General features: G+C 65.0%; 119 protein-coding genes, 1 pseudogene and 2 riboswitches (1 of these 122 only partly in view). Of the genes and pseudogenes, 44 read left to right on the top strand and 76 right to left on the bottom strand.

Features of this window, described 5'->3' with window-relative positions:
- The 5 genes from CH276_RS19790 to thiO all read right to left on the bottom strand — a co-directional run.
- A protein-coding gene (locus CH276_RS19790; protein WP_045198732.1) for an ABC transporter permease crosses the window boundary here: on the bottom strand, positions 1–448 show its 5' portion. The gene continues 323 nt to the left of window position 1, outside the view; only the first 448 of its 771 coding nucleotides appear in the window; it begins with the start codon at positions 446–448; the stop codon falls past the left edge of the window.
- Complete coding sequence (locus CH276_RS19785; RefSeq protein ID WP_094630917.1) at positions 448–1,410, bottom strand: ABC transporter ATP-binding protein; 963 nt, start codon at positions 1,408–1,410, stop codon at positions 448–450. The genes CH276_RS19790 and CH276_RS19785 overlap by 1 nt, the downstream gene beginning before the upstream one ends.
- A gap of 461 nt (positions 1,411–1,871) precedes the next feature.
- Positions 1,872–2,624, bottom strand: a complete 753-nt coding sequence (locus tag CH276_RS19780; RefSeq protein WP_094630919.1) for a thiazole synthase — start codon at positions 2,622–2,624, stop codon at positions 1,872–1,874.
- Positions 2,617–2,832, bottom strand: a complete 216-nt coding sequence (thiS, locus tag CH276_RS19775) for a sulfur carrier protein ThiS (protein WP_094613924.1) — start codon at positions 2,830–2,832, stop codon at positions 2,617–2,619. The genes CH276_RS19780 and thiS overlap by 8 nt, the downstream gene beginning before the upstream one ends.
- On the bottom strand, positions 2,829–3,881 hold the full coding sequence (gene thiO / locus CH276_RS19770; RefSeq protein WP_082074071.1) for a glycine oxidase ThiO: 1,053 nt from the start codon (positions 3,879–3,881) through the stop codon (positions 2,829–2,831). The genes thiS and thiO overlap by 4 nt, the downstream gene beginning before the upstream one ends.
- A 158-nt stretch (positions 3,882–4,039) precedes the next feature.
- Between thiO and thiE the strand changes: the two genes are divergently transcribed.
- Positions 4,040–4,732 carry a thiamine phosphate synthase gene (gene thiE / locus CH276_RS19765; protein WP_032393757.1) on the top strand — a complete coding sequence of 231 codons (693 nt, stop codon included), beginning with the start codon at positions 4,040–4,042 and terminating at the stop codon, positions 4,730–4,732.
- Here thiE and CH276_RS19760 read toward each other — a convergent pair.
- On the bottom strand, positions 4,729–5,565 hold the full coding sequence (locus CH276_RS19760) for an NUDIX hydrolase (protein ID WP_094631002.1): 837 nt from the start codon (positions 5,563–5,565) through the stop codon (positions 4,729–4,731). The genes thiE and CH276_RS19760 overlap by 4 nt on opposite strands.
- Before the next feature lie 72 nt (positions 5,566–5,637).
- Here CH276_RS19760 and CH276_RS19755 point away from each other — a divergent pair, with 72 nt between their 5' ends.
- From CH276_RS19755 to CH276_RS19745, 3 genes are read left to right on the top strand one after another with little or no spacing between them, the layout of a single operon-like run.
- Positions 5,638–6,942: a hypothetical protein gene (locus tag CH276_RS19755; protein ID WP_254924243.1), complete on the top strand. Its 1,305-nt coding sequence runs from the start codon at positions 5,638–5,640 to the stop codon at positions 6,940–6,942.
- Positions 6,939–7,910, top strand: a complete 972-nt coding sequence (locus CH276_RS19750) for a glutamate ABC transporter substrate-binding protein (RefSeq protein ID WP_032393756.1) — start codon at positions 6,939–6,941, stop codon at positions 7,908–7,910. Before CH276_RS19755 ends, CH276_RS19750 begins: the two co-directional genes overlap by 4 nt.
- 10 nt (positions 7,911–7,920) lie before the next feature.
- Positions 7,921–10,326 carry a serine/threonine-protein kinase gene (locus tag CH276_RS19745; protein ID WP_094630924.1) on the top strand — a complete coding sequence of 802 codons (2,406 nt, stop codon included), beginning with the start codon at positions 7,921–7,923 and terminating at the stop codon, positions 10,324–10,326.
- A 13-nt stretch (positions 10,327–10,339) separates the two neighbouring features.
- Here the strand turns inward: CH276_RS19745 and CH276_RS19740 are convergent, their stop codons facing one another.
- Positions 10,340–11,527: an acetate kinase gene (locus tag CH276_RS19740; RefSeq protein WP_094630926.1), complete on the bottom strand. Its 1,188-nt coding sequence runs from the start codon at positions 11,525–11,527 to the stop codon at positions 10,340–10,342.
- Positions 11,524–13,644, bottom strand: a complete 2,121-nt coding sequence (gene pta, locus CH276_RS19735) for a phosphate acetyltransferase (RefSeq protein WP_176459345.1) — start codon at positions 13,642–13,644, stop codon at positions 11,524–11,526. The genes CH276_RS19740 and pta overlap by 4 nt, the downstream gene beginning before the upstream one ends.
- Positions 13,645–13,738: 94 nt before the next feature.
- Between pta and CH276_RS19730 the strand changes: the two genes are divergently transcribed.
- The gene (locus tag CH276_RS19730; protein ID WP_032393754.1) at positions 13,739–14,251 is read left to right on the top strand and encodes a nitroreductase/quinone reductase family protein; all 513 of its coding nucleotides are present in this window, start codon (positions 13,739–13,741) and stop codon (positions 14,249–14,251) included.
- Between the two features lie 12 nt (positions 14,252–14,263).
- On the opposite strand, the gene fgd is transcribed toward CH276_RS19730, so the two are convergent.
- From fgd to CH276_RS19710, 4 genes are all read right to left on the bottom strand, one after another.
- Positions 14,264–15,277 (bottom strand): glucose-6-phosphate dehydrogenase (coenzyme-F420), encoded by a 1,014-nt coding sequence (gene fgd, locus CH276_RS19725; RefSeq protein WP_032380238.1) that lies wholly within the window; start codon positions 15,275–15,277, stop codon positions 14,264–14,266.
- A 64-nt stretch (positions 15,278–15,341) separates the two neighbouring features.
- Complete coding sequence (locus CH276_RS19720) at positions 15,342–15,674, bottom strand: YidH family protein (protein WP_032393753.1); 333 nt, start codon at positions 15,672–15,674, stop codon at positions 15,342–15,344.
- Entirely contained in the window at positions 15,671–15,991 is a 321-nt protein-coding gene (locus CH276_RS19715; RefSeq protein ID WP_094630928.1) for a hypothetical protein, read from the bottom strand. Before CH276_RS19715 ends, CH276_RS19720 begins: the two co-directional genes overlap by 4 nt.
- Before the next feature lie 69 nt (positions 15,992–16,060).
- On the bottom strand, positions 16,061–16,753 hold the full coding sequence (locus CH276_RS19710) for a GNAT family N-acetyltransferase (RefSeq protein ID WP_094631004.1): 693 nt from the start codon (positions 16,751–16,753) through the stop codon (positions 16,061–16,063).
- A gap of 104 nt (positions 16,754–16,857) precedes the next feature.
- Here CH276_RS19710 and map point away from each other — a divergent pair, with 104 nt between their 5' ends.
- Positions 16,858–17,628, top strand: coding sequence for a type I methionyl aminopeptidase (gene map, locus CH276_RS19705; protein WP_045198715.1), 771 nt, complete (start codon positions 16,858–16,860; stop codon positions 17,626–17,628).
- Positions 17,629–17,640: 12 nt separating this feature from the next.
- Here map and CH276_RS19700 read toward each other — a convergent pair whose 3' ends face one another.
- A complete protein-coding gene (locus CH276_RS19700) occupies positions 17,641–18,054 on the bottom strand; it encodes a GNAT family N-acetyltransferase (RefSeq protein WP_082074070.1) in 414 nt (137 codons plus the stop codon).
- A 264-nt stretch (positions 18,055–18,318) separates the two neighbouring features.
- Here CH276_RS19700 and CH276_RS19695 point away from each other — a divergent pair, with 264 nt between their 5' ends.
- On the top strand, positions 18,319–18,798 hold the full coding sequence (locus tag CH276_RS19695) for a winged helix-turn-helix domain-containing protein (RefSeq protein ID WP_094630930.1): 480 nt from the start codon (positions 18,319–18,321) through the stop codon (positions 18,796–18,798).
- A 3-nt stretch (positions 18,799–18,801) separates the two neighbouring features.
- On the opposite strand, the gene CH276_RS19690 is transcribed toward CH276_RS19695, so the two are convergent.
- The gene (locus CH276_RS19690) at positions 18,802–19,326 is read right to left on the bottom strand and encodes a hypothetical protein (protein WP_032393749.1); all 525 of its coding nucleotides are present in this window, start codon (positions 19,324–19,326) and stop codon (positions 18,802–18,804) included.
- Between the two features lie 98 nt (positions 19,327–19,424).
- Between CH276_RS19690 and CH276_RS19685 the strand changes: the two genes are divergently transcribed.
- Complete coding sequence (locus CH276_RS19685; protein WP_094630932.1) at positions 19,425–20,390, top strand: squalene cyclase; 966 nt, start codon at positions 19,425–19,427, stop codon at positions 20,388–20,390.
- Positions 20,391–20,584: 194 nt separating this feature from the next.
- Here CH276_RS19685 and CH276_RS19680 read toward each other — a convergent pair whose 3' ends face one another.
- The 11 genes from CH276_RS19680 to CH276_RS19630 all read right to left on the bottom strand — a co-directional run bounded on the left by CH276_RS19680 (position 20,585) and on the right by CH276_RS19630 (position 32,392).
- The gene (locus CH276_RS19680) at positions 20,585–21,007 is read right to left on the bottom strand and encodes a nuclear transport factor 2 family protein (protein WP_094630934.1); all 423 of its coding nucleotides are present in this window, start codon (positions 21,005–21,007) and stop codon (positions 20,585–20,587) included.
- Between the two features lie 69 nt (positions 21,008–21,076).
- Positions 21,077–22,012 carry an NADP-dependent oxidoreductase gene (locus CH276_RS19675; RefSeq protein ID WP_032393746.1) on the bottom strand — a complete coding sequence of 312 codons (936 nt, stop codon included), beginning with the start codon at positions 22,010–22,012 and terminating at the stop codon, positions 21,077–21,079.
- Between the two features lie 37 nt (positions 22,013–22,049).
- Positions 22,050–23,174, bottom strand: coding sequence for an LLM class flavin-dependent oxidoreductase (locus CH276_RS19670; protein ID WP_094630936.1), 1,125 nt, complete (start codon positions 23,172–23,174; stop codon positions 22,050–22,052).
- Positions 23,171–23,911 carry a DUF1684 domain-containing protein gene (locus CH276_RS19665; protein WP_094630938.1) on the bottom strand — a complete coding sequence of 247 codons (741 nt, stop codon included), beginning with the start codon at positions 23,909–23,911 and terminating at the stop codon, positions 23,171–23,173. Before CH276_RS19665 ends, CH276_RS19670 begins: the two co-directional genes overlap by 4 nt.
- Complete coding sequence (locus CH276_RS19660; protein WP_094630940.1) at positions 23,908–25,263, bottom strand: NtaA/DmoA family FMN-dependent monooxygenase; 1,356 nt, start codon at positions 25,261–25,263, stop codon at positions 23,908–23,910. Before CH276_RS19660 ends, CH276_RS19665 begins: the two co-directional genes overlap by 4 nt.
- Positions 25,260–26,336 carry an LLM class flavin-dependent oxidoreductase gene (locus CH276_RS19655; RefSeq protein ID WP_094630942.1) on the bottom strand — a complete coding sequence of 359 codons (1,077 nt, stop codon included), beginning with the start codon at positions 26,334–26,336 and terminating at the stop codon, positions 25,260–25,262. Before CH276_RS19655 ends, CH276_RS19660 begins: the two co-directional genes overlap by 4 nt.
- Positions 26,329–27,927 carry a dipeptide ABC transporter ATP-binding protein gene (locus tag CH276_RS19650; RefSeq protein WP_094630943.1) on the bottom strand — a complete coding sequence of 533 codons (1,599 nt, stop codon included), beginning with the start codon at positions 27,925–27,927 and terminating at the stop codon, positions 26,329–26,331. The genes CH276_RS19655 and CH276_RS19650 overlap by 8 nt, the downstream gene beginning before the upstream one ends.
- Positions 27,924–28,817, bottom strand: a complete 894-nt coding sequence (locus tag CH276_RS19645) for an ABC transporter permease (RefSeq protein WP_094630945.1) — start codon at positions 28,815–28,817, stop codon at positions 27,924–27,926. Before CH276_RS19645 ends, CH276_RS19650 begins: the two co-directional genes overlap by 4 nt.
- Entirely contained in the window at positions 28,810–29,790 is a 981-nt protein-coding gene (locus tag CH276_RS19640) for an ABC transporter permease (protein ID WP_094630946.1), read from the bottom strand. Before CH276_RS19640 ends, CH276_RS19645 begins: the two co-directional genes overlap by 8 nt.
- A gap of 4 nt (positions 29,791–29,794) precedes the next feature.
- Positions 29,795–31,411 (bottom strand): ABC transporter substrate-binding protein, encoded by a 1,617-nt coding sequence (locus CH276_RS19635; RefSeq protein WP_094630948.1) that lies wholly within the window; start codon positions 31,409–31,411, stop codon positions 29,795–29,797.
- A gap of 219 nt (positions 31,412–31,630) precedes the next feature.
- A riboswitch (SAM riboswitch) is annotated at positions 31,631–31,724 on the bottom strand.
- A 104-nt stretch (positions 31,725–31,828) separates the two neighbouring features.
- Entirely contained in the window at positions 31,829–32,392 is a 564-nt protein-coding gene (locus CH276_RS19630) for a hypothetical protein (RefSeq protein WP_094689125.1), read from the bottom strand.
- 321 nt (positions 32,393–32,713) lie between these two features.
- Between CH276_RS19630 and CH276_RS19625 the strand changes: the two genes are divergently transcribed.
- Positions 32,714–34,627, top strand: a complete 1,914-nt coding sequence (locus tag CH276_RS19625) for an HNH endonuclease signature motif containing protein (protein WP_094630950.1) — start codon at positions 32,714–32,716, stop codon at positions 34,625–34,627.
- A gap of 162 nt (positions 34,628–34,789) precedes the next feature.
- Positions 34,790–35,128 (top strand): TfoX/Sxy family protein, encoded by a 339-nt coding sequence (locus CH276_RS19620; RefSeq protein ID WP_094630951.1) that lies wholly within the window; start codon positions 34,790–34,792, stop codon positions 35,126–35,128.
- A gap of 14 nt (positions 35,129–35,142) precedes the next feature.
- Here CH276_RS19620 and CH276_RS19615 read toward each other — a convergent pair whose 3' ends face one another.
- The 6 genes from CH276_RS19615 to CH276_RS19590 form a co-directional block, all read right to left on the bottom strand.
- Positions 35,143–35,667: a GNAT family N-acetyltransferase gene (locus tag CH276_RS19615; RefSeq protein ID WP_094630952.1), complete on the bottom strand. Its 525-nt coding sequence runs from the start codon at positions 35,665–35,667 to the stop codon at positions 35,143–35,145.
- Between the two features lie 16 nt (positions 35,668–35,683).
- A complete protein-coding gene (locus CH276_RS19610) occupies positions 35,684–36,712 on the bottom strand; it encodes an FAD-dependent oxidoreductase (protein ID WP_094630953.1) in 1,029 nt (342 codons plus the stop codon).
- A 7-nt stretch (positions 36,713–36,719) separates the two neighbouring features.
- Complete coding sequence (locus CH276_RS19605) at positions 36,720–37,697, bottom strand: ABC transporter substrate-binding protein (RefSeq protein WP_094630954.1); 978 nt, start codon at positions 37,695–37,697, stop codon at positions 36,720–36,722.
- A gap of 34 nt (positions 37,698–37,731) precedes the next feature.
- Positions 37,732–38,529, bottom strand: coding sequence for an amino acid ABC transporter ATP-binding protein (locus tag CH276_RS19600; protein ID WP_094630955.1), 798 nt, complete (start codon positions 38,527–38,529; stop codon positions 37,732–37,734).
- Complete coding sequence (locus tag CH276_RS19595) at positions 38,526–39,491, bottom strand: amino acid ABC transporter permease (protein WP_441344229.1); 966 nt, start codon at positions 39,489–39,491, stop codon at positions 38,526–38,528. The genes CH276_RS19600 and CH276_RS19595 overlap by 4 nt, the downstream gene beginning before the upstream one ends.
- A 116-nt stretch (positions 39,492–39,607) precedes the next feature.
- Positions 39,608–39,701: riboswitch (SAM riboswitch) on the bottom strand.
- A gap of 103 nt (positions 39,702–39,804) precedes the next feature.
- On the bottom strand, positions 39,805–41,160 hold the full coding sequence (locus CH276_RS19590) for an LLM class flavin-dependent oxidoreductase (protein WP_094630956.1): 1,356 nt from the start codon (positions 41,158–41,160) through the stop codon (positions 39,805–39,807).
- A gap of 203 nt (positions 41,161–41,363) precedes the next feature.
- On the opposite strand from CH276_RS19590, the gene CH276_RS19585 reads away from it, so the two are divergent.
- The 4 genes from CH276_RS19585 (at position 41,364) to CH276_RS19570 (ending at position 44,742) form a co-directional block, all read left to right on the top strand.
- Complete coding sequence (locus tag CH276_RS19585; RefSeq protein WP_373453506.1) at positions 41,364–41,702, top strand: WhiB family transcriptional regulator; 339 nt, start codon at positions 41,364–41,366, stop codon at positions 41,700–41,702.
- An 87-nt stretch (positions 41,703–41,789) separates the two neighbouring features.
- A complete protein-coding gene (locus tag CH276_RS19580) occupies positions 41,790–42,548 on the top strand; it encodes an HAD-IIA family hydrolase (RefSeq protein ID WP_094631006.1) in 759 nt (252 codons plus the stop codon).
- Positions 42,548–43,621: an isochorismate synthase gene (locus tag CH276_RS19575; protein WP_045198682.1), complete on the top strand. Its 1,074-nt coding sequence runs from the start codon at positions 42,548–42,550 to the stop codon at positions 43,619–43,621. The genes CH276_RS19580 and CH276_RS19575 overlap by 1 nt, the downstream gene beginning before the upstream one ends.
- A 179-nt stretch (positions 43,622–43,800) precedes the next feature.
- Positions 43,801–44,742: a TauD/TfdA dioxygenase family protein gene (locus CH276_RS19570; protein WP_176459343.1), complete on the top strand. Its 942-nt coding sequence runs from the start codon at positions 43,801–43,803 to the stop codon at positions 44,740–44,742.
- A gap of 5 nt (positions 44,743–44,747) precedes the next feature.
- On the opposite strand, the gene CH276_RS19565 is transcribed toward CH276_RS19570, so the two are convergent.
- From CH276_RS19565 to CH276_RS19550, 4 genes are read right to left on the bottom strand one after another with little or no spacing between them, the layout of a single operon-like run.
- Complete coding sequence (locus CH276_RS19565; protein WP_032397133.1) at positions 44,748–45,971, bottom strand: O-succinylhomoserine sulfhydrylase; 1,224 nt, start codon at positions 45,969–45,971, stop codon at positions 44,748–44,750.
- Complete coding sequence (locus CH276_RS19560; RefSeq protein WP_032397134.1) at positions 45,968–46,381, bottom strand: rhodanese-like domain-containing protein; 414 nt, start codon at positions 46,379–46,381, stop codon at positions 45,968–45,970. Before CH276_RS19560 ends, CH276_RS19565 begins: the two co-directional genes overlap by 4 nt.
- 45 nt (positions 46,382–46,426) lie before the next feature.
- On the bottom strand, positions 46,427–46,954 hold the full coding sequence (locus CH276_RS19555; protein WP_094630957.1) for an Rv0361 family membrane protein: 528 nt from the start codon (positions 46,952–46,954) through the stop codon (positions 46,427–46,429).
- Positions 46,955–46,988: 34 nt separating this feature from the next.
- The gene (locus CH276_RS19550) at positions 46,989–47,849 is read right to left on the bottom strand and encodes a TauD/TfdA dioxygenase family protein (RefSeq protein WP_094630958.1); all 861 of its coding nucleotides are present in this window, start codon (positions 47,847–47,849) and stop codon (positions 46,989–46,991) included.
- A 294-nt stretch (positions 47,850–48,143) separates the two neighbouring features.
- Between CH276_RS19550 and CH276_RS19545 the strand changes: the two genes are divergently transcribed.
- Positions 48,144–49,529 (top strand): FAD-dependent oxidoreductase, encoded by a 1,386-nt coding sequence (locus tag CH276_RS19545; RefSeq protein ID WP_032397137.1) that lies wholly within the window; start codon positions 48,144–48,146, stop codon positions 49,527–49,529.
- 67 nt (positions 49,530–49,596) lie between these two features.
- Here CH276_RS19545 and CH276_RS19540 read toward each other — a convergent pair whose 3' ends face one another.
- Positions 49,597–50,466, bottom strand: coding sequence for an SMP-30/gluconolactonase/LRE family protein (locus CH276_RS19540; RefSeq protein ID WP_176459342.1), 870 nt, complete (start codon positions 50,464–50,466; stop codon positions 49,597–49,599).
- A 55-nt stretch (positions 50,467–50,521) separates the two neighbouring features.
- Between CH276_RS19540 and CH276_RS19535 the strand changes: the two genes are divergently transcribed.
- Positions 50,522–51,268 (top strand): amidohydrolase family protein, encoded by a 747-nt coding sequence (locus CH276_RS19535; protein WP_094631008.1) that lies wholly within the window; start codon positions 50,522–50,524, stop codon positions 51,266–51,268.
- 1 nt (position 51,269) lies between these two features.
- Here CH276_RS19535 and CH276_RS19530 read toward each other — a convergent pair whose 3' ends face one another.
- Positions 51,270–51,752, bottom strand: coding sequence for a DUF456 domain-containing protein (locus CH276_RS19530; protein WP_094630960.1), 483 nt, complete (start codon positions 51,750–51,752; stop codon positions 51,270–51,272).
- A 24-nt stretch (positions 51,753–51,776) separates the two neighbouring features.
- Positions 51,777–52,913, bottom strand: a pseudogene (purT, locus tag CH276_RS19525) (formate-dependent phosphoribosylglycinamide formyltransferase).
- Between the two features lie 155 nt (positions 52,914–53,068).
- On the opposite strand from purT, the gene CH276_RS19520 reads away from it, so the two are divergent.
- The gene (locus tag CH276_RS19520) at positions 53,069–54,145 is read left to right on the top strand and encodes a CaiB/BaiF CoA transferase family protein (protein ID WP_032397394.1); all 1,077 of its coding nucleotides are present in this window, start codon (positions 53,069–53,071) and stop codon (positions 54,143–54,145) included.
- An 85-nt stretch (positions 54,146–54,230) separates the two neighbouring features.
- On the opposite strand, the gene yczR is transcribed toward CH276_RS19520, so the two are convergent.
- Entirely contained in the window at positions 54,231–55,712 is a 1,482-nt protein-coding gene (gene yczR, locus CH276_RS19515) for a MocR-like transcription factor YczR (RefSeq protein ID WP_094630961.1), read from the bottom strand.
- A 91-nt stretch (positions 55,713–55,803) separates the two neighbouring features.
- On the opposite strand from yczR, the gene CH276_RS19510 reads away from it, so the two are divergent.
- Entirely contained in the window at positions 55,804–56,328 is a 525-nt protein-coding gene (locus tag CH276_RS19510) for a methylated-DNA--[protein]-cysteine S-methyltransferase (RefSeq protein WP_094630962.1), read from the top strand.
- A 67-nt stretch (positions 56,329–56,395) separates the two neighbouring features.
- On the opposite strand, the gene CH276_RS19505 is transcribed toward CH276_RS19510, so the two are convergent.
- The 8 genes from CH276_RS19505 to CH276_RS19470 all read right to left on the bottom strand — a co-directional run bounded on the left by CH276_RS19505 (position 56,396) and on the right by CH276_RS19470 (position 63,159).
- Complete coding sequence (locus CH276_RS19505; protein ID WP_094630963.1) at positions 56,396–56,836, bottom strand: LGFP repeat-containing protein; 441 nt, start codon at positions 56,834–56,836, stop codon at positions 56,396–56,398.
- An 88-nt stretch (positions 56,837–56,924) separates the two neighbouring features.
- Positions 56,925–58,610, bottom strand: coding sequence for a signal peptidase I (locus tag CH276_RS19500; RefSeq protein WP_094630964.1), 1,686 nt, complete (start codon positions 58,608–58,610; stop codon positions 56,925–56,927).
- Positions 58,611–58,613: 3 nt separating this feature from the next.
- Positions 58,614–59,222, bottom strand: a complete 609-nt coding sequence (locus tag CH276_RS19495) for a SipW-dependent-type signal peptide-containing protein (RefSeq protein WP_094630965.1) — start codon at positions 59,220–59,222, stop codon at positions 58,614–58,616.
- Positions 59,222–59,734 (bottom strand): hypothetical protein, encoded by a 513-nt coding sequence (locus tag CH276_RS19490; RefSeq protein WP_094630966.1) that lies wholly within the window; start codon positions 59,732–59,734, stop codon positions 59,222–59,224. Before CH276_RS19490 ends, CH276_RS19495 begins: the two co-directional genes overlap by 1 nt.
- Positions 59,731–60,330, bottom strand: coding sequence for a signal peptidase I (locus CH276_RS19485; protein ID WP_094630967.1), 600 nt, complete (start codon positions 60,328–60,330; stop codon positions 59,731–59,733). Before CH276_RS19485 ends, CH276_RS19490 begins: the two co-directional genes overlap by 4 nt.
- Positions 60,327–60,887, bottom strand: a complete 561-nt coding sequence (locus CH276_RS19480) for a hypothetical protein (protein ID WP_094630968.1) — start codon at positions 60,885–60,887, stop codon at positions 60,327–60,329. Before CH276_RS19480 ends, CH276_RS19485 begins: the two co-directional genes overlap by 4 nt.
- 9 nt (positions 60,888–60,896) lie before the next feature.
- Positions 60,897–61,445 (bottom strand): alternate-type signal peptide domain-containing protein, encoded by a 549-nt coding sequence (locus CH276_RS19475; protein ID WP_094630969.1) that lies wholly within the window; start codon positions 61,443–61,445, stop codon positions 60,897–60,899.
- Positions 61,446–61,869: 424 nt separating this feature from the next.
- Positions 61,870–63,159 carry an adenylosuccinate synthase gene (locus CH276_RS19470; protein ID WP_032397149.1) on the bottom strand — a complete coding sequence of 430 codons (1,290 nt, stop codon included), beginning with the start codon at positions 63,157–63,159 and terminating at the stop codon, positions 61,870–61,872.
- 202 nt (positions 63,160–63,361) lie between these two features.
- On the opposite strand from CH276_RS19470, the gene CH276_RS19465 reads away from it, so the two are divergent.
- The 3 genes from CH276_RS19465 to CH276_RS19455 all read left to right on the top strand — a co-directional run bounded on the left by CH276_RS19465 (position 63,362) and on the right by CH276_RS19455 (position 65,383).
- Positions 63,362–64,027 carry a hypothetical protein gene (locus CH276_RS19465; RefSeq protein ID WP_032397150.1) on the top strand — a complete coding sequence of 222 codons (666 nt, stop codon included), beginning with the start codon at positions 63,362–63,364 and terminating at the stop codon, positions 64,025–64,027.
- On the top strand, positions 64,024–64,797 hold the full coding sequence (locus CH276_RS19460) for a site-2 protease family protein (RefSeq protein WP_045198668.1): 774 nt from the start codon (positions 64,024–64,026) through the stop codon (positions 64,795–64,797). The genes CH276_RS19465 and CH276_RS19460 overlap by 4 nt, the downstream gene beginning before the upstream one ends.
- Before the next feature lie 118 nt (positions 64,798–64,915).
- A complete protein-coding gene (locus CH276_RS19455) occupies positions 64,916–65,383 on the top strand; it encodes a pyridoxamine 5'-phosphate oxidase family protein (protein WP_176459341.1) in 468 nt (155 codons plus the stop codon).
- Here CH276_RS19455 and CH276_RS19450 read toward each other — a convergent pair.
- The 3 genes from CH276_RS19450 to CH276_RS19440 all read right to left on the bottom strand — a co-directional run bounded on the left by CH276_RS19450 (position 65,373) and on the right by CH276_RS19440 (position 67,929).
- On the bottom strand, positions 65,373–66,302 hold the full coding sequence (locus tag CH276_RS19450; RefSeq protein ID WP_094630970.1) for a cation diffusion facilitator family transporter: 930 nt from the start codon (positions 66,300–66,302) through the stop codon (positions 65,373–65,375). The two genes, CH276_RS19455 and CH276_RS19450, sit on opposite strands and share 11 nt — an antisense overlap.
- Positions 66,303–66,380: 78 nt before the next feature.
- The gene (locus CH276_RS19445) at positions 66,381–67,448 is read right to left on the bottom strand and encodes an FUSC family protein (protein ID WP_094614127.1); all 1,068 of its coding nucleotides are present in this window, start codon (positions 67,446–67,448) and stop codon (positions 66,381–66,383) included.
- Positions 67,449–67,512: 64 nt separating this feature from the next.
- Entirely contained in the window at positions 67,513–67,929 is a 417-nt protein-coding gene (locus CH276_RS19440) for a DUF3151 domain-containing protein (RefSeq protein WP_032397398.1), read from the bottom strand.
- Between the two features lie 149 nt (positions 67,930–68,078).
- Between CH276_RS19440 and CH276_RS19435 the strand changes: the two genes are divergently transcribed.
- Complete coding sequence (locus CH276_RS19435) at positions 68,079–68,867, top strand: Rv0361 family membrane protein (RefSeq protein ID WP_141214753.1); 789 nt, start codon at positions 68,079–68,081, stop codon at positions 68,865–68,867.
- Between the two features lie 84 nt (positions 68,868–68,951).
- On the opposite strand, the gene fbaA is transcribed toward CH276_RS19435, so the two are convergent.
- On the bottom strand, positions 68,952–69,992 hold the full coding sequence (gene fbaA, locus CH276_RS19430) for a class II fructose-bisphosphate aldolase (protein ID WP_094630972.1): 1,041 nt from the start codon (positions 69,990–69,992) through the stop codon (positions 68,952–68,954).
- A gap of 289 nt (positions 69,993–70,281) precedes the next feature.
- Here fbaA and CH276_RS19425 point away from each other — a divergent pair, with 289 nt between their 5' ends.
- Both CH276_RS19425 and CH276_RS19420 read left to right on the top strand, forming a co-directional pair.
- Positions 70,282–70,986, top strand: a complete 705-nt coding sequence (locus tag CH276_RS19425; RefSeq protein WP_045198665.1) for a VTT domain-containing protein — start codon at positions 70,282–70,284, stop codon at positions 70,984–70,986.
- A 28-nt stretch (positions 70,987–71,014) separates the two neighbouring features.
- Positions 71,015–71,710 (top strand): DedA family protein, encoded by a 696-nt coding sequence (locus CH276_RS19420; protein WP_094631010.1) that lies wholly within the window; start codon positions 71,015–71,017, stop codon positions 71,708–71,710.
- A 31-nt stretch (positions 71,711–71,741) separates the two neighbouring features.
- Here CH276_RS19420 and CH276_RS19415 read toward each other — a convergent pair whose 3' ends face one another.
- From CH276_RS19415 to CH276_RS19400, 4 genes are all read right to left on the bottom strand, one after another.
- Complete coding sequence (locus tag CH276_RS19415; protein WP_094630973.1) at positions 71,742–72,878, bottom strand: glycoside hydrolase family 76 protein; 1,137 nt, start codon at positions 72,876–72,878, stop codon at positions 71,742–71,744.
- Between the two features lie 74 nt (positions 72,879–72,952).
- Positions 72,953–73,642 carry a TrmH family RNA methyltransferase gene (locus tag CH276_RS19410; RefSeq protein ID WP_176459340.1) on the bottom strand — a complete coding sequence of 230 codons (690 nt, stop codon included), beginning with the start codon at positions 73,640–73,642 and terminating at the stop codon, positions 72,953–72,955.
- Entirely contained in the window at positions 73,639–74,247 is a 609-nt protein-coding gene (locus tag CH276_RS19405) for a DUF6636 domain-containing protein (protein ID WP_176459350.1), read from the bottom strand. The genes CH276_RS19410 and CH276_RS19405 overlap by 4 nt, the downstream gene beginning before the upstream one ends.
- Before the next feature lie 137 nt (positions 74,248–74,384).
- Complete coding sequence (locus CH276_RS19400) at positions 74,385–75,173, bottom strand: SDR family oxidoreductase (protein WP_045200914.1); 789 nt, start codon at positions 75,171–75,173, stop codon at positions 74,385–74,387.
- Between the two features lie 89 nt (positions 75,174–75,262).
- Here CH276_RS19400 and CH276_RS19395 point away from each other — a divergent pair, with 89 nt between their 5' ends.
- Positions 75,263–75,715: a hypothetical protein gene (locus tag CH276_RS19395; protein ID WP_032397157.1), complete on the top strand. Its 453-nt coding sequence runs from the start codon at positions 75,263–75,265 to the stop codon at positions 75,713–75,715.
- Here CH276_RS19395 and CH276_RS19390 read toward each other — a convergent pair.
- Positions 75,686–76,321 (bottom strand): lysoplasmalogenase family protein, encoded by a 636-nt coding sequence (locus CH276_RS19390; RefSeq protein ID WP_045198660.1) that lies wholly within the window; start codon positions 76,319–76,321, stop codon positions 75,686–75,688. The genes CH276_RS19395 and CH276_RS19390 overlap by 30 nt on opposite strands.
- 133 nt (positions 76,322–76,454) lie before the next feature.
- Between CH276_RS19390 and CH276_RS19385 the strand changes: the two genes are divergently transcribed.
- The 5 genes from CH276_RS19385 to CH276_RS19365 all read left to right on the top strand — a co-directional run bounded on the left by CH276_RS19385 (position 76,455) and on the right by CH276_RS19365 (position 81,513).
- The gene (locus CH276_RS19385) at positions 76,455–77,051 is read left to right on the top strand and encodes an Rv1733c family protein (protein WP_094630975.1); all 597 of its coding nucleotides are present in this window, start codon (positions 76,455–76,457) and stop codon (positions 77,049–77,051) included.
- A gap of 74 nt (positions 77,052–77,125) precedes the next feature.
- Positions 77,126–77,587, top strand: coding sequence for a MarR family winged helix-turn-helix transcriptional regulator (locus tag CH276_RS19380; protein WP_094630976.1), 462 nt, complete (start codon positions 77,126–77,128; stop codon positions 77,585–77,587).
- Positions 77,584–78,810, top strand: a complete 1,227-nt coding sequence (locus tag CH276_RS19375) for an MFS transporter (RefSeq protein WP_094630977.1) — start codon at positions 77,584–77,586, stop codon at positions 78,808–78,810. The genes CH276_RS19380 and CH276_RS19375 overlap by 4 nt, the downstream gene beginning before the upstream one ends.
- 275 nt (positions 78,811–79,085) lie before the next feature.
- Positions 79,086–80,918, top strand: coding sequence for a hypothetical protein (locus tag CH276_RS19370; RefSeq protein WP_094630978.1), 1,833 nt, complete (start codon positions 79,086–79,088; stop codon positions 80,916–80,918).
- On the top strand, positions 80,905–81,513 hold the full coding sequence (locus CH276_RS19365) for a class F sortase (RefSeq protein ID WP_094630979.1): 609 nt from the start codon (positions 80,905–80,907) through the stop codon (positions 81,511–81,513). The genes CH276_RS19370 and CH276_RS19365 overlap by 14 nt, the downstream gene beginning before the upstream one ends.
- Positions 81,514–81,535: 22 nt before the next feature.
- On the opposite strand, the gene pyrE is transcribed toward CH276_RS19365, so the two are convergent.
- From pyrE to clpB, 5 genes are all read right to left on the bottom strand, one after another.
- On the bottom strand, positions 81,536–82,084 hold the full coding sequence (pyrE, locus tag CH276_RS19360; protein ID WP_032397163.1) for an orotate phosphoribosyltransferase: 549 nt from the start codon (positions 82,082–82,084) through the stop codon (positions 81,536–81,538).
- 103 nt (positions 82,085–82,187) lie between these two features.
- Entirely contained in the window at positions 82,188–82,766 is a 579-nt protein-coding gene (locus CH276_RS19355; protein ID WP_032397164.1) for a LemA family protein, read from the bottom strand.
- A 58-nt stretch (positions 82,767–82,824) separates the two neighbouring features.
- Positions 82,825–83,895, bottom strand: coding sequence for a hypothetical protein (locus CH276_RS19350; protein WP_094630981.1), 1,071 nt, complete (start codon positions 83,893–83,895; stop codon positions 82,825–82,827).
- 85 nt (positions 83,896–83,980) lie between these two features.
- Complete coding sequence (locus CH276_RS19345; RefSeq protein WP_094630982.1) at positions 83,981–84,961, bottom strand: DUF5666 domain-containing protein; 981 nt, start codon at positions 84,959–84,961, stop codon at positions 83,981–83,983.
- A gap of 93 nt (positions 84,962–85,054) precedes the next feature.
- Complete coding sequence (clpB, locus tag CH276_RS19340) at positions 85,055–87,601, bottom strand: ATP-dependent chaperone ClpB (RefSeq protein WP_094630983.1); 2,547 nt, start codon at positions 87,599–87,601, stop codon at positions 85,055–85,057.
- A 203-nt stretch (positions 87,602–87,804) separates the two neighbouring features.
- Here clpB and CH276_RS19335 point away from each other — a divergent pair, with 203 nt between their 5' ends.
- Positions 87,805–88,968: a globin domain-containing protein gene (locus tag CH276_RS19335; protein WP_094630984.1), complete on the top strand. Its 1,164-nt coding sequence runs from the start codon at positions 87,805–87,807 to the stop codon at positions 88,966–88,968.
- Between the two features lie 22 nt (positions 88,969–88,990).
- Here the strand turns inward: CH276_RS19335 and CH276_RS19330 are convergent, their stop codons facing one another.
- Positions 88,991–89,662, bottom strand: a complete 672-nt coding sequence (locus CH276_RS19330; protein ID WP_141214752.1) for a hypothetical protein — start codon at positions 89,660–89,662, stop codon at positions 88,991–88,993.
- Between the two features lie 293 nt (positions 89,663–89,955).
- On the opposite strand from CH276_RS19330, the gene CH276_RS19325 reads away from it, so the two are divergent.
- Positions 89,956–90,375 carry a helix-turn-helix domain-containing protein gene (locus tag CH276_RS19325; protein ID WP_032397406.1) on the top strand — a complete coding sequence of 140 codons (420 nt, stop codon included), beginning with the start codon at positions 89,956–89,958 and terminating at the stop codon, positions 90,373–90,375.
- Here CH276_RS19325 and CH276_RS19320 read toward each other — a convergent pair.
- On the bottom strand, positions 90,372–90,686 hold the full coding sequence (locus CH276_RS19320) for a DUF2277 domain-containing protein (protein WP_045198644.1): 315 nt from the start codon (positions 90,684–90,686) through the stop codon (positions 90,372–90,374). The genes CH276_RS19325 and CH276_RS19320 overlap by 4 nt on opposite strands.
- A gap of 22 nt (positions 90,687–90,708) precedes the next feature.
- On the bottom strand, positions 90,709–91,284 hold the full coding sequence (locus CH276_RS19315) for a TetR/AcrR family transcriptional regulator (protein ID WP_045198642.1): 576 nt from the start codon (positions 91,282–91,284) through the stop codon (positions 90,709–90,711).
- A gap of 94 nt (positions 91,285–91,378) precedes the next feature.
- Here CH276_RS19315 and CH276_RS19310 point away from each other — a divergent pair, with 94 nt between their 5' ends.
- Positions 91,379–92,776, top strand: a complete 1,398-nt coding sequence (locus CH276_RS19310) for a cytochrome P450 (RefSeq protein ID WP_094631012.1) — start codon at positions 91,379–91,381, stop codon at positions 92,774–92,776.
- On the opposite strand, the gene dinB is transcribed toward CH276_RS19310, so the two are convergent.
- From dinB to CH276_RS19280, 6 genes are all read right to left on the bottom strand, one after another.
- Complete coding sequence (gene dinB, locus CH276_RS19305; RefSeq protein WP_176459349.1) at positions 92,777–93,964, bottom strand: DNA polymerase IV; 1,188 nt, start codon at positions 93,962–93,964, stop codon at positions 92,777–92,779.
- 72 nt (positions 93,965–94,036) lie between these two features.
- On the bottom strand, positions 94,037–94,402 hold the full coding sequence (locus CH276_RS19300) for a hypothetical protein (RefSeq protein WP_141214751.1): 366 nt from the start codon (positions 94,400–94,402) through the stop codon (positions 94,037–94,039).
- Between the two features lie 23 nt (positions 94,403–94,425).
- Positions 94,426–95,412: an inorganic phosphate transporter gene (locus tag CH276_RS19295; RefSeq protein WP_094630987.1), complete on the bottom strand. Its 987-nt coding sequence runs from the start codon at positions 95,410–95,412 to the stop codon at positions 94,426–94,428.
- Positions 95,413–95,419: 7 nt separating this feature from the next.
- Positions 95,420–96,037 carry a DUF47 domain-containing protein gene (locus CH276_RS19290; protein WP_032397172.1) on the bottom strand — a complete coding sequence of 206 codons (618 nt, stop codon included), beginning with the start codon at positions 96,035–96,037 and terminating at the stop codon, positions 95,420–95,422.
- A 25-nt stretch (positions 96,038–96,062) separates the two neighbouring features.
- Entirely contained in the window at positions 96,063–96,980 is a 918-nt protein-coding gene (locus tag CH276_RS19285) for a polyphosphate polymerase domain-containing protein (protein WP_032397173.1), read from the bottom strand.
- Between the two features lie 15 nt (positions 96,981–96,995).
- Complete coding sequence (locus tag CH276_RS19280) at positions 96,996–97,844, bottom strand: hypothetical protein (RefSeq protein WP_094630988.1); 849 nt, start codon at positions 97,842–97,844, stop codon at positions 96,996–96,998.
- An 87-nt stretch (positions 97,845–97,931) separates the two neighbouring features.
- On the opposite strand from CH276_RS19280, the gene CH276_RS28540 reads away from it, so the two are divergent.
- Positions 97,932–98,099, top strand: coding sequence for an RNA-binding S4 domain-containing protein (locus tag CH276_RS28540; RefSeq protein WP_155290818.1), 168 nt, complete (start codon positions 97,932–97,934; stop codon positions 98,097–98,099).
- 11 nt (positions 98,100–98,110) lie between these two features.
- Here the strand turns inward: CH276_RS28540 and CH276_RS19275 are convergent, their stop codons facing one another.
- The 3 genes from CH276_RS19275 to CH276_RS19265 all read right to left on the bottom strand — a co-directional run bounded on the left by CH276_RS19275 (position 98,111) and on the right by CH276_RS19265 (position 101,364).
- On the bottom strand, positions 98,111–99,769 hold the full coding sequence (locus tag CH276_RS19275; protein ID WP_441344230.1) for a CotH kinase family protein: 1,659 nt from the start codon (positions 99,767–99,769) through the stop codon (positions 98,111–98,113).
- A gap of 2 nt (positions 99,770–99,771) precedes the next feature.
- Positions 99,772–100,449 carry a DUF4956 domain-containing protein gene (locus tag CH276_RS19270; RefSeq protein WP_032397174.1) on the bottom strand — a complete coding sequence of 226 codons (678 nt, stop codon included), beginning with the start codon at positions 100,447–100,449 and terminating at the stop codon, positions 99,772–99,774.
- Between the two features lie 321 nt (positions 100,450–100,770).
- Positions 100,771–101,364, bottom strand: a complete 594-nt coding sequence (locus tag CH276_RS19265; protein ID WP_094630989.1) for a TetR/AcrR family transcriptional regulator — start codon at positions 101,362–101,364, stop codon at positions 100,771–100,773.
- Positions 101,365–101,472: 108 nt separating this feature from the next.
- On the opposite strand from CH276_RS19265, the gene CH276_RS19260 reads away from it, so the two are divergent.
- Genes CH276_RS19260 through CH276_RS19250 form a run of 3 tightly spaced genes read left to right on the top strand, consistent with a single transcriptional unit; the run spans position 101,473 to position 105,466 of the window.
- Entirely contained in the window at positions 101,473–103,794 is a 2,322-nt protein-coding gene (locus CH276_RS19260; RefSeq protein ID WP_094630990.1) for a putative bifunctional diguanylate cyclase/phosphodiesterase, read from the top strand.
- An 11-nt stretch (positions 103,795–103,805) separates the two neighbouring features.
- Complete coding sequence (gene bluB / locus CH276_RS19255; RefSeq protein ID WP_176459347.1) at positions 103,806–104,426, top strand: 5,6-dimethylbenzimidazole synthase; 621 nt, start codon at positions 103,806–103,808, stop codon at positions 104,424–104,426.
- Positions 104,423–105,466 (top strand): hypothetical protein, encoded by a 1,044-nt coding sequence (locus CH276_RS19250; RefSeq protein ID WP_254924246.1) that lies wholly within the window; start codon positions 104,423–104,425, stop codon positions 105,464–105,466. Before bluB ends, CH276_RS19250 begins: the two co-directional genes overlap by 4 nt.
- Before the next feature lie 3 nt (positions 105,467–105,469).
- Here the strand turns inward: CH276_RS19250 and CH276_RS19245 are convergent, their stop codons facing one another.
- From CH276_RS19245 to CH276_RS19235, 3 genes are all read right to left on the bottom strand, one after another.
- Positions 105,470–105,982, bottom strand: coding sequence for a DUF427 domain-containing protein (locus tag CH276_RS19245; protein WP_032397179.1), 513 nt, complete (start codon positions 105,980–105,982; stop codon positions 105,470–105,472).
- 22 nt (positions 105,983–106,004) lie between these two features.
- Positions 106,005–106,724, bottom strand: coding sequence for a DUF2637 domain-containing protein (locus CH276_RS19240; RefSeq protein WP_094630993.1), 720 nt, complete (start codon positions 106,722–106,724; stop codon positions 106,005–106,007).
- A 200-nt stretch (positions 106,725–106,924) separates the two neighbouring features.
- Positions 106,925–107,227, bottom strand: a complete 303-nt coding sequence (locus CH276_RS19235; RefSeq protein ID WP_032397411.1) for a WhiB family transcriptional regulator — start codon at positions 107,225–107,227, stop codon at positions 106,925–106,927.
- Between the two features lie 236 nt (positions 107,228–107,463).
- Here CH276_RS19235 and CH276_RS19230 point away from each other — a divergent pair, with 236 nt between their 5' ends.
- The 7 genes from CH276_RS19230 to CH276_RS19200 all read left to right on the top strand — a co-directional run.
- Positions 107,464–107,844 (top strand): ArsR/SmtB family transcription factor, encoded by a 381-nt coding sequence (locus CH276_RS19230; RefSeq protein WP_094630994.1) that lies wholly within the window; start codon positions 107,464–107,466, stop codon positions 107,842–107,844.
- Positions 107,845–107,883: 39 nt separating this feature from the next.
- Entirely contained in the window at positions 107,884–109,275 is a 1,392-nt protein-coding gene (locus CH276_RS19225; protein ID WP_094630995.1) for an ABC transporter substrate-binding protein, read from the top strand.
- Between the two features lie 354 nt (positions 109,276–109,629).
- Entirely contained in the window at positions 109,630–111,186 is a 1,557-nt protein-coding gene (locus tag CH276_RS19220) for an amidase (protein WP_094630996.1), read from the top strand.
- Between the two features lie 33 nt (positions 111,187–111,219).
- Positions 111,220–111,927, top strand: coding sequence for a nitrile hydratase subunit beta (nthB, locus tag CH276_RS19215; protein WP_094630997.1), 708 nt, complete (start codon positions 111,220–111,222; stop codon positions 111,925–111,927).
- Between the two features lie 125 nt (positions 111,928–112,052).
- Positions 112,053–112,526, top strand: coding sequence for a nitrile hydratase subunit alpha (gene nthA / locus CH276_RS19210; protein ID WP_369597436.1), 474 nt, complete (start codon positions 112,053–112,055; stop codon positions 112,524–112,526).
- A complete protein-coding gene (locus CH276_RS19205) occupies positions 112,523–112,951 on the top strand; it encodes a nitrile hydratase accessory protein (RefSeq protein WP_254924247.1) in 429 nt (142 codons plus the stop codon). The genes nthA and CH276_RS19205 overlap by 4 nt, the downstream gene beginning before the upstream one ends.
- Positions 112,952–112,995: 44 nt before the next feature.
- A partial coding sequence (locus CH276_RS19200; protein ID WP_373453956.1) for a CbtB domain-containing protein occupies positions 112,996–113,160 on the top strand: 165 nt, incomplete at its 3' end.

Below are 113,160 nucleotides of genomic sequence, written 5' to 3'. Positions count from 1 at the left end.
GCCACGTACCGTCCACGTCGAATCCGAGCAACACGCCCGCCTGTTCGCCGGCCAGAGCCTTGGCGATGACGAGCCCGAGCACCGCAAGCGCGAACGACAGGACAGCGCCGTATACGCCCACCAACAGCGCCTTCGCGCCCAGAACCGATCCCCTGTTGGTCACCGCCTGGAACGTGGTGCGGATGATTCCGAACCGGTATTCGCTGGTCACGGTCAACGCGGCCAGGATCATCAGCACCATGGCACCGAACGTGCCGACTCCGACTCCGACGACATCGGCGGCGGTCGTGGGCGGAATACCCTCGGGCGCGTCGAGGCTCAGGGCCGACTTCGCAGCCCAACCCAGAATGGCCGCGAACCCGAGACCGAGCACCACGATGATCGCGCTGCACCACCACGGCGACTTGGTCGAGGTGAACTTGATTCTCTCTGCTGCCAAGACGCCCATCAGAGTGCACCGCCCATCGCTTGCTGAGTGTGGGGAGTGTCGGCTCCCGCGCCGTGATACTGCACTGTGTCTCCGGTGAGTTTCATGAATGCTTCCTCGAGCGAGCCTCGCTGGGAGGCCAACTCGTGCAATGTGATTCCGGCTCGGCCGGCGATGTCGCCGATCGCGTCGGTGGTCGAGTTCAGCACCACGAGCGAGGGCTGAAGTTCGTCGGTCCTGTCCGGCTCGCGCACGGTCAGACCGGCCGTGGTCAGCGCCTGGCGCAGACCGTCGAGCTGCGGGCTGCGGACGCGCACCGACGCCTCGGAGGCGTGGTCGATGAATTCCTGCACCGACGAATCGGAGATCAGCTTGCCACGTCCGATGACGATGAGATGTTCGGCCGTCTGCGCCATCTCCGAGAGCAGGTGGCTCGAGACCAGGACCGTGCGGCCCTCGGCTGCCAAGCGCTGCATGAACTTTCGGATCCAGACGATGCCCTCGGGATCGAGTCCGTTGACCGGCTCGTCGAACAGCAACACCTTGGGGTCACCGAGCAACGCGCCGGCGAGTCCGAGCCGCTGCGACATGCCGAGCGAGAACCCGCCCGCATTCTTCTTCGCGACCTCCGACAGTCCCACCAGACGCAGCACCTCGTCGACACGCGACTTGGGGATGCCGTTGGAGGCCGCCATCCACTCGAGATGTGCACGCGCCGAACGGTTCGGGTGCACCCACTTGGCGTCGAGCAGAGCGCCGACGGTACGCAGTGGCTGCTTGAGCTGGCTGTAGTTCTTGCCCTCGATGGTCGCCGTTCCCTTGGTGGGGCGGTCGAGGCCGAGGATCATCCGCATGGTCGTCGACTTGCCTGCGCCGTTGGGGCCCAGGAAGCCGGTCACGATGCCGGGTCTGATGGTGAAGGTGAGGTTGTCGACCGCCGTCACCGCGCCGTATTGCTTGGTCAGTCCTGTCACTTCGATCATGGGTACAACTGTCCCCCATCGACAGCGTCCGCACATCGACCCACAGTCGCCGATTGCATCATCCTTTCGGATGACACACACCCTGAGACAGTCGGTCACACGGGCGCGGAGTCACAGGGGCCGCGGAGTCACGGGGGTCACACACCCACAGCCGCAAACGCGCGCGCATTCGTCAGGCGCGCGCGCAATCGCCCACGTATCCGCCACTAATTCGCGCGCCTTCCGCAAACGCGCGCGCGTTTGCCGGGAAAGCAACACCACAACAGGAGCTACGCCGACGACACAGCAGCCGCTTGGGCGAGCCGGAGCCACACACCCGCCGCCGGCAAATGCGCGCGCATTCGTCAGGCGCGCGCGCAATCGCCCACCTATCCGCCACAATTCCGCGCGCCTTCCGCAAACGCGCGCGCGTTTGCCGAAAAAGCAACACCACAACAAGAGCTACCCCGACGACACAGCGGTCACATGGGCGAGCTGGCCTGCGCCCAGAATCGTTTCGGAATGCGGCCGGCATGTCGGGCCTGGTATCCCGCCGCCACCGCGTTCCGCATCGCCGACGCCATCAGCGCCGGGTCCTTCGCCCGGGTCACCGCGGTCGCGAGCAGCACCGCGTCGCAGCCGAGTTCCATCGCAAGGGTGGCGTCGCTGGCGGTGCCGATGCCCGCGTCGAGGATCACCGGAACCGATGCGGCGTCGACGATCATCTCGATGTTGTGGGGGTTTGCGATGCCGAGGCCGGTGCCGATGGGTGAGCCGAGCGGCATGACGGCAACGCAGCCGATGTCCTCGAGCCGCCTGGCCAGTACCGGGTCGTCGGTGGTGTACGGGAGCACTTGGAAGCCGTCGTCCACGAGTTGTTCTGCGGCCGTGACCAATTCGATGGCGTCGGGCAGCAGGGTTCGCTCGTCGGCGATCACTTCGAGTTTCACCCAGTCGGTCTCGAGCGCCTCACGGCCCAGTTGCGCGGTGAGCACTGCTTCGGCCGCGCCGCGGCAGCCTGCGGTGTTGGGCAGCGGGGCGATGTTCAACCGGCGCAGCAGATCCAGCACTCCCGTCCCACCGGCGGCGTCGACGCGGCGCATCGCAACGGTGGTCAGTTCGGTTCCCGACGCGACGAGGGCGTCCTCGAGTACCGCGAGATTGGCCGCTCCCCCGGTGCCGGTGATGAGCCGGGAGGCGAAAGTGCGATCGGCGATGGTGAGTGCGCTATCCACCCTGTACCGCCGTGAGAACGTCGATGGTCCAACCCTTTTCGACGCTGGTGCTGTCCCAGCGGCTCTTGGGCAGCACGGCACCGTCGACGGCGACGGCGATGCCCTTCTCGGGCATGCCCAGGAATTCGAGCAGCCGACGCATGGTCATGTCCTCGGTGAGCAGGTGGTCTTCACCGTTGACGGTGATACCGATCGCGACCTGTGTCATGGTGTCCTCTCGATCTGCGGAAATCTCTGGGGGTCGGCTGCTTTCGCCTCGGGTAGCGTCTCGCCGGACACCAGTGCGGCGACGGCGTCGGCGGTGATGGGGGCGAGCAGGATGCCGTTGCGTCCGTGTCCGGTGGCGGCGATCAACCGGGGAGACAGCCTGCCGATCAGCGGTAACCCGTCCGGGCTCATCGGCCGCAGGCCGGCAGCGGTTTCGTACAGTTCGTACTCGCCGATGCTCGGCATGAGTCGTTCGGCGTCGGCGATGAGGTCTCGCACCCCGGCGACGGTGACCTGGGTGTCTTGGCCGGATTCGTATTGGGTTGCGCCGACGACCAATCCGTCGCCGCGCGGTACCAGGTAGATCGCGCGGCCGTGCACGGTTCCGCGGACGGTGCGCGATGGCGGCGGTGCGGCGCTCGGCCGTCGTCGCAGTCGCAGGATCTCGCCTTTGACCGGCCGGACGGGGAGCGTGGGCCACAGTGCGGCCGACTGTGCCCCGGCGGCCAGGACCACCTGATCGGCGTCGGGCACGGTCTCCACCGGGGTGGTCACCAATTCGACTCCCGCGTCCCGGCAACCCTGCTCGAGCGCGGCGATCAGCGCCCGATTGTCCACCGACAACTCGGTCGGAGCCAGCAGGCCAAGTCGGATGTTCTGCGCCAGTGCAGGTTCGAGCTCACGCAGCTGTGCTCGGCCGAGAATCTCGAGTTCGTGTCCCTGTTCGCCCACCCATTCGGCGATGGTTCGTAGGTCGGCGGCATCGGCCGAGTCGAGGGCAACCGTCACCGATCCGGTTGCGGAGAACACCGAGGGTCCGGGGAGGCGTCGGGCGAAGTCCGGCCACCTCGCCAGCGACGCAGCGCCCAGGTGCAGCAGTTCGTGTTCGCCGGGCCAGCCCTCGGACAGCGGTGCCAGCATGCCGCCTGCGACCCAGGATGCGCCCTTGCCGAGCGCGGGATCGTGCACCACCACTCGGTGACCGTCCTGGCTCAGGCGCAGCGCCGTCGACAACCCGATGACGCCTCCGCCGATAACGACGATGTGCACGCGATTCACGTCCTCACTCCCTGCGCCCGCATGATCGGGTTCAGGTATTGACGGTAAGGGCGGCGAACCCACTCTCAGCCCCACGATCCTCGGGACTCCCGCGATTTCTCGGCCACTCCGTCGTCGGTGGCGGCCTCCATGAGAATACAGTTCGCTTTGTGCATCCATCTCAGACCGCCCGCAACCAGACTCCCCGTGAGCGTCTTGCGTCCGCTCGCCTGTACCTGTGTACCGATGCCAGGCGCGACAAGGGCGACCTCGCGCAGTTCGCCGAGGCCGCGTTGTCCGGTGGCGTCGACATCATCCAGCTGCGTGACAAGAATTCCGCAGGCGAGCGCGAGTTCGGGCCCCTCGAGGCCAAGGACGAGCTCGCGGCGCTGGCGATTCTGCTCGCTGCGACCAAGCGGCACGGTGCGCTGTTGGCGGTCAACGACCGTGCGGATCTGGCGTTGGCCTCGGGCGCGGATGTGCTGCACCTCGGTCAGGGTGATCTGCCGGTGCACTACGCGCGGCAGATTCTGGGGCCGGACGTGGTGATCGGCCGCTCGACGCAGAACCGGGCCCAGTCCTCGCTCGCCGCGATCGAGGACGGCGTCGACTACTTCGCGGTCGGGCCGGTGTGGCCGACGCCCACCAAGCCCAACCGCAAGGCTGCGGGGCTCGAGACTCTGCGGGCGACGGCGGACGCGCTGCCGGAACGGCCGTGGTTCGCCATCGGCGGCGTCGACGCGACCAATGTCGATCAGGTTCGGGCCGCCGGTGCCGATCGCATCGTCGTGGTCCGCGCGATCACCGAGGCGCGGGATCCACAGGCCGCAGCCCGCGACTTGGTCCGAGCACTGCAGGCCTAGAGCCAACCCAGTACTGCGGACGGCGTCAGGACCTGCACCGATTCCGGCAGCCGGTCGCGTAGTCCGCGGTCGGCGGTGACGAGCGCGGTCAGGTCTCCGTCGATGTGGGCCTGCTCGGCCAAGGTGTCGTCGCCACTGCCGTCGGCGAGAATCGTGCGGGTGCGGGGGTCGTCCACCACGGCGTCCCTGGCCCGGCCTTCGAGCACGGCGTCGATGCGGGTGAGCCAGCCGTACTGACCGCTGGGCAGTTCGACGGTGCGAGGCAGCGTCTCGGCGAGCGAGGTCAGCAGTGCGCTCGTCGACCCGGTGCGGTCCTTCCACCATCCGTTCGGCCGGGACCCCAGCACGTTGGCGGTGTCGAGCAGCACCCGCAGCGGCACGGTACGCAGCGACGGCCAGCTCGACGCGAAGCCCGGGTGCAAGGGGAGTTCGTCGACGACCGACTCCGGCACCCAGCGCAGCTCGGTGCTCTCCCCGTTGGGCACGGTGGTCAACGGATGATCGGTGTCGGCAACGACGGTGGTGTACGACCAGCCGCTCTCGACACTCGCGGTGACGCGCTCGCTGCGAACACTGACCTGTTCGGCCGTGATACCGGCTTCTTCGTGGGCCTCGCGCACCGCCGCGTGCGCCGTGCTCTCGTGGGAATCGCGGGCTCCGCCGGGCAGTGCCCACGTTCCGCCCTGGTGACTCCACAGGGCACGGTGCTGCAGCAACACCATCGGCTCGCCTGCGTCGGACGGTGCGCGCAGCAACAGGCCGGCGGCACCGTGCCTTCCCCAGTGCCGAGTGCCGTTCTCGCCGATCACCCAGCCGTCGCCGTCACCACGCATGCTCACCACCCTAGGTGAATCACCTGCCTGTAGTGGCTGCAGTACCGTCCGCCTACTTATATGCTCGGGTGCGTGATCGCGGCCGGTATTACCCCCTCCGCTGCCGTCCCCCCGACAACGGCCACACACGTCGGTGTCGCTGCAGGCAAGCCACCGGTTCGCTACACGATGCGCTCGACGCCCGCGCGGTTGGTCGCGATGGGAATCGCGCTGGTGGTGCTCGCGTTGACGGTCGGAAATCTTGCGTCCACGGCCGTGACCGATCGGGTCGACACCCTCGGCACCCTGTTGGTGCGCACCGAGCCCTTCGCGAACTCGGCACAGAATCTGTACGGGGCTCTGTCGGTGGCCGACGCGGCCGCGGCCACCGCGTTCATCGCCGGTGGTCTCGAACCGCCCGAGGTACGCGAGCGCTACTCGCAGGCGCTCGGCGAGGCGTCGTCCGAGCTGATCGCGGCCTCGGCCGGGGTGACCGAGAACGACGCGGCCACCAGCGCGGTGCTCACCCAGATCGCCGCCGGGTTGCCGGTGTACAGCGGTCTGGTCGAGACTGCGCGAGCCAACAACCGCAGCGGAAACCCGGTGGGCGCGGCGTATCTCGGCGAGGCGTCGACCATGATGCAGTCGAGTTTGCTGCCGCTGGCCGAGAAGTTGTACACCGAACAGGCGTCGCGAGTCTCGGCCGATCAGGAACGATTCACCAGTCCTCCACTGTTCGCGATCGGCTCGCTGGTGTTCCTGTTGCTGATGACCGGCCTGGCTCAGTGGTATCTGTCGCGGACCACCCGCCGAACGTTGAACGCCGGATTCCTCACTGCCACAGTTGCTGTCGCCGGACTGCTCGGCTGGATGCTGGTGGTGGGACTGATTTCCTCGATTGCCACCGATCGTGCGATCGACCGTGGAGTGTCCCCGTTGAAGTCCTACACGACGGGTTTCATTCTGGCGCAACAGGCCAGAGCGGACGAGACACTCGACCTCGCTCGTCGCGGCGGCGGCCAGGATTACGGAGAATCGTTCGACGCCAACGTTTCTCGGCTCACCGAGATGTTCCAGGGCGACACCACGGTGATCGATGCACTGAACACGTGGTCGGTCTCGCACTCGAGGATCGACTCCGCCCTCGAGGTCGGCGATTTCAACGGCGCGGTCTCCATCGCCACCGGCTCGGGCGAGTCCGATTCGGCGGCCGCGTTCACCGCGCTCGACAGCGTTCTGGTCGACGGAATCGAGAACGCGCGAAGCGAACTGCGGTCCAACATCGACCGATCGGTGTGGGTGCTGTCCGGACTGTCGAACGGTGCCTACGTGCTCACCGTCTTCGCGTCGGTCGCCTTCTGTATCGGCCTTTTCCCGAGGCTGCGTGAGTACCTGTGAAACGTCTACTCGCCGTTGGCATTCTGGTCACCTCCCTGGTGGTCGGCTGCGCCACGCCGGAAAACGCTCCGCCGCAAGCCGAGACTACGTTCACCGAACCGCCGCTACCGGACGGCGCGTCCGTCGCCGCCCGCCCCACCGAGAGTCCCGCCGACGACGAGTGCGCGCGCCCCACTGCCAGCCTGCGCCCGCTGCAGACAGGCACCGATGCTCCGCCGCCACCACAACCGACCGTCGACGCATTGCGCGCCAAGGGCCGGTTGGTCGTCGGGTTGGACACGGGCAGCAATCTTTTCAGCTTCCGTGATCCGATGACCGGCCAGCTGGTCGGGTTCGATGTCGACATCGCGCGGGAAGTCTCACGAGATCTGTTCGGCGATCCGAATCGATTGGACTTTCGCATCCTCACCTCTGCGCAGCGGCTCGAAGCTCTGCAGGATTCTTCGGTGGACATGGTGGTCAAGACCATGACCATCACGTGTGCTCGCCGCAAGGATGTCCAGTTCTCCACCGTGTACTTCCAAGCGCAGCACCGCGTTCTGGTGGTGCAGGGATCGGGCATCCGCGGTGTCGAGGATCTGGCAGGCAAGAGAGTGTGCGCAGTGGAGGGCACCACCTCGCTGCGGCGCGTTCAACGCGTCCAACCCGCCGCGACGGTGGTGACGGTGCCGATGTGGTCGGATTGCCTTGTGGTGCTGCAGCAACGGCAGGTCGACGCCATCAGCACCGACGACGCGATCCTCGCCGGTCTCGCCGCTCAGGATCCCTACCTCGAGATCGTCGGTGACAGCCTGAGCCCGGAGCCGTACGGGGTGGGGATCAACAAGAACAACGAGGATCTGGTGCGCTTCGTCAACGGGACGTTGGCGCGCATCCGCTCCGACGGCACCTGGAATCGCATCTACGATCGTTGGCTGACGGTGCTCGGTCCCTCCCCCGGTCCGCCCAGCGCGACGTACAGCGATTAGGGGCCTGGACATGGACGACGAACAGCAGCCCACGGCCCCGGCGGAGCGAACGCAGGCGGTCTCGCGCACCGACGACAGCGAGCGCACCCGGGCGGTGTCGAGAACGCAAGCAGTGTCGGCAACGGACGGCGTCGAGCGTACTCAGGCCGTCTCGCGGTCGACGGTCGGCGATCCGACCCCGACATCGACGGCGTCACAGTCCGCTTCCACCCGCTCCAAGACGGGTCGATCGAGATCCGGTCGATCGCGCAGCACCGGCATTCGGCGACGGCTCGGCGGCGGTCTGGTGGACGTGCCTCGCGTCGAACCGATCGATCCTGCCACTGCAGTGATGTCGGATCCGACGGTGCCGCAGCACAAACGGTTCTGTTGGAAGTGCAATGCCAAGGTCGGTCGCAGCGAACCGAGTGAGCCCGACGTGGCGATGGGTATCTGCCCGCACTGCGGTGCCACGTTCGACTTCACTCCACTGCTGGAGCCGGGCGATCGCGTGGTCGGCCAGTACGACGTGCAGGGTTGCATCGCACACGGTGGGCTCGGCTGGATCTACCTCGCCATCGACCGCAACGTCAGTGACCGCTGGGTGGTCCTCAAGGGACTGCTGCATTTCGGGGACGAAGAGGCGCACGCGGTCGCGGTCGCGGAGCGACAGTTCCTCGCCGAGGTCGCCCACCCCGGCGTGGTGAAGATCTACAACTTCGTCGAGCAACCCCGCAGCGACGGCTCGACCGTCGGCTTCATCGTGATGGAATACGTCGGCGGCCGTTCGCTGCGCGACATCCTCACCGCCTGCGGTGACGGTGCCCGTCTGCCCGTCGAGCAAGCGTTGGCCTACGTACTCGAAGTGCTTCCGGCACTGGGCTATCTGCATTCGATCGGGCTGGTCTACAACGACCTCAAACCGGAGAACATCATGGTCTCCGACGACCAGATCAAACTCATCGACCTCGGCGCGGTCGCGGGCATCGAGGACTACGGCTACCTGTACGGCACGGTGGGCTATCAGGCACCGGAGATCGTGAAGACGGGACCGACGGTGGCGTCGGACATCTTCACCGTCGGCCGCACACTCGCGGTGTTGACGCTGGACATGCCGTCGAAGAACGGCAAGTACCTCGACGGCCTCCCCTCGGCCGAGGAATCCGAAGTGCTACAGCAGTTTCCGTCGTTGCATCGACTGCTGCTGCGCGCGACGCACGAGGACCCCACTCGGCGGTTCCGATCCGCGGACGAGTTGGCCGGGCAGGCCACCGGCGTGCTGCGTGAGATTCTGGCCATCAGGACAGGTGTCGAGCGGCCCGGACTGTCGACGGTGTTCAGCCCGCCCCGTACGACCTTCGGCACCGAGCAGTCGGTGGGACGCACCGACACCTACGTGGACGGTACGGTACGCCACGAACGAATGACGGCCGCCGAAGTCGTTGCTGCGCTTCCGGTTCCACTGGTGGACCCCAACGATCCGAGCGCGCCGTTGCTGGCGGCGGCCGTACACGTCGAACCGCGACAGACCCTGGACTCGCTGCAGCACGCCAAACGAAACGGCATCGAACGCGTCACCGCCGGGGCCGAATCGGGCCGCTCCGCAGGTTCGTCGAGTCCGGTGGAACTGAGCCTCGAGATCACGCTCGCCGAGGTCAAGGCCCACCTGGATCTCGGGAACGTCGTCGATGCAACCGACATCCTGGCGAAGGTGCAGTCGACCGACCACACTGCCGACCCGTGGCGGGTGCAGTGGTACGCGGGCCTGATCGCGCTGCTGCATCACGAATACGATTCTGCCTTCACCCATTTCGACAACGTGCTCGGTGCGATGCCCGGCGAACTCGCGCCCAAGCTCGCTCTCGGAGCCACGTCGGAACTGCTCGGGCATGTGGCCGCGGGCGACAAGGAGGAAGCCGAGAAGTGGCGGGCCCGCGCCGAGGGCCTGTACCGAGCGGTGTGGCGAACCAATCGTGGCATCGTCAGCTCGGCGTTCGGCCTGGCGAGGCAGTTGCAGCGCCGCGGCGATCAGACCGGTGCCATCGCCGCGCTCGATCAGGTGCCGATCAGCTCGCGGCACTACTCCATGGCCCGCATGACCAGCGTGTTGACGTTGCTGATGGATCGCTCGCGAGCCGAGCTGTCCGAGGCCGATTTCCGTTCTGCAGCACGGCGAGTGGCGCTGCTACCCAAAGCCGAGAGCCGGGCGTTGCAGATGCGGACGCTGGTGCTGGCGATGGCCCTGGACTGGATCGTCTCCGGCCACGCCGCCACAGCCGAGCGAGAACCCATTCTCAGCGTCCCGTTCACCGAGGACGGGTTGCGGCGCGGCACCGAGAAGGGCCTTCGCGCACTGGCCCGCAACGCCACCGATCGCGCCCACCGCTTCTCACTGGTGGATTTGGCGAACGCGATCAGACCCCGGTCGCTCTTCTGACTGCAGCGCTGTTCTAGCTGCCTTCTCGGACGAGGTCGTCCGCCGCACGAGCGATCGCCAGCTCCTCGTCGGTCGGCACCACCAACACCGTGACGGCAGACGCGTCGGTCGAGATCACCCGAGCCTGTTTGCTGCGCAGCGCATTACGCTCGGCGTCGATCTCGATGCCGAAGCCCTCGAGATTCGCCAGGGCATCCGCACGCACCGCTGCGGCGTTCTCACCGACACCGGCGGTGAACGTGATGGCGTCGAGCTTGCCCAAGCCGATCATGTACGCGCCGATGTACTTGCGGAGGCGATGAATGTAGACCTCGTACGCCAGACGTGCGGAGGCGTCCCCGTCGTCGATGCGCTGCTGCAGTTGTCTGAAGTCGTTGACCCCGGACAGTCCGATCAGGCCGGAGCGACGGTTGAGCAGGTCGTCGATGTCGTCGACGCTCATGCCTGCACTGCGCCGCAGGTGCATGATCACACCGGGGTCGATATCCCCACTGCGGGTACCCATCACGAGCCCTTCGAGTGGAGTCAGTCCCATCGAGGTGTCGACCGCCTTGCCCCCTGCGACGGCCGAGGCCGAGGCACCGTTGCCCAGATGCAGCACGATCTGGTCGATGTCGGCGAGGTCGCGACCGAGGAACTGCGCCACCTGCTCGGACACGTACCGATGCGAGGTGCCGTGGAAGCCGTAGCGCCGAATGTCGTGCTCGGCAGCGACGGTTGCATCGATGGCGTAGGTCGCGGCGGCGTCGGGCAGGGAATGAAAGAAGGCCGTGTCGAACACGGCCACGTGCGGCACGTTCGGCAGTTGCTTCCTGGCGACCTCGATGCCCAGCACGTTCGGCGGATTGTGCAGCGGTGCAAGGTTGCTCAGATCGGAGATCTGTTGCACGACGGAGTCGTCGATGATCGTCGGACGGTAGAAGACCGTCCCGCCGTGGACCACACGGTGCCCGACGGCGGTGACCGATTCCAGTTCGACGCCTGCGTCGGCGAGCATCTCGAAGGCCAGGGCCAGACCGGCACCGTGATCGTCGATGCGCTGGACTCGCTCGACGGTCTCGCCCCGGTGGTCGAGTTCGACGCGTCCGTCGGACTCACCGATGCGCTCGACGAGCCCGCTGGCCACGGACTCCCCCGAGCCGGGGTCGACCAGTTGGAACTTGACCGAGGACGAACCGGAGTTGACGACGAGGATGCTCACTTGCCCTCCCCATCGGCCGCGGCGATGCCCTGTGCCTGAATCGCGGTGATGGCGACGGTGTTGACGATGTCCTCGACCAGCGCGCCGCGCGAGAGATCGTTGACGGGCTTGCGCAGGCCCTGCAGAACGGGTCCGACGGCGACCGCACCGGCACTGCGCTGGACGGCCTTGTAGGTGTTGTTGCCGGTGTTGAGGTCCGGGAAGATGAACACCGTCGCACGGCCTGCAACGTCGGAGTCGGGCAGCTTCGACGCGGCGACGGACGGTTCGATCGCCGCGTCGTACTGAATCGGACCCTCCACGAGCAGTTCCGGATTGCGTTCGCGCACAAGTGCTGTGGCTTGCCGTACCTTGTCGACATCGGCTCCGGAACCGGACTCACCGGTGGAGTACGACAGCATCGCCACCCGCGGCTCGATACCGAACTGGGCTGCTGTCTGCGCGGAGGACACGGCGATGTCGGCGAGTTGCTCGGCCGTCGGGTCGGGTACGACGGCGCAGTCGCCGTAGGCGAGAACACGATCGGACAGGCACATCAGGAAGATCGACGACACGGTCGACACGCCCTCGGTCGTCTTGATGATCTCGAACGACGGCTTGATGGTGTGCGCGGTGGTGTGCGCGGCACCGGAGACCATGCCGTCGGCAATTCCCTTGTGCACCATCATCGTTCCGAAGTACGAGATGTCGGCCATGATCTCGCGGGCACGGTCGATCGTCATGCCCTTGTGTTTGCGCAGCTCGGTGTACTCGGCGGCGAAGTCCTCGGCGTAGTCGCAGTTCTTGGGGTCGAGAACCGTTGCACTGTCGAGATCGACGCCCAGTTCCGATGCGCGTCGTCGAATGGGGCCCTCCTCGCCGAGGATCGTCAGGTCCGCGACCTGACGCTGCAGCAGACGTCCGGCAGCCCGGAGGATGCGATCGTCACCGCCCTCCGGAAGCACGATGTGCTTGCGGTCGGCGCGGGCTCGGTGGATCAGCTGGTACTCGAACATCTGCGGGGTCGTGATGGTGGGGATGGCGATGTCGAGCCGCCCCAGAAGGGTTTTCGCGTCGACCCGCTGTTCCATCAGTCCGAGTGCGGTGTCCACCTTGCGCTGCGATCCCACCGCCACGCGGCCGCGCGTCTGCGCTGCAGCGGAGGCGGTATCGAAGGTGCCGAGCTCGGTGGTCAGAATCGGCAATCGGGGTCCGAGTCCTGCCACCAGACGAGCGATCGCCGGATGGGGTTCGATGCCGCCGTTCATGATGATGCCGGCCAGTGAGGGAAAACCCTCCGCCTCATGGGCATTGACGAGAGCGAGCAGTACGTCGGACCGGTCCGCCGGCGCGATGACGACGACGCCCTCGGTGAGGCGTTCGAGGATGTGTTCGGCCGTCATACCACCGACCATGACCCGCAACGCTTCTCGCTGCAGCAGCGACGAGTCACCGGAGTACAGGGAACCGTCCACCGCCTCGAGCAGCTCCGCCATCGTCGGCGCGACGAGCAGCGGGATCTCCGGCAGCGACCACGCAGGCACGCCGACGGACGCCAAGGCGTCGGTCACCGCATCGAGATCGTCCGGCGCGCAACGGTTGGCCACGATCGCGGCCAGGTGTGCATGATGCTGACGCAGCTCGCCGTGGCACAGAGTGGCCAACTGCGCGATCTCGTCGGGCGTGCGACCGGACCCGCGCAGCGCAAGCAGCACGGGGGCACCGAGATTGACGGCGATGCGGGCATTGAAACCGAGCTCACTCGGGCTGCCGACGTCGGTGTAGTCGCTGCCCACGATCACCACGGCGTCGCACTGAGCGGCCACCTCGTGGTACCGGTTGACGATCTCGCTGAGCGCTGCATCCGCATCGGCGTGCACCTGCTCGTACGTGACACCGAGCGACTGCTCGTACGTCAGATCTGCGGTGGTGTGCTCGACGAGCAACTCGAGGATGTAATCCGGCTCGTCGGTGGAGCGGGCGATGGGACGAAACACCCCGACCCTGGCCGCGGACGCGGCGAGCATCTGCAGCACACCGAGCGCGATGGTCGACTTCCCGGTGTCCCCTTCCGGTGACGCGATGTAGATGCTCGAGGGATACATGTCCGACGCGTCGGTGCCGCTGGGCTCAGCCATGCCCGCCAGCCTAGTAGGGGTCGTTCCGCAGGCTCCACTCCTGCCCAGTGGTTGTGCTGTTGACACCGGGCGCGGTCGGGTTGTCCCATGAACCATGGCCGAATCACCGTTCCCGGATGTGCGCTGGGGCAGCGAAACCTCGTTCATCCGCAAGCCCGCCGTGAAGTTCGCGTCGACGAAGCCCGGTTCGTGGGTCATCAGGAACCTCGCAGGCGTCGACCGGTGGTTGCTGACCAAGTCCGACGGCCGCTTCACCGTCCTCGGCCCCATCGCGGCACCGGTGGTGTTGCTGACCACCACCGGCCGCAAATCCGGCAAACCCAGGACCAGCCCGCTGCTGTACTACCGGGAGGCCGACAAGATCTACGTCGTCGGATCGAATTTCGGACAGCAGCACCACCCGGCGTGGACGTCGAACCTGCTCGCCGACCCGAAGGCCGTCGTGGCCATCGGCGGCAAGAAGATTCCGGTGACGGCCACCCGCATCACCGGCGACGAGAAGGCACGCATCTACCGCCAGTTCGACGCGATGGTCGAGGTGTACGGCGAATACGAGACCAGGACCGACCGCGACATGCGATTGTTCGCACTCACGGCCGATCGCTGATCTCGTCGGGAGTCAGCCGAGCTTGCGCAGGCGCGGCGCGAGGTCCTTCTCGAACAGTTCGAGGAACCGCTTCTGATCGTGGCCCGGTGCGTGGAACACCAGGTGGTTCAGGCCTGCGTCGGTGTACTGCTTGACCTTCTCCACTGCCTCGTCCGGGTCCGATGCCACGATCCAGCGCTTGGCGACCTGTTCGATCGGCAGCTCGTCGGCGGCCTTCTCCATCTCGATCGGATCGTCGATCGAGTGCTTCTGCTCCGGCGTCAGTGACAGCGGTGCCCAGAAGCGGCAATTCTCCAGCGCCAGTTCGGGATCGGTGTCGTAGCTGATCTTGATCTCGATCATCCTGTCGATCTCACCGGCGTCGCGCTCGGCCTTGCCCGCGCCCTCTTCCACCGCGGGAAGCAGTTTGTCGGTGTAGAGCTCCATGCCCTTGCCCGAGGTGCAAATGAATCCGTCGCCCGCACGTCCTGCATACCGCGCGACGACGGGTCCGCCTGCGGCGATGTAGACCGGGATGCCGCCCTCGGGGACGTCGTAGATCGACGCGCCCTTGGTCGTGTAGTACTCGCCCTCGAAGTCGACCCGGTCGCCGAGCCACAGCTCACGCATCAACCGCACCGACTCACGCAGGCGCGCGAATCGTTCCTTGAACTCCGGCCATTCGCCGGTGAACCCGGTGGCGATCTCGTTGAGCGCCTCACCGGTACCCACACCGAGCATGATGCGTCCGGGATACAGGCAGCCCATGGTCGCGAACGCCTGCGCGATGACCGACGGGTTGTAGCGGAACGTCGGCGTCAGCACCGAGGTGCCGAGCTGGATCGTGTTGGTGCGTTCACCGACGGCCGTCATCCATGCCAGCGAGAACGGCGCATGGCCACCCTCGTGTCGCCACGGCTGGAAGTGGTCACTGACCGTCGCCGAATCCATACCGTGCTGCTCGGCCAGCACACCGAGCTCGACCAACTCCCGCGGCCCGAACTGCTCCGCCGATGCCTTGTAACCGAGTTTGAGACCCTGCGCCACGCCGAACTCCTGTCGTTGGTCGTCCTAGTTCTTCGATTGTGCACCCGCGGTGGTCGGCTGAGTACTACTGGATCCCCAGAACCGTGACCACTGCAGCCAGCAAAGCCACCGCACCGATACCGATCGCGAAGATCCACAGGTCTCGAGACTCCGGCATCGGTGCACCGTTCTCCAGAGCATGTCGAACGCGCAGCCACCGCCGTAGGCCGATGATCGGTGCCGCTGCGGCGAGGCCGATGAGAATCAGACCGAGGGTCGTCCGAACCCATCCCGTGCTGAAATCGGGAACCAGGTGAACGATCGCGATTCCGCCGGCCAGAAGCCCGAGCGACGTCCTCAGCCAGGCGAGAAAGGTGCGCTCACTGGCGAGCGTGAACCGCTCGTCGGGGCGCGTCACTGCCGTGCGGTCATGCGCTCGCGAATCAGATGGGCAACCGATTCAGGATCGTCGGGGGTGAAGACCGGCGAGATGCGGCGGATGGTGAGCACCACTGCAGTGTCCTTCTTGGGACGCGTCACGTCCAGCGGAAGCCACTGGTCGATCCAGGACGCACCCCACAGCCGCCACCGCCCGTTCCAGTTGCCGAGAACAGCGGTATCGACCGCGCGAATCCTGCCGTAGGGCACGAGCTTCTTCGTGGCGAAGGGGAAGTAGTAGTACCTCAGGGTGACGCCTGCCTCGTCGAGACGGACCAATCCGTCGTCGTAGATCACATCCCGATTTGTTCGCACAGGTAACGGTATGCCTTCGGGCTCAGAGCGCGCAACAGCGAATTTCGAGACCTATCGCGCGTTCGGCGCGGGCGTACGGACCAACGTCAGCTGCGAGGTTCGACGCAACTCGAACCCGATGGACAAGTAGAGCTCGATGGCGCGCACGTTCGCGTCCGACGCATGCAGGAACGGCTCCTCACCGCGGGCGCGAATACCGTGACCGACCGCACGAACCAGGTCGGTGGCCAGACCCTGTCCGCGGAAGGCCGGGTCGGTGCACACCGCGCTGATCTCCGTCCACCCCGGAGGGTGCATGCGCTCGCCCGCCATCGCGATCAGCGCGCCATCGCGTCGAACACCGAGGTACGTGCCGAGTTCGATGGTGCGGGGCAGGAACGGTCCCGGCTCGGTGCGGCCGACCAGATCGAGCATCTCCGGGACGTCCGCGGCCGTCAGCTCGACCGCCTCGGCGACGGGCCGCGTCTCGAGATGCGTGCCGACCAGCTGCACCAAACCGAATGTTTCCACATGCGACCACCCCTCGGGCAGTGCGCGTTCCGGACCGTTCAGCCCTACGACGGTGCGTGGCCCGAACAGAGCGGCGATGTCGTCCCAGTCCTGGGACTCGAGCACGTCGGGGTGCACCAGGAACGGAGACACCTCGGGATCTGCCCGCACGATCCGTCCGCGGCTGACGGAGAACCGCGAGAGCGAGCCCTCGAGGGAACAACGAACGGGGTCGTCGAGAGGATGAGCAGACACGACAGACAGCGTCGCACGAACCGACACACGGCTTTGCGTGCCGTCGGACTCGACACCAATACTTATACCGGTATCGTTGTTCGGCATACGTCGAAAGGCACCACATGATCGAGATCCTCCCTCCCAGCAAGATCCCCCTCGCGCGCGAATCCGGCGCCCTGGTCGCCGGAATACTTCGGACCGTCCGCGAACGCGCCACAGTCGGCACCAATTTGCTCGAGATCGATCAGTGGACCAAGGAGATCATCGAGGGAGCCGGGGCGACGTCCTGCTACGTCGACTACGCGCCGTCGTTCGGGAGCGGGCCCTTCGGTCACTACATCTGCACTTCCGTCAACGACGCTGTGCTGCACGGTCTCCCGCACGATTACTCTCTTGCCGACGGCGATCTGCTCACCCTCGATCTGGCCGTGATACTCGGCGGTGTGGCGGCGGACTCGGCCATCAGTTTCGTCGTCGGCGAGGCACGAGGAGAAGACACCGCGATGATCGAGGCCACCGAACGAGCATTGGCCGCAGGCATCGACGCAGCTCGCCCCGGCAACAAGATCGGCGACATCTCCCATGCCATCGGCACGGTCCTCGGTGCCGCCGGCTATCCGATCAACATGCAGTTCGGCGGCCACGGTATCGGCTCGACGATGCATCAGGACCCGCACGTGTCCAACTCCGGACGGCCGGGCCGTGGCTACGGCCTTCGACCGGGTCTGATGCTGGCACTGGAGCCGTGGATCATGGAGAACACAGACGAGCTGGTCACCGACCCCGATGGGTGGACCTTGAGAAGCTCGACGGGGTGCCGCACCGCGCACAGCGAGCACACCGTGGTCATCACCGACGACGGTGCCGAGATCATGACCCTGCCCAAGCTCTGACCGTCGATCGACTCACCACCGTTTCTCGAAGGTGTTGGAGAACGGGAGCACGTCGTAGGGCGCGAACACCGGGATACGGGTGTAACCGCTTTTCTCGTACAGCCGGACTGCGTCGGGCTGACGGTCTCCGGTTTGCAGGATCAGCCGCGGCAGTCCCTGCTCACGAGCCGCGTTCTCCGAGGCGACCAGCAGCGCCGTCGAGACGCCTGTTCCACGGTGGTCCACATGGACGAACATTCGTTTGAGCTCGAGGTCGAGCCCGTTCCACCGCAGTGCCGCATGGCCGACCGCCTGCTCGACCCCCTCGGCATCGCGGCGGTAGACGACGAACGTGCGGTGCACCGTGCCCTCGTCGACGGCATTGGCCTGGGTCTTCGCCATCAGGGCAGCGCGATCTGCGTAGCGAGGACCCACCTCGGCGGCCATCTCGGCCCGGAGAGCGTCGGCGTCGGGATGATCCCAGTCGACGGAACGGGTGATGAGGTCGGTGCGAGGGTGGAGTGCGTCGGTCACGCCTGATCGCAACACGCGCGAGATCCTGCGGTCAACCGTTGCAATCACGGTGAGCGCATCCCTGACGAAACCTCACCCCATCGATCATTCTGTGACTGTGAACGAGAACTGTCGCTGCCCACGCTGACCATCCGACCCAGTTCTGCAGCGCACGTTCGTCACAGGAGACAACCAGCCATGAGCACCGAAGCCACAGTCGTCCTCCGCATTTCGGACTCGGGCACGTCGTCCTTGCAGGGATTGACCCGCCCACAACTGCACGCACTCGCCGATGCCCTTCGTGGCGCAGCGAAAAGCTATGCCCCGCATGCGAAGATCCTCACCCGATTCGACGTGCGGGTCAACGAACTCAACGCTCCTCTGGTGATCGACCTGCCGGCTCACGACGTGATCGTCGGCGGCAAGAGTGTGCGCCTCAGCCACACCGAGTTCGAGATCTTCGCGTATCTCGCACAACGCCCGCGCGTTGTCGTGAATCGGTCGGAGCTCAGCGGTTCCGACGGCGGTCGCAGCGTCGACGTGCACCTGTCGAGGGTGCGAACCAAACTCGGACACTTCGGTCGTTTGATCACCACCGTCCGCGGGGCCGGCTACCGGTTCGACCCGGAGCCGGGCATCCGCGTCATCACCGACCCGACCGTACTGCGGAGCGCGTGACCGTTACTGCGACAGTGCGACGGACCTGCGACGACGATTTCGGCGAACGACAACGAAGACCAGCAGAGCCACGAGGACCACGGCGATGATCGCGCCCAATGCCGTCGCGCCGCGGAAGCCCGGTGCGCTGGTGTCGAGAGTGCGTTCGCCGGCATGAGCGGCATTGCTGGTTCCGAGAACGATGGTGAGTGTCAACAGGTTCGGGATGGCGGTGACGACAGCCAGGATCACCGATCCGATGGCCAGCTGCTTGCCCGCTCGACCCTTGCGGACCGACCATGCGCTCCAGAAGAACACCAGCGGCGCGAAGGTGCAGACGATGCCGAACAACAGGCCCCACAGAATGCCCTTGGTGAACGTGCGGTCGGCCAGTTCCTCGACCCGCAGACTCCACCAGCGCGGTAGGAAAGCCGCGAGGATGAAATACGCGATCAGCAGAAGCACGATGCCCGCTCCGACGAGGATGGCGCGTCGTTTCCAGTTGGCCGAACTGGTCGACGGTGCGGGCGTGGTCGGATCTGCAGTCATGTCGCAATCGTAGATCGTGCGGAGCGTTACCCCACGCGAGTCGAGACCCGATCGTTAGCTGGACCTCCCGCGAACGAACGACGTTAGACTCCTCGGCCATGGTCGCCGACTCCCTGCGCGAATGGCTCATCGACTCGGATCCGGCGCTGCGTTGGCAGGTCGAGCGCGACATCGTGAACGAATCCCCCGCGATATGGGAGGCAACGCGCGCACGAGTGCCGACCGAAGGATTCGGTGCACGGCTATTGGCGCTGCAGGACGCGGACGGCCAATGGGCGGGTGGTGCGTACTTCCCTGCCGGCTTCGACGGTTCGGCCGAACAGGGGCAACCCTGGACCGCAACCACCTGGTCGCTGAACTCGCTGCGTGAATGGGGTGTCGACCCAGCCGTTCTGCGATCGCGTCGCACTGCAGAACTGCTCGCGGAGAACAGCCGGTGGGAGTACGAGAACCTGCCGTACTGGGGCGGCGAGGTGGACTGCTGCATCAATGCGTGGACCCTCGCCAACGGGCTGTGGCTCGGTGCCGACGTCGAGGGCATCGTCGAATGGTTTCTCGAGCACCAACTGCAGGACGGTGGATGGAACTGCGAGTGGGTCGACGGCTCCACCCGGTCGTCGTTCCACTCGACGCTGAACTCGCTGAAAGGATTGCTGGCGTACGACGCGGCCACCGGTGCCACGATGGAGACGCGGGCCGCACGACGCACCGGTGAAGAATATCTGCTGACGCGAAAGCTGTTGTACACGTTGTCCACCGGCGAGGCAGTCGGACCCTGGGTGAGTCGCTTCGTCCACCCGTTCCGCTGGATGTACAGCGCTCTCAACGCACTCGATTATTTTCGGCACGCGTCTCTGCTCGACGGAACGCCGCCGGATCGCCGTCTGGAGGAGGCAATCGGAGTCGTCCGGGCCGCCCGACAGAGCGACGGAACGTGGTTGCAGGGTCGAACCCTGTCCGGTCGGGTCTGGTTCGAGACCGACGTGCCGGAGGGCGAACGCTCGAAGTGGCTGACCTTGATCGGAACCCGAGTGCTGACATGGTGGGATTCATACGACCGCTGAGGGTGCGGGCCAACCCCCGTCCGTATTCAGCCGCGAATACCGAAGTCGACGGCAGCGTGGGTGCAGGCAGGTTGTGATCCCAGACGATCGATGATGGCCGTCAGTCGTCTTCTGAGCCAGGTCATGAACGCGACGCTAGGCTCGCCGCCCGAATAGCGCACCCGTTGCAATCACGCTGATTCGAAGGCCTGGCGCTACCGATCCTGTTCCGTCGACCTCCAAGAAGATCCGGTCTCCCGTTCGAAAGCTGGTCGCACGTCGACCGTGTCGTACACGATCGACAGTGTTGTGATCCGGCCGTCGTCGTCGAGTTCGGCGACATCGACGACGTCGAACGGGGCAGCCACCCCGGAGGGTAGCCGCCAGTCGACATGGAACCAGAACGTGACGAGCCGCGTTCCTGCCGAGGTGCGCCCCTCTGACACGCCCTTCGACGTCAGCTCCGCGCTGTCGGTATCGATGAACAAAGCGCGATAGAAGTCGGGTGCGGGAGTCGGACCGTACAACGGCGAATGCACAACGGCACCTGGCGCGAACAGACTCACGATCGCATCGAGGTCGGCGCGATGGAGGGCGTCGAGGTAGCTCTTCACCAGGTCGTCCGTGGCCGAGTTCATGCGCCAACGCTAACCGATCGCAGAACGTCCGCGGCGGCCCGCCACAGAGCGGATCGCACAGCTCCCGCGTCAGGGAATCAGGACGAACTTTCCGCGCGGGTGCGTCGACTGCAGTTCGGCGTGCGCCCTCGCGGCGTCGGAGAGCGGGAAGGTCTTGGCGACCGTCACTTCGATGACTCCCGCGGCGGCCTGCTTCAACAGGGCGGGCGATGCGAGGCGTCGACGCTCCATGCTTGCCGGCCCACCGACGGTCGAGAACCCGTCCGCTTCAGCACGGCCGAAGGCGGCCGTCGTCACCAAACGTGCTCGGTCCGTGAGCACTTCGAGAGAGACATCGATGGCCTCGTCGGTACCCACGGCATCGACGGCTGCATCGATACCGTTCGGGGCAGCCGCACGAACACGATCGAGCAAGCCATCACCGTATTCGACGGGCTCGGCCCCGAATGCTCGCAGTGCGTCGTGATTCTGTGCGCGTGCGGTTCCGATGACGGTGGCACCGCGCTCTTTCGCGAGCTGGGCCACGACGGATCCGACGCCGCCTGCGGCCCCGTGCACGAGGACCGTGTCACCGTCTTTCACGGCGACGGATTCGAGTGCGTCGTAGGCCGTTCCGGCTACGGCCAGCACTCCGGCAGCAACGTTCCAGTCCAATGCGGCCGGCTTCGGAAAGACGAACCGTGCGGGAACCAGAATCCTCTCGGCGTAGGTACCGTTTCGGCCCGACACGATCACGGCGTCGCCGACGGCGATGGGTCCGACCGGCCCCTCGACGTCTCCGCCGACCGCAACGACGATGCCCGACGCCTCACTGCCCAACGCGATCGGGAGCTTGGATTCGTCGGTGCCGAACGCGCCGCTGTAGCTCTTGTAGTCGAAGGGATTGACGCCGATCGCCTTCAGCTCGACCAGGACCTCACCGTCGGACGGTTCGGGAACCTCTCGTTCGACGATCTCGATGACGTCCGGCCCGCCGTAGGACGCTGCCACTGCTGCTCGTGTCATGGAACCTCCAACGGTCGATGCGGTGAGTATGTTCCGATCACACCCGTAGTCGCGGCAGTCCCCACTCCTTACCGAGCAGCTCGTACGAACGCAACCGATCCACGTGATCGTAGGTCACCGAGGTGAGCACCAGTTCGTCCGCGCCCGTCGCCTCCTGCAACGCCTCCAACCTGTCCGTCACGGTGGCTGCGGATCCGACGAACTGGGTCTCCACCCGATCGGCGACGAGCCGATACTGCTCGTCGGTCAACGGCGTGGCACCGTCGGGATTCGGATACTCGGCGGCACCGTGTCCACTGCGAATGCTGTACACCCACTGCGGAAACGACGCTGCCAGCCCACGTGCCTGCTCGTCCGATTCCGCGACGACCACATCGGCCGACACCGCCACGTACGGCTCGGACAGACCTGCCGAGGGCACGAAGGATCGGCGATACTCGTCGATCGCGTCGAGCGTCGTGCCCGGGCTGAAGTGATAGCTGGCCGCGAAGGGCAGACCACGCGCACCTGCCTCACGCGCAGTCGGCCCCGCGCTGCTGCCGAAGAGCCACACCGACAAGCCCGCACCCGCACCCGGCCTCGCCGTCAACGGCACACCGTCCCGTTCGTAAGTCCCGGCGAGCAGCGCGGCCAGATCGTCGAGCTGACCGACGAAATCCGGTGCCTGCGCCTCGGGCTGTTGCAGCGCGGCCAGGGACGCCGAGAGCAGTGGGGTCCTACGTGGTGCAGCCTCCGCCGGTGCGGGAGGAAAGAGCCCACTGGGATCGGGCGACGACACACGCTCGGGCATTCCCCGCCCATCGCCTGCGACCGCCTCGGCTCGTCGCTGACCCGACCGACCGACCCCCAGATCGATCCTTCCCGAATACAACGCGTCGACGGTCCCGAACGATTCGACGACAGCTGCGGCCGTGGTGAATCCGAGTTGAACGGCCGCCGATCCGACGCGAATCCTGTTGGTGGCAGCAGCAATCAGGCCGATCAGCACCGCGGGCGACGAACTCGCGACCCCGACAAAGTGGTGCTCGGCCACCCAGTAGCGCTCATAGCCCCACTCCTCGGTCTGGCGTGCAAGGTCGACCGTGTTTCGCAGCGCTTGCTGGACGGTGGACCCCTCGCTGATCGGGGACAGATCGAGAACGGACAATGGAACTCGGGTCATCTCGGGTTCTTCTCCCCTGCCTCGACGGCGATGGTCAGCCTGTTCTCGGTAGGCGCAACCGGGCACGTCGCGTAGTCGGTGAACGCACACGGAAGGTTCGATGCCCGGTTGAAATCGAGAACGACGGTGCCGTCCACCGGTGCGGGCACTGCCAGGATCCGTGCAGCCGGATAGGTGGTCACCCCGCTCGTGGCGTCGGTGAACAGGACCTTCAGACCATTGCCGTTGCCACCGAAGGCAATCAGCTGCGCAGCGGCACCGGCCAACTCGAAGTCGAGAGTGCCCACGGCCGAGTGGTGATGTTCGAGTCCTTCCACCACGGCTCCGGTCGTGACGGTCACCGGAGAGTCGTACGGGGTGAACGTCCCGGTGGCAACGAACTCCTCGTCGGGCTCGTAGGCCGGGATGCCGTCGTACGACTGCAGGGTCTGCGCTTTCGGATCGTGCACCCGCAACGCGACCGAACCGGTCCGACGGATCACCTCGATACGCCGATCTCCGTCCTGCACCAGGATGCCCGGTGCGCCCTCCACCGGATTCAGCGCGGTCACGCCATCGAACCCCTCGACGGTCACCGAATCGGCGTCGGCCCTCCACCGGCCGGGAAGATCCGCGACGGTCTCGAATTCATCGGTCAGCCAATACAACCCGGTCAAGGACACCCAACCGAGGGGATCACCGTAGGACGCCTCTCGCTCGGCATGCCATTGCTTCCAGTCCTGCTCGAAATCGCTCATGATGCTCGCACTCCTTCTCGCTGTTCGTACGGATGCCGCAGACCGAGGTGCTCGCGCAAAGTGGTGCCGGTGTATTCGGTGCGGAAGCTACCGCGGTCCTGTAATTCCGGAATCACTCTGTCGACGAATTCGTCGAGGCCGGCAGGGGTGATGTGCGGGACGAGAATGAAGCCGTCGCTCGCGTTGTTCTGCACGTAACTGTCGATCTCCTCGGCCACGTGCGCGGGGGTTCCGACGAACTGCTGCCGTGTCGTCATCGCGATGATCAGTTCACGAATACTCAGGTTGTCTGCTTCGGCTCGCTCGCGATACTGCTGGGCGATGGTTCTGGGGTCGCCGTGTCTCGCACGGCCACGGGTGATCGACACATCGCCGCTGGGTTCGATGTCGGGCAGTGGCCCGTCGGGATCGTATGCGGACAGGTCCTGTCCCCACACCTGTTCGAGGAACGCGATGGCCGTCCTGCCGCTGACCTGCTGATTCCGGATGTGATCCGCCTTCTCGGCGGCGTCCTGCGCAGAATCTCCGAGCACGAACGTCGCCGCGGGCAGCACCTTCAGGTCGTCGTGATCGCGGCCGTACTTGGCGAGCCGACCCTTGACGTCGGAGTAGAACTTCTGCCCGTCCTCGAGAGTGCCGTGGATGGTGAAGATCGCGTCGGCCTTGGCGGCACCGAATTCTCGACCTTCATCGGAATCGCCCGCCTGCAACAGAACCGGATGTCCCTGCGGACTGCGCGGCAGCGTGAAGCGGCCCTCCACATCGAACTGGGGTCCGGAATGCCGGACCGTTCCGATCTCCGATTCGCGGCCGAAGACTCCACGCTCGCGATCGACGACGAACGCGTCGGACTGCCATGAGTCCCAGAACTTTCGCGCGACGTCGATGATCTCGTTGGCACGCACGTAGCGGTCGGCACGATCGAGGTAGCCGCCCCGCCGAAAATTCTCGCCCGTGAACGCGTCCGAGGACGTCACCATGTTCCACGCCGCTCTACCGTCGGACAGGTGATCCAGCGACGAGAACTGTTTGGCGAGCTCGAACGGCTCGTTGAAGGTCGTGTTGATCGTCCCGGCAAGTCCGAGCCTGCTCGTCACCGACGCAAGCGCGTTGAGGACGGTGAGCGTATCGGGTCGCCCTACTACATCGAGGTCGTGAATCTTGTTGCGGTGCTCACGCAGTCGCAGCCCTTCGGCGAGGAAGAAGAAGTCGAACAGGCCGCGTTCGGCCGATTCGGCGAGGTGTACGAACGAATCGAACTCGATCTGGCTCTTCGACTCCGGATCGGCCCAGACGGTGGTGTTGTTGACGCCCGGGAAATGGGCACCCAGATGAATCTGCTTCTTCGTCACAGGCTCTTCCCTTCGAGTGCATAGCGATTGGCCGGACGTCTCAGGCCGAGACGCTCGCGCAAGGTCGATCCGCTGCGGGTGTCCGTGGCCGGAAGTGCTGCCACTCCGGACGGCAGCGCGAGCGGTACCAGCGTGACTCCGTCCAGGCCGGCCGCCTCGACGGATCCGAGGAGCAGGTGCAAGCCCGCCAGGTCGCCGATATGCGACACGGACTCGGCGACTCTGACGTGCCCCGCCCAGTTGTCGAGCTGAGCGAGTTCTTCAGCGGCAGAATCGGATACCAGGGTCTCCACATCCAACAGAACGAACACGTCGGCCGGGTCACGGCCTTCCGCAACGACGGCCCGTCGAATACGGGCGGCAACAGTGGCCGCATCCTCGACTGTGTCGGCGGCGATGCGGACGATGTCGGCGCGCGCCGCGGCCACCGACACGGACTCCGTGGAGTCCACGCGGATCACGACGAGCGGCTGCCCCTGCGGAGACCTCGGAGTGATGGACGGGCCCTTGACCGAGAAGTTCTCACCCTCGAAGTCGATGTAGTGCAGCTTGTCTCGGTCGATGAACCGCCCCGACTCGACGTCGCGAATCTCGGCGTCGTCCTCCCAGCTGTCCCAGAGCCTGGTGACGACCTCGACTGCCTCATCCGCCTCACGCCACAGACTACTGTTGTCCTGCTCCGCTTTTCGGCCGAACAGCGCTGCCTGCTCGGCTCCCGGACTGACCTCGACCTGCCACCCGGCCCGGCCGTGGGATGCGAAATCCAGGCTCGCGATCTGCTTCGAGATGTGAAACGGCTCGGTGTGCGTGACGGTGATCGTGGGCACCAGCCCGATCTTCTCGGTGAGGGCGGCTGCCCGTGCCGCGACGGCTGCGGCCTCGAGCGTCCGACTGGCGAACGAATCGCCCAGGAAGGCGACATCGACACCTGCTCGATCTGCAGCCTGGAGCTGGTCGATCCAGAATCCTGCTGTGAACACTTCTTCGGCGCGGGAGTCGGGGCGACGCCAGGCCTGGGAATGTGCGCCGGTGCCTTTCAGCTCGATCGCGGTCAGGAACAGCGTGTCAGACACTGGTGCTCGCTTTCTCGTGCGCGCTTCCGGGGATGGCCCCGAGTAGCTCGCGGGTGTAGTCCTGCTGTGGATTGTCGAACAGTGCTGCGGTGTCGCCGTATTCCACGATGACTCCGGATTGCATCACGGCCACGGTGTCGCTGATCTGACGCACCACGGCCAGATCGTGGGAGATGAAGAGGTAGCTCAGACCCAGCTCGGACTGCAGGTCGCCCAGCAGCGTCAGAATCTGCGCCTGCACCGATACGTCGAGGGCCGAGACCGGCTCGTCGAGCACCACCAGTTCCGGCGCGAGGGCCAACGCGCGGGCGATGGCGACGCGCTGACGCTGCCCACCGGAGAGCTCGGCCGGCCGGCGCGACAGGTAGTCGCCGGTGAGTGCCACCTGATCGAGCAGCGTCCTGGCACGCTCGGAACGCTCACGCGAGGTACCGACCTTGAACGCGTCCAACGGTTCTCGCACGATCTCCCCGACGCGCAACTTCGGGTTCAGTGAGGCGTACGGGTTCTGATAGACGATCTGTACACGCCGCCGCAGTTCACGCTTGGCCTTGCCACGCAGACCCGTGATGTCCCTGCCGTCGAACGTGACCGACCCCGACGACGCGGTCTCGAGACCGATCGCGATGCGCGCCAACGTGGATTTGCCGGAACCGGATTCGCCGACGAGCGAAACGGTGCGCCCACGTTCGACGGTCAATGTGGCTCCCTTGACCGCATCGAGGTGGACGCCGCGGCCGATGGTGAAGCGCTTCGAGACGTCGCCGACCGTCAGGATCGGCTCGCCGACCGTGGGGCGCGCGGGTCGTACGGCGGTGTTCAACGAGGGCGCTGCAGCCAACAGCTGACGTGTGTACGCGTGGGTCGGGTTCGCCAGCACCTCTGCAGTGGGGCCGGATTCGACGATCCGTCCTGCGCTCATGACGATGAGGCGGTCGGCTCTGTCCGCAGCCACGCCCAGGTCGTGGGTGATCAGCAGGACCGCGGCACCGGTCTCGGCGATCCTGGTGTCGAGATGGTCCAGGATGCGACGCTGCACGGTGACGTCGAGGGCGCTGGTCGGCTCGTCGGCGATCACCAGTTCCGGGCGGCACGCGAGAGCGATTCCGATCAATACGCGCTGACGCTGCCCACCGGACAGGTCCTGCGGATACTGCCGCGCCCGCACCTCGGGGTTGTCCAGCCCGGCTTCGGTCAGGATCCGAATCGCCTCGATCTTCGCGGAGCGGCGATCGGCCAGACCGTGCACCCGCAGCACCTCGGCAACCTGGTCGCCGACGCGAACAACCGGGTTCAGCGAGGTGGTCGGATCCTGCGGGACGAGCCCGATGTGGCGGCCGCGCAACCGGTTCAGCGTCTTGTCCGACGCCGTATCGAGCCTTTGCCCGTCGAACGTCACCGATCCGCCCACGATGCGTCCGGAACCCGAGAGCAGGCCGATGAGGGCGTGCGCAGTCGTCGACTTTCCGGAGCCCGATTCACCGACCACGGCCACCACTTCACCGCGGTCGACGGTGAACCCGATGCCGGAGACGGCGGTCGTCTCAGCGTAGTTCACGTGCAGATTCTCTACTTCGAGAATGGGGCTCATCGCGATCGCCTCTCGAGTGCATGCCCGAGGCGGTGCGCGGACACGACGACAGCCACGATCACCAATCCCGGCAATGTGGTCATCCACCATGCGGTGGCCAGGAAGTTGCGGCCCTCGGAAATCAGCGATCCCCACTCCGGGGTGGGTGGAGCAGCACCGAAACCGAGGAAGCTGAGCGCCGATACCGCGAGAACCGCCATACCGAATTCGACTGCAGCGAGAGCGATCACCGGGCCGTACGAGTTTCTGAGGATGTGCCTGCGGAAGACATCGAACCACCGCACACCCGAGGCGTACGCCGCTTCGACGTACAGCGATCTGCGCACCCGCAGTACCTCCGAGCGCATCACTCGGGCGAAATTGGCGATCAGCGTGACTCCGACGGCGATAGCGACGTTCACGGTGCCGAAGCCCAGTGCGGTCACCAGCGCCAACGAGAGCAACAACGTCGGAATCGACAGCAGGACATCGACGATTCGCATCAGCACCGCGTCCACGATTCGGCCGACGGCACCCGAGACCAGACCGATGATCGAGCCGACCACCAGTGCGATACCGACCGCCAACAGCGTTGCCGTCAGCGACAGTCCGGAACCGTGGACCACTCGGGTGAAGACGTCACGGCCGATGTTGTCGGTGCCGAACCAGTGCGACGCGCTGGGTGCCTGGAGCTTGTCGGCCGGCGTGCCGACCAGCGGGTCGCCGCTGGCGAAGACGGACGGGAACAGCGCGAACCCGAGAGCCGACAACAGCACGATCACGGAGGCACCGAGCCAGATGTGTTTCACCACGTCTCGCAGACCTCGTCGCCGCGTGGGTACCGGTGCTGCTTCGCCTGCCTCGGGACTCGTCGAATGGACGGCAGGTTCACGAATCAAGATGTCAGACATGAGCTTTCTCCGGTTCTGCACTGGCCTGCGCGGGCCGGTATTCGCGCACGATGCGCGGATCGATCAGCGGATAGAGCAGGTCGACTGCGAGATTGACCAGGACGAAGACCAGCGAAGTGAGAACGACGATGCCCTGCACCACCGGAATGTCCTGCGCCAGCACCGACGTCTGGGTCAGACGTCCCACTCCTGCACGCGAGAAGACCGTCTCGACCACTACCGATCCGGCCAGCAGGGTGCCGACCAGGACCCCGGCAATCGTGAAGGCGGGGATCGAGGACAGTCGCAGAACGTGTCGAGTTTGCACCCGCAGGCGTGAGACCCCCTTGGCGCGAGCCACATCGACGAACGGCTGCTTCCACGTGGTGGCCATGCTGGTGGCCAGGACCTGGGCGATGACAGCGCCGGTCGGTAGAGCGAGCGTCACGGCAGGTAGCACCAACGACGCTGCGCCTGCGTCACCGAACGCCGGGAACCAGCGAAGTCGGAACGAGAACAGTTGCAGCAGAAGTAGTCCCACCCAGAACGTCGGCACGGCCACCCCGAGCGGTGGGAGGGCGAGCAGCAAATTCTTCAGCCAGCCGATACGGGTGTACGTGGCGGCGTAGGCCACCGCGGATCCGAACACGACGGCCAACACCAGCGCTGTCCCTGCCAGACCGAGTGTGCTCGGTACCGCGTCGAGGATGGCCGTCGTCACCGGTTGGCCGGTGGCGATCGACAATCCGAAATCACCCTGCACGGCCCCGACCAGTGAATGCCAATACTGCACCAGCACCGGCTGATCCAGGCCGTAGCGAGCCTGCAGTTCGGCGATGGCCGCAGCGTCCGCCGGGGTGCCCGATCCGGCCGAGTCGACGGCAAGACTGACCGGGTCCGAGGGAAGGAGGAAGAGAACGATGAACGAGATGGTGAAGGCGGCCCACAGCACCGCAAGTGCCTGCAGTACTCGCTGCCCGATGTAGCGGATCACGGCGCTACTGCCCGCTCAGCCAGGTGTCGAAGAACTGCAGGCGGGCCGAGGCCTCGAACTTCAGATCCTTCACCGCCGAAGCCGCGCCGACGGCCTGCGAGAGCTCGATCGTGGGGATCCACAATCCGTTGTCGAGGATCTGTTCCTGCGCGGTTGCGAGAATCTCGTTGCGCGCTGCAACGTCCGTGGCCGAGAGCTGCTCCGTCAACGATGCATCCAGATCCGGAATCGGGCCGCGCGCATTGAGGTTGCGGCCGTCGACTGCGAACGAAGTGCGCAGAATGTCGCCGTCGGCGCGGGTGCTGTTGTAGTACGTGGAGTCGTAGTCCTTGGTGCCTTGCCGCGCCGTCGCCTCCGACGTGGACACCAGCTCGAGCTGTAGGTCGACGCCGACCGCGCGCAACTGCTGCTGGGTCAGCTCCAGGATCGCCTGGTTGCCGGCGAACACGGCCGAGTACATGACCTTGAAACTCAGCTTCTGTCCGTCTTTTTCGCGTATTCCGTCAGCACCGGGAACCCAGCCCGCGGCGTCGAGGAGCGACTTCGACTTCTCGGGATCGTAGGTGACATCTGCGAGTTCGACGTAGCCCGGGGTAGCGCTGGCCAATGTGCTTGTGGCCGTTCGGAAGTCAGGTCCGAGGACCGTGTCGACGAGTTCCTGACGATTGATCGCCGGCACCAGAGCCGTCCGAACGGCGGGGTCCTGCAGCGTACCGCGAGTGACATTGGGCTGAATGCCGAACGGAACGCCGGGGTTGGATGTCGTGAGGATCCGGCCACCGACCGCCTCGATCTGCGGCGCGTCCTGCGGCAGCGCGTCACTGACCGCGTCGAGCTGGTCGGAGGACAAACTGCCGGTACGTACACCCGACTCTGGCACGATGGTGAATTCGATGCGGTCCAGGTACGCCTCGCCCTCGTGGCCGAATACCGCAGAGCCCCAGTTGTATCCGGTTCGCTTGGCCAAGGTGACGGAGCGGTCCTGCTGGTAGTCCGCGTAGGTGAACGGTCCAGATCCGATGTTGGTACCCAAGCACCGCGACTCGGCCGACTGCGCCGACGTCGCAGTGGACTGGATTCCCAGCTGAGGTGTCGAACTCGCCTGGAGGAACTGCGCATTGGGTGCCGAGAACTCGATGCGAACCGTGAGCGGATCGACGACCGTGGCACCCTGATAGCCGGTCAGGTAGCTGGCGGCCAGCGGCGCCTTGGCGGCACCGAGGGTTCCGGTGATGGCATCGAAATTGTCCTTGACGGCGGTGGCGTCGAGCGGGGTGCCGTCGCTGAACGTCACTCCGTCTTTCAGCTGGAAGGTGAACGACCTCGCGTCGGGACTCACTTCCCAGCTCTCGGCCAACCACGGTTCGATCTCGCCGGTCTCCGGATCTTGATCGGTGAGTGAGTCGACCACCTGTCGGGTGACATAGATCGTCTGATTGGTGCCGGACTGCGTGGGGTCGGAGCAGGTCGGGGCCCCGGACAGGCCGTAGCGCAGCGTGCCGCCCGGCTGGGCCGGGCCGGCATCGGCATTCGAGGTGGTGGCGCTACCGGCGCACCCGGCGAGCAGTGTGGCGGTGGCGGCGATTACTCCGGCCACCAAAAGAACAGGGCGAGTGGACACGTGGGTGTCTCCGGTATCTGGTCGATCGCACACGAACTCCCGCGTCCGAGCCACGTGTGCCCAGGAAGGAGGTCGTGCAGATGGTGAGGTGTGGTGTCGAAAAGTACGGTGCCGAAATGTCAGCTAAGACAGGTCGAACCGTTCAGACGGCACAGATCGACATGAATCCGACGGCAACCGTCGACGAAACCTGAGGCGACTCGGGTGTTCACGTAAATTCCTCCATCGGTCCCGGCGGTAGCACCCTCACCCGACAAGCGGGGGGTTGCTGCGACGTCATAGAGCCAGGTCTCTCGGTCGCTCTGGATGGTCCTACGTTTCAGATACTACGAGAGGGTCGGCGCAGTTGCCAACCGGGGTAGGAATTGCGCACGAGGTGGGACTCGGAATGGGCGGCGGCCGGAATCACCCCAACAGTCAGACGGCAACGGTCAATTCAGCGCCTTCGCTGCCGATAGGTTCCGAATCGATGTGTTGCTCTGACCTGTTCGATTCGTGATCGCACACGCGTCGCACCCAATAGCCGATTGTTTCGTCGGCCGCGGCGAACCGATCCAATACATCCACACACAGCCAAGTTGCGACCGAGAAATCCTGCTCCGCAGCATCCAGTCCGATCAGCGTCAACTCGTCGGCCACAGCAAGTAGCGCGTGGTCGACTTCGGAACCTGTGCGTTCGAGCCACGCCAACGCACGCCGCAGCAGCATCCAGTCGGATGCGAACACACGCTCGGTAGCCGATTGTCTGCACAGTTCCGCCGTCGCAGTGAGGGTCTCGACGACCGGTATGGACACTGCGCCGTCCAATTCGGCGAGCAGCCCTCTATCGGAGTCGATCAAGTCGGCCATATACCGCCAACTGGCGGGGAGGTCGACGTCCTCGGACCACAATTCCGTCGTGCCGAATTGGAGTCGGGTGACCAATTCTCTCGGCGAACTGCACGAAGCGAAAAAGCGAAACGCGTCGTTCATCTCGATCATCCCCATTGGGTCACACGAAGCTGACGGACACCGGCTCGACACACGAGTGGCGGAGTTACTGACACGCAGCACGATCGTCACCGAAACCAGCGCCGCTGCTGTGGTCGTTACGTCGGCCTTGACCGTTATTGAACGCCCTGACCAGCGCTGGCGCGACTCGGCGTTACGCAGAATCGACAACGTCACACTATCGATCCATCTGTTATGCGCCACATACCGATTCCAGGTTGGCGATTCTGCTCGGTTCGACCGTCTCGCAGCGTGCCCATGCGGAGAACGTGTGTTCGAAAGTGTGTCGGTGGGTCGCGATAGATTCTGTGCATGCTTTCGGGGGACGGCGGATCAGGGGTGGACGGCATCGAGACGGTGCCGCCCACCCCCGAGGTGTCCGATCCCGAACTGTCGGCACTGGTCGACCGAGTTGAATCCGCGATCGCGGAATTAGCGGAACAGTCGTCGGTAGCGTGGTCGAACGCCGACCGGCGCGCGGTGATCCAACGGATGGAAACGGCGACGAGATCCCTGACGGCGCACTCGTACACCTGGCTCAACGAGCTGATCTCTCAGCACGGCCTCGATGTGTACCCGGGATCGGTGCCGTCGTCGGTGGCGTGGATGCTGCGGATCACCCCACGAGCAGCAGGAGCACGGGTCCGTCTGGCGGCCGAGTTGGGTGACCGCACCGCCTTCTCCGGTGAAGTCCTGCCGCCGTTGCTGCCGCACACCGCGGAAGCGTTGCGGGCGGGGTTGCTCGATGCCAAGCATGTGCAGATGATCCGCGAATTCTTCCGCCACCTGCCCCGAGACGTCGACCCGCAGACCCGCGAGCTCGCCGACGAACAACTGGCGGGCTACGCCTCGACCAGGCGACCCGACGACTTCGCACCGTTGGTGGCGCACCTGGATTCGATCCTCAATCCCGACGGCGACCACGACGAAGACGAAGACGAAGACGAAGACGAGGACGAGGACGAGGGGAAGCCACCGAAACCACCGAAACGCAGGGATGCGTTCTTCTACCTCGGCGAGCAAGGTGCCGACGGAATGTCGGAAGGAAAATTCTGCGTCGACCCCGAACTACGGGCCTACCTCGAAGCCTTGTTCTCCAAAGCCGCGAAACCGGGCGTCAACAACCCCGCAGACCCGACGTCCGTCCTGCATGACGAGACCGGCGGCAAGGACAGCACGAGCCCCGGGGCTGCGAGCGACGGTGCGCGTCCCGATCCTGCAGCAGCCGAACCGGATTCGCCCACACCGAGTGGCGTCTGCGATACCGACACCCCACCGCCACCGGAGCCGGACGACCGTTCGACGAGCGATCAGGGACTGTGGAGCGATGCGGGACTGTGGAACGACGGTTCATGCGACGGCGACGATCCCTGCGACGGTGACGGCCGGTGCGGTGACGGCCTCGACTGTGGTTGCGGCACAAGGCCCGGCGACACAACCGAACCAGAGGACAGTGCTGAGCCCGGCGACACAACCGACCCGGACGACGCAACCGATCCCGACGACGCCGTCGGATCCGACACCGACGACGCACCGGACACCGCAGCACGCGACGCTGCCGCCGCGCGGGATATCCGCACCCAGCGCGAACGCCAACACGACGCCCTCAAACTCGCGCTCCGACACACCCTCGCCTCCGGCACCCTCGGCACCCACCGAGGCCTACCCGTCACCGCCATCGTCACCATGACCCTCAAAGACCTCGAAGCCGGCTGCGGCTACGCCATGACCGCCACCGGATCACGCGTGTCGATCCGCGACGCGATCCGCATGGCCTCGCACGCCCACCACTACCTGACCATCTTCGACGACCACGGCCGAGCCCTCTACCTCGGCCGATCCAAACGCATCGCCTCCGCCGACCAACGCATCGTGCTCATCGCCCGCGACCGCGGCTGCAGTTTCCCCTCCTGCACCCGCCCTGCGACCTGGTGCCAAGCCCACCACGTCACCGACTGGAACACCGGCGGCTACACCGACATCGACGGATTGACCTTCGGCTGCGACATGCACCACGCACTCGTCGGCACCGGACCCGGCAAGTGGGCCACCACCAAAACCGGAGCCCGACATCGCTACCCGGGCCGCACCCTGTGGCACCCACCCGCCGGAATGGACCCCACACGCCGAGGCCTGATCAACCACGCCCACCACCCCGAAGAAGTCCTCTACCCACCCGACAACCACAACGACACCGACGACGAAGAACCACGACAACCCGCCTGACGACCCACACCGCCGTCAGGGGAACAGCCCTGCCTCGAGGACACCGCTCTGCTTCTGCACAACCTGCTACCGACACAGCAGTCCACACACGGGGTGATTCGCGGTTGCGTCCGATGCGGAACAGGTCTTCGATGAGTGCAGCGACCACCGGGGAGGCAGGACATGCCGTACGACGAGCTACTCGCAGACCGCGTCCGCGCCACTCTCGCCGATGAAGCGAATCTGCGCGAGCAGAAGATGTTCGGCGGTCTGGCGTTTATGGTGCGCGAGAAAATGGTGGTGTGCGTCGGGACCGGAACCCGCGCTCTGCTGGTTCGTGTCGACGGTGTGCGCGAACCCGAATATCTCCAGCGGGAGGGAGCACACCACGCCGTGATGGGACGAGACCGGTCGATGGGCCAAGGGTGGATCACCGTCGACGCCGACGCGCTGGCAAACGACACAGCACTGCAATTCTGGGTCGCCGCAGCGCTCGCGTACAACGCGAGCCGAGCCGGCTGATCACTGCAACGGGCTCATTCGAGACTCTTCTCGAAGGGATGTGATCCGACAGTCCTGGACGGCAGGCTCCGGTCGTACAGTGGGGTGTATCCGGCTGACAAGTACAGCGCCACAGCCTCGGGCTGGTTCCAGCCGGTCGTCAGATACACGCGGCGATATCCGCGCTCACGTGCGCTGCGTTCCAGCTCGGCAACGACACGCTTGCCGAATCCCCTGCCGCGGTGCTCTTTCGAGGTCCAGATACGCTTGAGCTCAGCGGTATCCGAGTCGTACTGCCGGTACGCACCTCCCGCCACAGGAACGCCGTCGGACAATGCTATGACCAGCACACCGCCCGGCGGGGCGAATTCCTGCGCGGGATACGACTTCAATTCTTGGTACTGAACGCCGGGACTACGGCCGTACCTGGACGCGTACTCGTTCGCCAGCTCCTGCAGCAGAGGCGCCGCGAGTGGATCGTTCTGATCGACTTCGACGAAGGTAAGCCGCCCTGGACCGGCGTCGCCAGTGCGGGTGTTCAGGTCGAACGTTGCGCTCATGTGCTTCCTGTCTCGTCTATCCGTCGACCAGATCTGCGACCAGTTCCCCGACCGCAGGGGCGAACTTGAATCCGTGGCCCGAGAATCCCGCAGCGACAACGGTGTTGCCTGTGCGTCCGATGGCGAAGTTGGAATCGGGCGTACTGGTGTACAGGCACGTCAGCGGGTCGGCCGTATCGGCGTTCACTCCCGGGAGCCAGTTGCGTGCGTACGCGATCAGGCGATCGACTCCCGCTGGTTCGGGCACGAAGTCGCGGGTGTGCGGATCGACGACCGGTCCCGTGGCGTGTTCGCCGATCTTGATGCCGTCGAGTGAGGACAAGCCGTAGATGCCGGCCGTATCCAGAAGTGCACCGGGATGATGAATGAAGCTCGGCCACTCCACGTCCGGGCACAACGGTACGAAATGTGCCGGCTGTTCCTGGGTGGTGACCAAAGGTGGAATCACCCCCTGCGGCACGAACTCGGATGTCCACGCTCCTGTAGCGAGGACGACCACGTCGGCCACGTAGGTGCGAGTGTCCGTCACCACGGCGGAGCCGGAGAGCTCGCGCACCGGCGTCTCGTATTCGACGGTCGCACCGCGCGATCGAGCTGCTGCCGTTGCTGCGGCGACGCTGCGATCGGCGTGCAGTCGCCCGGCCTCGGCATGGAACAGCACAGTGGTGTCGAATCGAAGTCCGGTCCACCGCCGCTGCGCAGCAACCGGTTCGAGAACCTCGAACTCGAGCCCGGCTCGCTTCAGTGCGTCGATCCTCGGATTCACCGTCGCCGGATCTCCATGATCCACAGCCCCTGTGATGTCCAACAAGTGGGTGTCGGTAGCGGTTTCGAGATCTCGCCAGAGCGTGTGCGCCCGAGCGGCCAGTGATACGTAGTGGTCGTCGGCGTAGGCATGCCGAAAGATTCGCGAACTGCCGTGCGAGGCACCGTTCTTGTGTCCCGGACCGAATTGCTCGAGCACGGTGACGTCGTGCCCGCGTTCGGCGATCTGCCACGCCGACGACGCTCCGACGATGCCGCCGCCGACGACCACTACTTTCACTGTGTACCTACGCTGCGGGCTTGCGAGGCAGCCCGGGCGGATTGATGACGGACTCGGACACGGCCTCGGACTGGAGGCCCCACCGATCGATGACCCGCTGGTAGCTGCCGTCGTCGATGGCATGTTGCAGTGCCTCGTGGATGGCCTCGATGAGACCGTTGTCCTTCTTGGTCAGGACCGCGATCTCGCCCTGCAACGCATCGCCGGCCCCGGAGAACGTCCCGACGACCTTCGATTCCCCACTGGTTGCCGCGTGGTAGACGGCAGAGGGGTTGGGGCCGAGATAGCCGTCGATTCGCTTCGATCCCAGCGCCAGGTAGTAATCGGACGTATTCTGGTAGTAGGCGAGCTCTGCCGGTGCGAGACCTTCGGCCACGTTGGCCTCGTTCCAGTCCACCAGCAGCTGCTCCTGGTTGGTGCCGGAGCCGACGCCGATCTTCTTGCCTGCGATGTCCTGACGCTTCTCGACCTTCCAGTCGGTGTCCTTCTGGGTCTCGAAGGCGAGGTTGTCGAGACGGTAAGTGGCGAAGTCGTACTTGTCCTTGCGCTCCTCGGTGACCGTGACGTTGGAGATGAACACGTCGTTCTCACCGGAGTCGATCTTGACGAAGTTCTGCGACCAGTCGGCAACCTGCAGATCGACGTCCAGCCCGAGAATGTCGCCGACGAGGTAGGAGAAGTCGACCTCTGATCCGACGATGGTTGTGTCGTCGGTGGCGTAGAAGCGCAGTGGCGGCGCAGTTCCGCCCGAGCCGGTGACGATCAGGGTTCCTCGGTCCCGAATGGCCTGTGGCATCTTCGCTGCGATCTCGTCGACCTTGTCGACCCGGACTCGTTCGGTCTGCTCGGGTGAGAGGTCGAAGCTTTGTCCCTGCTCGGTGACGACCTGCGACTCGGCCGCGGGTTCGCTGCAGGCGGTCGCAGTGAGCGCCACGATGGCCAATGCTGCGGCCACGACCGTCAGCCTGCGTGATGGTTTCGACATGGGTGTTGTCCGTCTTTCGCTGAAGTGAGGTGGTTTACAGAACGTGGGAGAGGAAAGCTTTGGTCCGCTCGTGCTGCGGCGAATCGAGAAGTGTTGCAGGAGGTCCTTGTTCGACGATCACACCGGAATCCATGAACACGACGGTGTCGGCGATCTCGCGGGCGAAGCCCACCTCGTGCGTGACGATCACCAGAGTGGCACCGTCGCGGGCGAGTCCACGGATGACTTCGAGCACCTCGCCCACGAGCTCCGGATCGAGTGCCGAGGTGGGCTCGTCGAACAGAATCACTTTGGGGCGTAGCGCCAGTGCCCTCGCAATGGCCACTCGCTGCTGCTGGCCACCGGAGAGCCGACGAGGGTAGTCGTGCGCTTTTGCGGCGACACCGACCCGCTCGAGCAATGCCAGTGCGTCGGGCTCGACGTCCGCACGCTTGCGCTTCTGCGCCGAGATCGGAGCCTCGATGACGTTCTCGAGCACCGTCAGGTGAGGGAAGAGGTTGAAGTTCTGGAATACGAAACCGATCTGCGAACGCTGGCGCAGGATGTCGCGATTGCTGAGCTCGTGCAGCTTCGAACCCTTGCGCCGGTATCCCACCAGGTCTCCGTCGACGCGAACGGTGCCCTGGTCGACCTTCTCGAGGTGGTTGAGGGCACGGAGCAGCGTGGACTTACCTGATCCGGACGGGCCGATGATCACGGTGACCTCACCGGGGCGAACGGTCAGGTCAACACCCTTGAGAACCTCGAGAGCACCGTAGGACTTGTGCACCCCGCGCACTTCGACGGCGTACTTCGTTTCCGATCTGGACGTGCCGGCATCGAGCGTGGTCATCGTGTTGCTCCTCGCGGGGCCAGGGTGATCTCGGCCAGCTTCTTCCGTAGTTTCTGAATCGGCGTGAGCTCGAAGGTGCGGACGGCCCCCTTGGCGTAGTGCCGTTCCACGTAGTACTGCACCACCGACAGAATCGAGGTGAGAATGATGTACCAGACGGTGGCCACCATCAGCAGCGGTACGACTCGGCCGCTTCGGCCGTAGATGACCTGAACCTGATAGAACAGCTCGGCGATGGCCATGACGGAGACGATCGAGGTGCCTTTGAACAGGCTGATCACCTCGTTGGCGGCGTTGGGGAGAATGCCTCGCATCGCCTGTGGGAGGACGATCTTGAAGAACTCTCGGCGCTTCGGAATACCCAGTGCTGCAGATGCTTCCAGCTGCCCCTGGTCCACCGAGATGATTCCGGCGCGGACGATCTCGGCGGAGTATGCAGCCTGATGCAGGGCCAGTCCGATGATCGCAGCTGTCGAGCCACTGATGACGTTGTTGACGTCGAACTCGAATAAGCTGGGACCGAACGGAATCCCCAGCGACAGGGTCTGATACAGGTACGCAATGTTGAACCAGAACAACAGCTGCACGATCAGTGGAATGGATCGAAACGCCCAGATGTAGAACCACGAGATCACCTGCAGCACGGGGTTGTTCGACAGCCTCGCCACCGCTAGGGCGATGCCGAGGGCGAAGCCGATCAGGGTCCCCCAGAACGTGAGCTGGATGGTGAGCCACAGAGCCGAGAGCACCGATTTCGCCGTGAAGTACTGAGCGAAAGTGCCCCAGTCCCATCCCGCATTGGTGGCCAACCCGTGCAGGAACTGAGCGACCACGACCAAGGTGGCGACGCTGATGACCCAACGCCACGGATGCCACTTCCTGGCGACGACGAGTTGCTCGTCCGGCAGTTCTGCGGTGTCGCTCGAACCGGTGGATGTCGGCGAGGCCTGTAGTTGCGTCACCGGAGCCGCCGGTGCGGATGGGCAGCGATCATCGCTGTGGTGCCTTTCGAAAGGGTGGACTGTGAGTACGCGAACCGGTCAGGCGGGCGTACGGATACAGGTGTTCATCAGCAGTTCCTCCATCGGTCCTGGCGGTAGCACCCACACGCCCGAGGGCGGGGTTGCTGCGACGTCGTAGAGCCAAGGTCTCTCGGTCGCTCTGGATGGTGACAGGAATGTATAGAACGTCAGATTGAAAAGTCAAGTGCGCGTAGTCTTTCGGGTTGAAATCACGATGATTTCAACCCTTGCCACGTTTCCGAACTGCCTGGTGTCAGCTGAAGGCACCCCGGTATCGGGCAGCCGGATGCGACGCGGGCAATCTGTCCCGGCCGGTGAGTTTGGCTCGGACGGTGCCCCGGCCGTACTCCCGTTGTGCCAGCCCGCGTTGCCGAAGAACCGGCATCAGATGTTCGATGAATTCCAGGTAGCTGCCCGGGATCGTCGAGTTGATGACGTTGATCCCGTCGACGCCGGCGTCGCGCCACTGTTCGAGACGATCGGCGATGGACTCCGGCGTTCCCACCACCCGCCCGCTCCGAGTCCGCATGTGCGCCAGATCCCGAACGGTGGGTTCTCGATCGGTGATCGCCTCGCGGAGCCACGCCAACGTGCTCTGCGAGCCTTGTCCCTGCAACTGACCGATCGGGGTGTCCAGATCGTAGGAGCCCAGATCTATGCCGATCCCACCCGCAGCGTGCGCGATCATCGCCTCGTCGTCGACGTATTCGTCCAACTCCGCTTCTCTGCGTCGAGCTTCGCTCTCGGTACTACCGATGACGAACGACAGACCCTGGAAGAATTCGAGGTCTCCGGGGGACCTCCCTGCCTCGACGACCAGACGGCGCGTGTCGGCGATGAGCGAGCGCGCGGCCTCGGGTGTGGGGGAGGCGATGAACTGGGCCTCGGCGTTGCGCGCAGCGAAGCGTCGGCCCGTCGGCGATGATCCGGCCTGGAACAACAGTGGTGTCCGCTGCGGAGACGGAGCCACGAGAGGCGGGCCCTCGACGCTGTAGCGCGCACCGACATGATCGATCTTGTGCACCTTCGAGAAATCACCGTGTCGACCGGATGCTTTGTCCTGCAACAGAGCTCCGTCGTCCCACGACCCCTCCCACAGCTTGTACACGACGTCGACGTACTCGTCCGCCCAGGCGTATCGATCCTCGTGCAGAGCCAGATCTCCGTAGCCGAAGTTGCGCCAAGCGTTGGGTGACAGGCTCGTGACGATGTTCCAGGCGATACGGCCGTTGGACGCATGATCGAGCGTGGACATCTTCCGCGCGAAGTTGAACGGATGCTCCTGTAGAATCGACGAGGTCAAGGCGATCCCGAGATGCTCTGTCGCGTAAGCGATCGCCGACGCGATCACGGTGGGATCGTTGCTGGGAATCTGCAAACCGGACTCGACGAACTTCTCCCACGAACCTCGATGGTCGTCGTACAGCCCCACGACATCGGCAAAGAACACGAAATCGAACTTGCCTCGCTCGAGTTGTTTCGCCAACGACACCCAATGCTCCAACGAGGAGAAATCGGACTGCTCCGCTTCCGGCTTGCGCCACGCACCGTGCACGATATGAGAGGTGGTGTTCATGACGAATGCGGAGAACCTGAGCGGCCGAGTCATATCTGCACCTTGCCACGAATTCGCACCACCCGGCGAAGCTGCAACGCTCCGCAGCCGTCGGCAACGCACCGACCGCAGCCCCTCGAATCAGCCTGATTTCAATCATTGCGTCGCACCATCGACCCGGCGAGCCTTTTCGGTAGCGAATCGTTCTGTGCGGGCCGGGTCTCGCGCAGCGTCGACGAAAGGAATGGGTCGCCACGATGCCGAACAGCTCTGCCACGTCGAAGAACACCGCAATCGCCATGATCGAACGCAGAATCTCCTCCACCACCGAATCCTGGGATTGGCAGGTCGACGCACTGTGCCGAGGACAGGACTCGGAGATCTTCTTCTCCCCGTCCGGCGAAGGCCGCTCGGCTCGCCGCGCACGGGAGGACCGCGCGAAGCAGGTGTGCGCGGGCTGCGGGGTCATCGACGAGTGCCGACGATTCGCACTGGCCGCCAACGAACCGTTCGGAGTCTGGGGCGGAACGACAGCCCGGGAGCGACAACAGCACCGAGCCAACTCCCGGCGTGCCGAGGAACTGCAGGCGAGTTAGTACCGTAGTCGCGCCTTCGGTGCGACCGCCGTAGTTCACAATGGATGGGTGAGCGAAACCGAGAAGCCTCAGCAGTGGACGTACCTGATGGACATGGACGGCGTGCTCGTCCACGAGGATCACCTGATCCCCGGTGCCGACACGTTCCTCGCCGAGCTGCAGGCCAACGAGATCCCGTTCATCGTGCTGACCAACAATTCGATTCGCACCCCCCGTGACCTGCGCGCGCGTCTCGCATTCACCGGTCTGGACATTCCGGAGAAGTCGATCTGGACCTCCGCCCTCGCCACCGCGACATTCCTGGGCAATCAGCGGCCCGGTGGTAGCGCCTACGTCGTCGGCGAGTCGGGTCTGACCACCGCCCTGCACGACATCGGCTACACCCTCACCGACTCCAGCCCCGATTACGTGGTGCTCGGCGAGACCCGGACGTACTCGTTCGAGGCCATCACCACCGCCATTCGTCTCGTCGAGAGGGGTTCGCGCTTCATCGCAACCAACCCCGATGCCACCGGCCCGTCCCGCGAGGGGTCACTGCCCGCCACCGGTTCGGTGGCCGCGCTGATCACCAAGGCCACCGGTAAGGAGCCGTACTACGTCGGCAAGCCCAACGCGTTGATGATGCGGTCGGCCCTGCGCGCGATCGGCGGACATTCCGAGAACACGCTGATGATCGGCGACCGGATGGACACCGACGTGCTCTCGGGCCTGGAAGCCGGACTGCAGACCATCCTGGTCCTCACCGGGATCTCGACGGTCCAGTCCGTCGAGCAGTACCCGTACCGGCCGACCAAAGTTCTCGATTCCGTCGCAGACCTGGTGGGCCGCACGCAGAACCCGTTCTGATGACTCTCGAATTCGTTCTGTCCCGCCATGATCACCACGTCGTCGGGCTGGGTGTCCGGCACGCGTTTCCCGATATCGCCGACGCAGTCGCTGCGGTGCGGGACGGCCGAAATGTCGTCGGCGCAATCCCTTTCGACATGTCCGACGCCACCGCCCTGATCGAGCCGGAGGAGTTCTACCGCCTCGACGGACCCTGGTCGACGGTCGATGCTCAACCGCCGTTGCCCGAGGTGACCGTCGCACGACAGATTCCCGATCCCGACGTGCACGTGCAGCGAGTGCGGGATGTCGTCGAGCAGCTGAAAGCCGGTGTGGCCGAGAAGATCGTCCTCGCGCGGGCCATCGAGGTGACCGCGGATTCCCCGATCGACGCTGCCTCGGTGCTCAGCGCTCTGGTCTCACGCGATCCGATGGGCAACGGCTTCCTGGCGGACCTGTCCCCCGCCACGCATCGGGGTAGGCACATCGTCGGCGCGAGCCCGGAACTGTTGGTTCGCAAGCGCGGCAACATCGTCACCTGCCATCCGTTCGCCGGCACGGCCGCACGATCGACCGACCCCGACGAGGAAGCGCGCATCTCCGCGGCGTTGGCGGCCAGTGCGAAGGATCAGGCCGAACATCGCTTCGTCGTCGACGAGATCCGGGCTGCGTTGACGCCGTTCTGCGAGACGCTGGAGGTGCCCGAGTCGCCACAGCTCAGCAGTACTCCGCAGCTGTGGCACCTGTCGACGCCGATCGTCGGCACCTTGGCCGACCCCGAGACCTCGGCGCTCGACCTCGCGCTGGCACTGCACCCCACCGCTGCAGTCGCCGGTGTCCCCCGCGCGGCAGCGATGGCGGCGATCGCAGACGTCGAAGGCTCCCGCGGCTTCTACGCCGGAGCGGTCGGCTGGACCGACGGCAGCGGCGACGGCGAGTGGATGGTGACGATCCGCTGTATCGAGCTCTCGGCAGACGGACTTTCGGGAACGGCCACGGCAGGTGGGGGCATCGTCGCCGATTCCGACCCCGACGCCGAGCTGGACGAGACCACGGCCAAGTTCCGCACCGTTCTCAGCGTGTTCGAGCACTGACGTCCACCGGTACACCGCTACCGATCGATCGTGGTGTCGAGATCGTGGTGTTGAGATCGTGGTGTTGAGATCACGGTGAATCGAACTGTGTACATCCACGATCGACAGTGGTCAGCTTGTTGAATTACGCACTGCGCCGGTGTGATTCGGGCAGTCTTCGACCAGCGAAAGGTATCGACATGTCGGTGGACACTCTTGCCGAGAATACGACAGCTCTGCGTGCGATCAAGATCGGCGGCAACCTCGGTGCCCGCATCGAGGGTGTGCGACTCGGCGGCGATCTCGATGCCGACACTGTCGAGTTCGTTCGTCGGGCTCTGCTCGAGCACAAGGTCATCTTCTTCGGCGGCCAGCACCATCTCGACGACGAAAGCCAGTATGCGTTCGCCGAATTGCTCGGGTCGCCGACCACCCCGCACCCGACGGTGACCTCCCGTGGCACCAGGACACTGGCCATCGACTCCGAATACGGCAAGGCCAACAGCTGGCATTCGGATGTGACCTTCGTCGACCGCATCCCGAAGGCCTCGATCCTGCGTGCGGTCAGCCTCCCGGAATACGGCGGGAACACCACCTGGGCCTCACAGACCGCCGCCTACGCTCAGCTGCCGGATTCACTGAAGGCGTTGGTGGACAACCTCTGGGCCACGCACTCGAACAACTACGACTACTCGGCGACCGCTGCAGAGAAGATCAGGAACGACAAGACCGAGGAGTACCGAAAGGAGTTCCAGTCCACATACTTCGAGACCGAACACCCAGTCGTCCGCGTACACCCCGAGACCGGCGAGAAGACTCTGCTACTCGGTCACTTCGTGAAGAACTTCATCGGATTGTCGACCAAGGAGTCGCATACGCTGTTCGATCTCCTACAGAATCGAGTGACCAAGCTGGAGAACACTGTTCGCTGGACCTGGAGCCTCGGCGACGTGGCCATCTGGGACAACCGTGCCACCCAGCACTACGCCGTCGCCGACTGGGACGATCAGTACCGCCGCCTCGAACGCATCACCTTGGCCGGCGACGTGCCGGTACACCCGAACGGTGAGAGAAGCCGAGTGGTTGCAGGCGATGCCGCGCACTACTCCCTCATCGACAAACCGGTACCGGTGACACTCTGACCCAGCTACTTCAGCGCCTGATCCAGATCCCCGATCAGATCCTCGGTGTCCTCCAGACCGATCGAGATGCGTACGACGCCGTCGGTGATGCCCACTGCTGCACGGCCTTCCGGCCCCATCGCGCGGTGCGTGGTGGTCGCCGGATGGGTGATCAGTGTCTTCGAGTCGCCGAGGTTGTTGGAGATGTCGACGATGCGCAATGCGTCGAGCACCTCGAAGGCACGCTTCTTGCCCTCGCCCTCGGGAGCGTCGAGCTCGAACGTCACGACGGTACCGCCGCCCGACATCTGCGACTTCGCCAGCTCGTACTGCGGATGCGACTGCAGGAAAGGATATTTGACCCATCTGACCGCCGGATGGCCTTCGAGGAACTCGGCGATCTGCAGCGCCGATTTCACCGAATGCCGCACCCGCACCGGCATCGTCTCCAAGCCCTTGAGCAACGTCCAGGCGTTGAACGGGCTCAGCGCCGGGCCGGTGTGTCGCATCAGAGTCTGCACCGGCCCTTCGATGTACTCCTTCGAGCCGAGGATCGCACCGCCGAGAACCCGTCCCTGGCCGTCGATGTGCTTGGTACCCGAGTACACGACCACGTCGGCACCGAGTTCGAGGCTGCGCTGCAGCAGCGGCGTCGCGAACACATTGTCCAGCACCACCGTTGCGCCGGCCGCATGAGCCAGCTCGGAGACGCGCCTGACATCGACCAACGACTGCATCGGATTGGACGGGGTCTCGAAGAACACCGCCGTGGTCGGCACCGACAGCGCCTGCTCCCACTGCTCGAGGTCTTCGCCGTCAACGAAGACGGTCTCTACTCCCCACCGCGGCAGAATCTCGTTGCACACCACGAAGCACGACCCGAAAAGACTACGCGCAGCGACCAATCGGTCACCGGCCTTCAGCAATGCACCCAACGCGGTGAACACCGCGGACATTCCGCTCGAGGTTCCGAAGCATGCCTCGGCACCCTCGATCAGCCGCAGCCGTTCCTCGAACATCTTGACCGTCGGGTTGCCGTAGCGCGAGTACACGAAATGATCGATCTCACCGGTGAACGCCTGCTCGGCCGCACCGGCACTCTCGTACACGAAACCCGAAGAGAGATAGAGGGCTTCGGCGTTCTCGTCGAAGCCGGATCGCATCAGGCCGCCGCGCACTCCCAGCGTTCCCTGACCCACGCCCTCGGGCAAGGGCTTGTCGAATCCGCCGCCTTTGGGAAGGTTCGTCACGACTGCCTCCAAGGCAACCCGACCGCACGCCAACCCGTGGCTCCGCGGTGGCCGTCGGCGTCGGTGGCGCCTTCGAAGCCGTCGAGCACGTTGTAGGACGGACCGATGCCTGCTGCCGTCGCGGCCTCGGCGGCTCCGATGGATCGCTGACCGGAGCGGCACAGGAACACCACCGGTCGATCGCCGTCCACGCCTGCGGCTTTGAGATCGTCGACGAAGTTGGCGTTCCGGGCACCGTCGGGGAAGCTGACCCACTCGATCAGGTGCGTCGGGCGGTCGATGCCGGAGGTGTCCGGCACTCCGACGTACTGCCACTCGGCGCGCGTACGAACGTCCACGAGCACGGCCTCGGGGTTGTTCTGCAACAACTCCCAGGCAGCTTCCGGGGTTATGTCACCTGCGTAGGTCACTGGATCAGCCTTCCGTCACTTGCCGTTACGTCACACATACCGAGATCAGACATTGCACACCAGCCACTTGTCGTCGACGCGGAGGAACTTCCACACGTCGTCGGTCTGCGCTCCGGATTTCTCTTCCTTCAGCGGGACCGTGACCATTCCGCGGTCGCCGTTGACCTGATAGTCGGAGGGCACCCCGTCGATGGACGTCTTGCCGTTCCGCTCGACCTCGCCTGCTCGATCGGTTCGGTACTGCGCATCGTCGCCCGGAACGAGGCGCTCGACCTGATCGAAGCAGGTGTTCTGGCGCAGCAAGTCTGCGTCGCCGGTGTTCTGTGCCTCGAGGAATCCGTCGACGGCGTCGGTGAGCAACTGGGCCTGCGTCACGTTGTCCTCGGCAGGTGCGAACTTCGAGGCCGCGAAGATGCCGACCAGCAACACCACGACGACGCCGACGGCGAGGATGAACGGCCACGCGTTGGGCGGACGCTGCTCGCCGGAGTCGGCAGCCGCCTTGGACGCGTTGTTGCGCGCTTCCTCACGACTGTCGACCCACTGCTGCCTACGTTCACTCCACGACGCCATGCGGCCAATCTTCCTCGATCCGACGGGCCGGGCACTAGCGGGGTCCGACGGGAATGTCTCCTCGCAACGTGATGCGGTGCATCTTGCGGTGCTCGGTGCCGTAGTCGCGATTGGCATAGTGCGAGGTGCTGCGGTTGTCCCACAGCACCAGATCGCCCAACCGCCAGCGGTGCCGCACGATGTGTTCGGGCTTGGTCAGGTGCGCGTACAGCAGGTCCAGGATTCCGCGACTCTCGGCCTCCGACACCCCCACGATGTGGGAGGTGAAACCTGGATTGACGAACAGCCCCTTGCGGCCGGTTTCCGGATGGACCCGCACGACGGGATGTTCGACGGGGACCAGCGCGGTGACTTCCTTGCCGTCCCACACGTTGCCTTTTCCGCCGCGCTTCTGCGCGAGGTAGTAGCCGAACTCGCGGTTGCCGTCGTGCATTGCCGTGAGCCCGTCGATCATTCGGCGGACCGGTGCGGACAGCGATTCGTAGGCGAGCTGACTGTCGGCCCAGTTGGTGTCGCCACCGTGCGGCGGTAGGACGACGGGACGCAGGATCGAGCCCATCGGCGGGCGTTCCATGAACGTGACGTCGGTGTGCCAGACGTCGGCGAATCCGTTGTCCTGGCTGTCGAGGGCGTAGACCTCGGGGGCGACGTGACCGCTGTCGTGCACCGGATGACCTGCGGTGAGGTCACCGAGCCTGCGGCCGAATTCGATGTGGCCCGCGTCGTCGAGCGTCTGCCCACGCAGCACGAGAACCTTGTGTTCGACGAGGGCTCGTCGCACGGCGTGTATCTGCGGATCGGACGCCGACGCGACGTCGAGGCCGATGACCTCGGCACCGAAGCTCGGGCCGAGCTTGTCGAGAGTGAGAGTTGCGGTCTGTTCCAGAGTGGTCATGTGTCCTCGAATCCGTGCACGGTCGAGCGCTGATCTTCGGCAACGCTGCCGTCGAGAGAGGGGTCCCGTCCTGGGAGGAGGGGAAGGGGCGTCGGGTCTTGTCACCGACAACACATGTTGGTGCAGGTACGACAGAAGTCGACGGTGAACCGTCGGACCAGGTATGTCGTGTGCACAGAGCAATTCCTACCGGAAACCGGGAAATCCGGCAAGTTGCCCACTGCCCCAGCTCAGGTAGTCCTTAATTTATGCTGGGGTGTCCGCACTTCCCTCGAAGAAGGTAGCTCGCTGCACATGACCGATCAGACTCGTCCACTCCGCGTCGCCATCGTCGGTGCCGGACCGGCAGGCATCTACGCCGCCGACGCGCTCATGAAGTCCGACCACAATGTCAGCGGACCGGGCGTCAGCATCGACCTCTTCGAGCGCATGCCTGCGCCGTTCGGGCTGATCCGCTACGGCGTGGCCCCCGATCATCCGCGCATCAAGGGCATCATCACCGCCCTGCACAAGGTGCTCGACAAGCCGCAGGTTCGCCTCCTCGGCAACATCGACTACGGCACCGACATCACGTTGGACGACCTGCGCCGCTTCTACGACGCCGTCATCTTCTCCACCGGTGCCAACGCGGACCGCGCCCTCAACATCCCCGGCATCGACCTCGAGGGCAGCTACGGCGCCGCCGACTTCGTCTCCTGGTACGACGGCCACCCGGACGTGCCGCGCACCTGGCCGCTCGAGGCCGAGAAGGTCGCCGTCCTGGGTGTCGGAAACGTCGCTCTCGACGTCGCGCGCGTGCTCGCCAAGACCGGTGACGAACTGCTCCCCACCGAGATCCCCGCCAACGTCTACGAGGGCCTCAAGGCCAACAAGGCCGTCGAGGTGCACGTCTTCGGCCGCCGCGGACCGGCTCAGGCCAAGTTCACCCCGCTCGAGCTGCGCGAGCTCGACCATTCCCCCAACATCGAGGTCATCGTCTCTCCCGAGGACATCGACTACGACGAGGGCTCCGAGCAGGCCCGCCGCAGCTCCAAGCAGATCGACATGGTCGCCAACACCCTGCAGGACTGGGCCATCCGCGACGTCGGCAGCCGCCCGCACAAGCTGTTCCTGCACTTCTTCGAGTCTCCCCACGAGGTACTCGGCGAGGACGGCAAGGTCGTCGGTCTACGCACCGAGCGCACCGAGCTCGACGGCACCGGCAACGTCAAGGGCACCGGCAAGTACAACGACTGGGACGTTCAGGCCGTCTACCGCGCCGTCGGCTACCTCAGCCAGAACATCAGCCAGCTCCCGTTCGACGAGCAGGCAGGCACCATCCCCAACGAGGCCGGACGCGTCGTCGAGTCCCCGTCGTCCACCACGCCCGTTCCGGCCACGTACGTCACCGGCTGGATCAAGCGCGGACCCGTCGGCCTCATCGGCCACACCAAGGGCGACGCCAACGAGACCGTCGCGAACCTGCTCGAGGATGCGCCGAGCTTCGTCGGCGCAGTCGAACCGGATCTCGATGCCGTCACCTCGTTCCTCGAAGGCAAGCAGGTCCCCTTCACCACGTGGGACGGCTGGTACCGCCTCGACGCGCACGAGCGCTCACTCGGCGAGCCCGAGGGCCGCGAGCGCGTGAAGGTCGTCGAGCGTGAGGACATGCTGAAGGCATCCGAGCCCGACAAGGCCTGAGTGCCTGCGGCAGTGGTGTGGTTGTGTGCCCCAGGGAGCGCACAACCGCACCACTGCGCGAAGCGCACTACACGCGAACTGCCAACAACTTGCCCTCGGTCTCGATCTTGCGTTGATGCTCGTTGAAATCCGGTGCAGCGCAGACGAACAGCGTGCGGCCGTCGGATCCGCCGAGTCCGCAGGCGAAGACTCCGAGATCGAAATCGAGTTGCTCGAGAACCTCCCCGCCCTGCGCAACGTGCAGCACTCGCTGCCCCAGTGCGTCGGCGATCCACATCGTGCCGTCGGTGTCGATGCAGCATCCGTCGGCGGCCACTTTCACCTCCCCGATGGCCGTGGCCATGTCCGTCGACGACGGCAGTTCGCCGAACTTCGCCCAATCACGCCGCTCCCCCAGTGACCCGTCCTCGGCGATGTCGAAGGCACTGACCCGATTGCCGACCGTCTCGTCCACCAGCAGTTCGCCCGACGCGGTGGACGCCATTCCGTTGGGGAAGTACAGATCCGACGCCACGACGTGCGCGGAACCGTCCGGGTCGACGCGAATCAGGTCGGCCGTCTCGACGGGCGCGAAGTTCATCAGATCGAAGCCGAAATTGCCGATGTACGCGCGGCCGTGCGCGTCGACGAGCATGTCGTTCAGATTCGCCCGAACATACGTCGACAGATCCGCGTGCACGGTCAGCGAACCGTCGTGCTCACGCAGTAGCAACTTGTAGTCACGCATCGACACGATCAGCAGCCGCCCGTCGGGCAACCATCCCAGGCCCGACGGCTGATTGGGCACCTCGGCTTCGACTCGTACGTCGGAGCCGTCCTCGAGGGCGGACACGACGCGATGGGAGTAGAAGTCCGATACCCAGATCCTCCCCTCGTGCCATCTCGGACATTCGAAGTAGGTGTATCCGTCGAGAACGACTGTGGTCTCCGGTTTCATGTTTCGAATTCAAACACCGCGGACGGTGGCCGCGACGCCGAATGCGCGAGCTGGCATGCTGGGGCCCGTGTTCGACGCCCACCTACACATCATCGACCCCGCGTTTCCGCTCATCGAGAACCACGGTTTCCTGCCCGATCCGTACACCGTCTCGAACTACCTATACGACGTCGACGGGCTCGGTATCACCGGTGGCGCAGTGGTCTCGGGATCGTTCCAGGGCACCGACCAGACCTACCTGCTCGCGGCGTTGAAGACCCTGGGGCGTGGCTGGGTGGGCGTCACTCAGATCGATCCGGAGTGCTCCGACGAGGACATCGTCGCGCTGGACGACGCGGGTGTCCGCGGAATGCGGTTCAACCTCAAGCGCGGCGAGACGGACGTCCAGATGCTCACCACCCAGGCGCGGCGCGTGCACGAACTGGTGGGGTGGCACGCCGAGCTGTACGTCGATGCGTCCCTGTTGCTCTCCCTCGAACCCATCCTCGCGAAGCTACCGGCCGTGAGCATCGACCACCTGGGACTGTCGACGCAGGGCCTGCCGTATCTACTCGACCTCGTCGACCGCGGAGTACGCGTCAAGGCAACGGGATTCGGCCGGGTGGACCTCGACATCATCGACACTCTGCAGAAAATTCATCGCGTGAATCCGGCAGCATTGATGTTCGGCACCGATCTACCGGGCACCCGCGCCCCGCGTCCGTTCTCGGAGACCGACATCGACATCATTTCTCACGCCGTCGGCGGCGACCTCCCGGCGGTGCTCGACGGCAACGCCCGGGCTTGGTATCGGGTCACCTGACCTAGACGAAGAGCGCTCCGCCGAGCCACACCGCCGAGGCGAGCAACGCGCCGAACAGCTCCACCAGGATGGACAGTCCTGCCGCCTTGGTGGCGTGCACGGTCGATCTCCATGCCTCGGAATGATTGCGATGCCTGGGCACCTCGGCCACGTAGACGCCGGCGATGAAGCCGACGAACAGTCCGACGACGGGGATGACGAAGAATCCGACGATGCCGAGCAGTCCGCCGATCATCAACGATCGCATCGGCACTCCGGCCTCCCGCATGCGCCGGCCCGGCCAGGTGTACTTCACGACGCCGCTCAGAACCAACAACACCGTCGCGATCGCGAACACCGTCCAGGCGGCGGCTCCGCCGGTGACCCACGCCCACACGGCGACGGCCGCGAAGATCAAGATGGTGCCCGGCAGAATCGGGACGACGATACCGACGAGACCGACCAGAATCACCAGGCCGACCAGGACCTCACCGAGCACGCTCATGGGCTCAGTGTGCCCTGTGTCGACTCAGACGACAGGACGAACCTTGCCTGCTGCCTCGCGGGCCCTGCTCCGTGCCGTCTCGATGTCCGAGGCCGTCGACACCGCGACGCCCATCCGGCGTCGGACGAAGCTCGTCGGCTTGCCGAACAGGCGAAGATCGGTCTCGGGGACGGCCAGCGCATCGGCGACGCCCTCGAAGTGAATGCCGTCCGCGTCGACACCGCCGTAGATCACCGCCGACGCACCCGGCGACAGCAGCGTCGTGTCGATCGGCAGACCCAGAACGGCGCGGGCATGCAGCTCGAACTCCGAGAACCGTTGCGTACGAAGCGTCACCAGGCCCGTATCGTGCGGCCGCGGACTGACCTCGGAGAAGTACACGTTGTCGCCCTGCACGAACAGTTCGACGCCGAACAACCCACGCCCACCGAGCGCCGTCGTGATGCGCTCGGCGACGTCGCGCGCACCGGCCAGGGCCGCGTCGGACATCGGTTGTGGTTGCCAGGATTCGATGTAGTCGCCGGACTCCTGCAGGTGCCCGATCGGCTCGCAGAACGAAGTTCCGTCGCTCGCTCGAACGGTGAGAAGTGTTATCTCGTAATCGAAATCGACGAATCCCTCGACGATGACACGGCCGAGGTCGACGCGACCGCCCTTCAGGGCGTAGTCCCACGCCGCTTCGACGTCGTCCTCGCTGCGCACGACGGACTGCCCCTTGCCCGACGAGGACATGACGGGCTTGAGAACGGCAGGAAAGCCGATGGTGGACAACGCTTCTCGTACGTCTTTCAGCGAATCGGCGAACGCGTACGGTGACGTCGGCAGCCCGAGCTCCTCGGCGGCGAGACGCCTGATGCCCTCACGGTTCATGGTCAACTGCGTCGCGCGCGCCGTCGGGATCACCACACTCCTACCCCGCGCTTCGACCTCGGCCAGGGCATCGGTCGCGATGGCCTCGATCTCCGGCACCACGAAATCCGGCTGCTGCGAATCGATCAGCGCCAGTAGTTCTTCGGGGTTGCTCATGTCGATCGTGAACGCGTGATGAGCCACCTGATGGCCAGGGGCGTTGTCGTAGCGATCGACGGCGATCACCTCGACGCCGAGGCGCTGGAACGCGATGATCACCTCTTAGCCCAGCTCACCCGAGCCGAGCAGCATCACCCGGGTGGCCCCGGGAGTGAGCGGTGTACCGATACGGACGGGATCTGGGGCAGTCACAGCCCTATTATCCACACCCCGATCGGTTGGACGACCTAGTACAAGTTAGTCTCCATTCACATTCGCAGGTGACGAGTCGGAACGAGGCAAACAACGTGTCGAACACTGGTGGACCACTCGCAGGGCTTCGCGTGGTCGAACTCGCGGGCATCGGGCCCGGCCCGCACGCCGCACTGCTGCTGGCCGACCTCGGCGCAGACGTCGTACGCGTCCAGCGTGCCGGGCAGATCTCTGCCCACGACCACCAGCTGCGCAGCCGCACCATCGTCGAGGCCAACCTCAAGGATCCGGCCGACATCGAGAAGGTGCTCGGTCTCGTCGAACGCGCCGACGTGCTGATCGAGGGCTTCCGACCCGGCGTCACCGAACGCCTCGGCCTCGGACCCGACGACGCCCTCGCCCGCAACCCGCGCCTGGTCTACGGCCGCATGACCGGCTGGGGCCAGCAAGGCCCGTGGGCGCAGACCGCAGGCCACGACATCAACTACATCTCCGTCACCGGCGTGCTGAACGCAATCGGTCGCGAGGGCGAGCGCCCCGTGCCGCCGCTGAACATGGTCGGCGACTTCGGCGGGGGCTCGATGTTCCTCGTCTTCGGCATCATGGCGGCGCTCTACGAGCGCCAGAACTCCGGACAGGGCCAGGTGGTCGACGCGGCCATGGTCGACGGCACCGCCGCACTCTCGCACATGATCTGGGCCTGGCGTGGCGTCGGAGCCTGGAGCGACGACCGTGGCACGAACCTGCTCGATACCGGCGCACCGTTCTACGACACCTACGAGACCTCGGACGGCCGGTACATGGCAGTCGGCTCGCTCGAGCCGCAGTTCTACGCCCAGCTGCTCACCGGCCTCGGCCTCGCCGATGCGGACCTCCCGCCGCAGATGGACAAGTCGCGCTGGCCCGAGCTGCGCGAGAGATTCACCTCGACGTTCCTGTCCAAGACCCGCGACGAATGGGCCGCGATCTTCGACGGCACCGACGCCTGCGTATCGCCGGTCCTCACCTTCGCCGAGGCCCCGAACCATCCGCACATGAAGGACCGCGACTCCCTCATCGACATCGGCGGCGTCACCCAGCACCGCCCGGCACCGCGCTTCTCCCGCACCGAAAACGGAGTCCCGACGCCACCGCCCGCCGCAGCAACCGATATCGCGTCGGTCTGGGTCTGATCTGTTTGCGCCGAACTCGAAGTTGTGGACGCTTTTCGGCTGATTTCCGTCCATAACTTCGAGTTCGCGGTCAGAACATGGCCGGTCAGAACACCAGGGCCGGCTGCTCCGATTCGGCGCTGGGAGCGAGGGCACGATAAGCAGCAGCCGTGGCCATCACCGCGGCCCGAAGCTCCTGTGGCTCACGGGTGTACGGCAACCTGAGGTAGCGCTCGAATGCACCCTCGACGCCGAATCGTGGGCCTGCCGCGAGTATCGCGCCGAATGCGGGCGCGGTGGCGGCGAGCGCACTCGACACCGGTGCAGGCAGCTGCAACCACAGCGACATGCCGCCCTCGGAGCGGCGGTAGCGCCAGTCCGGAAGATGTTCGGCCAGAGCCTCTTCGAGTACGTCCCGACGCTCGCGCAAGTGCGATCGACGGAGCTCGAGCGCGGGTTCGGCGTCCTGCAACAGGAACGAGGACGCCAATTGATCCATGATCGAGGTGCCGAGGTCGTGCGCTGCCCGCGAGCCCGCGAGCTGTGAGACGAGCGACGGATGCGCTCTGATCCATCCGATGCGCAGTCCGCCCCAGAACGACTTGGACGCCGAACCGATCGTGACGATGTCGGACCCCGAGACCCGCCCGAACGACGCGACCGGCGGCGGCGGCGGGGCGTCGAGCCACAGGTCCACCATGGTTTCGTCGACGATGAGCGTCATACGGGTGTCGCGGGTGATGCGGGCGAGTTCGGCCCGCCCCTCGGCACCGAGCACCTGCCCGGTTGGATTATGAAAGTCCGGAATCAGGTACGCAACCTTGGCTGCTGTTTGCCTTGCTGCACTGCGTATCCCGTCGAGATCCCAGTCGCCGTCGGCCGGACGTACCGGCACCGGTACGGGACGCGCACCCACTCGCCTGATGGCTTCGAGGGCGTTGGGATAGGTCGGGTGATCGATCAGCACCCGATCGCCGGGCGAGGTCAAGGTACCCAGCAGCAGCCGAACTGCTTGCTGCGCACCGGAAGTGACCATGATCTGGTCGGCCGTCGTCGGCAGGCCACGCTCGACGAAGCGTTGCGCGATGGCCTCCCGCAGCACCGCAAGACCGATGGGCTCCATGCCGTGCGTCGGAAGATAGGTCGGAAGTGCTTGCAGCGCAGACTCGTACGCCGCAGTCATGGTGCCGTCCGCTGCTGCCATCGCTGCGTGAGACATGTCCACGACCGGACCCGAAGGCGATGTCGACTGAATCAACATTCCGTTGGGGGTGGGCGCAGCGGGCAGAGCGACGGTACTGCGTGATCCCTGCTTACTGATCAGATAACCCTCGTCTCGCAGCACCGAGTACGAGGACGTGATGGTGGTACGACTGAGATCGAGAGCCGCGGACAGATCACGCTCACTGGGCAGACCGACGCCGAGCGGAATACGACCGTCGTGAATCAGCAGACGAACGCCATCGGCCAATGCGCGATACGTCGGACGCGACGCCTTGCGCCTCCCGGATCCGTCCGAGGACGCATCGCCCCGCCAGCTGCCGAGATCGCGGGCCAGTGACGTTGCATTGAGGACTCTCGAAGCCATGCACTCCAGTATTCGCTCACTGGCCTCCGACATTCAAGTCCATTGCGTATTCCACTGGACTGCCACACGAGGGCAGGTGGATACTGGACCGATGCCGAGCAGCACGCTCTTCGACACCTCCATCGGCCGTTGCGGAATCGCCTGGACCGACGACGGCGTGCTCGCCGTCGCCCTGCCCGAGCCGTCGGACGAGGCGATGCTGGACTATCTGAACCGCTTCGGCGCAGCAACAGGGCCTGTCGACACATTGGCGGCCGACGCGATCGCGCGAATCGTCGCCCTGCTCGATGGACGGACAGTCGACATGAGCCCGATTCCGCTGGTCCTCGACATCTCGGAGTTCGACGCCTCGGTCTACACCGTGTGCAGCAGCATTCCCCGGGGCGCGACACTCACCTACGGCGACATTGCCCGCCGACTCGGCCACCCAGGCGCCGCCCAGGCCGTAGGCGGCGCGTTGGGACGAAACCCAGTGCCGATCATCGTCCCGTGCCATCGGGTGCTCGGCGCAGGCACAGAAGTCGGCGGTTTCTCGGCACCGGGTGGTACGAATACCAAACAAAAAATATTGGGCATCGAAGGAGTCCCAGGATTCGACGAGCCGACATTGTTCTGAGCTGCTTCATCGACGAACAAAACCGCGAGACCAAAGAATACGATCGAAACGGGGAGCAGGAAAGGATTCAGGCAGAAATACCGAGTGCGTCGATGGGAGCGTCCACCGCCGACATCAATTCAGCTTCCGGGCCCGGAGTCACATCGGATTCCTCGTGCCGACCACCGATGGTGAATGCACCCACCTCCGGCAACCACCCGATAGCTCCGCGTTGAAAGAGGTTGTAGCGACCGGATCCGGTGGGTGTCGGACGCTCGTTACTGATCGGATAGCCAAGTGCGCCATAGGGTCCCCCGTGACCGAGGTACCAGTCGAGGATCGGACCGTGCACTTCGTGCGCGCCACCCTCGGGAAGCGCGAAGACGGTAGCGTGCGTGAATTCGAGCATTCCCCCACCCTCGGGGCCGAGCATGAATTCACCGGCCTGAGCGCCGATCCATGGATGTTCGTATGCGAAGCGATCGAATTGGTAGCTGAAAACTTCCAATCCGTTGTAATTCTCAGTCATCGCTCGACCTTCCGTCGATTTACCTGGGCGCAATTATCCACGCAGGCGAGCAGATGTGCAGTTCGATTCCGACATATATGTGACGGCACTAATTCAAGAGCGCGAGAATTTCCGCCGGAATTTGTTCCGTCGCCGTCGGATCGATCACCGTTCGCGACCACGAACCGCCGGTGCTGTCGAGACGAACGAGACGATCGGGACCGAGCAGCCACAGCTGATCCCCGGCCGACCAATTCACGCCGTAGCCGAATGCCTCACTGGACGTGGCGGGAGCGCTGTACTGGACTGCTCCGGCTGCGTCGACGATCTGCAGAGTCGGAGCGCCGTCGATGTCGACCACCCGGGCCGTCGATGCACCCGACGGCGAGGTCACCGGGGCGGACAGCGCCGCAGGTGCCGGCGGGGTCGTCGTTGTTGTTGTGGTGGTCGGCGGTGGGGCCACCGCCGCGGGTCCCCCGTCAGTGGTCGACGGGACAGTCGTGGACGGCGGGACAGTCGTGGACGGCGGAACCTCGACCGACGGCGTAGTCGTTCCGGGTACTGCGGTTGACTCCGGTGCCAGAGTGGTGGGGGTGGATGTCGTGGAGGACGGAGTAGTTGCCTCGGGAGCGATCGCCTGCGGGGCGCTGCGGGCTGCGGCAGCGGCAGCGGCAGCGGTGCCTCCGCACCGCGCACTTGCAGCCAATCCGAGAAGTAGGCCGTTGCTCATGGTCAAGTTCACGGTCGGGCTCGGCTGCGAGAACCTCGTACCCGATTTGGTTCGGATGGATGCGGTGTACACGCCGTCGAGTACAGGGGCCAGTGGCAGCGGCAGCAATTCCAGGAGGGCTCCGTTTTCCACTGCTTGAGTGATGACCACCCCGGTAGCAGCGGTCCCGGCTACCGCGAACTCACGGTCGTTCTCGCCTGCCTTCTTCAAGGTCAACTGGTACGTGTACTGCGACCCGCGTGATGGAAAACTGAGATTCACGAATCGAATCGCACCGACAAGACCCCGCTCGGCATTCGTACAAGTCAGCGACAGCGGCGCGGGGATCGGCAATGCTGTGGTGATGGTGCCGCTGAGGGCCGTTGCCGTGTCTTGCCCCGCAGCAAGGGTTGTCGGAGTGTTCGACGCAGTGATGCCCACTGCCGAGATGGCCGCCAGTGCGAGCACCACACCGAGGGTGGACGTCCCGCGTCCCTGGGCGCTGTGCCGTCCGCTGGGCGGTTCCTGCGGTCGATCGTCGTCGTCCGGCTGCGCAGAGGACTCCACAGGGGACCTACGAAATCCGAACGCGGTCATGAGAAGTACGCCGACGGCGATGCCACCGATGAACACTGCGACCGGGCCGCTGAGCCAGGTGACCGCGTAGCCGAGTTTCCCGACGCTGAAGAACACACGATCGGCCTCGGACACGACGTAGCTCTCGGCATCGGGCTCGGGGTTCGCGTCACCCTGAAGGAACAGTTGCACACTGTCGGTTCCGACTGCGCCGATCTCGACCACGCGGTGGGTGATTCCTGCTCCCGACGCGCTAGTGACCTTGACGACGTCGCCGACCTCTATGTCTGCGGCAGGGGTCGACTTGCTCAGTGCCAGCGCCCCGGTGTCGATGGCCGGGGCCATGGAGCCGGACCGAAAGACCAACGGGGTGATACCGAAGAACACGGCCGCGAGCGCGAACAGCACACAGACGAGCCCGGAGACAGCGCCGACGGTCAGTGCGATCTCGCGAAGCAGACGCCGGCCGGATGGCGCTCCGGTAGCCGAGGCTGCGTGGGTATCGGACATGATCTACGACGACGTCGCGGTGATGGTGTACGTGATGGTTCCGGTAGCAACGGGATTGGGCGGAGCCGTACCGGTCGGCATGGTCACGCTGATACACAGCTGATCACTGCCGTTGACGGGAAGCGAACGATTCAAGGCAGGGAATTGCTTCGAGGTTCCGAGGCCGGAGACCGTGCTGACGGCGGCACCTGTGCATGCACCCCCCGATGGAAGTCCGCTGTGCACCGAGGAATTGAGCACATTGCCCAGCGCAGTGTTACTGGCCAGCACGGAGATGGTGTAGGTGTTGGCGACGGATCCGGTCGCATTGCTCACCAACAGCCCGGCTGCGACGGTATCCCCGGGGAAGATCGCGGGATTGGCCAGAGTCGTCGAGAACGCGATCGGATTGTTGTCCACCGCGGGGTCACCGACTTTGATATCGAGCCTGCCGGTCGTGAAGGTGCCTGACGTCGCAGTCGCCGTATCCGACCATGCAGCAAGGGTTCCCACCGCGCCGAGGCCGAGCACGATGCCGATCGACATGAAGGCCCGAGCTCGCGCACTGATGAGCGCGACACCGACCCGACGGAGAACCGTCTTCGGACCGACTGAGTCCTTGTGACGCGACATCAGGGCTGCGCCCCTTCCATATCCGTCCGCGCACCCGACGATTCCGGGCACTCGGCTCTGTTGCTGTTGTCCCACTGCACAACGAGATCGACTGCAGCAGAGGAGGACCAGGTGTCGTTTTTAGCTGCTTCGGCCATCGTGATCGTGGAGTCGATTCGCTTCTTCTGGCCGGCCTCGAGGTCGATCCACGCACACGATTCGGCCGACTCGCCGCCGCCGATCGACGCGCTCAGAGCTCGAAGGAACGCCGGGTTGTCACTGCCGAAGGTCAGCCAGAGACGCCCGTCTCGGTCGGTGTCGTTGAACACGTGGAACTGCGATGTACGCACGTCGCCGGGAACCCATCGAATGTCGCTGTCGTACAACGGGCTCGGAAAGTCGGTACTCCAGCGCTCGCCGTCATCGCTGTACTTGACCGTCTGCGCCGCTTGCGACGGACCGGCACCCATCAACAGAACGACCGCGATGCCGGCGAACGCTGCGGTGCAGGCGGCAAGACCGGGGTGCTTCATCGCGCCTGCTCTTTTCGGCTCCGGTAGCGATCGACACCGGCCCCGACGAACATCACCAGCGCATAGCCGAACAGACCGATCACGATGACCGCGACCGTGATCTTGCGCTGCTCACCGTTCAGCCAGTTGTTGACGTAGCCCATGTACGGCACCGAGTACCAGACCTTTCCGCGAATCTGCCCGATCTGCACCGGGTTCTCGTCGTCGGATCCGTTGTTGTCCCCGCGAGTGACATAGGTGGTGATACCTCGTCCGCTCTGCCGGGTCGCCACGATGCGGTGAGTCACCACTTCGGGCTCGCCCGAACGGATTTGGTAGGTGATCGGTGTGCCTACCTCGAGTTCGGCTGCGTCGGCGGGCTTGACCACCACCAGGCTTCCCGGTGGGTACGTCGGCTTCATCGAGCTGGTGAGAATCGTGTACGGCGTCGAACCGGTGACTTTCGGAATGACGACGGTCACCCCGAGGACGAACAACATCGCCGCCAGAAGCGTGTACGACGCGATCCGGCTCACCCACCACCAGAGACCGGTCCGGTTCTCCTCGGATACGTCCGTGACGGTTTCGATCACGTCCGTGTCGTCGTCGGCACTCATGTCTGGTCCGCCCGGAACGAGAACGTCACCGTCGACGACGCGCTCTGCGGCGGAGTGGCACCGACGGCGAGCCGAAAGCACCACACTTCGCGGGCGCCTGCGGCCAACAGTCTGGCCGCCGGTGGCACCGGAGCTTGCGCACCACTGGCGTTTCCGTTGTACAGCAGTGTCGTCGGTCCCGTCGGTGTACCTGTCGCCGGGCAATTCGTCTCGGCCGCAACAGTTGTCGCAGTCAGAACAAGGGGGACTATTCCGGTCGACGTGGTTCCTTGCAGTCGAAAGTTGAACGGTACGTTGCCGGAGTTCCGAATCGACAACGGTGCCTGCGAGAAACCGTTCGGTCCGAGACCGGTCGAACCGAGCGCAGCGAGAACGTAGTCGTTCACTTCTGCTCCGTTCGGGCCGACCTTGATGTCCAAGGTGCCGGAGTTGATGGTCCCGCCTTCGACGACCTCGTCGTCACGCCACAGCGCGCCCGTCGTCTGTGCTGATCCGAAGACCACCACCGCGACGGACGCGGCTGCGAGCGCCCAATAACGACCGTGCTTGTTCGTCACTGCAACAGATCAGGGACGGACCTGGTCGAGCGTCAGGGTGAAGTCGTTGAGGTCGACGCTCTCGTTCTGTGCGATGAGATCCGCAGTCGCTTCATCGAACGTAATGGTCACCTCGACGGAGATGGTCTGAGGCGATGTGGTCAGCGGTAGGTCCACGGCCGAACCGTTCGGAAGGGACGTTCCACCGTTGACCGACACCTCGGTGTCGAGAGCGGCAGCAAGGTCGGCGTCGCCGGCAACATTGGTGAAGTCCGCGGTGATCGAAGCGCGAAGATTGTCTCCTGCCCAATTGACGGTGTACTGGGTCGAGTACTCGAGAACGTCGCCCGGCACGATGAGGAAGCCGGACGGGTCGGCTCCGAGAGTCACGTTCGGAGTGACCGAGGTTTCGGTCCAGTTCGCGGTGCCGGCAACCGGAGCGAAATTGAGCTCACCGGAGTTGATCTCACCTCCGGTGACCGTTTCGGTGTCCTGCCAGAGCGCATAGGATCCCAAACCGCCGAGCAGCAGTACCGCTGCCGCCCCCGCGGCTATGGCACCCTTGGTTGCCTTGTTCATTCGTTGTCGCTTTCTTCGGTGGCCCTTGTTCGCTAGGCCGAGGGGAGGTGACCCGGTTGCGGGTCGGTCGGCCGGAATGTGGGCCTCCGCAACTTGTGCGATGTCCATTGTTTCGGCACGACCGTCTCACCCGTTACCCAAGTGAAGGTAAAAGTCCGAGGGAATGTTCGGCCGCCTGTTTCATACTTTTGGTTTACACAACTACATGGTGTGTAAAGCTACCCAAATTACGAAAACTTCTGCCCTGCAGCGGATTTCCCAGCAAGACCGCTCGAATACAGCGAACACAGTACTTTTTCGCGCTGTTTTCCTACTGAAGGCGCTGTTTCCTTGCATTGGTGAGAGCGACTCCCGACGGCATGTCCGGGCACGAAAAAGCCCCGAGGCCGTGGGGCCTCGGGGCTTGGAGTTTCGCGTGGCCTGATTACCGCAGAATGTCCCGCCGAACGATGGTTTCGTCGCGGCCCGGTCCGACTCCGATGCACGACATGTACGCGCCCGAGAGCTCCTCGAGACGCAGGACGTAGTTCTGCGCGTTGATCGGCAGTTCCTCGAACGTACGGGCACCGGAGATGTCTTCCCACCAACCGGGCATCTCTTCGTAGATCGGCTTCGCATGATGGAAACCGGTCTGCGTCATCGGCATCTCGTCGTGGCGGACGCCGTCGACGTCGTACGCGACACAGATGGGCACCGTGTCCAGACTCGAGAGCACGTCGAGCTTGGTCAGGAAGTAATCGGTGATGCCGTTGACGCGGGTGGCGTACCGCGCGATGACGGCGTCGAACCAGCCCGTGCGTCGTGCCCGCCCGGTGGTGACGCCAACCTCGCCGCCCTGCTTGGCCAGGTATTCACCGTGATTGTCGAACAGCTCCGTCGGGAACGGGCCCGAGCCGACACGCGTCGTGTAGGCCTTCAGGATGCCGAGGACGGTCCCGATCTTGTTGGGGCCGATACCGGAACCGACCGATGCGCCGCCCGCCGTCGGGTTGGAGGACGTGACGTACGGGTACGTGCCGTGATCGACGTCGAGCAGAGTGCCCTGCGATCCCTCGAGCAGAATCGTCTCGCCGCGCTCGAGAGCCAGGTTCAGCTGCAGCCTGGTGTCGGTGATGCGGTGCTTGAAGCCCTCGGCCTGCTCGAGCACCTCGTCGACGACCTGCTGCGAGTCCAGCGCCCGCCGGTTGTAGATCTTCGAGAGCACCTGGTTCTTGAATTCCAGTGCAGCCTCGACCTTTTGGGTCAGGATCTTCTCATCGAGCACATCGGCTGCCCGGACGCCGACGCGAGCGAGCTTGTCCTGGTAGCACGGCCCGATGCCGCGGCCGGTGGTTCCGATCTTCTTGGCTCCGAGGAAGCGTTCGGTCACCTTGTCGATGGCCACGTGGTACGGCATGATCAGGTGCGCATCGGCGCTGAGCAGCAGGTTCGTGGTGTCGACGTCACGCTTTTCCAGGCCGTCGAGTTCGGTGAGCAGCACACCCGGGTCGACGACGACGCCGTTGCCGATGACGTTCTTCACGCCGGCTGTGAGGATTCCCGACGGGATCAGGTGCAGCGCGAACTTGTCGCCGTTCGGGAGAACCACGGTGTGGCCGGCGTTGTTGCCGCCCTGGTAGCGAACGACCCACTGGAGTCGTTCGCCGAAAAGGTCGGTGGCTTTGCCTTTGCCCTCGTCGCCCCACTGGGCGCCGATCAGGACTATCGCCGGCATGTGCTCTCCTACGTTGCTTTCGTGCGAGGACGTGCTGCAGATATTGCTCGATCGAACGCAGCCGTCACCAATTGCCGCAGGCGCGACAGTGGCCGGGGGAACAGTCTAGCCGAGGCGGTGAGCTGGCCCGCATGCCGCTACGGTGGAGCCGAAACGAGGGCACTATGGTCGTTCGAGGGTTCACCGATGATCTAGGAGCGCCGTGACACCGTTCGTTCTGCACTGCGGAAACCCGCCGTTGCCGATCACGCTGACCGACGTCCCATTGCGCAACGCCGATGCCGTGCCTACCGACGACGACTGCAACGCACTGTTCGCCGACATCGAATCGGCCCCCGCACCGCGCATCATCGTGTTGGGCGACGACGCCTCGCTGGCCGCCGTCCTGACCAGGTTGATGCGCACCGAACGCCTCCACATCGAGGTCGCGTTCGTGCCCGATACCGCGACCAACGCCGCCCACATCTACAAGCTCGGCACCGGATCGCGCGCGGCCAAGGTGGCACTGACCGGTACGGCGTCGAGCACGCCCCTCATCCGCGACGACGCGGGCAAGGCCGTTGTCGGGCGGGCTCTGCTCGGCGGCGGTGGCGGCGCGGACCTCGAAGGCGAGGCGTACGTCGACGACACTCGGTTGTTCTCCGGAGTCGTTCCCGGCGTCGAGGTGGCACCGACCCCGGAGCTACCGGGCCTTCGTGCGCGGGTGATCAGCCGTCGACGACTGCTGCCGCGCCGCTGGGTGAGCGGACGCGCGATGCAGCTCGGCTCCCCCGCCGCAGACCTGATGCGCGACGGCATCGCCGGCGACAGAACAGTCAAGCGGTCGACGTTCTACCGTCACCACGAAGAGTGGTTGCTGGTCCGATGACCGTTCCGGTGCGCCGCAGTCCCGTTCTGCCGAGCCCGGTGTTCGTGGCCGTTCTCGCCGTCGCAGGAGTGGGCGGCGCGCTGGCGTGGACAGCGGAGGACGTCACCTCTCTCACCGCCCGACTCGGGGTGTTCGTGCTGGTGCTCGCCGGGTGGATCGCCTCGGTGTGCCTGCACGAATTCGGGCACGCGTACACCGCATTTCGGGCCGGCGACCGCGAAGTCGAACTCCGCGGCTATCTGACGCTCAACCCGCTCAAGTACACCCACCCGTTGCTTTCGATCGTGCTGCCGGTGCTGTTCATCGCGATCGGCGGAATCGGGCTTCCGGGCGGTGCCGTGTACCTGCGAACCGACCGATTCTCGGCGTCGACTCAGCGGCGCATCGCTCTCGCCGGACCGTTCGCCAACGCCGTTGTCGCCGTGGTCCTTCTGATCGTCATTCGGATGTTCGGCACCGACGGCACCCATCAGGCCTTCTGGTACGGGCTCAGCTTCCTGGCGTTCCTGCAGATCATGGCCACGATCCTGAACCTGATTCCGGTGCCCGGACTCGACGGATACGCCGCACTCGAACCCTCGCTCTCACCCGCCACCCGCGCCTCGCTGAACCAGTTCAAGGGTTACGGAATCCTCGTTCTCGTCGCGTTGCTGTTCGTGCCCGCGGTCAATTCCGCCTTCTTCGGGGCGATCTACACCCTGTTCGGGCTGTCCGGTGTTCCCGAGTTCTTCGCAGGCAACGGAAACTACCTGATGCGATTCTGGCTGTGACCCGAGCGCCGGGAAGGACTGCACGACACCGACCGTGACCGACGGGATTTCCGTCGCTTTCGAGAAGTTGTGTGCAGCAATTCCCGATTCGGTCGGTGGCGGGTCGCATAATTCCCCCATGACGACGTGGAACGACTTCTCGACAGCCGCCCCGAACCTGGCCTCGGCAGTGCAGGCCAGGTTCACCGCCCACAAACACCACGTACTCGCCACACTTCGGGCGGACGGCTCACCGCGCGTGAGCGGCACCGAGGTCGAGTTCGCCGACAGCGGTGTGCTGCGCCTCGGTTCGATGCTGGGGGCAGTCAAAGCACGAGATCTGCAGCGCGACGGACGGTTCGCGCTGCACAGCAATCCGGGTCACCATTCGATGGAGGGCGGGGACGCGAAGATCGGCGGCCGTGCCGTCGAGATCACCGATCCTGCTGTGCTGCAACCGATATTCGACGCCACACCGGGTGAACTGGTGCCGTACCACGTGTTCGACCTCGACATCACCGAGGTCGTCCTGACGTCACTGGTGGACGATCACATGCAGATCGACGTGTGGCGTCCCGGCTCCGAGGTGCACACCGTCACCAGGTGAGCTCTTCCTTGCAGGTCCGGCCGTGCGCGGTAGGTTCGACCTGGACCGTGGCGTGGTCGAGACCGTAGGCGGACAGCAACGACCGGGCGCGATCGAGCACCATCGACGACGACCCCTCGCACTCGAGATGCACTGTGGCCACGTCCATTCCGGTGGTCAGCGTCCACACGTGCAGGTCGTGAACCCCCGTCACGCCCGGCAGCGCGCTCAGGTCGCCGGTCAATGCGTCGACGTCGACGTGCCCCGGACTGGCCTGGGTGAGAATGCGCAGTGCCGAGCCGGCGAGCTTGATCGCGCGCGGGATCACCCACAGGGAGATCAGGACACCGACGACGATGTCTGCCCAGGTCCACCCGAACACGACCATCAGCACGCCGGCGACGAGCACCCCGACGCTGCCGACCGCATCGGCCAGAACCTCCATGTACGCACCGCGGACGGCCAGGGAATCCTTGGCGTCGCCGCGAATGAGCAGCATGACGACGATATTGGCCGCGAGACCGGCTGTCGCAGTGAGAATCAACGGAACACCGGGGATTTCGGGAGCGTCGCCGATGCGCGAGACCGCCTCGTACATGATGAACGCCGCAACACCGAGCAGCAGAACGGCATTGGCGATGGCGGTCAACACTTCCGCCCGATGCCAGCCGAAAGTCCTTGCCGCTGCAGCACTTCCCTTGCGGGCGAGCACGAGTGCGATCAAGCCCATCGTCATGCCGAGCACATCGGTGAGCATGTGGCCCGCATCGGCGAGCAGGCCGAGCGAGCCGATCGCCACGGCGACGGTCGCCTCGACGACGAGAAACACCACCAGGATCGCGAGGGCGACGATCATCTTGCGAACGCGGGACCTGGGTGGCCCCGCACCCGCAGGCGTGTGTCCGCCCACGCCGTGGCTGTGCCCGTGACCCGCGCCCATGACTCCCCCTCGTGACTGCATCGACTTCCGGGAGTCACCATATGCGTACATACGCATATATGCAATGGTGTCCTCGGGTCACAACTCCGGAGGGACGTGCGGGTGCTTCACCGTCGGCGGAAGCGTCGCCAACGCAGAGATACGCTTGAGCCCGGCAACCTGCAGCAGGTCGACGATGATCGACCGCAACTGCGCCAGGACCACCGTTGCCGACAGACCGGCGTTCGAGATCAACTCCGGTTTCGCACCGGCCGCAACCGACCGCAACACTCGTGCAGCCTCTGCCGCATCCGGCTTCTGACCCGGATCGGCAAGGATCATCTGCCGCAGGACCTCCACCGCATGCGCCAATTTCTCCACTTCGTCGACGACGCGCGGATCGAGGATCTCGTCGTCGCGCACCAGCGTCAGCGACCGTCGCGCGAGCACCCGAATGTTGCGGACGGCGTTGTCGATGGGATCGGCCGTCGCCGCCAGCGACGCCAGACGGTTGCGGTGATTCCAGTACATCGGCGAGATTCGCGCGATCTCCCGGCCGCCCTTGAGATCGGTTCGCAGAGCATCGATACCCGACTGCGTCGCACGCGCCTTACGCAGCGCCTCCTCGATCGGCTTGGGATCGTTCGCCACCAAGCCGTCGGCCACCTTCTGCAACACACTCGCAGCCGTGGCCAACACACTCGCCGCATCCTTGCGGGCCCGCCACACCGGGTGCGTCGGGATCAACGCCACGATCGCGATGCCCACCAGACCACCGACCAACGCGTCGACCATGCGGTTGGGGCCACCCATGTTGCCGGGCGGGATGAGCGTGGCCACCAGCACCGCGGACGATCCGGCCTGCATCGCGATGATCGGCCCGCCGTCGAGGAACACCGCTGCCGACATCGCCAGCACCACGACCAGAGCGATCTGCCACGGCCCGCTACCGATCAGCGAGATGAGCAGATCTCCGATGCCGATGCCCACCGTCACTCCGACGACGAGCTCGGCCGATCGGCGCAGGCGAGCACCGAGCGAGACGCCGAGCGAGACGACAGCGGCGATGGGTGCGAAGAACGGGCTCTCGTGACCGACGATGTCCGTCGCCACGAACCACGCCACTCCCGCAGCCAACGCGCACTGAATGATCGGTAGCAGCGACAACTTCAGCCGAGCACTGCCCGACTTCAGCCGGGTTCGACCCCGCGCCCGGCTGGCGCGAGCCCGATCAGCCCAGGCCGAGCGCTTCTGCTGCCTTGGGGTCACAGTCTTCGAGGAGGTCGAGGCAGCGGGCGTACTCGTCGTGCTCGTTGATGTCGCGGGCCGCTTTGGCGAGGACTGCGACGCATCGGAGGAATCCTCGGTTGGGCTCATGGCTGTACGGGACCGGCCCGAATCCCTTCCATCCATTACGACGCAACTGGTCAAGACCTCGGTGGTAGCCGGTACGAGCGTAGGCGTACGCCGTGATGGTGGCTCCCGACTCGAGCGCCGCCTCGGCCAGGTAGGCCCACGCGATGGACGCCGTCGGATGCGCCGCCGCGACGGTCTCGGGTGCCTCGTGGTTCAGCAGCGCGGATTCGGCCTCGTCGTCGCCGGGCAACAGTGTGGGTTGGGGTCCGAGCAGATCACCGAAAGAAGTCATGGCGCTCATTGTGCCCCTACGTCACCGAATCGTGTCCGAACACCCCCGGTGGCGCTCGCGCCGAGCGCCCGACACGGTCGATAGGCTGCCAGCTGACGAAATCGAGAACACGTGAGTTCTCGCAGGATTCGGTGAACGAGGGAGAACGCATGCCGGACGAGAAGAAGAAGGCACCCTCCGAGGCCGACGCAGCCACCGAGAAGATCGATCTCCGCAAGAAGAAGGTCGACGAGCCGGCCGACGCAGCCACCGAGAAGATCGCCACTGCTCCGGCCGAGGAACCGGCCGCAGCGGAATCGAAGCCCGTCGCAAAGCCGACCGCGGCCCCGCGTCGTATCCCGCCCCGAAACCCGTCCGAGAATCGGACCAAAGATGTTGCGGTTGAGAAGAAATCACCCGCCACCGTGCCACAACCAGTCGGGCCGAGAAGGATCGAACCGCAGAAACCAGGGTCGAAGCAGGTCGGTCCCCAGCGCATCGGACCCGACCCGACGGAACCCGGCACACCGAGTCACAAGAAGTGGTGGGCGGCGCTGGTGGCCGCAGTTGTCGTGATCGGGGCAGTGGCCGCCGGTGCATACCTGCTGATCGACCGCCCGAGCGTCGACGACTCCCCGGAGGCCCGGATCAGGACGACCGTCGAGTCGTTCACCAGAGCCTTGGCCGTCGGCGACCTCGCCACACTGCGCAGCACCTCGTGCGGTGACCTGGCGACGTTCTACCGAGACATCCCCGACGCGGAATTCGCCGACGTCCATCGCGTCTCGCTCGCGCAGGGCAACATCCCCACCGTCGACAGCATCGACGCCATCCAGGTCGGTGACGACGACACCGCGATCGCTCAGGTGATCGCGCACACCGACGCGAACCCGAACGATCGCTCCCCGCGCACCTTCGACCTGCGACTCGACGGCGACCAGTGGAAGGTGTGCAACTGACCGACGTGAGCGGCGGAGCCTGCGGGTCGTTCCGCAGGCTCCACTCCTACCTCGTAGCCTGCTACGAAGTTCCGCTCACGGGGATCAGCCGGCGCTGACGCTGCGACCGGCGGACTTGAGGTCGTTGCAGGCCTCGACGACACGGGCCGCCATACCGGCCTCGGCCTTCTTGAGGTAGCTGCGCGGGTCGTAGGCCTTCTTGTTGCCGACCTCGCCGTCGACCTTGAGCACACCGTCGTAGTTGGAGAAGAAGTGTCCGGCGATGGGACGGCTGAACGCGTACTGGGTGTCGGTGTCGACGTTCATCTTCACCACGCCGTACTCGAGCGCCTCTTCGATCTCGCTCTTCGCCGAACCCGATCCACCGTGGAAGACGAAATCGAAGGGCTTGGATCCCGATGCCAGACCGAGCTTCTCCGACGCGACCCGCTGACCGTCTGCCAGCACCGACGGCTTGAGCTTGACGTTGCCCGGCTTGTACACGCCGTGCACGTTGCCGAAGGTCGCCGCCAGCAGGTAGCGCGAGCCCGCGTCGCCTGCGCCCAGGGCCTCGACCGTCTTGAGGAAGTCCTCGTTCGAGGTGTAGAGCTTGTCGTTGATCTCGGCCTCGACGCCGTCTTCCTCGCCGCCGACGACACCGATCTCGACCTCGAGAATGATGTTCGCAGCCGCAGCGCGGGCCAGCAGATCCTTGGCGATCTCGAGGTTCTCGTCGATCGGGATGGCCGAGCCGTCCCACATGTGCGACTGGAACAGCGGGTTCTTGCCTGCGTCGACGCGCTCCTGCGAGATCGCGATCAGCGGACGAACGTACGTGTCCAGCTTGTCCTTGGGGCAGTGGTCGGTGTGCAGAGCGATGGTGACGTCGTACTTGGCCGCGATCACATGCGCGAACTCGGCGAGCGCCACGGCACCGACGACCATGTCCTTGATACCGAGCCCGGAGCCGAACTCGGCTCCGCCGGTCGAGAACTGGATGATGCCGTCGCTACCCGCGTCGGCGAATCCCTTGATGGCGGCGTTGATGGACTCGGAACCCACACAGTTGATTGCCGGAAAGGCGAACTTGTGTTCCTTCGCCCGGCCCAGCATCTCGGCGTAGACCTCGGGAGTTGCGATAGGCACGGCGTCATTCCTCCATAGAAAAGTTCGGTTGTGTCCAGTGCAGTATGGCAACCTCCCGGCCCGGTGTCGTGCGTACCCGCACCCATCCGGTCATTCCGCAGGCTCCACTCCCGCACCCCTCCGGTCATTCCGCAGGCTCCACTCCCGCTGACGTCGGCCGGGAGCGACGGCCCGTCGACGGTGCCGAACAAGCCATCACGTTCACAGCAGAGCGACACCATCTGTTCAGGACTTACCAGTTTCGGCCGGTAGTGTGGGCGCGGTGAGTCTCCTAGCTGCCTCGGAAACGATGACGACGAACCTGGCCCTGTTGCCGGGCTTTCTCGACCCGGTGAACCTGCTCAACTCCTTCGGGCACTGGGTGTTGATCGGGCTGCTGCTGGTGGTCTTCATCGAGTCCGGGCTGCTGTTTCCGCTGCTCCCAGGTGATTCCCTCCTCTTCACGGCCGGGTTGATCGCCGCGTCGAAGTCCACCGAGATCGAGCCGTTCGCGTCCATCTGGACCCTCGTCGTTCTGATCCCGATCGCGGCCATCCTCGGCGACCAGGTCGGCTATCTCATCGGCACCAAGGGTGGCGCGGCCCTGTTCAAGAGCAACGATTCGCGATTCTTCAAGAAGAAGTACATCGACGAGTCGCACCTGTTCTTCGAGAAGCACGGCCCGATCACCATCATCCTGGCGCGCTTCGTACCGATCGTGCGTACGTTCGCACCGGTCGTCGCCGGTGCGTCGCACATGAAGTACTCGCTGTTCCTCACCTACAACGTCGTCGGCGGCGTCCTCTGGGGCGCGGGCGTGACGGTGCTGGGGTACCTGCTCGGGCAGATCGCGTTCATCCGCGAGCACGTCGACATCATCTTCCTGATCATCGTCGCCGTTTCCGTCCTCCCCATCGTCGCCGAGGTCGGCAAGCGCATGATCAAGGCCCGCAAGACCCCGCTCGGGGAGGCGGCCGACGTGATCGAGGCCGACGCCCCGGACACCAAGTCCTGATCGAGATCTTCCGAAAGTGATCGAGTCCATGTCGTCGATTACCACTGCGCTGTCGACCGAGTCCGTCCAGGCCGCCGGCAGTTTCGGTCCGTTGGAGACAGCGGGCCCACTCGTCGTGTGGATCGTCGTGATGACCTTCGTGTTCATCGAATGCGCAGTGATCATCGGGTTGTTCCTGCCCGGAGACTCGATGTTGATCACGGCAGGAATCGTGATGGCGACCCACGCGTCGGGCACCGGTCACATCTGGGCGCTGTCGCTCGGTGCGATGGTCGCCGCCATCGCAGGCAACCAGGTGGGCTATTCGATCGGCCACCGCACCGGCTCGACTCTGGTGGCCCGCAAGAACGGCAAGTATCTCAACACCAAGAACCTGCACAAGGTCAATCTTCTGCTCGAGAAGCACGGTTTCTGGGCGGTGCTGGTCGCGCGGTGGATCCCCTGGGTCCGCACCCTGTGCCCGCTGGTCGCAGGTGCTGCGAAGATGGATCACCGCAAGTACACGATCGCCAGCACTCTCGGTGCCATCGTCTGGGCTCCGGTGCTGCTGCTGATCGGGTTCTACTTCGGGTCGTTCATCGAGGGCATCCCCTGGCTGATGCCCGCCGTCCTCATCGGCATGGTGGTGCTGCTCGTCGTCGGAACCGGTCTCGGTATCTGGCAGTACCGCAAGGAAATGGCACGGCCCGAAGAGACCATCGAGGTCGAAGAGGTCGTCGAATAGGGTCTGCGTCGGTCCGCCCCGACGAGGTGTTCTAGAAACCCGCAGCCGAGACTCGGTAGGCCGCTTCCATCAGCATCCAGCCGCCGAGCTGCACCGAGAAATCCCGTTCGGGCACATCGGACGGTCGGACCGTGCCCTCGGCGAAGGTGGCGATGTGCAGGCCTTGCCCCGGGAAGCGGGCTTCGCGGGTCCAGTCGGCTCCGAACAGTGGATTGTCTTCCACTTCGAGACGGTTCTCCCACGCCGACTCGGCCGAGTTCAGCACGATCGCCGCAGCGAGTTCGCGTGCCCGGTCGTCGGCGTCCGAGTCTCCGGGTAGCTCCACCGCGACCATCGCCAGGTAGCGCGCGAGGATCGGGTTGAACAGGCCGCCGTCTCCCCCACCGCCGCCGGTGACGACGAGGTTGCGGGTCAGGTGGTTGTCGACGGCGTCGACCAGGGCATGGACTCGCTCGGCGTGCCGGGGTTCTCCGAGTCGGACAGCGAGTTCGGTCTCGAGGCCCAGCGTGACGCCCTGGCAGTAGCTGTACACGGCGCGTTCCATCTCGCCGGTCTTGCCGGCGTCGACGAGTGCACGAGTGGAATGCATTCCGTCCAGAACGAGCCCCGTACGCGGGTCCTTGAGGGTGCGGTCCATCCAATCGGCCATCTCCTGGGCACGCCACAGCCGACCGGTGCGGGCCAGCAGGATCGCGGCCGGGCCGTTGGCGGGTGCGTTGTAGAAGTCCGACTTCTTGCGCCACGGAATGCCGCCGCCCTCTGCCGGAGCCCAGGCGTCGAACAATTCCATCTCGATCTGCTGGATGCCACCGCGATTGCCGACGAAATGCTGCCGCTGCGCGCGTTCGAGCGCCAACCCGAGCCACGCCATGTCGTCGTAGTAGTTGTTGGTCCACCCGCTGACGTTGCGGGTTCGGTGCGCTCGGGTGATCTTGTTCAATCGCCGACGGCGCTTGGCGGTGAGATCGCGATCGGCGGCGTCGACCGCGCAATCGAGCAGGTGGGCCTGCCACCAGTAGTGCCAACGCAGGAACATCCGTTCCGAACGCGCCGGTGGCCAGGCGACGACTCCCAACGTCGTGCCCGGCAGCCCCCACAGCCGACGCATGTGCCGCGCGACGACGGCCCCCTCCGCAGCGTCCGCACGCTGCGACCACAACTCCTGCATAGCCGCAATCCTGCCACTACCGTTGCCGATTCGTTACATCCCGCCCCGGAAACCCCCTCGGACAGCGCTGCGACTCACCACGCTGCATCGAGATCCGCGTGCCGCCGAATCCACGAGTGCATGGCAATCCCGGCGGCAACACCTGCATTGATGCTGCGCGTGGAACCGAATTGCGCGATCGATACCGTCATCGAAGCCGATTCGCGGGCACTGTCGGTGACACCCGGTCCCTCCTGACCGAAGAGCAGCAGACAGTGACGCGGCAACTCCGCGGTCTCGATCGGTACCGACCCAGGGGTGTTGTCGACGGCCACGACCACGAGGCCCTGCTCGGCTGCGAACGCCATCAGCGCCTCCACCGAGTCGTGGTGATGGATGTGCTGGTAGCGGTCGGTGACCATGGCACCGCGACGGTTCCACCGACGACGTCCGACGATGTGGACCGCCTGCGCGGCGAAGGCGTTCGCGGTGCGCACCACCGTCCCGATGTTCGCGTCGTTGGTGAAGTTCTCGATGGCGACGTGCAGCGAATGCCGTCGGGTGTCGATGTCGGCGACGATCGCCTCGCGTCGCCAGTAGCGGTAGGCGTCGACCACGTTGCGGCGATCTCCGCCCGCGAGCAGGTCCGGGTCCAATCGCGGATCGTCGGGTGGCGGTTCGGTGTGCGTGTCGAACCACGGTCCGACGCCGTTCGGGTTCTCACCCCACTCGGTGGGGCCGGCATCGTCCGACGACGATTCGTTGCCGATCGTGTTCTCGCTCAATAGACTTCGTTGCTGTCCGGTGCGATGCGGAAGCCGTGTCCGGTCGCATCGTCGACGCACGAGATGCCGTTCTCGGCGGACGTGCAGGTGAATCCGTTCTCGGAGATGCTCGCTCCGACCGCCAGCGGTGGGTCGATCGTTTCCCCACCCGAGGTATAGACCACGCCGCCGGAGCACATGAACGCCGCCGGGCCGTCGTTGGTGACTCGAATACCGTTGCCCCAGTTGATCATGCAGTCCTCGGGCCGCGGCGGCACCGGGGTGGTGGTGCCCTGACACCCGGCCTCGACACGACTGGAGAGCGGCACGATCCCGCACTGGAACAGACCGTCGGGGGAACTGAAGTAGTACGCACCGCCGATGGCGGCGTACGTCGTCTGCGGTTCCGCGGTGGGCGGCGGCTCCACCGGAGGCGGGGGCGGCGGCAGTGGCACTTCCGTGGTCGTCACGGGCGCAGGAGTGGTGGTGGTCTGCGTCGTCGTCGGCACCGGAGTCGTGGTCGACGCAGGCGGTGGAGGCTGGGCAGCGGACTCACTGCTGCAGCCGGCGAGAACGAGCGCCGTACAGGCTCCGATTCCCACCAACCAGGCTCGTGCCCAACCCATTTGCCGTGCTCTGCTCGATCGCTGCCCGCTCGCACCCCACGTAATCGGCATGAAGAAACCCCGACCCACCTTTCGACATCGACTGCTCGAAAGACCGACGATACCGGCGCAGTGCCGGCATCGTCCGGCGAGGAGATCTAGGTGTGGCTCAGACGCCGGTTGACCTCGCGAGTGAGCCATGCGGGCGAGAAGCGCGAGCCGAGCGAGAGTGCCTTGGACGGCAGGCCGACCGGGAAATGCACCTTGTGCAACCGACGCTTCACCGGACGAGTCGCGTCGAAGATCGCGTCGGACACGTCCTTGACGGTGAGCTTGATACCCAACGAGCTCGTGGTGCCCGTCGACACGCCCTGCGTCATCGCCGTTTGGACGAACAGCGGCCACATGGCCTTGACCGAGATGTCGTACTTGCTCCACTCGAGATCCAACGCCTCGGTGACGCCGCGCACCGCGAACTTGGTCGCGCCGTAGGTCACCAACTCGGGCTGACCGTAGATGGCCGACGCGGAACACAGGTTGACGACCTGCGCGCCTGCGGTGTCCTTGAGGTACGGGAAGGCCGCGAGGGTGCCATAGATGACCCCGTTGAAGTTGATGTCGATCTGACGACGATGCACCGACAGCGGCATGTCCTCGAAGGCACCCGCGGCGAGAATTCCGGCGTTGTTGATCAGAATGTCGAGTCGACCGTCACCCTCGGTGACGAACTCCTTCAGCCGGGTTTCCCACTGGTCGGAGTTGGTTACATCCAAGATGCCGGTGACGACGCGGCCGCTGAGCGAGGCAGCTTCCTTGCCGAGCGAGGCCAAGCCGGTCTCGTCGATGTCGTATGCACCGACGAGGTAGCCGTTGGCCGCGAACTTGAGAGCCGTCGCGCGGCCGATACCGGCAGCTGCGCCTGAGATGAAGACAGTTGGTCGAGTCACATCGATCACCGTACATGTAACCCTACTTACCGGTAACCCCCTATCGTCGAATATCGAACAGTCGCCTCCGGCGACCCAGGAGCACCGAAGTGAACAACGCGAGAATCGTGCGAGCAGTCGTCGTCGTGACGATCGGATACGCCATCGTGCTGGCGATCTGGATCGGCTGGCTGATGAAGCGAACCCCGCCCGGGACGCTTCCGTACCAGCTGGCGGCCCTGGTCGCCGGATTCGGCGCGGCCCTCGGCCTGGCCATGATGCTCGCGGGACGACCGACGCGTGAGCAGAAGGAACTGATCGAACACGGCGTCGAAGGATGGGCGACGGTCGATGCGATCCGTCGCATCGACGAGAACACCGCCGAGTTGGACCTCGAATTCACCGTGCCCGGCTCGAGCAGCTACTTCGGCAAGATCGTCTACGACGTCCCCCGCTCGGACACCTCGCGGTTCGAGCCGGGCACCGTCATCGCCGTTCGCGTCGACCCCGCCCACCGCGAGCGAGTGCTGCTGCTACCCCGAAGCGAGGGCTTCGACGAGTAGGACCTGCGCCGCGACGTAGGTCGACAGGACTATGGCCTCCGCGGTCCGCCGCTGACGATCCTCGGTCAGGAACAGTCGGCGGAAGACGATCAGTGCGTCGGATGCAGTGAACAAGGCACCGCCGATCATCAGCCGTCGATCGCCGCCGCGGGAGACAGAACGAGCAGACAGGGTCGACGTGGTCGCGAGCACCGCACCGTACGCGATCAGGGTCGACGCCACCGCGGGCTGTCGCCTGGCCAGTAGCGTCGCCGCGGCCGCCCATCCGGCGTACCGCGGAACGGCGTCGATCAGTGCCGGACGCGCACCCTTGCGGTACAGCAGATACGTATAACTGCCCTGCATCACGGCGAACGCACGCGCACCCCATTCCAGAGCGGAGTCGTCGTCCGGGTCGATCAGTAGAACGTCGCCGATCGTTGCGGCCGCGAGACCAGCCGTGAGCACCCGATCTCGGCCCGGATCGAGGCCGCTCGCCAGGGCCGGGACTATCAGAGGCTTGGCCATGCGCTGCAACGGTATCGACCCCGTCCAGGCACCGACCACGGTCACCGCACCTGCTATCAGCGCGGCCGCACGAGCCCGCCGAACCCGACCGACAACCATCGCAGACCTCCACCCGAACATCTCGTCACAGTGAGCATCACATGTGACGCTGACCCCTATCGCTTGATACTCGCAGGTTGCGTCGCCATCGTGGAAAGGTCGGTCGGATCATTTCGAGGCAGTGGGGACCAGCATGCGCCGCAAACTCACCGGGCAGGACAGTTCGGGCCGCTCCGCGTTCGCAGGCCACCCCAACCCGTTGCTCCGCGACTGTGACGTTCGCCAGGCTCGCATCAAGCACTGGGTGACCGCACTGCTGATCCTCATGGTTCCGGTGTCGCTGTGGATCGGTGCCGCCGCCCACACCGATCAACAACAGCGACTCGAGGACCAGAAGACCTCGATTCACCAGGTCACCGCGACCACCACCGCCGCCGCCGAATCCACACCCGTCGCATCGACCGAATTCGGCGCGTCCGGCGCAGCGGCGACCGCCGTCGACTCACGGTGGGTCTACCGAGGCGTCGAGCACACCGGACGCGTCAGCGTGGACACCGGATCACCCGTCGGCACCACCACGCAGATCTGGGTCGACGACAGCGGCAACCCGAGCATGCGGCCACTGACCTCGTCGGACGTCGTGGCCGCGTCGATCTTCAACACCATCGGTAGCTGGGTGCTCGTGGCATCGATTCTCATCGGCTTCCATCACCTGATGCGCTTTCGCTACGACGGTCATCGGGACGCCGAGTGGGACCGCGACATCGCCGCTCTCCTCCGCCAGTACTGACGCGACCCCCGGTGCCCTTCCGCAGGTCACCTGCGCCGTTGCATTAGATAGTTAGTGTATGTAACAATAAATCGGTGAGTCACTCCGACGCAGACATCCGGGACCTTCTGTCGCAATTGGTCACCAGCTCGTCACGTTTCGTCCGATTGGCCGCACGGTTCGGCAGCGACGAATGGCCGAGAGCGTGGATGCGGGCACTGTCGTTACTCGAGGAATATCAGCCCCTGCGCATCAGCACGTTCGCCGAGCTGGACCGCTGCTCCCAACCGTCGGCGACGGCCTTGCTCGCCAAGCTGAGCAAGCGCGGCCTCGTCACCCGAACCGCCGATCCCGACGATTCCCGTGCCGTCCTCATCGAGATGACCGACGACGGCCACCGATGGCTCGCCGCGAGTCGACGCCACATCGTCGACGGACTGGTGCCGTACCTGTCCGACCGCGACCCGGAACAGATCCAGAAACTGACCGACGGACTGAGCGAGCTTCGCAGCATCCTCGAGCCCGTCGATCGCGGAATGAGAGGAACCTCTTCGTGACCACCAGCACCTCCCCCGACAGCCTGCTGAAGCAACCGCGAGCGGTGTGGGCCGTCGCGTTCGCCAGCGTCATCGCCTTCATGGGCATCGGCCTCGTCGATCCCATCCTCAAGCCCATCGGTGAACAACTCGATGCCTCGCCGTCTCAGGTGTCGTTGCTGTTCACCAGCTACATGCTCGTGACCGGATTCGCGATGCTTATCACCGGGGTCGTGTCGAGCCGCTTCGGACCCAAGCGCACCCTGCTGGCCGGACTGGCGATCATCGTCGTCTTCGCGGCACTGGCGGGCACGTCCGGATCGGTCGGCGAGATCATCGGTTTCCGCGCAGGCTGGGGACTGGGCAATGCCCTGTTCATCGCGACGGCGCTCTCGACCATCGTCGGTGCCGCATCGGGAGGTGTCGCTCGCGCGATCATCCTCTACGAGGCCGCTCTGGGTATCGGTATCGCCACCGGACCCCTCGTCGGTGGCGTTCTCGGCGGGTTCAGCTGGCGCGGACCGTTCTTCGGCGTTGCCGCACTGATGGCCGTCGCGTTCATCCTGCTCGTCGTCATGCTGCCGGACACCCCGAAGCCCGCGCACACCACCTCGATCCTCGACCCGTTCCGCGCGCTTCGTCACCGCGGCCTGCTCACCGTCGGCATCACCGCGCTGCTCTACAACTACGGATTCTTCACCCTCCTCGCCTACACCCCTTTCCCGTTGGACATGGGCACGTACTCCATCGGCTTCATCTTCTTCGGCTGGGGCCTGTGCCTGGCGATCGCATCGGTGTTCGTGGCACCGAAACTGCAGCGGGCCTTCGGAACGCTGAACATGATGATGCTCGCGTTGCTGCTGTTCGCCCTCGACCTGGCCGCCATGGCGATGTTCACCGAGAACAAGATCGTCCTCATCGTGGGAACCGTCGTGGCCGGGCTGTTCCTCGGCGTCAACAACACGCTGATCACCGAGACCGTGATGATCTCGGCACCGGTCGAGCGCTCGACGGCGTCGGCGGCCTACAGTTTCGTTCGCTTCACCGGCGGGGCCGCGGCTCCTTACCTGGCCGGCAAATTGGGCGAGTCGAACATGCACGTCCCGTTCTGGGTGGGTGCCGCCTGCACCGCTCTCGCCATCGTGGTCCTGGCGACCGGCCGGAAGGTGCTCGCTCATGTCGACGACCACGAACCCGCACCTCACAGCATCGACGAGGCCCGGGCCGTGACGGTCGGCGACTGAAATACCTTCACCTGAACAGGTTTTCGCGGCGGTCGAGATCTTCGGATCTCGACCGCCGTTGGCTTTCGCAATTCTCACTCGTCACATGAGTCCCATCAGTAACACTTTCATAACCAATTCTCAGGTAAAGGCTTGAACGGTTCCCGAGACCGGCCGGTTGGTTTACGGTCACGTCAACACGGTTGTTCGTGTGACTCACCAACTACACCCGTTCCGCGTGGGAGGGCGGGTGCGCGCAGCACTCTGCTGCCACTGACCGAAGGGCCACAATCTCCATGTCGCAGAAGTCGATCGCCAGGTCCAAGAGGGCGCGCCTCGCCGCTGCCGGGGCCGCCATGTCACTGTCCCTCTCCATCGCTGCACCGGGAATTGCCAGTGCGCAGGATCAGACACCCGAAAGCTCCGCAGTCGAGCAGCCGGCCACCGAGGGCGGCACCGAATCCGGAGCTCCCACCACCGAGGAGGGCGCAGCGGTCGAAGGATCCGCCACCGTCGACGCGCAGATCGAAGCACCTGCTCCGGCCGTCACCCCGGAAGACGCCGCAGCCGCAGCGGCCGCAGCCGTCCCGGCCCCCGAGCTACCGTCGACCATCCGCCCGCTGCCCCAGGTCACCGGCGGCGTCGTCTTCAACGACGACGGCACCGCGACGGTCAACCTCGACGTCATCCCGCAGCTGTCCGACGCGGAGAGGCAGGCGATCGCCGACGCCGAAGCGGCCAGCAAGCTTGCCGCCGAAGCATCTGCCGCCGCTCAGGTGCGCCTCGAGACCGCCAAGGCCGCCGACACCGCCGCGAGTAGCGACGCCACCAAGGCCGAGGTCGCTGCAGCCGAGGCCGACGTCAAGGCCAAGGCTGCCGTCACGGCCGCCGCATCGGCCAAGGTCCAAAGCGAGGCCGCGAGTGCTGCGGTCACCGCAGCCAAGAAGGACGCTGCCGAGCTCGAGACCGCGGCCGACGAGGCCAAGGCGGCAGCGGACCAGGCCGCAGCCGACGCGAAGACGGCGGAGGATCTGGCTGTCGAGCTCGAAGCCGCAGCGGTATCGGGCGACCCCGAAGCCACCGCCGCAGCTGCGGCCGCCCGCGCCGACGCGAACGCGAAGGCCGAGCTCGCCGCCAGCGCCAAGGTCGAGGCCGATGCGTCGACCAAGGCCGTCGAGGACTCCCTCCAGGCACTGCAGGACTCGTTCAAGAACTTCAACCTCGCCAAGGTCGCTGCCGCCACCAGGGCCGCAGCTGCCACCGCGGCCAAGTCGCTGGCCTTGCACATCGAGGCTCAGACCGCAGCTGCGGTGGCCGCGATGGCCGAGCAGAACGCCAAGAACCTCGAAGCCGCAGCCGAGGCTGCCGCAGGCGAGGAGACCGAATCGCAGAAGGCTGCAGCCGACGCCCGAACAGCAGCCGATGCGGCCAAGGCCGACGCCGACGCCAAGGCAGAGGCAGCAACCGCAGCCCAGGCCGCACTCGACGCCGCCCCGTCGGACGCCGACATCGCGGCACTGCAGAAGACGGCCGACGACGCCGCGCAGGCAGTTCTGGACGCCGACGCCGCGGTTGTCGCCGCCGATGCAGATCTGGCAGCCAAGACCGAGGCAGCCGCGGCAGCCAAGGCCAAGGCGACGGAGGCCGCGGACGCACTGGCAGCCGTACAGGCCGACGTCGATGCCGCCAAGGCCGATGCCGACGCGAAGGCCAAGGCCGAGGCCGATCTGAAGGCCGCAGCAGCCGAACTGGCTGCCAGCGGACCGAAATTCGAGTGGACGATCAACCTCGGAAATGTTGTCCGCGAGAACGTTCCGGTCACCGAGATCGACGAGAACACCGTCGTCGTCGACGAGACCGGAGTGTCACTGGTCGGTGTCAGGAACGAGGACGGATCGTTCACCGTCGCGGACTACTTCACCACCGACGAGAACGGTGTCGTCAGCGTTGCCGGCGATCTGCCGCCGGTCGATCTCGCTCTCGGCGATTCCCCCGACGAGGCATCGGGCGGGTCGGACAGCTCGTCCAACACCCCGGTGATCCTGGCCGGAGTCGGCGTGGTCGTGGTCGCGGCAGCAGGCGGAGCGTTCTACCTGCGTCGCCGCAGCTCCACCGATGCCACCTCGTAGAACCCGCTGGCTGTGGACGGCGATCCTGACCCTCGCTCTACTCGTATCAGGTTGTGCGAGTGACGAAGTCGGGATCGCCGCACCCGATCGCTCGCCCGTGCAGTCACAGATCTCGGTGGCTGCACCGGCGAGCGACGTCGCTCCCGCTCAGCCGGAACACATCGAACTCCGATCCTCGGACGGCACGACCTACCTGAGCAGCCCGATCCATCCCGACCCGCTCTACCGCGGCGGCGACAGTGGCCAGGTGCTGAACCCGGTCGACGAACTGCCCGCGTGGTGGGCCGAGAGCGGAATGCCGGGAACCTCGACCGAACAAACGGTAGTGGTTGCCGGACATAACTATTCGAAGCGTGACGCCCCGTTCAAGGCGTTGCGGGTGGTGACCCCGGGCGACACCGTCGTGTTGCGCACCCCGAGCGGCACCTTGCAGTACGCGGTCGAATCGGTCGGCCCTCTACCGAAGGGATCTCTGCTCGCGGACAACGAACTCCGACGCTCGGTACCGGGACGATTGATCCTCGCCAACTGCGACGTCCAGGGCGGCGAACCCACCGACGACAACTTCGTCGTCGTCGCGCAACTCGTTCGCTGACAAGCCCCTTCGAAGCCAGGGGCTACAGGCCGAGGTCCGCCAGGCCGAGGAGGGATCGATATTCGAGCCCCTCTGCGGCGATGACCTCGTCCGCCCCGGTCGCCCGATCGACCACCGTGGCCACGCCGACGACCGTCGCTCCCGCGTCCCGCAGAGCCTGCACGGCAGTGAGCGGAGAATTTCCGGTGGTCGTCGTATCCTCCACCACCAGAACACGTTTGCCGACGATGTCCGGACCCTCGATCCGACGCTGCATGCCGTGCGCCTTCGCGGCCTTGCGCACCACGAACGCATCGATCGGACGCCCCTGCGCATGCATGATCGACATCGCCACCGGATCTGCACCCATCGTCAGACCGCCGACCGACACGAAATCCCAGTCGGCAACCAGATCACGCATCAACGAACCGATCAGCGCGCCTGCCCGATGATGCAGAGTCGCGCGACGAAGATCGACGTAGTAGTCGGCTTCCTTGCCCGACGACAACGTCACCTTCCCATGCACGACGGCAAGCTCTTTCACCAAATCGGCCAGTTCCTGCCGGTCCGAATTCGCGGCACTGTCGGCCATGTTCGGATTCCTCTCGTCGCACCACGGATCTTCGATAGGTCGGTACGAACTTACCCACCGACCCGCGCAGGCGCTCCCGCCGGCTCCGCTGATCGTTCTGCCACTAGGCAGCGATCTCGGCCGACTGCTGCTCGTCGAGCAGTTCCTTGGTCTCCACGAACGGTTCCGGTGCGGTCAACGAACGAGCCCTGGCGACGAGCGAGGACGGGAACGTGCCGATCGCCTGCGACAACCGATACGCGTTGTCGTTGTACACCCGCACCGCGCCTGCGATACGGCGCTCGGTGACGTTCAGTTCACCGGCCGGGCCTTGAAACGACCAATTGCCCAACGCGTTCCGACGCGCATCGGCATCGGCGAGCACGGCGTGAAACGCGGCGGACAGGGCGTTCTCGGCGGCGGCCTGCGCCTGCAGACCCAGGCTGCGATCGCGCACGGCCTTGGACCACGAACGTGCACCGCCGAGCTGACGCAGCAGATCAGCGGACAGCCCGGTGGCCTCCGCGGCGGCGAGGAACGGGCCCAACTGCTCGTGACGCCGATCGAGCTCGACATCGACCAGCCGCAGACTCTGCTCCGTCTGATCGCTGTATCGACCGAGTCGACGCACCGCGACCACCACGTAACCGACCACGACAATGAGGACCAGGACTGCCACGACAACACCCGAAGAAACCGTCACGAGGTACGAATTTAGCCGCGTAAGCGCGTCTGCGCCCGTAAACACGCCCGAACTTCGATCACGGCTGATTGCGTCGGCGGTCCGAGTCGAACGGAATCGGACGCGAGACGGGCGGACGTGGCACCGGACGCGACGGATTCGCCCTACTTGCGGCCTGCGGACCGGCAGCATCGGGCCTCGGCGGACGCGGCCTGCGCCCCGGCTCCTGCGGACGCGGCTCCTGCACACGCGGTTCCTGAACACGAGGTTCCTGAACACGGGGTTCCTGGATACGCGGTTCCTGGACACGGGGCTCGGCGGCGCGAGGAGGCCGAACCCTCGGCTCAGGCGTGTTGGGTGCAGGGGTTCTGGGCTCGGCGACGGGCAGCTCCGGGCGTCGAACCGCCTGAATACGGGGTTCGGCCACGCGAGGCCGAGGATTGTTTGCCACGGGTGCTTGCTGCGTGGGTGCCTCGTGCACCGACGGCCTACCGGGATCACTCCGATCATCACCGGGGCGAGCGCCGTAGACCGCGCTTCCGCGAACCGGCGGCAGCACGTGCAACATGCCCGACAGTCTCGCGACCGCGTCGATCGCGGCATCCCAATCGCGACCGACACTGCCGAGCGGCAGTGACCCGAGCGTCCAGTCCTTCTCGCTCCACAGCAGCTGCAGATTCTCCGGGATGGACTCGGTGAACGCTGCCATCCGCTGGTCGCAGACACGCCGAGCGATGTCGACGTCGGTTGCGAACACCACGCGTGGACCGATGGAACCGAGCAGTTCCATGTCCTCGTCGCGCGGCGGTGGCGTCGAGCGCGGCCGAAGATCGATGTCGACATCCGAACCGACCGAGCGTTGCACGGCCACGATCGTGCCTGTCTCCTCGACGTCGAAGAGAACGAACTCCTCACCGCGTCGAACGCCGGTCACCACTCCGAGAGCCACGTCGAACTCCGGCTTGGACAGGGCAGCGCGCGAGAACCGCGTGACCAGTTCTCGATCGTGCGGTCGGTACTCGTATCCCTGAGCCTTGGCCCACATCTGCCGTACACGTCCGGACCGATCTCGCTTGGACCTGTCGATGTAGAGCAGGGCCACTGCACCCATCAGTGCAATTGCCGCAAGGCCGAACCACATTGCCGTCATCGCGAACCACCTTAATCGACATCGACACCTTCGCCGCCCACCACCGCCGGGGCCTGTGAACCGTCCCTACTGCGACGCGGGTTGCCTAACCACCCAGACTCGGCGTTTCGATGATGACGTTCGCGCGAATCGTTCCGTCCTCGACGGCCTCGCCCTGCACCACGACGAATGCACCGACGGTCAGCGACGCCAGATCGCTACCGGACAACGAGATTATCTGGGTCTGGGGTGTGGTCTGCACCGTGACCGGGGCCCCGTCGAGACCGTCGAGCGTCAGAGTCGAGCCGTCGTTGGCGGTGATCGTTCCCACCGACGAGCCGAGCTGGCCGAGAATCTCGGGAATTCCCCCCGGGATCAGCTCGGGTGTGGTGGCCGTGCCCGATTCGGTGGGCTGCGGCGTGGTCGTGGGCGCAGTCGAGGTGGGCGGCCGGATCGAGGTCGACGGCGCAGTCGCCGTGGTCTCGGGCTCGTCCGATCCCCCGCTCAGGAAGGAAATGCCGAACACCACGACGATGGCGAGAACGACGAGTCCGATGAGCGCCAGAACCCACGGTCGGGGCCCCTTGCTGCCGGAATCGGCGTCGTTCGGTCCTTCGGTGGGAGGTGGGGCACCGTACTCCGGCGGCTGTCCGAACTGCTGAGTGTGGCCGAACTGCTGAGTGTGGCCGTACTGCGCAGTGTCGTAGCCCGGAGCCTGCCCGTACTGCTGGGGTTGCCCGTACTGAGCAGTGTTGTACCCCGGCGCCTGGCCGTAACCCGGGGCCTGACCGTACTGCTGGGTCTGGCCGTAGGCCTGATTCGCCGCAGCCTGCTGCTCGGGGTCGTACGGCGGAAACGCCTGCGTCGGCTGATACCCCGGCGGATACGCCTGCGGGTCCGGATTCTGGTAGCCCGGGTTCTGATACGCCTGCGTCGGATATGCCTCGGTCGGGTGAGCGCCGTCGGGATTTTGCTGGGTTCCGGAGTACGGCCGACCGTCGTCCTGGGTCGGCTCGGACGACTCCGCCTGGCGCGCCGCGTCCTGATCGCGTTCTCGAGGTGACCGCGGGTCGTCCGGATTCGTCATTCCACGAGCGTACCCACCCGCTGCACCCCGGTCGAAGCACGAAACAGGCCCGCACGAGCAGCGCTCGTGCGGGCCTGTTCGGAAAGACCGCGGCTAGCCCAGGATCAGGTGCTCGCCATCCGGGCTGACGTTGACCGACACCACATCGCCGTCGTGGACTTCACCGGCGAGCAGCAACTTCGCCAGTTGATCCCCGATGGCCTGCTGGATCAGTCGACGCAGTGGACGCGCACCGTACAGCGGGTCGTAGCCGCGCACCGCGAGCCACATCTTCGCCGGCGACGACACCTCGAGTGTCAGGCGACGAGCCGACAGACGCTTGGCCAGGAAGCCGAGCTGGATGTCGACGATCGACTCGAGCTGATCCTCGGACAACGCGTCGAACACCACCACGTCGTCGAGTCGGTTGACGAACTCGGGCTTGAACGAACGCCGCACCGCGTCCATCACCTGCTCCTTGGTACCGCCGGCACCGAGGTTGGAGGTGAGGATCAGGATCGTGTTGCGGAAGTCGACGGTCCGGCCCTGGCCGTCGGTGAGACGGCCCTCGTCGAGCACTGCGAGCAGAATGTCGAACACGTCGGGGTGTGCCTTCTCGACCTCGTCGAAGAGCACCACCGTGTACGGCCGCCTGCGCACGGCTTCGGTCAACTGTCCGCCGGCCTCGTAGCCCACGTAGCCCGGAGGTGCACCGACGAGCCGAGCGACGGCATGCTTCTCGCTGTACTCACTCATGTCGATGCGCACCATGGCCCGTTCGTCGTCGAACAGGAACTCCGCCAACGCCTTCGCCAGCTCGGTCTTGCCGACGCCGGTGGGGCCGAGGAAGAGGAACGATCCCGTCGGACGGTTGGGATCGGCCACCCCGGCACGGGAGCGCCGGACCGCGTCGGACACCGCTTGTACGGCGTCCTTCTGTCCGACGACTCGCTTGCCGAGTTCGTCCTCCATGCGGAGCAGCTTGGCGGTCTCGCCTTCGAGCATCCGGCCGGCCGGAATTCCGGTCCAGGCCGCGACGACGTCGGCGACGTCGTCCGGTCCCACTTCCTCCTTGAGCATCACCTCGCCCTGAGCAGGAGAGTCCTCGGTCTTGGCGGCGAGCTCCTTCTCGAGCGTCGGGATGCGTCCGTAACGCAGCTCGGCGGCCTTGCCCAGATCGCCGTCGCGTTCGGCGCGGTCGGACTCCCCGCGCAGGTTCTCGAGCTCCTCCTTCAGGACTCGCACCGAGTCGATGGCGTTCTTCTCGTTCTGCCAGCGGGTGCTGAGCCCGGCGAGCTTCTCCTGAAGATCGGCCAGTTCCTGGCGGAGCTTGTCGAGGCGAGCCTTCGACGCGTCGTCGGTCTCCTTCGCCAGGGCCATCTCCTCGATTTCGAGGCGACGGACGGCCCGCTCCACCTCGTCGATCTCGACGGGGCGCGAGTCGATCTCCATGCGCAGCCGCGACGCGGCCTCGTCGACGAGGTCGATGGCCTTGTCCGGCAGGAAGCGGGCGGTGATGTACCGATCACTGAGCGTTGCCGCAGCGACCAGGGCGGAGTCCGTGATCCGGACGCCGTGGTGCACCTCGTAGCGTTCCTTGAGTCCGCGCAGGATTCCGACGGTGTCCTCGACCGAGGGCTCTCCGACGTAGACCTGTTGGAAGCGTCGTTCGAGGGCAGCGTCCTTCTCGATGTACTTGCGGTACTCCTCGAGGGTCGTCGCACCGACCAGACGCAGTTCGCCGCGGGCCAGCATCGGCTTGATCATGTTGCCCGCGTCCATCGCGGACTCGCCGGTCGCGCCGGCACCGACGATGGTGTGCAGCTCGTCGATGAACGTGATGACCTGGCCCGCGGAGTTCTTGATGTCGTCGAGCACGGCCTTGAGCCGCTCCTCGAACTCACCGCGGAACTTCGCCCCCGCGACCATGGAACCGAGGTCGAGGGAGACGACGGTCTTGCCGCGCAGGCTCTCCGGAACATCGCCTGCCACGACCCGTTGGGCGAGTCCTTCGACGATGGCCGTCTTGCCGACGCCTGGCTCGCCGATGAGCACCGGGTTGTTCTTGGTGCGTCGCGACAGGACCTGCACGACACGCCTGATCTCGGTGTCGCGCCCGATGACGGGATCGAGCTTGCCTTCGCGGGCCAGCGCGGTCAGGTCGGTGCTGTACTTCTCCAGCGCCTGGTAGGTGTTCTCGGGATCTGCGCTGGTGACCCGCGCGCTGCCCCGGACGGCCTGGAAGGCGTCGCGCAATTCGTTGGGTCCGGCTCCGTGGCCGCTCAGAAGCTTGGCTACGTCGTCGTTGCCGGTCGCCAGGCCCACCATGAGGTGCTCGGTGGAGACGAACTCGTCGTCGAGTTCGGTGGCCAGGTGCTGCGCTGCGGTGATCGCGGCGAGGGTTTCACGGCCGAGTTGCGGAGTTGTGGTCGAGCCGGATGCCGAGGGCATGCGTTCGACGAGGTTCTGCGCTTCTCGACGCACCGTTGCAGGGTCGACGCCGACGGCCTTCAACAAGGGTGTGGCGATGCCGTCGGTCTGATCGAGCAACGCCACCAACAAATGTGCCGGACGAATGTCCGGGTTACCGGCCGCGGATGCGGCCTGCAGGGCAGCAGAAAGCGCTGCCTGCGACTTCGTGGTGGGAGTGAAACTGTCCACCGGTCACCTTCTTTCTCGGATCGGGTTTCGTGACTGTCGCTGGGTACAACCATAGACAAGTTGAGTCTGTTCCGCTCAACCTTGATTTTCTTCGTGCGCGACTCTGCACATTCCGCACCGTGCGCGATACCCTCGATCGGTCTACTTTGGAGACGGTCGACGGCAGTGACCGGTGGGGCAATCGGTGGGGTGGAGGTAGATCGATGCTCGACGCACGCACGATCTCCCTGGTTCGCACCGGATTCAAGTCCGTCGTGGCCGCCCAGGACGGACCGGCGCGGCTGTCTCGGTCCTTCTACGGCCACCTGTTCGCCGAGCACCCCCACTTCCGCGCCCTGTTCCCCGCGTCGATGGATGCGTTGCGTGAACACTTCGTCATGGCGCTCGGGTACGTCTTCGAGCATCTCGACGACCCCGACCGCGTCGAACCGTTCCTCGAGCAACTCGGCCGGGACCACCGCAAGCACGGAATCTCGGGCGCGCACTTCCGTGCGGGCAGCTCGGCCCTGATCAGCGCGTTCCGCACCTTCGCCGGCAACGAGGTGTGGACCGACGAGGTCGAGACGGCCTGGAACGACGCACTCACCGTCGTGAGCGACGCGATGGCCGAAGCCGCCGACAACGACGAACTGCCGCCGTTCTGGAGCGCCACCGTCGTCGAACATCATCGGCTTCTCGACGACCTCGCAGTCGTGCGGCTCAAGACCGACGGCGAAATTCCGTACTTCCCCGGGCAGTACGTCAGTGTGCAGATTCCGCAGCGGCCCAAGCTGTGGCGGTATCTGTCCCCGGCCATCCCCAGCAATCCGTACGGCGAGATCGAGTTCCACGTCCGACGTGTATCCGGGGGCTGGGTGTCGCCGGCGATGGTCACCGAGACCGCGGTCGGTGATCGCTGGTCCATCAGCCCGCCACTGGGCGGGATGCACGTCGATCGCACGATCCGCGAGGACGTGCTGATGATCGCGGGAGGTACCGGCCTGGCTCCGCTGCGCGCGCAGGTCATGGAGATGGCGCAGCGCAGCAACAATCCGCGGGTGCATCTGTTCGTCAGCGGGACGTATCCGTGCGATCTCTACGATCTGGACACGCTGTGGCAGCTGTCTCTGTCCAATCCGTGGCTGACGGTCGTTCCGGTGACCGAGGAGCTCGAGAATCCGTGGTGGTACTCGGGCACACCTCGCGAACTGCCGTGGGGAATGCACCACCGTCTGCACGGCGCGGTGGGCAAGGTGGTGACCCAGTTCGGCTCGTGGGCCGATCGGCAGATTCAGATCTGTGGGTCGCCGTCGATGGTTCGGACGACGATCTACGCCCTCCGCAAGGTCGGCACACCGATGGAGCACATTCAGCACGATCCGTTCTGAATCACGTTGCGCTGCTAGGGTTTCAGCTCGACAAAGACTTCGGCGGCAGATCCTCGACGATTCCGCCCGCCACCAGGCGAGGAGTCCAGGTCTCGGTGATGAGCCTGCCGTCTCCAGTGATGATCGCGTCGGGATCGGGGTCGATCAGAATGGGATAGCCCGCGTCCGCGTCGACCAGGACGTTCTGCACCAGAAGGTCGTTCTCGATGGTGTAGTGCACGCGAACCGGATGCAGATCCGAGTCGAAAGCCCATGGGCGGCCGATGAAGATCACCGCATCACCGGAATCGTCGAGTACCGACACCGAGCCGTCGTGCTCGAGCCGCAGGCTCCACCGAGGCGGCATGGACGTGACGAACTCGAAGCGATGGGGCGCTCGGGTGTCGAGCAGGTGGATCATCAGCAGTGCACCGTCCCAGGGATCTCGTTGCGGGACAATCACTTCGAACGATCCACATTCGTAGAACCTGGATCCGAACGGACCCGGGATGCCTGCGCCGAGATCGTCTGCGATGGCGAGTTCGAGCCGAACGAATCCGGAGCCGTCCTCGGCGCGGAGCATGATTCCCTCGGACGGGTGCGGCATGGGCGATTCGTCCCGCGGTGCGTAGGACAGCACTGCACGAAGCAGAGGCTCGACCACCTCCGCGTCACCGTCTCGTGAATCGAACGTTCGTCGTCGACGACCGGTCATCTCCACCCCCTCCGCCTGGCAAGACAGTCTGCCACCGAGGCTCCGATCACGCGCCCGATTCTGCGGAAAAGCATTCGTTCGATCCCGTTTCCCCGGGTACCCGGCCGCGCGGACTCGGCCCCGCACGTCACCCACCTCATGAAACCGATCAGTCCGATTCTGGGACGGATTTCTGCAGGTCAGCCATGATTCGACGGGATCACGACAGCGGCTACTATGAGCCGGTTCGGTCCGTGGCGGACCGATCTGCCCGGGTGGGCAGCGGCTGTATCAGGAAGGCACACACATCCCCGATGTCCGCTGATTTCGCCGCACGTCTGAACCATCTGTTCGCCACGATCCACCCGCCCGGACGCAAGCCTCACACCAATGCCGAGGTCGCCGACGCACTCGCCCTGCGCGGGCACCAGATCTCCAAGCCGTACATCTCGCAACTGCGGTCTGGGCAGCGCGTCAATCCGTCCGCCGACACCGTGGCGGCACTCGCCGCGTTCTTCAAGGTCAAGGCCGACTACTTCTTCGACAACATCTATGCGGCCAAGGTCGATCACGACCTCGAACTGCTCACCCAGCTGCAGGGATACGGCCTACGTCGCCTGTCCGCCAGGGCATTCGACCTGTCCGAGGAATCTCAGAACCTGCTCAGTTCGATGGCCGAGAAGCTGCGCGTGAGCGAAGGACTTCCAGCGGTGCCGCCGGACAGCACCGTCTAGGATCCGGCTTTCGAGGCCGATACGGGTCGTTCCGCAGGCTGCACTCCCGCGGCCGCAATTCGCGCCTGCACTTCAGGACGCCTCAGTGGCGGCACCGTCGGCGGTGGCTGACGCCGCTCCGGGAGCGCGTCGAGGAGCCGGTGCGTCGTCGCCGTCACCTCGGCGACGGCAACCTCGAAGGCGTCACGGGTGGCGTCCGAGGTCTTCTGCACACCACTGATCTTGCGGACGTACTGACGCGCGGCCGCTTCGATCTCCTCGTCGGTTGCGTGTGGTTCCAGCCCTCGCAGGGTGGTGATGTTTCGGCACATGCATCGACGATAACCCCGCAGCTCACACCTCGAGAAGACCTGCCACGGCACGTAGACACACCGCACGAACCTGTTCTCGGCTCAGAGTTCTGCGCTCCACCCAGTCCAGGCACACCGCTCGCACGAAGGCCACCCACCCGCGCAGTGCGGTGCGGACAATTTCGTCGTCGCGGAATCCTTCGGGCAGAGCAGCCAGGATCCGCTCCTGCTGGATCTCGAACTCGCGCCTGAGGATGTCGTCGATCCGTCGGTCTCCCAGCAGAGACCCGCGGTTGACGGCGCGGACGCCGTGCGCGTGCTCGTCGGTGTAGGAGATGTATGCATCGAGACCGGCGGCGATCTGCTCGAGGACCGGAAGGGAGGTGTCCGGTGCGGTGAGGTCGAGGTTTCGCTCGGATTCGGTGCGCACGACCTCGACGAAGAATTCACGCTTGGACGGGAAGTAGTGGTACATCAACCCGCGGGAGACGCCTGCGAGGTCGGCGACCTCCTCGATCCACACGTCCTCGTAGGGCCGCTCGGCGAACAGCGCCGAGCCGATCTCGAGTAGCTGCGCACGCCGTTGCGTCGGCGTCATCCGCTTACGGGGTGTGGTCATGGGACTCGAACTTTACTTGACACGGGTTCAACAGTGAGTACGGTCACTATTGGACACCGGTTCAACAGGCTTGTCTCTAAACGATGGAGTGGCGATGTCGACAGAGTTCGCGGTACGAAATGACGCTCTGCCGCATCCCCCGTACCGAGTCCCCGTGCTCGGCGACGTTCTCGGAATCAACCCGCGCACACCGGTTCAGGACTCGACCGCCATGGCCGGCCGCCTGGGCACCATGTTCGAGCGGAGCATCCTCGGCCGACGGTTCGTGTTCGCCTCGGGTGCCGATGTGGTGGGCGAACTGTGCGACGAGAAGCGGTTCGAGAAGTTTCTCCCTCCCGGCGTCGAGAATCTACGCGACATCGGAGCCGACGGTCTGTTCACCGCCTACAACCACGAACCGAATTGGCAACGCGCCCACGATCTGTTGCGTCCGGCGTTCACCGCCGGTGCCATGCGCGGTTATCACGAGATCATGGTCGACGTCGCCGACGATCTGGTTCGGCACTGGGAAGGTTGCGCACGCACCGGGGCGACGACCGACGTGTCCTCGGACATGACGAAGCTGACGCTCGAGACCATCGGTCGCACCGGGTTCAGTTACAGCTTCGGTTCGTTCGACCGAACCGAGCCGCATCCGTTCGTCTCCGCGATGGTCGGCGCACTGACCTACAACCAGCGGCGGGCGTTTCTGAAGGTCCCTGCGTTCGCCAAACCCTTGTTGGCCCGCTCGGATCGCGCGTACGCGCAGAACAAACAGTATTTGGCCGATGTCCTCGCAGACGTCGTCCGAACTCGACGCCGGTCCACCGAGAACTTCGACGACCTGCTGCAGATCATGATGAACGCGGCACGCGACGTCGACAATCCGAATGCGTTGAGCGAAGCCAACATCGGCTACCAGATTTTGACGTTCTTGATCGCCGGGCACGAGACCACCTCCGGTGCGCTGTCGTTCGCGCTGTACTACCTGGCGACACATCCGGAGGTCTTCGAACGGGCCCGCGCCGAGGTCGACGAGGTCTGGGGTGCGGGCAAGCCCGAGTTCGGGCAGGTCCCCAAGCTACGGTACGTCCGCCGAGTCCTCGACGAATCGTTGCGCCTGTGGCCGACGGTTCCCGCGTTCGGCCGAGGAGCACGGGCCGAGACCACCGTCGGTGACGGCTACCGAATGGCGGCCGGGGACTGGGCGATCGTGCTGGTGACGGCCCTGCATCGCGATCCGGTGTGGGGCGATCGTCCCGGCGAGTTCGACCCGGACAACTTTCTACCCGACCGCATCAGGGCCAGACCGGCTCATGTCTACAAGCCCTTCGGTACCGGTGAACGTGCCTGCATCGGAAGGCAATTCGCCATTCACGAGGCGGTCCTGGTACTCGGAACCATTCTCCAGCGTTTCGATCTGCACGCCGACCCTTCGTACCGGCTTCAGGTCGTGGAGCGACTGACCATGATGCCCACGGGCTTTCGGGTGCAACCGTCGACTCGGCACTAGTCAGTCCGGCAACAGCGGAACCGAGATTCCCGGATCGCGGCCGAGAAGCACCCCACGAGTGAGCGATGTCGATCCGAACTTCTTGTGCACCCCGTCGAGCGCACGGTCGAGAGCCGATGCCTCCGGCGGCGTCCGCACCTGCGGTGCGTCGAACTGCAACTCGAGCTGTTCGGCTCCACCCTTGTCGATACTCGAGACGGTGACACCGACGAGGGTGATGCCCTTCTCGGCGATCAGCGGTGCGGCATCACGGAGCAGTTCGAGTGCCGCGTCCAGGATGTCTCGGGTGTCAGCGGTGGCGCGATCGAGCGTGTGTGATCTGGTGGCGCGAGTGAAGTCGGCAAACCGTAAGCGCAACATCACGGTTCGACCGGTTCGCTCTGCTGCGCGCATACGGTGCGTGACGCGATCGACGAGCCCGATCAACGAGGCCTCCACCTCGGCCGCGTCGTGCCTGCCGCGTCCGAGTGCCCGCTGTGCGCCGATGGAACTGCGTGACTTCCCGGGTTGGACGCGTCGCGGATCCCGGCCCATGGCGAGCGCGTACAGATGGGCGCCCGCTCCCCTGCCGAGCACCGATGCCAACGACCGCTCGCCGTAGGCTGCGATATCCCCGACGGTCCTGATGTCGAGGACGTGCAGCTTCTCGGCGGTCACTTTGCCCACGCCCCAGAGCCTTTCGATGTTCAGCGGATGCAGGAACTCGAGTTCGGCACCGGGCGGCACGAGAAGCAGGCCGTCGGGCTTGGCGAAGGCGCTGGCCACCTTGGCCAGAAACTTGGTGGTGGCGATCCCGACGGTGATGGGCAGCCCGACCTGCTCGGCGACGTCCCGGCGCAGTTGCCGACCGATCTCGGTCGCACTGCCCGCTATCTTCTGCAAGCCGCCGACGTCGAGAAATGCCTCGTCGATGGAGATGCCCTCCACCAGCGGGGTGGTGTCGTGGAAGACGTCGAACACGTCCTTGCTCGCCTGCGAATAGGCATCCATGCGTGGCGGGACGGCGATCGCCTGCGGGCACACGGCGCGGGCCTGCCCACCGCTCATCGCCGTGCGTACCCCGAAAGCCTTGGCCTCGTAGCTGGCGGCGAGCACCACTCCCCCGCCGACGATCACCGGCCTGCCGCGCAACCGCGGGTCGTCACGCTGCTCCACCGAGGCATAGAAGGAGTCCAGATCGGCGTGCATGATGCTCGCCACGGGTCGGCCGCTGGACTCCACGAGTCCATGCTCGCATGAGCCACCGACACCGCACCCGACTCAGCGGCAGACGTGCTCCTCCGCGGCCTGCACGATCGGCTCGGCCCAGGGTTCGCCGGTCCCCTTCTCGTAGGTTGCTCCCAGAGAATCGGTCACCTCTGCGACGGCTTCCTCCTCCGTGAGTCCCTGTTGGGCGCGGGTCTCGCAGAAGCCGGGGATGTAGATACCGAGCGCGAACACCTCGTTGACGGTCGTTCCGATGCCCTGCCCGTAGAGGTCGTCGAACAGTGCGGCCATTCCCGGGGTCTCGAGAAATCCGTCCCGCGCCTCCTGAACATCACGCGACACATCGCTCCCTGCGCCGGAGGACGTCAGCTCGTAGCTGCAGCCGGCGGTCAACGCCATCACGCACAGTGCAGCACTCACCGATGTCCGACCTACTCGCGACTTCACAGGACCACCCCGGCAACCACGTAGGTCAGCGCGGCGACAGCTGCCGCCGCGGGCAGCGTGGTGACCCACGCCGCGAGCATGTTTCCCGCCGTTCCCCAACGCACGGCCGTCGTGCGCTTGGTCGCCCCGACGCCCATGATCGCCGACGAAATGACATGCGTCGTCGATACCGGTGCTCCCAGTCCGATCGAGGCAACGTAGAGAACCGCGGATGCGGTCGCCTCGGCCGCGAAGCCCTGGGGTGGGTCGAGTTCGATGATCTTGCGGCCGAGGGTGCGCATGATCCGCATTCCTCCGGTCGCTGTTCCGACCGCCAGCACCGTCGCGGTGAGGAAATAGCACCACAGAGGAATCGTGTAATCGGCCTGATGACCCGACACCACCAGTGCCAGAACCACGATGCCCATCGTCTTGGCCGCATCCTGCATACCGTGCCCGAAGGCCATGGCTGCGGCCGAGCATGTCTGAGCTCGCCGGAATCCGCGGCTGGTGGCACTGGGAGACGAGCGGCGGAACATCCACAGAATGGCCACCATCGCGGCACTTCCGAGCGCGAAACCGACTGCAGGAGAAACGATCATCGGCAGGATCACCCTGGTCGCGACGCCTCCCCACAGCACTGTCATTCCGCCTGCGAGCGCAGCTCCCACCATGCCGCCCACCAATGCGTGCGAGGACGAGGACGGCAACCCGAACCACCACGTGATCAGATTCCAGGCGATGGCACCGACCAGGGCGCACCCGACCACGAGCAATGCGTCGGATCCGACATCGAGGGCGATGATTCCCTCGCCGACCGTCGAGGCGACCTTCGCACCGAAGAAGGAGCCGAGCAGGTTTCCCACCGCGGCCATGAGCAGAGCCGAACGCAGTGTGAGTGCACGCGTGGACACCGACGTCGCGATGGCATTGGCCGAATCGTGAAAGCCGTTGGTGAAGGTGAACGCCATCGCCAGAGTGATGACAAGAACGAGTGCTACCACCGCGCACTCACGTCTCTTTCAACACGATGGATTCGATGACGTGCGCGACCTTTTCGAAAGCGTCTGCGGCATCTTCGAGTTCGTCGCCCACTCCCTTGAGTTTCATCACGGTCAACGCGTCGAAACGGCCATCGAACAGATCCGCCAGGAATGTCCGATAGGCATGGTCGGCCCGGTTCTCGAGCTCGTTGATCTCGATCCAGTAGCGCTCGAGATCCTTCATCGACGCCAGCCTCGGCATGGCTTCCGCAGTGACTTTCGCCGACCGGTCGAGGATGTCGATCATGTCGTGCATGTGCGGGGTGAGTCGGTCGATCCGGTAGAGCGAGAGCAGATGAGTCGCCGCTTCCATGTGGTCCATCACGTCGTCGAGACTCGAACCCAGGACGTAGATGTCGGTGCGATCGAACGGGGTGATGAAACTCGAATTCAGGGTGCGGAACAGGTCGTGAGTGATGCTGTCTGCTTCGTGCTCGAGATCGACCATGCGCCGTGCAACAGCATCGATCTCCGGTGCGGATTCGAGCAGTTCGGTCAACGTCTTGGCTCCGGTGGCCAGCAGTTGAGCCGAGGAGTTGAACAGGTCGTAGAACAGAACGGACTTGGGCTTGAAGCGTGCGAACATCGTGCGGCTCCTAGGGGTGAGTCGGCTACCGGCGAGCGCCGGCGTATGGCTCGAGTAGATCCGACGGCACGCGATGGTCGGCATCGGCGGGAAGCACGAGTTCGGGTGCACCGGCGCGTGATCGGGGTGCCATTCCGAATGCCTCGATGGACTGGCAGTACTTCGAGACGCGAATGACGGACATGTTCATGCGAGCCGTCATATCGGTCACCCAGTACGGAACCCGCTCGTTGGCCTTGATCTCCAGGATGGCGAGCTTGGGCGGAATGATGAACCGATTCTCGGCGCCGGAGTCGAAGCGGAAGTCGCGGTCGCGTCCGTGCACCTTGTGATCGATGGTGACCCGAAGCCCCAGATCGGCCTCGCGTCCGACGTACGCCTCGCGTAGATAGCCGGTCGTCACCATCGGACGCAGGTCAAGATTGGCGATCAACGTACTGACCTCGTTGACGAACGGGCGTTGACTCGGATCGCAGTCGATCTCCTCACGTCCGTTCAACCACCGCTGAGAAACGTCGTAGGGCAACGAGATTCGACGCTTCTGCGTGACCCTGTTGACGCGCTGCTTGATCTCGATCTGCACCGGTGTGTCGTCCGTGCACTCCGACGGCGCCCCGTACAGGCGCACCCGCACCTTGCGTCGGAACTTCAGGCCCTCGATCTTCTCCCAGTAGAACCGCAGGTCGGTGGTGTCGTAGTACAGCGAGGTGACCGGGTAACCGCCCTTCGGCGAGAACGGATCGGTGTCCATCCGCGCCGTCAGCTCTTCACGGACCTGCGCGACGTCTGCCTCGGCGACGAAGTACTTGATCTCGTACCGGTTGAACGAGTGCAGCTTGCTTGCGGTCTGCTGGTAACCGGTGGGCTCGGTGGTCAGGTCTTCCGGCGACGCACCCTGCTTCTCCAGTGCGGCCTTGGGTCGAAATTTGTCGAAAAGACTCATGAGGATTCCTTCTTCCTACGAACGGTGGAACGGAGCGAGCACTACGGCGGGCAAGTCGGCAGCTCCGTCGGCCTCGGACGCGAGCAGCAGTTCACCCGCGTCGGTGAAGGCGACGGCCTCGCCCTGTGGTTGATCGGGGCCCTCGACAACACCGGTTGGAGCGCCCGAGAATGCCGCGGCCACATCGCCGTCGGCGATATCGAAGACGAACAGATCCTTCTTCGTTCGCAGTGCCCCCACAGTGGCATCGGCATCGACGGCCGCCCCGGTGATCGGCCTGCTCGATCCGTCCGGTGCCGTCGCCGACACCGTTCCATTGCGAGCAAGATCGATCAATTGCGGAGAGGCGGTGACGGATTCGGCGCTGCTGTATATCGCCGCGGACGCGCCGCCCGAGGCCTTGGTGATCAACACCGGTTGCCCGCTGGGCGTCAGAGCGAACGCCTCGACGTCGTGTGCGCGGTCCGGGTAGCGCAGAGAGACGGAGGTCCGGCGATCGGACCGAACATCGACGCCGATCAGCGTGACGCTGTCGCGGTCGCTGTCGTTGTCACCGGTGTCGGCGAGCCACACGATCCCCGCACGATCGACGGCCATGTCCTCGACGTCGACCGTCTCGACTCCGACCTCGACCCACCTCGTGACCTCGCAGGCACGGTCGAGCACCGCCAGCCGGTCGTCGCTGCCGCGGTCTCCCATCGCGTATCCGGTATCGCCCGTCCACGCCAAGCCCGAGAGCTCGGACAGTCCCGGATCGGTCGGAGTACACCAGGTCTCGAATGCTGCCGTCGACTCCGGTTGGGTCACCCCGCACGACGCGAGAACCGAGACACCGATCCCACATGCGGCGACAGTCCGACCCACGCGTCGATTCCTATTGTTCACCCACGCGTCGCTTGACCGCCACGCGAACGAGCGGCGATCGTCACCACCCGGGAGCAACATCGGCTCATGAACGGTCGAACCTCTGTTCCGGAGTTGCTGGTGGCCACGGGTACGGCGCGCACGCTCGCGCAGGCCGCCTCCTTCGTGATGGAAGGCATGGTCCTGCTCAACGGACTGCCGCTGCGCGACCCCCGCCGCGAGGTTTCCCCGGCGGACACCCTGACCCTGCGCTGACCGCCGGGACATCACGACGATCCCGTGACAACAGGATCGTCGGCGAGTGCGTCGATTCGGATCTGCAGCCGTGACTTCAATTCCGCAGCATCCGCATCGATGTCCTCCTGGGAGAGACCGGCCGACGTGGGAACGGACGCGGCGACCTCGTCGACGATGTCGAGCACCCGGCCACTGGCCCACAACTCGTCGTAGATCGTGCGGAACGCAGTGTCGTACTCGTCGGTGAACTCCGTCGAGTCCAAGAACATGTCCTTGAGCGAATTACCCAGCATCGGGCCACCTTCGGGCATGCCCCCGCCTTCCGGGAGCTCCATTCCCTCCGGTGGGGTGAAGCCCTCGGGCAGCTGCGGCATGCCACCGCCTGCCCCTCCGCCACCGGGAATCATCGAGACTTCGTCGTGGGCCCCGGCGGTGGAATCGGAATTCAGAGCCAGATTGAGATCCCACGACACGACGGAGAACTTCTTCGTGTCCAGGTCGTAGTAGAGGTAGAAATTCTTTCCCGGTCCGCCCATGTCGTCGCCGTTGCCCAGCAAGTTCTGCAGTGCAAGATAATTCGCCAGCGAGTCGACGTCGACGTAGTCGGCCAGATGCGCATCGAACTCGGCCTGGTCTGCACCGTCGAGCCACTTCAACAGCGTGATGATCGGTTGCAGGTCCGCTGTCCCGCGGGCATTGATCTGGGTGAACTGCTCTGCATAGGTGGTCTGATCGTCACCCTGATACGTGAAGCTCGCATTCGCTCCGGTCTTGTACAACACCCCGTCGCCGTCCTCCAGAGAATTGGCGTAGTCGTCATCGGGAGCGACGACCACCAGTCGCGTCGTCTCGGCCGAGTCGTTCACCGAGTACGTGGTGTAGGTGAAGTCCTGGGTCGGCTGGTCCGAAGCGTCGGTGATCGCAAGAGAGACCGACTCGTTCAACGCCGGAGTGTACGGCCGCAGCGAGAGCGTGGTGTGACCCTGATACGCCCGCCCCTCGGAGTACTCGGCGAAGTCGATCAGAAACGGAAGATCCTCGGGCGCATCGAAACTGAGCGGTTCACCGAACACACCCATCCCGGCTCCCCCGGGCATTCCCCCGCCCTCCGGCATCGCCGCACCCTCGGGCATTGCTGCACCCTCGGGCATTGCTGCGCCGTCCGGCATTGCTGCGCCCTCAGGTATTGCTGCGGCGTTCGCTGGGGGTGCTGCGCCGTCCGCGCCGGCGTTGCCACGACCGCGTCCCGGCATCGTGCCGTCATCGTTGCTCAGCGAACTCAGCGTCGAGTTGCCCTTCAGTCGAATACCGACGTCCGAGATCAGAGTCCCGTCGATGGTGATGTCGGCGGGTACCGATTCCTTGACACCCTCGTTCTGGAACGAGTCCTTCAGGGTCTGGTAGTCACCGGCATCGATGTCGAGCGAAATCGAATGCGACACAGTGGGATCGAAGAGGTCGACCGTGCCCTGGACGTTCTCGGTGATCTCCGACGCGATGACGGTTGCATCGCCGGTGATGTACGGGCGGATCCGGGTCGACCCGAACACGGTCGCCATCACCACGACGAACACCAGGAGCGTGGCAGCGATCTTCCAGTGCTGCCGCACCGTCCGAGGAATTCGATGGATCAACCTCCTTCGCAGGGTCGTCGGAGCGGAGGGAAAGTTCGTGTTCGGGTCGGCCACGATCAGATATCCGTCTGGTCGTATCCGGTGAGTACCGAAACCCGTTGTCCGGTATTGACCTCACTGAGGGCAGCGATCAACTCACCGGGCTTCTTGCCGGACCGCAGTTGTGCGGTGAAATACAGCTCGGTCAGTGCGCCCGATCTCACCGATTCGGTACTGACAAGCTCGAACTCCTTGCAGTACTTGATCAGTACGTCCTCGACCAGATCGGTGTAATCGGCGTCGGGTGGCACCTGAACCTTGACGACCTGACGCTGCACATCGAGCTTGAACCAGTCGAACTTGCTCATCACCACCATCACCAGGCAGATCGCGAACGTTGCCGCGATCGCCAACACGTAGAAGCGCGTTCCCGTGGCCATGCCGATCGCCATCACGAGGAAGATGAAGCCGACGTCGCGAGTTTCCTTGATGGCGTTGCGGAATCGGACGACGGACAACGCACCGACGAGGGCGAACGCCCGCGCCACGTTCGATCCGACGACCAGCATGATCAGGCTGATGACCATGCCCACCGTGACGAGAGTTTGTACGTAGGACTGGCTGTACGAGACGTTCTTGTGGGTGAGTCGATAGACCCAGCCGATGATGGCCGACAGGACGAACGACAGTGTCAGAGACACCACGATGTCGAACGTCGAGAACGTTCCGCTCAGGTCTTGAATGTTGAAATTCATCGCATTCCGATCGAGTTGTATCGAATTTCGCACTGGCTACCGGGGGTGGTTCGGCCCGCGCGCCGGCGTAATCCTCGCTTTTTACCGTTTGTTCGGATGCCGTTAACCATAGAGACATTCGGTCCGGAAATTCCATACAGGAAGCTGGCAGTTTCCTGCCAATTCAGCCGTGAGAAGCCTGGCAGCACACAGTCGATCCACGACGAATACCCGACATCCACTTCGGATGTCGGGAAGGGTCATCGTTTCTTATCATGTTGCAGTGCAACAGTTTCGATTGTTCGCTTCAGGCAACGTAACTCCGACCGAACAGGCTCGCGATCAGCGAGCCTCCGAGCGTAGGGCCGGCAGAATGACCTCGTCGATGATTCGGGTTCGGTATTCCGAATCCAAAGGCTTGGCATCGGTCAATGGCCCCGTCATGATCGCGCTGAAAACCATGTATTGCAGAAAATCGGCAGCGGGCGGTCTGGTCGACAATTCCCCCCGCTCCACCGCACGCATGACGACCGATTCGAGGAATCGAGCCTCGGGTTCGAGGAACGTTCTCCGCACCGCTGCCGCCAACTGTTCGTCGACCATCACCGCATGGTGGATCGCCGCAGCGAAACGTTGATCGTGCTCCGCCCCCTCGGACACCCGGTGCATCAGCTCGAGCAGATCTCCACGAAGGTCGCCGGTATCGATGCCGACGAACGGCGGGGGGCCCACCGATTCGATGGCAGCGACCACCAGCTCGGCTTTGCTCGACCACCTCCGATAGAGGGTGGCTTTGCTGCACTGCGCTCGTTCGGCAACCAGGTCCATCGACAGCGAGTCGTAACCGACCTCCCCGAGGCAGAGCAGCGCAGCGTCGAGAAACTCGCCCTCGCGCTCCACACTCACCCTCGACCGACGTGGGGCGTCGCCGTTCATCCGTGCCCCCTTATCGAATCGAAACAGTTTCGTACCGAAAATCGATCCTAGCGCTGAGGCATACTTCTGTCACGGGACGCGAGTGCAGGTGACCTACATCACGTCAGTGTGACATTGTTGAAGCCGTCGGATCGGCGTGAACGGCTGGAGAAAATCGTGACGGCCTGGTGGCGGTGGTACGCAGCGCTCGGCGCAGTCGGCTGCGTCGTCTACTTCCTCGTCCCCACGATCGTCTGGGCTCAGTCGGTCTTCGTACTCGTCGGAGCGTCCGCCGTCGCTGCCACCGTGATCGGTACCAGGATGCACCGGCCCGCCAACCGCAGAGCCTGGCTGGCCATCGCCACCGGAACCGCACTGTGGGTGCTCGGCGACATCGTGTTCGAGTGGATCCACGTCACTCGCGGCAGCGTGCCGTATCCCTCGATCGCCGATGCGCTGTACCTCGTCGGCTATCCGATCTACGGTTTCGGCCTGTTTCTGCTGGCCCGCCACAAGTGGCGGGCCAGTGAGCGTGGGCATGTCGCCAACAGTGCCATCATCATGGTGGCCTTCGGACTGCTCACCTGGGTCTTCGCCGTCCAGCCGACGCTCGGCGCGGAAGGAATCTCCGGATTGGGCGGACTCGTCGACGTCGCGTACCCCGCGATGGACATCTTCCTGCTCGGACTGTTGGCCCACTTCGTCGGATCACGACAATGGCGAGCCCTGTCCTACCGACTGCTCACCTGCGCCGTGTTGTTGCTCGTCGTCACCGACACCGTCAACAACTTCGCGATCATGCCCGCGTCCTCGTCCCAGCGGTCGCTGTTCGACGTCGGATGGACCCTGTCCTACGTCCTGATCGGCGTCGCCGCCCTGCACCCGTCGATGCGCCGCATCACCAACCCGAACATCGAATCCGACGCCCATCTGATGGCGTCGTTCACCACCCCCACTGTCGTCGTGCTCACCGCGGCCACATTGACCGCACCGATCGTCATGTTCATCGAAGTCGTTCGCGACGAACCGATCGAGCAGTGGGGTTGGGCAGTTCTGCTCTGCGCCGGAGCGTTGGTGATCCTGGTGGTGTTTCGCATCACCGATCTGTTGCGGTTGCTGCACACTCAAACGGTGCAGTTGCGTGCAGTCGCCGACACCGATCACCTCACCGGGTTGGCCAATTTACGCGCCCTGGAACATCAGGTCTGGAGCAATGCCGGCGGATCGACATTGCTGACCGTCGATATCGATCGTTTCAAAGAGATCAACGACACGTTCGGGCGCGGCCTGGGCGACCGGGTTCTCGTGGTGGTCGCCGACCGCCTACGAAGCATCGTCGACGACTCGATTCTGTTGGCACGCTTGGCCGGTGACGAGTTCGCGCTGTGCGGGCCGGCGGAATCGATGGACCCGGCCGCGTTGGCCGAGGAGATTCAACAGCAATTCGCCACGCCTTTCGAGGTGGAGAACATGACTCTGCTCATCGAGGCGAGCGTCGGTGTCGCGTCGAACTCTCCGGCTACCGAGGGCGACCAGGAGACCACACCGGATCGCCTCGTGCAGCGCGCCGACCTCGCCGTCCAGACGGCGAAAGCCGCTCAGTCGCGCATTGCGTACTACGACCGATCGATGGACCGGGACAAGAGCGAGCAACTCATCATGCTCGGCGAGCTCACCACAGCACTCGAATCGGACCAGCTGCGGCTGCACTACCAGCCTCAGGTCGACCTCAGGACGATGAGCGTCGTCGGCGTGGAAGCACTGCTGCGGTGGCATCACCCGAACGGCAATGTCCTGTCCCCCAGCGCATTTCTGCCCACCGCCGAACGTACCGGACTGATCCGGCCGCTGACGAACTACGTTCTCACGCACGCCCTCGCCCAACGCAGGCAATGGCTGGCCGACGGTCTCGACCTGAGCATCGCTGTCAACATCTCGACTCGAAATCTGTTCGACGACACCTTGATCGAGCAGGTGTGCACGGCGCTGACCGAATTCGACTGTCCTCCGTGGCGATTGACGGTGGAAGTCACCGAGACCTCGGCGATGACCGACCCGGTGGGCGCGACGGAGAAGCTGTCGATTCTGCACGCGATGGGTGTGCAGGTCGCCATCGACGACTACGGCACGGGCTACAGCTCACTTGCCTACATCGAGCGGTTGCCGGTCCAGGAGTTGAAGATCGATCGCGCCTTCATCGCCGGCATGGCCCACAATCCCGCGCACGCCGCCATCGTGCGCTCGACCGTCGAACTGGCCCGTACTCTGGGATTGTCGGTGACGGCCGAGGGCGTGGAGGACGAGATGACGATGACGGCGTTGCGTGAGCTTCGGTGCGGTCGGGCACAAGGTTTCCACCTCGGCCGGCCCACCTCGGCAGATCGACTGCCCGCCCTCGTCGCCGAGCTCGACGAACGTCTGAGAAGTGTTACAGGAGAACGGATATCATGACCGAGGCAGCCCTGTCGGTGTATGCAGCCATTCGATCTCGCCGCGACGTTCGCGCCGAGTTCGACGGAACCGTCGTCGACGACGAGACGCTGCGCCGCATCCTCGGTGCCGCGCATCAGGCCCCGAGCGTCGGCAACACCCAACCCTGGGACTTCGTGATCGTCCGCAAGCCCGATACCCTGAGCGCCTTCGCCGCCCACGTGGCCGGCTGCCGACAGGACTTCGCGGACAAGCTCGATGGCGAACGCCGAAAGACGTTCGACCCCATCCGTATCGAGGGAATCGAGACGAGCGGAACCGGGGTGGTGGTCACCTACGATCCAGGCCGTGGAGGTCGGCACGTCCTCGGCCGCGACACCGTCGACGACACCGGATTGTTCTCCGCCGTACTGGCCATCGAAAATCTCTGGCTCGCAGCGATAGCCGAGAACGTCGGCGTCGGCTGGGTCTCCTTCTACGACGAGGCTTATCTCACCGAACTGCTCGACATCCCCGCACCGGTCCGCCCCATCGCGTGGCTGTGTGTGGGTCCGGTCGAATCGTTCCAGGAGGTTCCCGATCTGGAGCGCTTCGGGTGGCGCACCCGCCGTCCTCTGGACGACGCCCTGCACTTCGAGCAGTACCGCCGATGATGCGGGCACGCCTGGTGACGGTGGCGGCCGCGCTCCTGTTGGTGACCGGCTGCTCTGCCGACACTGTCGACGAAACCAATCCTCCCGCAACGACTCCGGCGGCCGAGCCGGCACAGGCCCCGGACTCGGCCGACCCGATCGGAACCGTCGTCGCCCTTCCCGGTGCTCCCGAGGGTGTCGTGGTCGGCTCGTCCGGCATCGCAGCTGCCGGGGTACGTGAACCCGACGGCGTGGTGCTGTTCGATGCGGCCACCGGTGTCGTGCGCCAGATGGTCGCGACGACGGGTGCACCGCGCCATCTCTCGCTCGCAGGTCCCGACGGCCCGGTGTTGGTTCCGCTCGAAGGCAGTGACGAACTGCTCGAGATCTCACTCGACGACGGCGCGATCCTGTCGACCGCCACGGGGGTGGGCCGTCAACCACACGACGCCGTGCAGACCTCCGACGGCACCATCGTGGCCACCAACGAAATGGGTGGCGGAGTGATCTTCCTCCGCGACGGGTCGGTGGTGTCGGAGCTTCCGCCCGGGCCCGTCCAACCCGGTGGAGTCGCCGCTCTCGGTCCCTACGCTGCCGTCGCGGACGTGCAGGGCAACGGTGTGTGGGTCTACGACGGTGCGACGCGCCAGGAGGTGGCGCAGGCTCCGATCGGGGTCAAGCTCACGCACGCGGTGACGGTGAATCAGACGGTGGCCGGGTTCGCCGACACCGACGGCGGCACGGTCCTTCTCGCCTCGGTCGACACCGCAGGAGGCATTCGCCAGATCGCGTCGATCGATGCGCCCGGCAACCCGTACGGGCTCGCCGTCGATCCCGAACGCCGGCTGCTGTTCGTGACGCTGACAGCGTCGAATCTGCTGCGGGTGGTCGACGTGTCCGATCCAGCCGCTCCTCGGACTCTGGGCGACGTTCCGACGGTGACGCAGGCCAATTCAGTCGCCGTCGATCCGCGCACCGGGGACGTGCTGGTGACCGGTAGCGACCCCGGTGCGGCGAGTTCGATTCAGATCATCACCCGCGCAGAGTTGCCCGGCGGTTAGCCCTCACCACCCGTAGGAGCCGGGGATTCCCTTGAACGGCCCGACGACATCGTCGGTGATCCAGCCCTCGTAGAACCCGCCTTCCTGTGGTCGCACGGCCTCACCGTCGATCTCGCATTCGACGCGGCTCGGCGAGAAGGCCAGGTAGCCGGCGATGTCGACGAACCGTGGCGTCGGGTTCTCGTAACTCCACGCCGCCGCCGGTGCCACGGCGTCGCCTCCGTGCACATCCCAGTACGTGGCCGCACCCTTCCACTCGCAGTGCGTCGAGCGGGCGTCCGAGGGCGTCAGCGCACCCGGGACCACGTCCGAAGGTGAGATGTACCAGGTCGGTGGGTGGCTCGTCTCGAGCACTCGGTACGCGGCGGTGGTGCGGGCGATCACCTGACCGCCGAGACGGACGACCAGCGATCGGTTGGAGGACTCGAGCCGCGGTGGGCGGGGGTAATCCCACACCGACTCCTGGCCCGGCTTCGGCTTCTCGGGAACGACGGATCTCGGCAAGTTCTGACTCATCCTTCGATGGTGCCACCGGATGTCACGGAGCGTCGACGGGATAGAGATCGTCCACTCGTTCTTCGTCGAGAATCCATCGATCCACCTCGTCGAGCGGCTCGACCGTGCGCACCGAGGTGACGGGAGATTCGGGCACGGGTTGCTCGACGCGGACCGGCTGGATGTGCTCCGGCTCGGGGTGGACCGGCTCGACGCGCTTCGTCGGCGCGGGTGCCGGCGTCTCGGGGGTGGTGAGTTCGGGCGCAGGCGTCGCCGGTTCGGCTCTCGGTGCGAAGGCCACCTCGTCCACGACGGGTTGTTCGTCGGCGATGCCTGCGGTCTTCGGCAGTTCCGCCGGTACCCGAACGAGGATGCCGAGTCCGTGGGTCGCGGCCAGCAGGCTCACCGGGGCGACGGTCGCAATGGCCGCCGACAGGGCCGGATGCAGCGTGCCGGCGTCGGAGATGAAGGCGTGCATGGCATTTGCGCCGATACTGGCCAGAGCGGCCGTGATCAGCACGCCCCAGAAGAAGCGTCGACCACTGCGTTGCTCCTCGAATTGAGCCAACGCGATGACGGAGATGGTGGCCTGCAGAATGGTGCCGTCGACGATCACCGGCCACAGCCAGGACAGTGAGCGTGGAACGCCTGCCATCGTGGCGAGATCCCACAGTGCGGCGAAACTCAGCACGAACGACGCGATTCCGATGACGGTGGTGATGACGACCGCACTGACGAGCGTCGCACGCAGGACCTTGTTCATGGGTCGTCATGGAACACGAGACCACCGACAAGTTCGGTCGAGCCCGCAACGATCAGGGCTCGCAGGCACCGCGAACCAGTCCCCGCAAACGCGCGCGCGTTTGCCAGCAGCACGCGTAATTACCATGTGCGCGTTGACAATTACGACCGCGTTCGGCACATGCGCGCGCGTGTGCAGCGCACCCGTATGCCCCGGCGGGATCAAGCGGTCCGGATGGCTCCGCGGTAGAAGTCGGCGCGATCGTGCGCGGACATTCCGCCCCACACGCCGTAGGGCTCGTTGGCCTCCAGTGCGTGCTGGCGACATTGTTCGAGTACCGGGCAGCGGCCGCAGACCTGCTTCGCGGACTTCTCGCGCGAGGTGCGGGCGCGACCTCGCTCGCCTTCGGGGTGGAAGAACACGGACGAGTCCAGTCCACGACACAGACCGTCGAGTTGCCAGTCCCAGACATCGGCGTTGGGAACGGGAAGTTGGACCGGCCTGGCGGGTGCGCCTCGCACCATGAGCTGTCTCCTCACTGAAAAGTGAACAAGCTCACTATCTCTCATTCGTCGTACTTTTACAAGTTCTTTTGTCCATTCGTAGTACTTAAAAGCAAGCGCGCTTGCTTGAAACAGCCGTCGCCGACGCTCTCGGGCGGCCATCGGGGGCGACTGCACTGTCGACGCGTGCCTGGATGGGATATGTTGATGCCAATCGACCTATTCGGGTGCGACAGATATCGAGACAAGGACTTGCGATGGACGTCGGCGATCAGCAGAGCCGAGAACTGGTGTTCGCGGCTCTGGCCGACCAGGTCCGCCGCGAGATCCTCGACACCTTGGCCTCGCACGGTGAATGCAGTGCCGGATTCATCAGCGAACACATCTCCTCGGTGGGGCGGACCACGGTGTCGGCGCATCTGAAAGCACTCAAGATGTCGGGAGTGGTGGTGGAACGGCGCGCTGGACGTCACCGCTACTTCTCCGTCGACCCGGCAGGCCCCGCCAACGACGCTCTACGGTTTCTCCGCGACGTTCTCGAGCGTTCACTGGTTGCGGCGCAGACATCCAGCAGTTCGCCCAGTGCCGGCGACGCTGAGGACGATGCGTCGGAAACCCGGTCTCGCCGGCGCGCGTGAGCGCAGTTCGCCCGCAACCGTCGTGAACGCGGTGGCGTGATGGCCGACCTGTCCGTCACAGCACAGATCCACGTACCCCATCCGCCCCGGGTCACGTATCAGCAGTTTCTCGATGGCGATCTCCTCGATCTCGAGTGCACACGCATGGTGGTGGGTGCTGCGGTGTCGGTGTCGTTGCCTGTCGGCGGTGCCGCGGGTGAGCCGATCACACTGCTCGGTCACGTGGCAGCGGTGCGGAGCGGCAAATCCGTTGCAGTGGTACACCATCAACCGTGGCGAGGTCGTTTGACGCTGCGATTTCACCCGGACGGTTCCGGCACACGCCTGGTGTTGGAATCGAGCGTGAACCAAGACGGCGTGGCATGGCTGGCGCACAAACGCGGTTATGGCCCACCCGAACCCCTACGTCCGGACCGACACCGAATCGGTCTGCTGGTGAGCAAATCCGGCTCCGCGGCCGTGTTCGCGCAGGCCACCGAAACACTGGCGCATCTGGCGGTGGACGACATCAATGCCGAAGGCGGGATACACGGACTACCCGTGGAGCTTCTGATCGGCGATGACGCCTCCGACTCGCGAGCGGGGGCTGCCGCCGCCCGCCGATTGCTTCGCAGTGGATGCCGGATCATCTTCGCATGCGTCACCTCTGCCACCTTCAACGCTGCGGCGTCGGCGTTGCAGAACACCGACGTCCTGGTGGTGCACACCGTGCTCAACGAAGGAGGGCGTCCCGATCCGGGAATAGTGCGGCTCGGTGAACGCCCGCTCGCGCAGGCACGTGCCGGCATCCCGGTACTGATGTCGGAAACTCGCTGTAGGACATGGTTCTTCGTCGGCCATCGTTACTCTTGGTCGTACGGCGCGCATTGGGCGGCGCGTCGCGTCGTCGCCGAGAACAACGGTTCGGTACTCGGGGACGCCTACCTTCCGCTGGGTACCGAAGACTTCTCCTCCACCATTGCCGCCATCGAGAATTCCGGGGCGGAACTGATCCTCTCCTCGCTGGTGGGCCACGACGAAGTCGTGTTCGAGCAACAGTGTTTCCACGCCGGCCTTCGATCCCGGACCCGCACGTTGGCCCTGGTGCTCGACGAAGCGACCCAACAGTTGATCGGATCTTCGGCATCCGATGGGGTATGGGCGGCGTTCGCGTATTTCCAGGGCACCACCGACGAGCATCGCGAACTCGAAAAACGTTATGAGACAATGCAGCCCGGACCGAAGCCACCCATGAGTTCGCTGTCCGAGACCACGTACGAGGCCATCGTTGCGTACGGACGGACGATCGCAGCCTCGCACACCGAACTCGACCGCGAGACGCTGCGGCGTGGCCTCACCGTGCAGGCCGCCATGTCTCGCATGGACGGCCGAACTGCAGGGCCGTCCATCGTGCTCGCCGAATCGCGGCACGGCATCTTTCGACCGCGGTGAATCGGCAACTACGCACACCGAAGGTCGATATGTCGCTACTCATTGACGTATAGGTCCGCATCATCTACCGTCCAGTGTGACGACCGACACACGGGGCTGCTTTCGGGTGCGCTCCGGTGAGGTGAACGCTTCGCACGTGACGACGAACAGCGTTCTGTCGCAGCACTTCACGCTGCTCCACCACCGGGTGATGTCCGCGCAACACAGATTTAACCAGTCAATATGTCGATACACATTGACGCATTGGAAGGACTGCTCTAGCGTCGTCGGAACCGAGTACCGATCACGTTCGCGGCGCTGGTTCGTTCGACGATGCACACCCCAGCACGATCTGCCGCTTCGACAGGAGACGCCATGACAGTTTCACGCCCGAGCCCAGCTGCGATCGGTTCGGCCGCAGAGCATTACGGGATAACCCTGAGTACCGCCGATCGTGAGGAATTCGCGGGTCTCGTCGACGGAGCTCTCGGGTCCTACGACGTCGTGGACGACCTGTACGCGGACATCGCACCCACCGCGCCCGACCGTGAACACCGAACTCCGTCCGCGACCGAGAATCCGCTGGGCGCCTGGTATGTCACCACTTCCATCACCTCGGCCGAGGCCGCCGACGATCGCCTCGCCGGAAGACGAGTTGCCATCAAGGACAACGTCGCGGTGGCAGGAGTGCCGATGATGAACGGCTCTCGCACCCTCGAGGGTTTCGTGCCGACGCGGGACGCCACCGTCGTCACGCGTCTGCTGGCCGCGGGAGCCGAGATCGCAGGAAAGTCGGTGTGTGAGGATCTGTGTTTCTCGGGCTCGAGCTTCACATCCGCGTCGGGGCCGGTGCGCAACCCGTGGGATCCCAGTCGCGAAGCAGGTGGATCGTCGAGTGGCAGCGGCGCTTTGGTCGCACTCGGCGAGGTCGACATGGCCATCGGCGGTGACCAGGGCGGCTCCATCCGTATCCCCGCTTCGTTCTGTGGCGTGGTCGGACACAAGCCGACGTTCGGCCTGGTCCCCTACACGGGCGCGTTCCCGATCGAGCGGACCATCGACCATGTCGGCCCGATCGCCCGCACGGTTGCCGACGCAGCGCTGATGCTGTCGGTGATCGCAGGTACCGACGGCAACGACCCGCGCCAACCCGACGAGACTCCCGCCGTCGACTACACCCACGGCCTCGACAACGGGGTCACCGGACTTCGAATCGGCATCGTCACAGAGGGTTTCGGCCACGAGTCGTCACAACCGGAGGTCGACTCGGCGGTCCGTGCAGCTGCGCTCCGCTTCACCGAAGCAGGCGCGGAGGTCGGCGAGGTGAGTATTCCGTGGCATCGACACGCATTCCACGTCTGGAACGTCATCGCCACCGACGGAGCCGCCTACCAGATGCTCGACGGAAACGGTTACGGCCTCAATGCCGGTGGCCTGTACGACCCGGAGCAGATGGCGTACTTCTCCGAGCGACGAAGGACTCACGCCGACGAATTGTCGGAAACCGTCAAACTCGTTGCGCTGTGCGGCCATCACGGAACGACCACTCTGGGATCGGCCGCATACGGCAAAGCCCGCAATCTCGTGCCGACGGCCCGTGCCGCCTACGACACCGCGCTCGAGTCCTACGACGTGCTGGTCATGCCGACGCTGCCCTACACCGCGAGCGAGTTGCCCGAGCCGGGTATCGACCGCGCCACCTACCTCACCAAGGCGCTCGGCATGGTGGTCAACGCGGCACCGCTGGACGTGACCGGCCACCCGGCACTGTCGGTTCCTGCAGGTCTGATCGACGGTCTACCGGTCGGAATGATGATCGTCGGCAAGCACTTCGACGACGCCACCGTGCTGCGCGTCGGGCACGCGTTCGAACAACTCGTGGGCGGATTTCCGACGCCCGATGCCGCGCGAGACCGCGTTGCACTCGCATAGCCCTGACACCCCCACACAACGAAGGAGAATCACGTGAACGGAGTTTTCGATCTCGGCGGTACCGACGGAATCGGTACCGTTGTCGTCCCCGAGAACGAACCGGTTTTTCGAGCGGAGTGGGAGAAGGTCGCTTTCGGCATGTTCTCCATGTGCTTCCGAGGTGGGTTCTTCGGCGTCGACCAATTTCGCTTCGGAATGGAGCAGATCGATCCTGCGGTCTATCTGAAATCGCCGTACTACGAACATTGGATCCACACCGTCGAGTACCACGGCGAGCGCACCGGGAAGCTCGATCTCGACGAGCTCGACCGCAGAACCGAGTTCTTCCTGAAGAACCCCGATGCTCCCCTGCCCGAGCATGCCGATGATCCCGAACTCCTGGCCTTCATCGAAGCCGTCGTGCCCGCGGGCGCACCGGCCAAGAGGGAAAGCGACAAAGTTGCACGCTTCGCGGTCGGCGACACGGTCCGTGTGCTTCGAGGCTCACCCCGTGGACATACCCGCAAGGCTCGGTACATCCGCGGTGCAACGGGGAAAGTCGTGCTGGCACATGGCACGTTCATCTATCCCGACACGGCGGGGAACAACCTCGGTGACTGCCCCGAGCACGTCTACACAGTCCGCTTCGAGGCCGACGAACTGTGGGGCGAGGAGACCGCGGATGCCAATCAGGCCGTGTACTTCGACGTCTGGGACCCCTACATCGAACTCGTGAAAACCGAAGGAGCGCAAGCAGTATGAGTGGACTGATTCGTAGCCAGGAAGAGATCGCTGCACGCGTAAAGGCCTTGGAGTCGATGCTGATCGAGAAGGGCATCATGACCACCCAGGCCATCGACCGTCTCGTCGAGATCTAGGAGAACGAGGTGGGACCGCAATTGGGGGCCAAGGTCGTCGCCAAAGCCTGGTCCGACCCGGAGTTCAAGGCCCGGCTGCTTGCCGACGCGACCGGCGCATGCGCCGAACTCGGAATCGGCGGATTGCAGGGCGAGGACATGGTGGTCGTGGAAGACACCGCCGACGTGCACAACGTGATCGTCTGCACCCTGTGTTCCTGCTACCCGTGGCCGGTGCTGGGGTTGCCACCGAACTGGTACAAGGAGCCCCAGTACCGGGCGGCGATCGTGCGCGAGCCACGCAAGGTTCTGGCGGAGAGCTTCGGCTACGCGGTGTCCGACGACGTCGAGATTCGCGTCTGGGATTCGAGCAGTGAGATGCGGTACTGGGTTCTTCCTGCGCGGCCCGCGGGCACCGACGGCTGGACCGAAGACCAGCTCGCCGAGTTGGTCAGCCGCGACAGCATGATCGGTGTCGGACCCACGGCCGAGGCCACCTCGTGACCGCGTCGGCAATTCGTTCGGATGCAACCGAATTGGGAGATGCGCGTCGTCGAGTGGAAAAGCTCGTCTGCAGCCTCCCCGAGGTTCCCGGCGGTGATACGGCGTTCACGCAACCCTGGGAGATACGCGCATTCGCGATGGCCGTCGCGGCCTACGATGCCCGCCAGTTCGAGTGGGCGGAATTCCAGCTCTCGCTGATCGAGTCGATCAAGTCGTGGGAGGAACGACACGATCCGTCCGAACAATCACCGTGGTCGTACTACGAACACTGGCTCACCGCACTGGAATCGCGCCTCGCGGGTAGCGGGTTGCTCAGCGACGCGGTTCTCGACGCACGAACCAAGGCAGTGCTCGCAACGCCACCCGATCGGGACCACCACAAGGCTCATCTCGAACCCGTGAGCATCGATCCGGCCCGAACCTGAACTCTCGAACACCATCACCGAAAGCGGTACACACCATGACCACAATGTCAGCAGCACCCGACACCGCACTGCAGAAGATCGCGGCCTCGACCGTGATGATCGCTGCAGTCCTGCTCGCTTTCGTCGTGCTCTACCTCGTCGGTTTCGATCAGGGCGCGATCTCCCGCAGTGGCATGTACATGCACGAACTGATGCACGACGGCCGCCAC

This window comes from Rhodococcus sp. 06-470-2 (assembly GCF_002258235.1).
Classification (GTDB): Bacteria; Actinomycetota; Actinomycetes; order Mycobacteriales; family Mycobacteriaceae; genus Rhodococcoides.
The sequence above is the reverse complement of the archived record's forward strand: the minus strand, read 5'-3'. Positions and strand labels throughout refer to the sequence as shown.

What these genes read in the sequence shown, in the direction of transcription:
- CH276_RS19785 (WP_094630917.1), bottom strand. Translation starts at nt 1,410, where the DNA reads ATGATCGAAGTGACAGGACTGACCAAGCAATACGGCGCGGTGACGGCG.
- thiS (WP_094613924.1), bottom strand. Translation starts at nt 2,832, where the DNA reads ATGACACAGGTCGCGATCGGTATCACCGTCAACGGTGAAGACCACCTG.
- CH276_RS19760 (WP_094631002.1), bottom strand. Translation starts at nt 5,565, where the DNA reads ATGCGTGGTGACGGCGACGGCTGGGTGATCGGCGAGAACGGCACTCGG.
- CH276_RS19745 (WP_094630924.1), top strand. Translation starts at nt 7,921, where the DNA reads ATGGACGACGAACAGCAGCCCACGGCCCCGGCGGAGCGAACGCAGGCG.
- pta (WP_176459345.1), bottom strand. Translation starts at nt 13,644, where the DNA reads ATGGCTGAGCCCAGCGGCACCGACGCGTCGGACATGTATCCCTCGAGC.
- CH276_RS19730 (WP_032393754.1), top strand. Translation starts at nt 13,739, where the DNA reads ATGGCCGAATCACCGTTCCCGGATGTGCGCTGGGGCAGCGAAACCTCG.
- map (WP_045198715.1), top strand. Translation starts at nt 16,858, where the DNA reads ATGATCGAGATCCTCCCTCCCAGCAAGATCCCCCTCGCGCGCGAATCC.
- CH276_RS19700 (WP_082074070.1), bottom strand. Translation starts at nt 18,054, where the DNA reads ATGGCCGCCGAGGTGGGTCCTCGCTACGCAGATCGCGCTGCCCTGATG.
- CH276_RS19695 (WP_094630930.1), top strand. Translation starts at nt 18,319, where the DNA reads ATGAGCACCGAAGCCACAGTCGTCCTCCGCATTTCGGACTCGGGCACG.
- CH276_RS19690 (WP_032393749.1), bottom strand. Translation starts at nt 19,326, where the DNA reads ATGACTGCAGATCCGACCACGCCCGCACCGTCGACCAGTTCGGCCAAC.
- CH276_RS19685 (WP_094630932.1), top strand. Translation starts at nt 19,425, where the DNA reads ATGGTCGCCGACTCCCTGCGCGAATGGCTCATCGACTCGGATCCGGCG.
- CH276_RS19680 (WP_094630934.1), bottom strand. Translation starts at nt 21,007, where the DNA reads ATGAACTCGGCCACGGACGACCTGGTGAAGAGCTACCTCGACGCCCTC.
- CH276_RS19675 (WP_032393746.1), bottom strand. Translation starts at nt 22,012, where the DNA reads ATGACACGAGCAGCAGTGGCAGCGTCCTACGGCGGGCCGGACGTCATC.
- CH276_RS19670 (WP_094630936.1), bottom strand. Translation starts at nt 23,174, where the DNA reads ATGACCCGAGTTCCATTGTCCGTTCTCGATCTGTCCCCGATCAGCGAG.
- CH276_RS19665 (WP_094630938.1), bottom strand. Translation starts at nt 23,911, where the DNA reads ATGAGCGATTTCGAGCAGGACTGGAAGCAATGGCATGCCGAGCGAGAG.
- CH276_RS19650 (WP_094630943.1), bottom strand. Translation starts at nt 27,927, where the DNA reads ATGAGCCCCATTCTCGAAGTAGAGAATCTGCACGTGAACTACGCTGAG.
- CH276_RS19645 (WP_094630945.1), bottom strand. Translation starts at nt 28,817, where the DNA reads ATGTCTGACATCTTGATTCGTGAACCTGCCGTCCATTCGACGAGTCCC.
- CH276_RS19630 (WP_094689125.1), bottom strand. Translation starts at nt 32,392, where the DNA reads ATGATCGAGATGAACGACGCGTTTCGCTTTTTCGCTTCGTGCAGTTCG.
- CH276_RS19625 (WP_094630950.1), top strand. Translation starts at nt 32,714, where the DNA reads ATGCTTTCGGGGGACGGCGGATCAGGGGTGGACGGCATCGAGACGGTG.
- CH276_RS19620 (WP_094630951.1), top strand. Translation starts at nt 34,790, where the DNA reads ATGCCGTACGACGAGCTACTCGCAGACCGCGTCCGCGCCACTCTCGCC.
- CH276_RS19615 (WP_094630952.1), bottom strand. Translation starts at nt 35,667, where the DNA reads ATGAGCGCAACGTTCGACCTGAACACCCGCACTGGCGACGCCGGTCCA.
- CH276_RS19605 (WP_094630954.1), bottom strand. Translation starts at nt 37,697, where the DNA reads ATGTCGAAACCATCACGCAGGCTGACGGTCGTGGCCGCAGCATTGGCC.
- CH276_RS19600 (WP_094630955.1), bottom strand. Translation starts at nt 38,529, where the DNA reads ATGACCACGCTCGATGCCGGCACGTCCAGATCGGAAACGAAGTACGCC.
- CH276_RS19590 (WP_094630956.1), bottom strand. Translation starts at nt 41,160, where the DNA reads ATGACTCGGCCGCTCAGGTTCTCCGCATTCGTCATGAACACCACCTCT.
- CH276_RS19585 (WP_373453506.1), top strand. Translation starts at nt 41,364, where the DNA reads ATGCCGAACAGCTCTGCCACGTCGAAGAACACCGCAATCGCCATGATC.
- CH276_RS19580 (WP_094631006.1), top strand. Translation starts at nt 41,790, where the DNA reads ATGGACATGGACGGCGTGCTCGTCCACGAGGATCACCTGATCCCCGGT.
- CH276_RS19575 (WP_045198682.1), top strand. Translation starts at nt 42,548, where the DNA reads ATGACTCTCGAATTCGTTCTGTCCCGCCATGATCACCACGTCGTCGGG.
- CH276_RS19570 (WP_176459343.1), top strand. Translation starts at nt 43,801, where the DNA reads ATGTCGGTGGACACTCTTGCCGAGAATACGACAGCTCTGCGTGCGATC.
- CH276_RS19555 (WP_094630957.1), bottom strand. Translation starts at nt 46,954, where the DNA reads ATGGCGTCGTGGAGTGAACGTAGGCAGCAGTGGGTCGACAGTCGTGAG.
- CH276_RS19550 (WP_094630958.1), bottom strand. Translation starts at nt 47,849, where the DNA reads ATGACCACTCTGGAACAGACCGCAACTCTCACTCTCGACAAGCTCGGC.
- CH276_RS19545 (WP_032397137.1), top strand. Translation starts at nt 48,144, where the DNA reads ATGACCGATCAGACTCGTCCACTCCGCGTCGCCATCGTCGGTGCCGGA.
- CH276_RS19540 (WP_176459342.1), bottom strand. Translation starts at nt 50,466, where the DNA reads ATGAAACCGGAGACCACAGTCGTTCTCGACGGATACACCTACTTCGAA.
- CH276_RS19535 (WP_094631008.1), top strand. Translation starts at nt 50,522, where the DNA reads ATGCTGGGGCCCGTGTTCGACGCCCACCTACACATCATCGACCCCGCG.
- CH276_RS19530 (WP_094630960.1), bottom strand. Translation starts at nt 51,752, where the DNA reads ATGAGCGTGCTCGGTGAGGTCCTGGTCGGCCTGGTGATTCTGGTCGGT.
- yczR (WP_094630961.1), bottom strand. Translation starts at nt 55,712, where the DNA reads ATGGCTTCGAGAGTCCTCAATGCAACGTCACTGGCCCGCGATCTCGGC.
- CH276_RS19510 (WP_094630962.1), top strand. Translation starts at nt 55,804, where the DNA reads ATGCCGAGCAGCACGCTCTTCGACACCTCCATCGGCCGTTGCGGAATC.
- CH276_RS19505 (WP_094630963.1), bottom strand. Translation starts at nt 56,836, where the DNA reads ATGACTGAGAATTACAACGGATTGGAAGTTTTCAGCTACCAATTCGAT.
- CH276_RS19500 (WP_094630964.1), bottom strand. Translation starts at nt 58,610, where the DNA reads ATGTCCGATACCCACGCAGCCTCGGCTACCGGAGCGCCATCCGGCCGG.
- CH276_RS19495 (WP_094630965.1), bottom strand. Translation starts at nt 59,222, where the DNA reads ATGTCGCGTCACAAGGACTCAGTCGGTCCGAAGACGGTTCTCCGTCGG.
- CH276_RS19490 (WP_094630966.1), bottom strand. Translation starts at nt 59,734, where the DNA reads ATGAAGCACCCCGGTCTTGCCGCCTGCACCGCAGCGTTCGCCGGCATC.
- CH276_RS19485 (WP_094630967.1), bottom strand. Translation starts at nt 60,330, where the DNA reads ATGAGTGCCGACGACGACACGGACGTGATCGAAACCGTCACGGACGTA.
- CH276_RS19475 (WP_094630969.1), bottom strand. Translation starts at nt 61,445, where the DNA reads ATGAACAAGGCAACCAAGGGTGCCATAGCCGCGGGGGCGGCAGCGGTA.
- CH276_RS19470 (WP_032397149.1), bottom strand. Translation starts at nt 63,159, where the DNA reads ATGCCGGCGATAGTCCTGATCGGCGCCCAGTGGGGCGACGAGGGCAAA.
- CH276_RS19460 (WP_045198668.1), top strand. Translation starts at nt 64,024, where the DNA reads ATGACCGTTCCGGTGCGCCGCAGTCCCGTTCTGCCGAGCCCGGTGTTC.
- CH276_RS19455 (WP_176459341.1), top strand. Translation starts at nt 64,916, where the DNA reads ATGACGACGTGGAACGACTTCTCGACAGCCGCCCCGAACCTGGCCTCG.
- CH276_RS19450 (WP_094630970.1), bottom strand. Translation starts at nt 66,302, where the DNA reads ATGGGCGCGGGTCACGGGCACAGCCACGGCGTGGGCGGACACACGCCT.
- CH276_RS19440 (WP_032397398.1), bottom strand. Translation starts at nt 67,929, where the DNA reads ATGACTTCTTTCGGTGATCTGCTCGGACCCCAACCCACACTGTTGCCC.
- CH276_RS19435 (WP_141214753.1), top strand. Translation starts at nt 68,079, where the DNA reads ATGCCGGACGAGAAGAAGAAGGCACCCTCCGAGGCCGACGCAGCCACC.
- CH276_RS19425 (WP_045198665.1), top strand. Translation starts at nt 70,282, where the DNA reads ATGACGACGAACCTGGCCCTGTTGCCGGGCTTTCTCGACCCGGTGAAC.
- CH276_RS19420 (WP_094631010.1), top strand. Translation starts at nt 71,015, where the DNA reads ATGTCGTCGATTACCACTGCGCTGTCGACCGAGTCCGTCCAGGCCGCC.
- CH276_RS19415 (WP_094630973.1), bottom strand. Translation starts at nt 72,878, where the DNA reads ATGCAGGAGTTGTGGTCGCAGCGTGCGGACGCTGCGGAGGGGGCCGTC.
- CH276_RS19405 (WP_176459350.1), bottom strand. Translation starts at nt 74,247, where the DNA reads ATGGGTTGGGCACGAGCCTGGTTGGTGGGAATCGGAGCCTGTACGGCG.
- CH276_RS19390 (WP_045198660.1), bottom strand. Translation starts at nt 76,321, where the DNA reads ATGGTTGTCGGTCGGGTTCGGCGGGCTCGTGCGGCCGCGCTGATAGCA.
- CH276_RS19385 (WP_094630975.1), top strand. Translation starts at nt 76,455, where the DNA reads ATGCGCCGCAAACTCACCGGGCAGGACAGTTCGGGCCGCTCCGCGTTC.
- CH276_RS19370 (WP_094630978.1), top strand. Translation starts at nt 79,086, where the DNA reads ATGTCGCAGAAGTCGATCGCCAGGTCCAAGAGGGCGCGCCTCGCCGCT.
- CH276_RS19365 (WP_094630979.1), top strand. Translation starts at nt 80,905, where the DNA reads ATGCCACCTCGTAGAACCCGCTGGCTGTGGACGGCGATCCTGACCCTC.
- pyrE (WP_032397163.1), bottom strand. Translation starts at nt 82,084, where the DNA reads ATGGCCGACAGTGCCGCGAATTCGGACCGGCAGGAACTGGCCGATTTG.
- CH276_RS19350 (WP_094630981.1), bottom strand. Translation starts at nt 83,895, where the DNA reads ATGACGGCAATGTGGTTCGGCCTTGCGGCAATTGCACTGATGGGTGCA.
- CH276_RS19345 (WP_094630982.1), bottom strand. Translation starts at nt 84,961, where the DNA reads ATGACGAATCCGGACGACCCGCGGTCACCTCGAGAACGCGATCAGGAC.
- CH276_RS19335 (WP_094630984.1), top strand. Translation starts at nt 87,805, where the DNA reads ATGCTCGACGCACGCACGATCTCCCTGGTTCGCACCGGATTCAAGTCC.
- CH276_RS19330 (WP_141214752.1), bottom strand. Translation starts at nt 89,662, where the DNA reads ATGACCGGTCGTCGACGACGAACGTTCGATTCACGAGACGGTGACGCG.
- CH276_RS19325 (WP_032397406.1), top strand. Translation starts at nt 89,956, where the DNA reads ATGTCCGCTGATTTCGCCGCACGTCTGAACCATCTGTTCGCCACGATC.
- CH276_RS19320 (WP_045198644.1), bottom strand. Translation starts at nt 90,686, where the DNA reads ATGTGCCGAAACATCACCACCCTGCGAGGGCTGGAACCACACGCAACC.
- CH276_RS19315 (WP_045198642.1), bottom strand. Translation starts at nt 91,284, where the DNA reads ATGACCACACCCCGTAAGCGGATGACGCCGACGCAACGGCGTGCGCAG.
- CH276_RS19310 (WP_094631012.1), top strand. Translation starts at nt 91,379, where the DNA reads ATGTCGACAGAGTTCGCGGTACGAAATGACGCTCTGCCGCATCCCCCG.
- dinB (WP_176459349.1), bottom strand. Translation starts at nt 93,964, where the DNA reads ATGCACGCCGATCTGGACTCCTTCTATGCCTCGGTGGAGCAGCGTGAC.
- CH276_RS19290 (WP_032397172.1), bottom strand. Translation starts at nt 96,037, where the DNA reads ATGTTCGCACGCTTCAAGCCCAAGTCCGTTCTGTTCTACGACCTGTTC.
- CH276_RS19285 (WP_032397173.1), bottom strand. Translation starts at nt 96,980, where the DNA reads ATGAGTCTTTTCGACAAATTTCGACCCAAGGCCGCACTGGAGAAGCAG.
- CH276_RS28540 (WP_155290818.1), top strand. Translation starts at nt 97,932, where the DNA reads ATGAACGGTCGAACCTCTGTTCCGGAGTTGCTGGTGGCCACGGGTACG.
- CH276_RS19270 (WP_032397174.1), bottom strand. Translation starts at nt 100,449, where the DNA reads ATGAATTTCAACATTCAAGACCTGAGCGGAACGTTCTCGACGTTCGAC.
- CH276_RS19265 (WP_094630989.1), bottom strand. Translation starts at nt 101,364, where the DNA reads ATGAACGGCGACGCCCCACGTCGGTCGAGGGTGAGTGTGGAGCGCGAG.
- CH276_RS19250 (WP_254924246.1), top strand. Translation starts at nt 104,423, where the DNA reads ATGATGCGGGCACGCCTGGTGACGGTGGCGGCCGCGCTCCTGTTGGTG.
- CH276_RS19245 (WP_032397179.1), bottom strand. Translation starts at nt 105,982, where the DNA reads ATGAGTCAGAACTTGCCGAGATCCGTCGTTCCCGAGAAGCCGAAGCCG.
- CH276_RS19240 (WP_094630993.1), bottom strand. Translation starts at nt 106,724, where the DNA reads ATGAACAAGGTCCTGCGTGCGACGCTCGTCAGTGCGGTCGTCATCACC.
- CH276_RS19235 (WP_032397411.1), bottom strand. Translation starts at nt 107,227, where the DNA reads ATGGTGCGAGGCGCACCCGCCAGGCCGGTCCAACTTCCCGTTCCCAAC.
- CH276_RS19230 (WP_094630994.1), top strand. Translation starts at nt 107,464, where the DNA reads ATGGACGTCGGCGATCAGCAGAGCCGAGAACTGGTGTTCGCGGCTCTG.
- CH276_RS19225 (WP_094630995.1), top strand. Translation starts at nt 107,884, where the DNA reads ATGGCCGACCTGTCCGTCACAGCACAGATCCACGTACCCCATCCGCCC.
- CH276_RS19220 (WP_094630996.1), top strand. Translation starts at nt 109,630, where the DNA reads ATGACAGTTTCACGCCCGAGCCCAGCTGCGATCGGTTCGGCCGCAGAG.